Consider the following 114837-nt stretch of genomic DNA (forward strand, 5'->3'; position numbering starts at 1 on the left):
GGTTTACCTGTGCGACCTACCGCTTCTAAAAGTTCAAAGTCTTGAGCGTTTCTTGTACCGATCTGGATCATATCAGCATGTTTGGAAACTTCTTCCGCCATGGTATGGTCCATTACTTCGGTTACGTAAGGAAGTCCGGTTTCTTCTTTTACTCTATCGAGTAATTTAATTCCGTCCCAACCCATTCCTCTCCAATCGGTTGGACGAGTTCTAGGTTTGAATGCTCCACCTCTAAAGATGATACGATCTAAGATCCCGAATTTTTTTCCGATCTCCACCGCTTGTTTTGCAATAGTGACCGTCTGCTCATAAGTTTGAGGAGAATCCGGACCTACTAGGAAAATATGTTTTCCTGTTCCGAACTTACGCACGAGTCCGTCTTTTCCGTGAACTTCTACGATTCGATTTTCACGATGGACTACTTCTCCGTTTTTACCTGCAGCGGTACGAGCTATATTTTTATAAGGCAATGATACGTTCCAAATTCTAGTCACACCAGGAAGTTCTTTTACGTAACCTTCCTTGTCGGAGATCTTACGGGTATCCCCGATAAAATGAATGGTATCGGATACGACCGCTCCGCGAATGATCTCGGTGGCGTTCCCACATTCGGAGGCCAAAGCCTTTATTTTTGCTTCGGTTTCCGGATATCCCTTCTCCAGTTCGACTATGTCCACGTATCTTCCGTCCTATCTTTGTTCGATTTTACAATCGGGATTGATTCTCTCTCCAGCCTTTACTTCACACACGGAACGTCAAGAAATCCGCAGAGAAAAGAGTTTAATGAGAATGTTCCGGCCCCGGAAAACTCCCGTTTCTCACTTCCTGAATATAATTTTTGACTGCACCTGAGACATCATCGTATCCATTCAGGAAAGTTTTTAAAAACTTGGGCTTAAAGCCCTTATTCAATCCAAGAAAATCGTAAATTACGAGCACCTGTCCGTCGGTCGCGGCTCCTGCCCCTATCCCGATCGTAGGAATTGGGATAGATTCGGAAATTTCTTTAGCAAGAGCAGAAGGGATCAGCTCGAAAACGATCGAGAATGCTCCAGCGTCGGAGATACCTTTTGCTTCGCTTATCAATCTGGCTTTATCTTCTTCCGCTTTTCCTTGGATCTTATGCCCACCGAAAACGTTCACAGATTGGGGGGTAAGGCCTATATGTCCCATAACAGGGATGCCTATCCTTTCTAGTTTATAGATTAGTTCCAAGATCTCCGGACCGCCGCCTTCGAATTTTACGGCATCACATCCGCTTTCTTTCATTACTTTTCCAGCAGAGCGGATGCCCTCTTCTAAAGAGACTTGATAGCTTAAGAACGGAAGGTCCACGACTACGAATGTATTCGGGGCGCCTCTTCTAACGGCTTTTGCATGATAGATCATCTCGTCCAAGGTAACAGGTAAGGTGGTAGGTTGGCCTTGGTAGACTACGCCCAGAGTATCCCCTACTAAAAGACAATCCACACCGGATTCTTCTAAAATCCTTGCGAACATAAAATCGTAGCAGGTCAACACAGTGATCTTTTTCTCTACTGGTTTTGGTCCTCTAGGAAATATTTTATTAACATCTCTCATGTTATCCCTCCGAAGGATTCCCAAAGGATTGTATCAGGGAACCTTCTCCGAGTTCATTTAAAAGTTCTAATATAAAAGGTCGAATAAACAGACTATGGTGAGGAAGATGTAAACCCTTCTCATGGATTTTCATATCGTCTATGGAAAGAATATCTATGTCGATGACTCGCGGGCCTTTGTCTCTTGTGCGGACCCTTCCCATTTCATTTTCTATTCCGAGTAAAAAATCCAAAAGTTCTCTGGGAGAAAGATGAGTGGAGATCTGCAAAATCTGATTTAAAAAATCTGGCTGGTCAGTTACTTCTAGAGCTTCCGTATTTAAAGCAGTTCCCTTTTTTAAGATCTTTATTTCAGGGTGAGCGCCGATCTTTTGGATCGCTTCCGAAAGATAGAATTCACGATCTCCCAAATTAGTTCCTAAACATAGAAATGCAATATGAGTATTTTTATCCATCACTGAGTCCCAAAGGCGCTATGGCTTAGACGATAATCAGGACAATCCAAATGAAGAGGATGTGCCATTTCCATGAGCCTAGAAAAAATCCGTCCTTCTGCTTTGTCTTTCCAATCCGTGGGGGGAATATTAGAAGTAAGAATGGTTAATTTTTCTTCTTCGTATCTGGTATCTATTAAGTCGTACAATTGAGAGTTTGCCCAATCAGATTCTTTGTTGGCCCCGAAATCGTCTAAGACCAAAACTTCCACATCAGTGAATTGTTTTTTGATCGTCTGTTCCATTCCATGGAGTTCACTTTCTTTTTGATAACTATCACGAATGGTAGAAAGAAAGTCCCGATTGATCTTTGCGTATTTACACTCGGTTCCGTAATTAAAAATAAGTTCGTTTAAGATTGCGCATGCAAGTAAGGTTTTACCGGAACCTGTTCCTCCCCAGAGATACAGACCTTCTAATTTTTTATCTCCCTTGCTCCAATCTTTGATCAAATCGTGAGCCCAGTTGTGAGCGATTAAAAATCCGTCTTTACCGGGAGCATCTACGTTCAATTCCATTCGATCCAGAGTTCGGTATCTGTATCTAGAAGGGATACCCGCCTTTTTTACCAAATATTCGATCCTACCAAGTTCAATTCTAGCGTTATGACATACGCAAGGTAACATTCTATTTTGGCTTTCATCGTAGACCATGTATGGAGCTTTGCCGCCGCAAGGACAAGATTCTCCCACGCAGGAACAAAGTACCAGAACTCCGGAGCTGGAATTCTTTACATTCTCTTCCAAAAGAAATCCGACGCCTGTGCAGAACTTGCAGCTGGGAGAACCTTCTCGGATCGGGGTTAAATTCTTTAAATTCATGGTCTAGATCCAGACTGGAAAAAAGGAAAGTAATAGAAAGAAAGAAATCTAAGAACCAATCATTTCCTAAGAATTCCTAAAAATCTGCTGACAAGTTCAGCTTTAAGGAAGATCCTGGAGGAGTCTCTGAACGGATTCAGGGAACAAAATTAGCGAAAAATGATAGAATTTCGCTAATGGATATTGTAAAAAGATACTCGTTTATGTCCCTTGAATAGGAAAAATGGGAAATTTTTTTTAATCCAGGTTTATATCTAAAGGTCCTTGACCGATAGTTAAACAGAAGAAAAGGACTTTGCCGTCCTTTTTCTAAATCCTATCTTTGAAAGAGAAGGCACAGGTGTGAGCACTATGAAGGTGATGAAGACTATATTCGTTCTTCTGGCCGTGGTCGGACTCAACCTCTCCTTGTTCGCACAGAACCAAGGGGGGCAGGATACGACAGATGCCAAGGCGGCAGCTGATAAGATCGACGAACTGCTGAAAGGTGAGCTCGTTCCGGAAGACGACGACAAGAATCTAACGGAAGAAGCTAAGAAACGTAAAAAAGAAATCCAGGAGCAGGAAGCGATCTGGAAGAACCCTGACTTCAAAGGTTACGACAAGAACTTCCAAGAACTCCATCAGCTTTCTAAGGCTTTCGCGAACAACAAGTTCCGCCTGGCCCTGACTAGCTATCAATCCGGAGTGAATACCGTCCTCAAGATGAGGGAAGCTGTTGAGCAGTACCGTAAAGAGGAAGCGGAGAAGAAACGTCTAGACGAGAAATGGTATTGGCAAAAGGTCGACCGCAAAGCTCGCGAGGATCGTGTCGTTTCCCGCCAAAAGTTGGAAGCTAAACAACAAGCATTGAATTATTTCACCAAGGCAATCAATCATTTGGATGAGATCAAGAACCCGGATTTACGTGAACGTGCCGAGTTCAAGAGACTACTTTCCGATGTATATAGATCTTGGATTGTTACTGAATACGATCTACAAAACTTACCTCAGTGTATTCCTATACTGGAACTCTACATCGAGGTTAATGAAAACGAGAAAGAATACCCAGCTCACAAGTATCTTGCAAGCTGCTACGCTTTCGAGGAAAACATGATCAAGAAATACGGTGGAGCAAGCGAAGACCAGATGTTCAAATTCCGTCACAAGAAAAACATCCACCTTCTCCGCGCTACCGAGCTGAAATATGGAAAGGATTCTCCGGAATACAAACACATCGTTGCTTTGATTAACAAAGACGAAGTGATTTCGGTTCGCCCATAATCCTCTCTTTTCATTTCAATGTAGGAAAAAACCCCGGCTTTAAAACCGGGGTTTTTTTATTTCTAAATGAATGGTGAGACCTTATTGGAAGATCAGTTTTGCTAATCCAATATAAATAGGAAGGACGGAAGTAATGATAACAGCAACCATCCATCTTGTTTGAGAAGCAATTGTCTCGTGAATACTTGCGATTTCTTTGTAAACTTCTTTGAACTGTTCTTGGATCCCTGCAAAGCCCGCATGCATTTCTGCTCTTAGTTCCGCAATTGCGATCCAAAGTTTTGCAGTTTCTTCTTTAAATTCTAAACGAAGCTTGCCAGTCTCTTCCATTAGCCTTTTTTCGAATCTTTCTGAAACGAATTCTTCCATAAACTTTCTCCCTCCTGAATTGGCTTGATTTAAAAGACTGACAAGAGCCTCTGCACCTTCTTCGCCTAAACTGTTCCTGAGTGCTTTCGGAACTAATAATATTGGTTCTGTCATAAGATATCCTTCCCGGATTTGATTTTCAAGCGACTTGCTTTGGAAGAACGGGTCTGAAAGAGGAAAAAGTGGTTCACACTTTTTGCAAGATTTGATGGATCTTTGCCGGAATATTGATTCCAAAAGAAAAATAGAAATGCAGTGGAATGAAATTCCTTACTGATTTCGAAATTTATTAGTATTTACCGGTATCAAATTCTAAGATCGGACGATCCTTTCCGAGAAAGACTGTAATCTATATCTTACAAAACGCCGGGACCTTCCGGAAAGAATGTGTAGAGGAGAGAAGAAGAATGGCAGCTCAGACATTGGAAAGACCGAGCCTCGACCAGAACTCCCAAGCGGAAAAAGTATATGATGTAGTCATCATAGGAACTGGATTCGCTGGGCTATGTATGGGGATACGCTTGAAACAAGCCGGAATAGAATCATTTGTAATTTTAGAAAAAGGAAATGGGATCGGAGGAACCTGGAGAGATAATAATTATCCCGGAGCGGCGTGTGACGTTCAATCCCACTTGTATTCTTTTTCATTCGCACCTAAATCGGATTGGTCCAGACTTTTCGGCCCCCAAGAAGAGATCCTAAATTATATGAATCAATGTACGGATCGTTTCGGCATCCGCTCTTTTATTCGAACAAACTCGGAAGTGAGCGGCGCCTGGTTTGATGAAAAAACCGGCCTTTGGGAAATCAGTACGACAAGTGGGAAATCCTATAAAACGAAATCCGTAGTGAGCGGAACCGGAGGCTTAAGTAGACCGGTTCTTCCGAATATCAAAGGAATAGATACATTTAAAGGAGCAAAGTTCCACTCTGCAAAATGGGATCATAGCTATAATCTACAAGGAAAGAAGGTAGCAGTGATCGGAACAGGGGCAAGTGCTATCCAAATCGTTCCTGCTATCGCACCAATTGTAGGGACATTAAAACTATTTCAAAGAACTCCCGCTTGGATCATCCCAAAACCGGATAGTAATATCTCAGGTTCCGTAAAAGGGATCTTCAAATTTATTCCCCCACTAAGATGGCTGTTCAGGAAAGCGATCTACTGGCTGAACGAAATAGGCGTATTAGCATTTGCGATCAATCCAAAGCTAATGAAAATTTTCGAAAAATTCGCCAAAAGTTTTATCAACAAAAGTATACATAGCGAAGAACTGAGACAAAAGTTAACTCCGAATTATACGATCGGATGTAAACGTATCCTTCTTTCCAACGACTATTATCCGGCATTGAATAGAGAGAATGTCGAATTGGTTACCGAAGGTATAGAAGAGATCACCGCTTCCGGAGTAAAAACAAAAGACGGAGTCGAACATAAGGTTGATGCGATCGTTTTTGCAACAGGTTTCCAAGCGGCAGAGGCAGTTTCCCCTTTTGAGATCAGAGGAAGAGGCGGAAAACTTTTAGCTGATGCTTGGGAAGACGGGGCAGAAGCCTATTTAGGGACCACAGTATCCGGTTTTCCGAATCTATTTATGATCGTGGGTCCGAATACAGGATTAGGCCATAGTTCTATGATCCTGATGATTGAGTCCCAGGTACAATATACTCTCCAAGGGATTCGTTACCTACTTAATAAAAACATAAAGTTTATAGATGTTCGCAAAGATGTCCAAGATCGTTATAATGAGGAGATCCAAAGGCGTTTAAGCAAATCAGTCTGGATGACCGGAGGATGTGTAAGCTGGTACAATACTAGCTCGGGTAGAAATACCACTCTTTGGCCCGGGTTCACTTTCGAATTTAAGGCCAGGACATTTTTCCTTCGTCCTAAGGATTACGAATTTGTTCGAGTAGACGGAAAGGCAAAAAAACCAGGAATCGGATCCAGAGTCTCTATGGCTTTAGACGCGACCTTCGGTTAAGTTAGAGAGTCCAATACACTAAGATTTCCCGATTACCATCTCTCCCGGTAATCGGGGAATTTTCCAAGCCTATCCTTTTTCCTTTTACTTCATTTTTCAAAAATCGTAAAAAAGAACGGATCGTTTTCCAACGAATCCAAGGATCTCTTAAAACTCCTCTGTCCAAATTCCTGGGCTCTGTCTCAAATTGAGGTTTGAATAAACTGACTATATTCCACCGAATATTTGAATTCTTATTTTTAAGTTCGGATAGAACAGGCAGAACAGTGCGAAGGGAAATAAAACTTAAGTCCATGACCAAAAAAATCTCATCCGGAAACTTTATTTCCTTTTTTTCAAACCACAAAGAAGACAATAATTCCCAACTGGTATCTCTAATATGAAATCTATCTCGAACGGAAACTTTCGGATCCATCGCTATCTTGGAAGCCATCTGCCCGTAACCGACATCGAAGGCGAATACTAAGTCCGCACCTTCTTCCAAAAGAACTTGCGTGAACCCTCCGGTAGAAGCGCCCCAATCCACACAAAGCTTTCCTTTGACGGATATATTCCATTTTTTGAATGCTTCCTTGAGTTTATAAGCTCCTCTGCTTACATATTTAGGGATAATTTCTCTGATACGGATCTCTACAGATTCTGGGAATAAGGCGCCCACCTTGTCCGACATCCTGTCGTTTACTAAGACAGAACCGGATAAGATCAGACTCCTGGCCTTGGAAATATCTTCGGCCAAACCCTTTTTCAAGAGTAAGTCATCTAGTCTAATTTTTTCTTTTGCCAATGTTAGAAGGTAAGGACCGAAAGAACTCGGGAAATTCGGAAGTTTCTACTTTAGAAGGAGAATCCAGATCGGATCCTAATTCTTCCAATTCGGAAACTAGATCGGAGACCATTTGTTTACAAGTTTCCATTCCATACAAAGAAGGATAAGTGATCTTTCCGGACTTCCCGTCCTTGCCTGGAGTTTTTCCCAGATCTTCCTTAGTCCCTTCGATATCCAAAATATCGTCCGTGATTTGAAATAATAAACCGAGTTTAGCACCGTATTCGGAAATGGTTTCTTCTCTTTCTTGGTAATCATTTCTCAAACGATTTCCCATCAAAAAGGAAGCTTGGATCAATGCTCCGGTTTTCAATTTATGCGTTTTGGAAAGTAATTCTTCTTTTGTTCCGGTTAAAGAGGAAGGATTCCTTTCCATTAACAGATCATACATTTGCCCGGAGACCATCCCCGCTGCCCCGGCACCTTTTGCCAAAGACCTAACTAAATCTTTATGCAAATCTTTATCGGAAGAGTCGATCAGGGTCAGCCAATCGAATGCATATGCCTGCAAAGCGTCACCAGCGAGTATTGCGGTCGCTTCGGAAAATTGTTTATGGAGAGAAGGTTTTCCTCTTCTGAAATCATCATCATCCATGCTGGGAAGATCGTCGTGGATCAAACTATATGTATGAATGAATTCTAATGCAGCTCCTATCGAAAGAGAATCATTATCTATTTTTCCGAAGGAAGCAAATGTTAGGATCGGTCTTAGTCTTTTTCCCCCTGCTCTCAGACTGTATTCCATAGCAGCCGCAAGTTCTGGAGCCGATTCTTTTTTAAAAAATGGATACACTTCGTTTTCTAAATAATCTTCGAAACGATCCTTGGAACGTTTTAATAATTGAGAAAGTTCGTTTGTTTCCGTTCGATTTGTCATTTTCCTGATTCGACGTTAATCACCACTTTACCGGTAGTATTTCCAGTTTGGAAATGTCTGACTGCCTCCGGAAGATCCACAAAAGGATATACGGAATCGATATGAGGTGGTTCCAAATTTAATTTCGAAAGGGCCTTCAGATGGATAGTTAGTTCATCGATCTTTTCGTATAACCAGATCAAATTAAATCCCATCACCGCTTTATTGTCGGAAACGATCTCTAAAGTATCCACCTTCGGCCTGGTCAAATATCTCCAAGCTAAAGTCAGCCAATTGACTTTGTCTCCTTGGCTCATAAAAGAAGCGGAACCATAAACAACCATCCGGCCCATAGGAGAAAGAGCCTCGTAACTTGCTTTAAAGATCTTACCGCCGATACATTCTAAAACTAAATGTAATTCTCTTCCGCCAAGTGCTGTTTTTAATTCCTCCGGAAAGCGGGAAGATCGAATGATCCAGGCATCGTAACCTTCTTTTTCTAATAGAGAAATTTTAGAATGATTTCCTACAGAACCTAGAGTCCAGGCTCCAAACTTTTTAGCGATACGATTAGCGTAGATCCCTACACCTCCCGCAGCGCTATGGATCAAAACATTTTGGCCTTTTCTTAAATCTCCTAAAGGAAGAAGAGCATAATATGCAGTAAGTCCTTGGACTAAGAATCCTGCTCCTTGCTCGAAACTCCATTTTGGAGGGAGCGAAAAAATATATCGGGAATCTATATTGATATGGTCGGCGTATGCTCCGAAACGGGTTACTCCCATGACCTTGTCGTTCTTTTTGAAATTTTTGACCTTTTTGCCGACAGCAACTACCTTACCGGAATATTCCAAGCCTGGAATAAAAGAACCTTTAGGTGTCGCGCTATACAATCCTTGGATAGCAAAAATATCCGCAAAATTCAGACCGATTGCACGGATCTCAATTGTGACTTCATTGTCCTGAGGAGGGGGAAGTTCCTCTTCTCTTCTTTCCAGAGAATCCAAAGAACCTTTGGTATCGACTCGATAAACGGAGCGAATCATGAGGGCATTCTGCTCTTTTAATTCGTATCCTAAAAGGAAAAAACGGATCAAAACGGAGGAAAAATCTCCTCCGTTTCTTGGATAAAATTACTTAGAAGGGAAAATTTCTTTTAGGAAGTTTTTCAACTCCAACCAGGAACGTTTATCCGCTTTTTCATTATAAGCCGCTCCTTTAGAGTTGTCGTTTCCCGCTTCCTTGATCGTGAAGGAATGGACTGCACCTCCGTAAGAAACGAATTGCCAATCCACTCCGGCAGTTCTCATTTCTTCTTGGAAAGCCGACACCTCATCCGGTTTTACAAAAGGATCGTCAGCTCCATGAAGCGCTAAAACTTTGCCCTTAATATTTTTAGCGTCGTCCGCCTTAGGAGTAGATAAACCGCCATGAAAGCTAATAGTACCTTTTAAAGGAGCTCCACTCCTTGCTAGCTCTAGGGCTGCTGTCCCGCCGAAACAATATCCTAAAATCGCTAGACTTTTGGGATCTACACCTCTTTGAGATTTTAATGCGTCTAACGCGGCCTGTCCTCTTGCTCTTAAAAGTTTGCGATCTCCTTCTCTAAAAGAAGCAGCAAGTTTTGCAGCTTCTTCCATAGATTTAGGACGTACACCCTTTCCATAAATATCCGCAGCAAAAGCCACATATCCTAACTCAGCGAGTTGTTCCGCTCTTGCTTTTGTATTTTCTCCCAAACCCATCCAGTCATGGACAAGCACGATACCTGGAGCCTTTTTGGCGCCTTCCGGATAAGCAACAAAACCTTCTAAGATGGTGTCGCCTTGTTTGTATTCTACGAATTCGGATTTAACTTTTGCGGATAAAACATTTGCCGCCAAAAGAAACGTTATACTGAACCAAATGATCTTTTTCATTCTTATGTATCCTCGGGCATTCCCGTATAGAAAATAAATTTGATATTAGACTGATTTGAAATTTAAAGCGAAAAAATTTGAATTAAAAATAAACTACGCGAAGATCCAAACCGCCATGAGTAATATGGACCGTTTGTAATTTAGAGTGAATTCCTTTTAAAAAAGAGGACCAAGTTTCTTCGTCAGGACAAAGAATAAATCCGGAAAATTCTCCAGGAAGTTCCCACCAATTTTTTAAAGTTTCTGCGATACGTCTATATAAGCCCAGATCGGAACCTTTTTGTATTCTTAGGCCGTAAGGTGGATTGAGCGGCATCCAGATCTTTTTCGGTTTGCCTGCGGATTCCCAGATCTCTTTAGGAGATAAAGAGAAAAAATCCTCTTCTTTCCCGATAAAACGATTTTCGGAATTCAAAGGAAATTGCTTTATGAATTTCTGATATTCTTCTCTTCTTTCGTTCAAGTAAGAGAAAATTTCCGGTTCGGAATCGTTATACCAGAATGTGAACTTTTTACTTTCTTCTTCCGGGCCGATCTTACGTTTTAAGAATTCCCAACTAGGTGCCGGAAATTCCTTCATCTCTTGGAACATATAGTTTCGATCCAAATGAGGAAGTCCTAATTTCAAAAGTAAAGAAGCGGACTCCCATACAAATGTTCCGGAACCTGCAAATGGAACAAACACCGCATCCGGTTCAGGCATATTCTTTTTTAATAAATACAAAAGAAAAGCGGCGGTATCTTCCCTGACCGGAGCTGATTTGGATAGAGGTTTAAAATTTCCTCTTTGAAAAATAGGAGCGCCCGCCAAACTCAAAGAAAGTATAATACTATCTCCTAAGGCAAGTGCGTTCAGTTCCGTATTTTTAGATCCTGAATCGCCGAATGAGGAATAAGAACCTTCCCAAAAAGAATATAATTCTTCTCTGGAGATTTCTTTTCTTCCCCGTACCTGCGGATGGAAATTTATCCCCCAACCTTCCGGCAAGATCTCATTCTCTCTTAAGGACTCTATCAAACCGGAAAAGTTAAACTTTCCATCTAAGGGAAATTTTCCCAAATTCAAACGAAAATCTCTGATCCATGGAATTCTTACCAACACTTCTAACGCTTGGCGAAAATTCGTTTTTTCTAATACGAATTTTTCGGGAAAAACCTTAAACTCAGGAGTATGATTTCTAGGAAGAAATGGATCGGAAACGATTTGAGAAAGTAGAGATTCCGTTTCTCTGGCAGAACCTGGAGGAACTAGGAATTCCCATCGAAGAGGTTTGCCAGATTTAAACTTGGAGATTTTCCAATCCATAGAGATATCCTTTTAAAATCGATTCTCCAGGAAAGGAAAAAGTCCCGGATCCTTCTCACTTAGAACTTAAAGCGGAGACTCCTGCTCTGGCTACTTGTCCATCCTGAGTAGATTGGGCTCCCGAAACTCCAATCGCTCCGATAATTTTTCCATCCAGAAGGATCAATTCTCCACCTTCCAATGGAAATACTCCCGGAACTGCCAAAAGTCTAAGACCGATCCCTCCTTTTTCAACCGCTTCTTCCAAGGCTCTGCTCGGTCTTTTAAAATTATTGGCTGTCGAAGCTTTTCCTTTGGCGATATCAATAGAACCTATTTGAGTATTATCCATTCTTTGAAATAATACCAAATTTCCTCCAGTATCCACAACTGCTATGGCCATATTCCATTGGTTTTTCTTTGCTTCTGCTTCTGCGGCAGCGATTACTCTTTTGGCCTGTTCCAAATTAATATTGGGCCCATAGGTTAAGGGTTGGGCCTGAAAAGGACGAACGATCCCAAAGAACAAGAAGCAGATTGCCCAAAACTTAGGGAATAGATTTACAAATATTGAATGTTTTCTTTTCAAAAGAATTCTCCTTAAACGCGATACTCTCCTTTTTTTAAAAAAGGACTTAGAATTTGATCTTGGATTTTTGTCTTGGGCCGATCCGGTGAATGCAAGACAGAAGCAAAGGTAGGACAAAAAACGAAGTTGTTTTTTGTATAAAGAAGCCGCCGAAAGACTTCGGCAACTTCTTAAAGTGTGGAACGGAAAGATCTCTCTGTCAATTAAAAAGAAGATCTTTCCGCTTTTCTGAAGTTAGAACTCTGGAGAAACGAACTTAGCTTGGCCTGCGCGGGGACGGATCACAAATCTATATTTACGTTTTGCGATTTGTTCCGGGTTGTACCAGCGAACTTGATAAACTGCCATTCCTTTTCCTGAGTTAGAAGTTTTTCTGACTTCTATATCGACTCCCTTATCGTCTACAGGTTCCCCTTCATGAGTTAATTCTTTCCAATCGGAATTACCTTCTTTGTATTCGATAGAAACTAAAGATTCATGGAGAGAAATCTCGGAACGACCCACGTCCTTATAACGAAAGACCCAATGTTTTTCCAAGTTTTCTTCCGCTAAGATCAGCTCAGGAGAATCTACTAATTCCCTTGTGCCTTCCGATTTTTCAGTTTCAGGATAACGATCCGAACGATCCAATTCGTAATTCCAAGATGCAGGGAAAGATTCTTTTCCTCCGGCAACAGGAAGATTTTTGGTAAGATCGGCAAGATGCGCCTGTAAGAACGGTTGAGTGCCAGGCCCATAAAGAGTGTGGCCGCCCTCGTAATGCTGACGAGTATATTCTTCCGGAGTAGTTACATAACCGAAGTATCCGTTTGCACAACTGATTACGGATGCGTTTTTGATCGGTTGAGAACTGGACTTTAATGCCTCTTCCACGAATCTTTTTCCGGATTCTTTAGTGACCTCGAAAGGAACAGGAAGAAGAAGTGTATCCGCAATTTTTACAGATTGTAGAAGAAGTTTATGAGGAAACTTTGATTTTGGAAGAACGATCGGTTGCAGATATTTGAAACCTACGATTCTTTTATGACCTTGGCAACCGCCTGTCAAAAACCAACGAGGCCAACCTTCCGCAAAGAATGGAAGCCAGTTCAATACCGGAGTGAGTCCATCTTCGGCGCCACCTGTTAAAGCTGTTCCTACATATGGACGATCGCAAACTTCTGCGTCTCCTATCTTTTGATTTTCGTATAGGTCCACTTCTCTTGTATTAAAAGAAAGATTTGCGTCCGTGCTTAAAGAGTTTTGTAAGGAGTCGAAAAGTTTAGCTGCTTCTTCTCCTATAGCTTCTCCAATTCTTCTGGATTCGATGAAACCTTGCATGTCTTCTCGATAATCGGGAGAGTTATCTCCATGAGTGGAATTGTTCAGTGCATGGATTGGATCCCAGCTTGGTTTAAAATCTTTACGGATCTTCTTTTCTAAAATTCTAGCAGGATAAGCAAACACATCTGCATTCGCAACGTCATTAGAATCCGGCACTGTTGTTCCGTGAACGGAGAATGTGGAGAACGCACCGAGCGGTTTGTATCTTCCGTCTTTGTCTTGTGCGTCGATACGGATCATCACTAGATCTGGATTGATCGCCTGGTATTGGATCTCAGGTTTTAACTCTTCGAATCCCGAATTTTTATTAGCGCGGTATGCATCCAAAGACCTATTTCTGGTGAGTCCCCAAATCGCAGTTTTTCCGGAAGCAATCTTAGCAGGTTTTGCGGACTTGTAAGCTTCTTCCACTCCGTTGGTCAAACGATCCAATACGAAATCAGTCCAACCTTTGTCGAATCCTGGCTTATTAGAAGCAAACTCGTTATAAAAATTATTATCGTAGAAGTTAGCCGGAGCTGAGTGAGTATGAGTTCCGGCAAATACGATCCCGCCGAAAGAAATATCTGTCTTAGAAGCTAAACGTTCCGCAAGCAAGTGATGTATCAAAAGAGATCCGGACAAAAGATCGCTCTGGATCAGTACTACAGGTTCATTTGCATCTTTTTTAATATAAAAAATTCTAGCATAAAGACGAGTGCGAAATCCTTTTTCAGTTTCGGCCATTTTGGAATAACCTGCTAAAGGTAGACCGGGAGGAGGAGTTAAATCCACCTTGGAAATTCCAGCAACCAGTCCTCTGGTTTTGGAAGCGACTTCCGGTTTTTTATACGCGATCTTATACTCGGCGACGGTCCCGCAAGCGACTGCGGAAAAGATCAGAAGGATCGAAACTAGATACGGTTGGATTTTCTTCACAATTTGATTCGGGTTCATTCCCCCTCCGGGAATTCTATGGTTTTTTTAGCCTCTACTTGCTATCAGAAGTGTAAGTTCTTAGCAAGAATTTTCGGATAAATAGTATAGTATCGATCGGTCTTACAAACCAATTATATTCGCCAAAAATAGCTCGGATTTTTGAGTCGCTCATTAGTTTGGGATAAAATAAAGAAATACGGATCAGGAATCTTCTATGTCCCAACCGGGCTTTTTACAAAGACTAAAATTTCATTTTTTCAATTTCTATCCTCCTTACTTCGGTGCAGGGATCAAAGTGAAGTCCTTAAACAAAGACAGGACCTTATTCTCCACCACGATGAAACTTACACCTTTTAATAAAAACTATGTGGGAACACAATTCGGAGGATCTCTCTATTCCATGTGCGATCCATTTTATATGTTGATCCTAATGGAACATTTAGGGCCTGGATATTTGGTCTGGGACAAAGCAGCAACTATACGATTCATAAAACCGGGAGAAGGCGCCGTAAGAGCCGAGTTCCATATCCCTAAAGAAAAAATCCAGGAGATCAAAGAAGAAACGGATCGTAAAAGGAAAATGGACGTTACCTTCACTGCTCAGATCTTAGATGTAAAGACCGGTAAGCTTGTGGCAGAAGTAGATAAAGTCATCTATGTCAGAAAAAAATCCAAAGAGTAAGATCTAAAAGTCTTCCGCCCAAATTTCGTCAGCAAGATCTTCTCCGCATTAGTCTATGATCCCGGGACCTTCTTCTCGAACGATTCTAAAGAAGACCCATCAAATCTTTTTAAAGGGGGCCTAAAATTGTTTTTCCCTAGGGACTACGATGAAATGATGGCCCCAAACGCTTATGTCCCAATGGAAAACTACACCTCTGCATGAGGAGCATAAACTTTTAGGCGCTAAGATGATCCCTTTCGGCGGTTGGGACATGCCTGTTCAATATTCCGGAATCATCGCAGAACATACTGCGACTAGACAAGCCGCAGGTCTATTCGATGTTTCTCATATGGGCGAGATCTTTATCGAAGGTCAGGCCGACATCATCCTTAGCTTCCTCGAATCGGTTACTTGTAATTCTGTTTCTTCCTTGGCAAATGGGCAAGTACAGTATAACGCAATCATCAACGAGAATGGCGGACTGGTAGACGATATCACTCTCTATAAGTTCAACGATCAGAAATATATGATCTGCGCAAACGCTTCTAACGTGGATGCAGTGTATGAGTATCTGAAAAAGTATGTCCCGGCTTCAGTAAAGTTGGAAAACCAAAGTGCGAACTGGCACCAAATTGCGATCCAGGGTCCAAAAGCTGATTCTATACTTTCTTCTTATCTTAAATCGGATCTAAGTCATATCGGATATTATAAATTCGTGTTATTTCCTTTTGCGGGAGAAGAGATCATTCTCTCTCGGACCGGTTACACTGGAGAGGACGGATTCGAAATTTACAGTTCGAATGCGACAGGGGTCAAACTTTGGAAAGAGCTTTTGGAGTTCGGAAAAAAAGAAGGGCTTCTTCCTGTAGGTTTAGGCGCAAGAGACACACTCAGGATCGAGGCAAAATATCCTCTTTATGGTCATGAGTTGGACGAGAACAGAAGCCCGAACCAATCCGGGATAGGCTGGATCGTAAAAGAAAAGAAAACAGAGTATCCTAAATACAAAGAGATCATCTCCGAAAAAAAAGAAGGACCTAAAAGAAAGATCGTGGCCTTCGAACTACAAGAGGCAGGAGTTCCGAGAGAGAATATGCCCGTATTAGATTCCAACGGCAAAAACATAGGGATCACGACTTCCGGCACCTTCTCCCCTTCCTTAAAAAAAGGAATTGGGCTCGCTCTCGTGGACTCTGAAAAGATCCAACATGGAGAATCCATCCAGATCGAGATCAGAGGGCAAGCAAAGTCCGCAATTATATTCACCCAATCTTTCATTCCGGGAAGCATTCGGAAAAATTAAACTAAGGATTTTTAAATGGCAGTAACTAACGCTCCTCCAGGCTACAAGTTCACAGAAAAACACGAATGGGTAAAAGTAGAAGGCGACACCGCATTGATCGGGATCTCTGATTATGCTCAAGCGGCACTCGGAGATATCGTTTTTGTGGACCTTCCAAAAGTAGGGAAATCCATCAAACAATTCGACACATTCGGTACAATAGAATCCGTAAAAGCGGCAGAAGATTTATACGCTCCTATCAGCGGAGAAGTAGTCGAAGTTAATGGAAACCTTTCCAAAAACCCGGCCGCGGTGAATTCGGATCCTTTCGGGTCTTGGATGATCCGAGTCAAAGGGATCAATTCTTCCGAATTGGAGAAATTATTAGATCCCGAATCTTACAGAGAATTAGTAAGCAAACTGGATTAGGAAAATAGAATGAGTACGGCAACTTGGAACGAATCCGGCAAACAAACTGAAGTGAAGCACCCGCTCGATCCTTTGGATACTTTTTCCAGAAGGCATATAGGACCTGATGCAGGTCAGATCAAGGAAATGTTGTCTACACTCGGATTGTCCGGGTTGGAAGAGTTGGTAGCAAAAGCCGTCCCTGACGGGATCCGGTTAGAAAAAGCCTTGGATCTTCCTAAGGCTTCTACAGAGAGAAAGATCTTAAATGATCTGAAAAAGATCGCTTCTAAAAACAAGTTGTATCGTTCTTATATCGGTTCCGGTTACCAAGCGAGCGTAATGCCTGGAGTGATCCAAAGAAATATTTTGGAAAACCCGGGTTGGTACACCGCTTACACTCCTTATCAGGCCGAAATTTCCCAAGGAAGATTAGAGGCACTTCTGAATTTCCAAACCATGATCATGGATCTAACGGGTTTGGAGATCTCAAACGCTTCCTTATTGGATGAGGCTACCGCTGCCGCAGAAGCAGCATTCTTAGCTTACGGAATTCGTAAAAACGAAACATCCAAATTACTTTTTATCTCCGAGCTATGTCATCCCCAAACAATCGATGTGGTCCGTACCAGAGCGCTTCCTCTCGGAATAGAAGTTAAAGTCGGAAATCATTTAAACGCAGAACTAAACGAAGATTATTTTGCGGTAATCGTTCAATATCCCGGAACAGAAGGAACTATTTATAATTACGAAAGTTTCTTCCAACTCGCTCATAATGTTGGAGCTCTAACAATCTGTGCAGCGGATCTACTTTCTCTTACTGTTCTAAAAGCTCCTGGAGAGTTCGGAGCGGATATCGCTGTAGGAAGTACCCAAAGATTCGGATTGCCTTACGGATTCGGCGGACCTCACGCAGGTTACTTTGCTACCAAAGACGAATTCAAAAGAAATATGCCCGGAAGACTGATAGGAGTTTCCAAGGACAGCCAAGGAAATCCGGGACTTAGACTTTCTCTACAGACAAGAGAGCAACATATCAGAAGAGATAAAGCGACTTCGAATATTTGCACAGCTCAAGTTCTATTAGCTGTTCTATCTTCTATGTATGCGGTCTATCATGGACCTAAAGGTCTAAAAGATATCGCTATTAGAGTTCATAGACTGACCGAAACATTGGCAAAAAATTTGGAGAAGGCAGGCTTTCTTACCCAAAACAAAACATTCTTCGATACGATTGTTTTAGATTTAGGGTCCAAGGCTCAAACATATATAGATGCAGCTTCTAAAAAAGAGATCAATTTCAGAAGTTTAGGAAATGGTAAAATTTCCATCGCTCTAGATGAAACCGTAGAAGTTTCCGATCTAGAAGATATTCTTTCCGTATTCGGTATCTCTAAGATCGATCTTTCTTTAGAAGGAATTTCTATCCCGAACGAATTTATCAGAACTTCCGAATATCTTACACATCCTGTATTCAATTCCCATCATACGGAAACAAAGATGTTGAGATATATTAGAAAGTTGGAATCCAGAGATCTTTCTCTTACTACTTCCATGATCCCTTTGGGTTCTTGTACTATGAAACTCAATGCTACAGTAGAAATGTTCCCTATAACTTGGCCTGAGTTCTCTAATATTCACCCATTCGCGCCTGCGTCACAAACGGAAGGATACAGAACTGTATTCTCTCAATTGGAATCTTGGCTTTCTCAAGTAACTGGATTCCCGGGAATTTCTCTGCAACCAAATGCAGGTTCACAAGGAGAATATGCAGGACTTCTCGCGATCCGAAACTATCATATCAGCAGAGGAAATAAGGACAGAGATATTTGTCTGATCCCAATCTCTGCGCACGGAACAAACCCGGCTTCTGCTGCGATGGTCGGATTCAAAGTGGTAGTGGTCGCCTGCGATTCAGAAGGAAACGTAGATTTAGAAGATCTAAAAGCAAAAGCAAAAGAACATTCTAAAAATCTGGCTGCACTGATGATCACCTACCCTTCCACTCACGGAGTGTACGAAGAGCCAATCAAAGAGATCTGCTCCATCATTCACGAGAATGGAGGACAGGTCTATATGGACGGAGCGAATATGAACGCTCAAGTGGGTATCACAAGACCTGCAAATATAGGCGCAGATGTTTGCCATCTGAACTTACACAAAACATTCTGTATTCCTCACGGTGGTGGCGGACCCGGAGTAGGACCGATCGGAGTTGCAGAACATCTAAAACCGTTCCTGCCCGGTCATCCTCTTGTAGATAACGGAACAGGCAACGAACATGGTGCAGTTTCCGCAGCCCCATGGGGAAGCGCAAGTATCGTTCTGATCTCTTGGGTGTACATTGCACTCTTAGGAACGGAAGGCTTGGAACAAGCAACCAAAGCCGCGATACTAAACGCAAATTATATCGCAAAACGTTTAGAAAACTATTTCCCAGTGCTTTACAAAGGTAAAAATGGATTCGTTGCTCACGAATGTATCCTGGACGTAAGACCTTTCAAAAAGACCAGCGGTGTAGAAGTAGAGGATATTGCAAAACGTCTGATGGATTACGGATTCCATGCACCTACAATGTCCTTCCCCGTTCCCGGAACTTTGATGATAGAACCAACCGAATCGGAATCCCAAGAAGAATTGGACCGTTTCTGTGAGGCGATGATCTCTATCCATTCAGAGATCCAAGAGATCGAGCAAGGCAAAGCGGATGCTAAAGATAATCCTCTTAAAAATGCACCTCACACTTCTGCGATGGTGATCTCCGACAATTGGGATCATGCTTATTCTAGAGAAAAAGCAGCCTACCCTTCGGCTTGGACCAAAGAGCATAAGTTCTGGCCTTATGTAGGAAGAATAGATAACGTGTATGGAGATAGGAATTTAGTTTGTTCCTGTCTTCCTCCGGAAGCGTATCTTTAATTTTTTCGAAAAGTCAGAATACAATAAAAAAGACCGGGGTTGTAAGCTCCGGTCTTTTTGTTTAAGAAGAATGAAAATTAAGAATTAATCGTCTTTCTTTTTCTTTTTGGATTTTTTAGACTTCTTGGAGTCTCCGTCATCGTCATCTTTGTCTTTTTTAGACTTCTTTGACTTTTTAGATTTTTTGGAATCTCCGTCATCATCATCGTCCTTATCCTTCTTGGATTTTTTGGACTTCTTAGAATCTGAATCGTCGTCATCTTTATCTTTTTTGGACTTCTTGGATTCCTTAGAGTCATCCTCATCCTTGTCTTTCTTAGCCTTTTTCTTTTTCTTAGGCTCGTCTTGGTCGTCGTCTTCGTCCTTATCCTTTGACTTTTTAGCCTTAGATTTTTTTACCGAATCACCTGAATCGGAAGCTTTTCCAGGCTTGGCCCTACAATAAGCATCTACATTAGTTCCGTCTTGTTTGCTATAACCTGAAACCCAAGTACAATCCGAATCGGACTCGCATTGTCCTTTAGATAAACCTTGGCATTGAGATTCCGCAGAAAGAGAAGTTCCACCTAAAATAAGCAGACCCGCAAAGAGAATACTAGTTATGAATTTTAAAAGATATATCGGTTTACGATACATTCTATCGACTCCTAAATCGAATGGTTCGACAAGGATCTATATCGAAAAAGAATTTGCGATCCTGAAATATTCCTGACCGAAAAATTATATTAGAATCGTTTTAAAAAGGTGGGTCGGGAGGGGAATTCCTCCCGACCAAGCACAGTCAGGAATCAACCGCCATAGTACATCAACTGGAACCCGTATATAGGATATAAAATGCCCATCAATCTAACATTAACTCCCCGAGTCCATACCTTCAGAGCGGTCCGCATTCTACTATCGAGTCTTTGAATCGTCAAGCTTACAAAATAAATCCGGCACAAATTTTGGAAAAAAATTTCATTTGGAAATATCTTTTTTCGAACACTCGATATTCCATCAGTCCTATTACACCGATCATATTCACTATTTGTAATAGTCTTCGAATAGATCGGCCGTATTCCAAACTTTATACAGATCGTTCAGAATTTAGTTCGGTGCAGAATGAACCAGGATAGATATGTCTGATCCCGAATCTGAAATGGATCATAGATCCAAGTTCGGGATTGAAGTTATATTTTAGGAGAAACGTCGGAGAAACAAAAAAGGCCGGATGTAAATCCGGCCTTATATGATTGCGGTAGAAACCCGGCAACGTCCTACTCTCCCACACAGCGAACCATGCAGTACCATCAGCGATGAGAGGCTTAACTTCCGTGTTCGGGATGGGAACGGGTGTGACCCTCTCTCTATAACCACCGAGAATCTATAACCAATATTCCGGACCGATCCCGAATGTCGACTCTTTTTCAAAGGAAAAGAAGAAGTTTTTAAGGAGAAGAAGGTACCGATTTTTCGGATTTTTTCGAAGTCAGCGCTGTCTCGACTTGCAGTCTTTGAAATTCAATATTCCAAAGAAAGCGCTCTGACTTCTTCTCTGGAATATGCATCCGGTTTTTTTAATATTTGGACCAACGCTTTGAATTCTCTCGGAAGAAGTTTTCCAGGATGTTTATTAAAATAATATTTGGAAGATCTATAGATCCCGTTTAATCCTCTCCCCCAGTATACTAAATTCAAATAATATTCTAAAACTCCTTTCTTACCTAATTCTTCGTCTAGAGCCTGTGCAATTCGGATCTCTCTTAATTTACGAATTAATGTTTTGTCCCTGGATAAAAATAATGTTCTAGCAAGCTGTTGATCCAGAGTACTGGCACCTCTTAATCTTCTGAACAAAAAGACTGCTTGTATGATAGAAGATTGTATATCAGCCAAAGAATATCCTCTATGTCTGTAGAATCTGTAGTCTTCTACTTCTACCAGGTATTCCAAACTTCCAGGGGGTAATTCTTCTAGTCTTACCCAATCGTTTTCGAGTGACACTGACTCTAAATTTTCGGGCAGATAGACTAGTTTGTTCTCTCTAAATAATATTCTTTTTTCAGGAAAGGTTTGGTAATAGATAAGGAGAAGGAACACTAATACCAGAATACTCCTAAGCCCAAAGAAAAACCATCTATGTAAAAAATGATTTCCTTCGCTCATTGTACTTCAGGATCGTTTTGTTTGTCGTAAATTAAAAATACTTCCTGCTCTAACTGTTCGGAAGATACCAGCTTCCAAGTCGCTTTGTCGAAGTTATGATACGCGGATCCTCCGCCGGTAATCGAAGGCAAGCCGGATTGCCCTATAAAGTATGGGACTATAGTAAGATAGAGTCTATCCACTAATCCCTTTCTGAAAAAGGAATCATTCAGTCGAGGGCCGCCCTCTAAAAGTATTTTGGAGTGACCTCTTTTTTCCAATTCTTTCAAAATGATCTCTGGATCCAGATCTTCTCCCTTTAATGATATGATCTCAGCGAGCTCGGTTAATTCGGATCTAACCTGGGATTCATTTTTGGAAGTACAAAACAGCAGAGGTTTTACTTTAGAAAAATGGAATACTTTTCTGTCGGAAGGTAATGTGCCGGTTCGAACAAGTATAATGGCTCTTGGCTCCTTCTCAGACTCAACGTATCTTAGATGGGTGACCGGGTCGTCGTTAAGAAGGCTATTTTTTCCGACGATGAGAGCGTCGGCTTCTGAGCGGATTTGGTCCATTCTTCTTTTATCGTTTCTGGAAGAAAGGCCGTACCATTTTCCATCGGGCCGGCATACCTTTCCGTCCAAGGTCATTGCCATGTTCACGGATACAAAACGACCGCTCATTGGGGTTTGGAAGCGAGGGTTTCGGAAAGTAATTTGAGAACTCTTCCTCTGCAAGTACCACAACCGGTACAACAACTTGTGTCTCTCATCAATTTACCCAAAGTGTCATTCCCTCTGCGGATAGAATTTGTAATATCCTCTTCGGATACTTGGTTGCATACGCAAACCTTTCTGGGTCGCATCAGGGCGTTCAGGTCTATTTGACTAAAGTCGGAAGAATTCATCAGGCCTTCTAATTATTGGACGCCGAAAGCTAAACCATCACTCACGCTAAACATAAGAAGGTCAGGATCAAGAGAATTTTTTGCAATCCGTTTAGTGAATTAAAGTCTCCCATGCTTGTTCCAACAAACTCCACCCTTGGGGCAGGTTTTTATAACGGATTCCAGAATGGATATTTCTCGTTGACAACCGAACTTCTAAGCTCATCCTCATTCGGAAAATTCCATAAAGGAAACCTATAGAATGCAAGTGACCAAACGCGCTCCCTTAAGGGAAATATTCGGATGGTGCATGTTCGATTTCGCCAATTCTAGTTATACCACTGTAATTATAACAGTCATCTACTGCAGAGTTTTCGCCGAGGTAATCGTTCCAATCTCCTCCAATCCGGCAAATCCTTATGAAGACGGAAATTTTCTTTTCGGGTTAGCTTTATTTTTCTCTTATCTATTAGTGGTAGTGACCGGTCCGTTATTCGGTGCTATCTCCGACTTCTCCGCTAAAAAGAAAACATTCCTTTTCTGGAGTTATATCAGCTGCGTAGTAAGCACCGCGGCTTTTTGGCTGGTTTCGACTCCAGGTTCTTGGCAGTTAGGTTTTGCGTTAATTATTCTTTCCAACTTCTTCTTTGCATCCGGGGAGAACTTTGCCTCTTCTTTTCTACCTCACTTAGGTCCTAAGGAAGAATTAGGAAAAATTTCAGGCTATGCTTGGGGAGTGGGATATATGGGAGGTTTACTTTCCGTATTTTTGGTCCAAACTTTCGTAGCGCCTTCGATTGATCCTGCCATTTACGGTTCTCTCAGATTTGTTGGACCTCTGACTGCGTTATTCTTTTTACTAGCTGGAATTCCTACATTCATACTCTTGAGAGAATACCAACCCCATGCGGAAAGACCGGAAGGAAAAAGTTATCTTTTGATCGGATTCGGTCAATTGATAGAAACCTTAAAGTCGATAGGTTACTTCAGAGATTTAGTTATATATTTGATATCTCTTTTCTTTTCCATGGCAGCTCTTGCAATCGTGATAGCGTTTGCGTTCTTGTATGGAAACCAGGAGATCAAGATCACATCCGGACAAGAAACTGCGTTATTCATTTTACTTCAATTTTTTGCAATGATTGGTGCAATATTCTTCGGATTCGTTCAAGATAAGATCGGAGCTAAGAAAACTTTTAATATCACTTTGATATTTTGGATCTTCTGTCTGATCGGGATCTATTTCGTAAGAGAGATCACTGGTTTTGTCAACGGACTTGGAGTAGATATTTCCGTTCAATGGGTGTTCGTAATCTTAGGAACTCTTGCAGGTTCGGGAGTTGGATCTACTCAATCCGCAAGTAGAGCAATTGTTGGGATCTTCTCCCCGGAATCCAAGTCCGGAGAATTTTTCGGTCTCTGGGGTCTTTCCGGAAAGTTGGCAGCCGCTATCGGAGTTTTTGCGATCGGTATATTACAGAAAATTTTCGATCTAAGGAACGCTTTCTTAGTGGTTGCTGTATTCTTCTTTATCTCTTTGATCATCAATCTATTTGTGAATGAAAAAAGAGGGATCGAAAAAGCGAAGGATTGGGAAACAAACGGAGGGCATTAGTCCTCCTTCTCCTCAGCTTTTGCTTGAAATCCGTAAACCTTTGTTTATAATTAAGTAGTGGCAGGCACAGAGTTCAATACGGAAGACGAGTTCGAGTCTCACCAAAGCCAAAGAAAATTGGCTTTGGCGACTATGGACGAATTGACTCAAACCAAATTGGATCTCTTGGATGCAGGCAAAGAAATTCCTAAATTTCTAAACTATGCTATTTCTTATCTGAACCGCAAATATCTCACCGAAGAAAAAGTGATAAGCGATCTGATCGTAAGAAGGGACTCTACGAGTTAATTACTCGTCGTCATCTTTTTCTTTTTCCGCTTCTATACGTATTTCGGAAATTACTGCTTGGGCCTCGTCAAAGATCGGAGTTAGGGTAGAAGTATCCGAATCTATCTCGCTGACCGTATCTTCTAGATAATAAGTACCTTGCGTTGTTAAAAAAAAGAATCTCACCTGCTCCAAGTCTGGATTCGGGGTCCAGCGAACTTTGCTCCCTTGTTTCCAAAGATAAGCATATTTATGGATCAAACGTCTGGAACTTTTTTGGATACTTTCCCTTCCTCCACCGCCGATGAAAGAAGCTCCTGAAGTTAAGAATAGGCTCGCATCTCCGGAAAGAAATGTGGCTAAAGTGACTATTTCTCTTTGGGTGGGCCAGTCCATGATGATCCCGTATACTACTGTTCTGCCGTTCGTGTTTTCCACACCTATATCATCGTATTCCGTTTCGAATGCGAGTTCTCTTAGCTCTTTATAAGGAGATTTATCGATAGAAGGATTACAATTCCCTAAGATCAGAGATATAACGAGTATATTATAAAAATTACATTTGATTAGAAGGCCTAAAAACTTCTCAGACATGCGAGTATACCGCTTTATTTTCCAAAGGAATATCTTTGGAAACCTATCCTGATTGACATCAGGAAAGACTCCTTTTTGCAAAAAGAAGGAAAGGAATTTAAGAAAAATTTCCGATTTCGAAAAATCAAATCCTTCTTATTTCTTTTTGGCCTTTTTCTTTGGAGTCTTAGCGGCTGCTTTTTTCTTAGGAGAAGTTTTTTTAGGAACGGTCTTCTTCTTAGCGGGTTTTTTCTTAGCTACTGCCCTTTTTTTACCTTCTTCACTTGCGGTAAGGCTTGGGTCTCTTTCCATATTTTTAATATGAGAAGTATGTCTGAATCTAAGTGCGGACCAATCATCGTCGATAGAGATCAATCTTACACCCTCGAAACTGATCTTTCCAAGAGGGTCCCAACCTGCATCTCTATGGATGGATACATTATATTTACGGGATGTCTTTTTGGGATAGGCTAACCATAATAGTCCGTCGTCTATCAGGGTCGTAGGGACCATAGAGGCGATGTTGCGGATCTCGACTTCGGTTTGCACGAATGCAAGTATGAGTCTATATCTTTTTCCGGACCTTAGCGCTCGATCAACCGGAGCCCCTAAACTGGAAAGTGCGGGTTCGAATTCGTAAGGAGAAGATAAAACACAAATCTCCCCTTCGCCAGGTTTGAATTGTAATTTACCGAAAACGGAATGGATAGCCATCGGTAAATAGAATCCTTTTCGCCAAGAAAAGGCAAGCGAGAAACCGAAAACATCGTTTTACATAGGTGGATAACAACCGTTATTCAATGACTCTAACGTCATACGCCAAAGGATAATCGAATCAGAAGTCTATTGGACAAAAGAATACCGGTAGTTTTGCCACAGATTTTCCTTTTTCTGGATCTAACGAAAACCGCAGTATACTATGATATATCTCAATAAAAAAAGGCGAACCGATCGGTCCGCCTTTTCCCTTATTCTAATGTTATAAAATTCTCTTATTGGAATTCCAACATTTTAGAAACCAATCTCTTTTGATTGAGCTCCAGATCTCTTAGCTTATAGCGAACATTCTTATCCACCCTGCGCAGATATTTTTTATATGTTACGATAATCTGTTTTTGTTTATTATAAGGTAGAGGATTCGTTTCCTCATGTAGTTTGGTCTCCACACTAGGTGCAATAGATTGGACCGGGGTGTCGGGCCAGATCAATTCTGTATCATAGCTGGAATAATACTCCAATTTGATCTCTTTATTGTTGTTCGGAGTTCTTTTTCCTTCGCTTCCTATCTGAGGTCCCTTAGGATCTATGTTGATAACCCTGCGCATCTCCCTTACGAAAATTTCTCCGTTGGAGTTCGTACGCTTGAATTGCATAATGATCTTTTCTAATTTTTCAGGATTATTACCAGGATAGATGAAGATACGCGCATTATAAAGATACGTCTTAGGAAAATCCCAGAAGGATTCTCCTGAACCCATATCCAGTTCCAGATAAGGTTTATTGTCCCTATCCGTTTTTAAGAATTGTGGTAATTCCTGAGGCTCGTCGCCAATATATCTTAACGCTTTTTTGGTTGTATCCATCTGAAGGATCTTATTGATCTGATGGATATTCTGCGAGATAGAAGCGTGCAAATTATCTATCTCTATATCCGAAAACCCAGCCTTGCGGATAGCTTCGATCTGACGTTCTATTTCTCTTTCTTCCATGGTTAGGATTTTAGGAGCCGCGTCTAATTGTATGAATACGGCCAAAAGAGAAATTATGAGAAAGATAAGGGTTTTCATTAGAACTGCCTTCCTTCTAAATATCGAAAAGACTATACCCTATTCTTGATCCTAAAAAGGATTTTTTCATAGGTTCTTCCCTTATTATGCCTCGAATCTTCCGCCCGAATGCCTATTTCGAAGAGGAACTCCGACTCGGAAAATTATTTCCGAGTGAGTTGGAGGCCAGAAATTCCATTTTAGAATCCTCTTTTTTAGTACTCAGCTCTTTTCCAGACTCGGCAAAAGTACTAGCCCATTCTCCGCCTGAGGAAAATTGGATCAATTATTGGAAGGAGAAAGGGATACAGATCCCAAAACCCATTCTTCTTAGAAATCTAAAACAATCTTTGCAAAAAGCAAATGAAATCCAACTAGAGGAATGGGGCAGGATCTCCCGTTGGAATTCCAACACCGGAGAATTAGAGATAGATCCCGGACTTTCAGACTCTGCGAAAAAGTATGGCTCTAAATTAAACCAAAACGATTGGAAACAGGAGAAGTATCCTGATTTCATTTCCTATTCTATCCGCAATAAAGCAGACTGGGAGATTTTTTTAGAGAAGGCAAAAGACCATACCTTTCCGGACCAAAAATTCGTTTTTAAGACTGAGTTCGGATTTGCCGGTTCTCAAAAATTTCGAGATGTTTCCGGGCTAAAGGATTTAGCAGATCTATTCTTAAAGGTAAAGAGGGAACCCTTTTTGATCGAAACTTGGGTGGATCGGACCAAAGATTTCAGCTTATTATTCTCCTCCAAAAACGGAAAATTCAAAATAGAAGAAGGTACCATTCTACTCAACGATCACAAAGGAAAGTATTCAGGAACTTGGATGGGAGAATGCTCTGAAATCGAAAATTACCTTTCTGGAATGTCGGAAAGTTTTTCAAAGATCTCCAAATTCCATTCGAACTACGAAGGATACGGTTCCGTGGATTCTTTCTTTTATAGATCCCAAGGGACCCAAATTCTACGCAAAATTTCGGAAGTCAACTTCAGATGGACTATGGGCTGTTTATTGTTGGAACTCCGACGGCGATTTCCGAAGAAGGGAAACGACCTTCTTCTTTTCTTCCCTAAGGTCCAAAACTCGGATCCTTATTTTAGATTAAAAATTTGGGAGAAAGAAACAGGCTGGGAAATTTTTCCACTTTCCGCATTCTTCTCCCCTTACAGAAGACCGAACCAGAAAAACTTAATTTGGATCCGCCTCCCGGTCCAAAAAACCCTGGATCCTTGGGAAGAGGCTAAAATCGTTTCGGAAAGCGGCATCAGAGTTCTGGGCGCCTGAAATGTACTTGTGATTCTTTACCTGCCTCCGAGACTGGTTCCAATCCCCTTCGGGGAACTCAGCCTGCAGATATTACTCAGGTTTCAGGAAAAGAGATGGAACTGTTTCTCAATTACGCGCTGTATATTATCGTAAGTATCGGATTCTTGATTCCCTTCACTGGATTTGTTATCGGAGCGGGAGCGATTGTAAATGCTACCGTTGCTGGATTTGCCGTTAACTTATTGGCTCAAATCGTAGAAGAGGACAGACTCAAGGCTTATCTCGAAAAGAATAAGTCCACTATGATCGGTCAGGCTTTATTAAAAGCTGTCGAAGCAGGTAAGACTAAACTACAACCAGGTTCAGTTTCTTCTCATGTAGAAGAGCATGGTCACGACGGACATCATCTGATTTCCGTTCAAACTTATTCTCTTGTCTTTGCCGCATTGATTGTCGGAACTATTATCACCGTATTAGTAGCCCAAGTGGACTTCGGAGCAATGAACACTGTGATCGCTATGCTTGTAGCGACCATCAAAGCTTCCTTGGTATTAGCTTATTTTATGCACCTTAAGTATGATAACGTAATGAACAGAGTGATCTTCGGGTCCGGTTTCTTGTTCTTACTTCTTCTTTTCGGATTCTCCGTAGCGGACATCTACACAAGAGCGAAAATTTTCGCAGGTTTCCCTTACTAAGAAGAATTAGCACACTTGCAAGTATTTCAGAAGAACCGGCGACCACGCCGGTTTTTTTGTAGCCTGAGGTTTTCCTTCCAGCTTTCGTATCCGAATCGAATAGAGGAACAATGGCAGGATATTCAGGCACACCCTTAGCCAAAAAGTTAGGATTTAAAGAAGGTCAGCTTGCGATCATCATCAACGAGCCAAAGGAATTCAGATCCTTATTAGAAGAACTTCCTCCTAATATTACATTCAAGAAGAAGTTGGCGGGAAGTTTCGATTACATTCATTTTTTCTGTAAGAGCAAAGAGGAACTTTCCGAAAACTTTTCCAAATTCCCGGACTTTCTCGCAGACAAAGGAATGGTTTGGATCTCTTGGCCAAAGATGAGCTCCGGGGTGAAAACCGACTTAAAAGAAGATACAATCCGAGAAATAGGCTTGAAGACAGGATTGGTAGACGTTAAAGTCTGCGCAATCGATTCGGTTTGGTCCGGTTTACTTTTTAGAAGAAGAAAAAGTTAATCCGCATCTATCTTTTGAAAACTTGAACATGATCCTATTAGAACGTTACAGTCTAGGTCTATTATTGCCGGGGATCATTTTGTGTTTCGCCTGTATCGAAAAAGTTCCAGAGATCAAAAAGACAATCGAGATCCCTGAATTAGGCTTAATATTAAATTATGAAGGCTGGATCTACGAAGAATATGATCCGAACCGAGATAGTTCCGATCCGAATCGTTCCAAAAGTAAAAGGGAATTTCAAAACGATAAACAAGTTAAGGTAATGTTCTATCTTTTTGAACCGGAACAAAACAAAAGTTCGGAGATCAGGACCAATATCAATTTTATATCAGAACCTATCCCCGCAAAATATTCCAAGGCAACTTTAGAAGATTACGTAGCTTCTATTGGAGGATTGTATTCTAACATATATAAAGAATACGAAATACTTTCGGTTCCTCAAAAATGTAGTTTCGGAAAAGAGAAATGTATATTTTTAGAATCCAAGTTTGCACTTCCAAACACTGCGGAAAAAAAGCAGATCAGGACTTTACAATGGATCTTTTTTAAAGAAGGTTATGTTTATGTTTTTACCGGAACAATTCCTGAGTCGGAGTATTCGGAGAAGAATAAAAAGGTCCTAAATACAATCCAGACTCTTACTGAAAAAAAAGAGAATTAGATATGATCTATCTCTCTTACTATACATGGGTTTTTTCTTTAGTAATATCCTCATATTCAACGAGCAGCTTATAGATCATTACTGCTTCCTTCCAAATATGGATCTTTCCTTCTCGATTCAAATTTCTCACATACTCGTTCACTTCTGGGAGCCGTGATCGGAAAAAATAGAACAGTTTTTTATCTTCTATAGCGATATGGCTTACCAACCAATCTTTTAGATCCTGGATCAAAATCGATAAAGACTCCAGTTCCTCTTTTTCACTTCTTTCGATCATATCGTTAATAAGTATATTGAAGTTCTCATGTTGCTTTTGATGACCTCTTTCCCCAATGTAACGAAAATTATGCATGATCGCTTCTTCCGTACTGAAATGTTCCCTAATATATTCTATCGTTTCTTGGATCGCTTTTTTCAGTTCAAAACTCAAATAATCGCTTCCGATCTCTTGTTTTAACTTCTGTTTGTATAATTTATCCGTTTTTACCAGAAGCTGCAAAAGCCAAAGATGCTGGATATCCACAATTGCTATCCCAGTTTTGAGCTTATAACGATACCACAGATCCGAGATCAGTTTTAGATTATCCTCACCTATAACGTTAAATTCTTTCGAGACCGTTTGTTTAGTGGAATACACAACAGCAGCATATAATTCCTCGATTTCCCTAGCATGAGCAGAAGTCCTCAAGTGTTCGTTCATCGAAGAGGAAATTTCCTGGGTGATATTGATGTCCGCAAGATCAACATACTGTCTGTCTTCGCTAAGAATATGTCTGAATAACCACTTTTTCAGATTTTTCAATAGCTCCAATACCGCATGTTCGAAATTTCCCTCAAAATTTTTTCTGACTCGATTCTTTAAAGCGGTGAGGAACCGCATATGTTGTAATCTATGTTGTCCTAGCTTTGTGTAACCTATACTCTCTAGAAGTCTTTCTTCGAGAGTGAAATGTTCCGACGCATAATCCAATGTTTTGGAGAGGGCATTCGTAAATGTGGCTTCTAGTTCGGACCTACTTCCCGACTCCAGTTTATCTTCCAGATCCGCAAGGATCCCGATCAACCAAAGATGTTGCTTATCTATTTCAGGAATTCCTAAAGAAAGATCGAAAGTCTTCCAAATGCCTCTGATTTTTTCTATAACCCTTTCGTCATACATGAGATAGTCCTTACAGCTGTTTTGCGGAAAACTATTACAAGGATCCGAGAGGTAGATCCAGAACGAATCAGAAATCAATTTAAAGCGAATTGATTTATATCAAATCAAAGTATGAGAGAGGTTAGGAACGGATATTAGATGCCGTATCTTTTAATGATGGATTTCGCCTCTTCTACAAATAGATTTTCTTCTTCTTTTGTAAAAGGTTTGAATATGTTCTCATGGAATCTTTTAGCTAATTGTATGTACTCCAAACAACCGGCGATACTCATCTCAGGCTTTGCTTTTTTTTCGTAGATGACGATATCCCCATTTTTAGGGATCACCATTGCCCTAGGTGGGATCTTTTTACCGCCACGGATCATACAACCTGCAAATATCATCGCGCCGTCTCCGATCACCGCATCATCTAAAATGATAGCACCAATTCCGATCAAACAACCCTTACCAATCTTGCAACCGTGAAGCATTGTATTATGACCTACTAATGTATAATCGTCGATGAATAAGCTTCCGGTGGAATCGGTATGGAGTGTGCTATTGTCTTGGATGTTAACACCCTCCCCCAATTTGATCTCATTCAGATCCGCACGAACAACAGCGCCCGGCCAAAGAGAAGATAGAGGTCCCATCTCCAGCATGCCAAATGCAGTTGCAGCCGGATGGATAAATGCAGTCTCGTGAATTTTCATAGTTTATCGAAGAGGATAACCGGAAGAACTCGCAATTTGGATCAAACGATCAGTGATCTCTTTGATCCTTTCTTGAGTTAAGTTCTTGTCTTGGCTTAAAAGTTTAAATCTATAAGAAACGGACTTTTTGTTTTCCGGAAGATTTCCGCCGGTAAAGACAACGGTAACTTTTACATCCTGCAACTCAGGGAGTTTTTCCTTTAATACTGCATCGCTGAACTTAGAAGAAGATTCGTTCAGATCCATCACCAAAGAAAGATCGATCTCAGTTTGAGGGAAATGAGAAGGAGCAACGAAATAATTTTTGTTTCTATCTTGGCTCCAAACTTCCAATAAGGAAGCGAATTCAAATCTACCTAAAATGACCCTTTTTTTAATGTCCGCAGTATCCAATGCAGCAGGATGAGCGTATCCTAACTCTCCGACTTTTTTACCGGAAACAAATAAGGAAAGAGAGGCTTTCGGATGGAAATAGCTTTTTTCGTCTATCTTCCATTCGATCTCTCTTAAGTTTAAATGCCTTAATACTTTTTCGACACCGGTCCTGGTCTCAAGAAAATCGGATTCTAAAACGTTTAGATCCTTTTCGTTGGACTTCCTACCGAAAGAAACAGCCCAAACAAACCATTTAGATTCATTAAAAGGTTCTTCCGCTTTTTTATAGGTACGACCGAGTTCGAAAATTTTCAATTTTTCGAACCTATCAGCATTGAGCCTGATATTTTTCAAAAGAGAAGGATATAAGGAAGTCCTTAAATACGCCTGTTCGTCCGGCATTGCGTTTAGGATCTTAATGGAATCTTTTGATTCTTCTTCGAAAGAATTATCCTTGGAGGAAGCATAAGAATAATTGAATACTTCGTTGTATCCTAGGTTTTGTGAAAAGGCCCTTTTTAGATGTTTTTCCAGCTCTCTAGAGAAGTTACGAGTAGGAGGTTTTACATCCGAAGCTAACGGACGAACCGGAATAGACGCGTATCCTAATGTACGACCTATCTCTTCAACTATATCTTCCGGAATAGTAATATCATAATTATGTCTGTATTTAGGAACAAGAACCTTGACAGTATCTCCTTTCCATTCAGTGGAGAAAGATAGTTGTTTTAGGATTTTATCGGAAGTAGATTGATCGATCTCTGTTCCGAGTTTTTTATTCAAAAAACCTAAGCTGACTTCTATCTCTACTTTTTTATCCGCGGTACGAATGTATCCGGAAGGCAAACTCGCTTTTAGATCAGGACATCCGTTTTCTTTTAATAGATTTAGCGCTCTTTTGATAATAGGCAGAGTGGTTGTCGCTTCGAGACCCTTCTCATAACGAACGGATGACTCCGAACGAATTCCTGTCTTTCGAATAGACTTACGAACGAACTCTCTTGGGAAAACCGCGGATTCTAAAATTACCTTTTTGGAATTGGAATCTACAGCTGTATCCGCACCGCCCATAACACCTGCGATCGCGACACCTTTTTTAGAGTTACGAATGATCAGTATCTCCGGATCAAGCTTGGGAGAAGTTTCGTCTAGAAGAAGAAAGCTTTCGTCCTTCTTCGCATAATCCACTTCTAATTCGATCCCGCCTTGCGCGGACAACTTGTCAAAATCAAAAAAGTGAGTAGGTTGTCCTGCTTCCAATAATAAATAATTGGAAACATCCACAACATTATTGATCACTCTCACCCCACATTTTTTCAAACGGGAACGAACAATTTTATTTGAAGCTTGGATCTGAATTCCTTCAATAGAAGATGAATAATAAGAATGCGCGTATTCTGTTTCTTTTACTTTAGGAGAAGTCACATCTTTGGAAAATTCCCAATTGGTTTCCAAAGGATTAAACTTGATCGGTAGATTTAATTGAGCTGCAAGTTCTCTTGCGAATCCGAAATGGCTCCATAGATCCGGACGATGTGTGATAGATTTATTATCAATATCTAAAATAGTATCCCTGAACCCGAAATACTCTCTTAAATTCTGGCCGGGTTTAGCTTCCGGATCATCCAGGACCATAACACCCGCATCTTCTTCTGAAAGACCCAGTTCTTTTTCGGAACAAAGCATTCCCGAACTCTTTACTCCACGAAGCTCGGACTCTAAGATCTTTTTATCTCCTAATTCCGCACCCGGAATAGCCAATGGAACCAAGTCCCCTACTTTTAAATTTGGGGCACCGGAAACGATCTGGATCTTATTTTTTCCATCGAACACTTGAGCGACTTGGAGTTTGTCCGCCTGAGGATGTTTTTCTAAGGATTCTATCTTTACTAAAACGACCTTCTCCAAATGAGAAAAATAATCTTCGACCCCGTCTACTTCACATATAGAAGCTGCAATTTTTTTCAGAATATCCTCGAGGGATACTTCCTTAATCGGGGTAAAATCGTTGATCCAATCCAGGGATAATTTCACGTAAACTGTCTCCTAAGGCCGAATATTTGGCGGAGTAGTTTAACAAAAGCGGATAGAGGGGGCTAGTGTCCAGCAGTAAAAACGGAGATATAGGATGTTTGGGACAACTCTTTAGATAGCTCAGTCCGAGCCCGGAAGATAGGCTTGGAAAAGTTCGAAACGGTGGTGGATTTCTTTTCCGACCTTTACCTTTCTTAATTCTACTTCAAAATCCTCTTTTACTTTCTGGATCTCGTTTTTAGTTCGATTCATTGCTGATTTTTTTTCCGGTCTTCCTTCCCATTTGAAAGCGGCCTCTTGTCTCATCAGTTTTTCTTCTAACTGACGAAGAGTGTTTTGGTTGCTGTTTCGGATCTTATACTCTTCCTTTTGGAAAAGGTCTTTGGTTTGTTCGTATAATTCTTTTTTTCTATCTTCTAATGCAAGCTCTAAGGTCTCACAAGCGATCACGAAATATTTTTCGGTGTCGCCAGGCAGTTCCGTTTCGGAAGATCTAAATCGATTTTCTCTTACGGTTTCAGGAAGGTTTTCTAATACCTTGGAGCTTCCGCTTCGTCTGTTTACTTCCACCACGAACAATTCTTTTCTGTCTAAAGAAAACTTGAATTCTACTATAAATACGAAGTATAAGAAGTTGCCGGAGGCTCTGTAAAACCCGACCTTCCAGCCGGATCTATCTTTCAGAAAGGATTGGACAGCTTCCTCAATCAAAGGATGGCCGAATGCCAAAAATTCCAATCCGTCATCTGCGAGTGCGAGTTCAGAATTGAATGTAGCCTTCTTCCCTTTGTAATTGACTCCGTCCAACTCGTAAACCTGAGGTTTTAAAGTTTTGAGTTTGAAATTCAGCCGATCGGAATACTTTTTTGCGTATCTAACGAAAAATGTCTCTAGGTGTTGGTTCGTGAAAGATCTTTCTTGGAGAGTCGTTTTATAATAATCCTCTAGATTAAAATCCAATAATTTCGGCGTAACTAAGGACCCTAATTTTTCGAAACCTTTTTTAGCGATCCTGATCCTTTGATCTATCTCCTCTTCGACTTCTTTTAACTTTTTATTTCCCGTAACGAATCTCATGAAGCTGGAATGAAAATCCAATTCGTCTTCGATCGCTCCTAGTAATTCATCAGAACCTCCGATAGATTCCTCAAAAAGCCTGATCTTATTGGATAGAACTTCTAATATTCTCTCTGCAACAGTGTCCTTAGAAGCAAAGTTAAAAATGAATACATTATCCTTTTGGCCGAATCTATGGATCCTTCCTATCCTTTGCTCGATCTTCAGAGGACTCCATGGTAAATCGTAATTGAATAGAACGTTCGCAAACTGAAGATTACGACCTTCTCCACCTGCTTCCGTGCAGATCAATATTTCCGAGGTCTTTCTGAATTCGGAAATTGCCTCTTCTTTTGCGTCCGCACTCAAAGATCCGTGGAATAATGTGACTTTGTATTCGGATAAAGTAGATGCTAAGAAATCCTGTGTACTTCTGAACTGAGTAAATATTATAAACTTAGGATGTCCTTCTTTCTTGAGTTTTGCGATTGTCTCTTTCAGTTTTTGGCTCTTGCGATCTTCTTTGATTTTTTTTCCTAAAAGGATCAGCCTGTTTAAGGACAATAATTCTCTTCTGAGATTTGCAAGATCGGAAGGAGCAGACTCATCTAGATCGGAAACAAAGTCTTCGACTCCTTCTGTTTCGTCCAGATCCCATTCTTCTAATTTGTTACCGACTGCCTGCAAACGATGCAGGCGATTCTCCAACATAAATTTACGTTTGGAAAGTGCCGATAAAAGTGCAAATACGGAAGAATCCAATAATTTCTGGAATACTATCATCACGAATCCGATAGCCCTGTTTTGGGTTCTCATCGCGAGATTGTATTCTCGTCGTACATATTCAGTGGTCTCGTTGTAGAATTGTCTTTCGACGTCGGACAATTCTATCTTTACGGTTTTGGCGAATCTTTTAGTGAATCCGCCTACTTCTACTTTTCTACGTCTTAAAAGAACTTTGGAGATCTTTTCCTTTAATCCGCTCTTATTACCTAGAACGTAATCGTTTATAAAAGTATGATATGGCCCGAGCAAATTCGGATCGACCAAATGGACTAGATAATAAAGCTCTTCTAATTTTCCCCTAAAAGGTGTTGCAGTAAGAAGAAGCAGACATTCACATTTTTTTGCGATCTTCTCCGCGAATAAATACGCTCTTGTTACCTTATGGTAATCCCTTCTTAAACGATGAGCTTCATCAAAGACAACGATATCCCATTTTGTTTTTAGGATCTCTTCTGCATATTTAGGATTTTTAATAAAGTCTACGGAAGTGATCACATGTTTAAAATTCTTCCAGTTCTTCTCTCCGCTAACTAAGAAGTTCTTTCTTTTGACGATCTCAAAGTCTTCGTTAAATTTATTCTTTAATTCTTGTTTCCATTGGACAAGAAGAGGAGAAGGTGCCACGACCAAAACCTTTTTGTATCCTCTTCTAAAAATAAGCTCTTTCATGACTAGAGCCGCTTCTATCGTTTTACCTAGTCCGACCTCGTCGGCCAAAATAAATCTAGGCCTAAGAGAATTCACAACCACGAAAGTAGATTCTATCTGGTGAGGAAGAAGTCTGGTCCTGGAATTGGATAATGCGGAAAGTTTGTCATACGCATGAGTCAGTTTTAACTCGAAAGCCTGTAAGCTCAAGTCTAGCAACTCAGGATCCGCAAAAGATTCAGTAAATGCAGTCGGATAAGGACCTATAATTTTTAGTCTGTTGGAATTTTCTGATACGGTCTTTCTGGTGTCGGAAGACGGAAAATAGATCTGGAATTTTCCTGAGTCGGAACTTTCTATCCTTCCAATTCCTAATTCCGGTTCATCCTTGAGATAACAGGAATCCCCTCTGAACCCGCTTGAGGAATCGGATTCGAAATCTAGACTGAGCTGCAAAGTAGAGTCCAAGATCAAACTCCCCTTTTTTCTCCCCAGATATATTTATGGGTCTGCAAAGAAAGACGCAGATCCGTTCTATTATTTTCTTTGATCCAATCCACAAGGATTTCGGGAGCTAGTTCTCCGAATACGGGAGAAGCAAGAAGATTTCCCTTTAATTTAAACCGATCTATAACTTCCAAAGTTCTATCGAAATCCTTTCTATCTCTAATTACGAATTTGATCTCATCCAAATTATCGTTTCTATCCCGGACAAATTCCAAATTTTCCAAGATCATTTTGTTTTCCATTCCGGAACCGGGAAGTTTGTAATCCAGGGTAAAGACCATATTTTCCAAATTGGAGATCGGCTCCGCCCCGTTCGTTTCCACCCTCACCCTCGTATACATCCCCGAAACTTGTCTGGACTGTTTCAATTTTTCCGCCAATGTTTGGCTGAAAATCCTATTCGAATTTTCTAATGGTTCTCCGCCCGTTAGAAGAATTTGTGTTGGAGAAGAAGAAATGGATCCTATTTTTGAGATCACTTCTTCTAATTCCATTTGTTTCCCCGCATTCGGAGAAAGAGCGTACGGAGTGTCGCACCAAAGCTTTCGATTTCCGTCCATTCCGCATCTGAGAGAACATCCCGCGAATCGGACAAAAATTGTAGGCAAGCCTGTTGAAATTCCTTCTCCGGAAACAGAGAGATAAATTTCATGAACGACGGATTTCATACTAAGGAATAGCTCTCCAAGGTACAAGATTTTTACCGGCTTTCTTTATCGGAATCCGGAAAAAACCGTTTATTAGAATACCAAAATGATTTTTGGCCCGATCCAGTCAAGATGGGGCCGGCAAAATCCCGAAAAAAGCTTGTTGAAAGGCCTATGTACGTGTAATAAATTTGGAAACCTTTTTGAAATCACTTATGGTTCGAAATTACTAGAACGTCCTTCATGAAATTTTTCCTTTTAGAAAAGATCAAAGAGAAAGCCCACTTTTTACAATGGAAGGTGCTGATCGGCTTCTTCTCCCTTACCTTACTATTGATCATTGCAAGTTCGATCAGTCTGTACGGAATGATAGAGCTGAAGGACTCCGGAGTTTTAATAGAGCATACATTTACAGTCATAGACGAGATAGAACAATGCAAGAGTATCACTAGAGAGATCGGGATCGCCCAAGCATATACTACAGATGTTGCATCCGAAAATACAAAATCCTTATTCTCCAACTTAAAGAACGAAATCAAGATCCTAAAAAATCTTACCAAGGACAATCAGATCCAACAAGTGCGGATCCTGGCCATTTCCAACCTGATCGTAACCACAGAAAAACGACCAGGCTCTTTCGAATCCAAAAAAGGGATCATATTGATAGAAATAGCGGAACTTCTGAACAATATGCAGGAAGAGGAATTGAGACTTCTGAATAAAAGGAATACTACCAATTCTTTGAGAGGGACTAGAGTTGCCTATTCTCTGCTTACTTTAGTTATACTTTCTTTTCTGGTTGTAGGTTACGGCTCTTTTGCGGTCCAAAAAGACATCAAAGAAAAGAGAAGAATCACTGATAGATTGATCGAAAGTGAGTCCAGGCTTCTTTCCATTTTGGACAATCTGCCTTCCGCATTTTGTATGATGGATCTAGAAGGAAGAACGCTGTTCCACAACCAGGTATTTGCAAATCGATTTTTAGAAAATAAAGACAAAAGAAAGGACATGGCCCTCGAAAATCTTTTCGGAAGCGAGAAGGCCCAATTCATTTCCACCATCATCGCAAAATCTTTGGAAAAACAAGGTCCATTGGATTTTGAATTGGACCTAGTCGTTTCCGAAGAGGAAAAAACTTTCTATTGTGTGATTGTTCCTTTGGTGGATTTAGAGGGAGAAGTTTACTCGGTTTGCGGGTTATTCACGGATATTTCCGTTCGTAAAAACTACGAACACGATCTCAAAAAAGCAAAAGAAGAAGCTGAAAAGGCAAACCGCGCTAAATCGGAATTTTTAGCTATGATGAGCCACGAGATCCGAACTCCTATGAACGGAGTCATTGGAATGACTGAACTTCTGATAGATTCCAACCTGAATACGGAACAAAAAGAATATGCCGAGATCATCCAAAAAAGTGGAGAAAGCCTGCTCAATATCATCAATGATATTTTGGATTATTCTAAGATTGAATCCGGGACCCTGTCTCTCGAAATCCGCGAATTTTCCGTCATCGAAACTATCGAAGAAGTTTTAGACTTATTCAGATCCCGCGCTGCTCAGAAGCAGATCGATCTCGTCTATTATCTGGATCCGAACGTGCCTGACAGGATCTTATGCGATAGCTTAAGATTAAAACAGATTCTTATCAATCTGATCGGGAACGCATTAAAATTCACGGAACAAGGGGAGATCTTTTTATCCGCAGAAGTTTCCAAATTGGAAGGGAAACTATATACGATCCTATTTTCGATCAGAGATACCGGGATCGGAATTCCGTCCGAAAAACAAAAGGAACTGTTCCAACCATTCTATCAAGTGGATACATCTTCCACCAGAAAGTATGGAGGAACAGGGCTTGGACTTTCTATCTCTTCTCGTTTGATAGAAATGATGGGTGGGATCATTTGGGTAGAAAGTGAATTGAACGTCGGCACGACCTTCTCCTTTTATATTCAGGTAGAAGGAAACAACCAGGCAAAGATTAAAGAAAAAGCGGCAAACTCAGAATTAGAAAATAAAAAAGTACTGATACTGGATGATAATCCTACAAACCTCAAGATACTTGCGTATCAACTGCAGATTTTAGGACTTATAACTTTCTCCGCTAAATCAAAGGAAGAGGCGTTGAATCTACTCGATCTGGAAATCATGCCGGACCTGGGAATATTAGATTATAATCTACCGGGGAGCACCGGAATAGAGATCGCCCAAGAGATGCGCAAAAGAAATTTTCATTTCCCATTAGTGCTTCTATCTTCTTCTTTCCTGGACCCTAAAGATAAGGAGATCGCAGGAGAATTATTCGCAGGAGAATTAAGTAAGCCCGTTAAGAAAAAAGATATCGAAAGGATCGTGACTGAAATTTTAGCGGAAGGAGGAAGTAAGGCAAAAGCGAATACAAGATCCTCTTACCTCGCCGGGCAAAAAGAAATACTAAGCTCTCAATTCCCTTTTAAGATCATGGTGGCAGAGGACAACGAGATCAACCAAACCCTCGCAAAAAGAATTATCCAAAAATTAGGATACGAACCGTTGATCGTTCCGAATGGAAAAGAAGCATTGATCGCTCTTAGAGAAAAAAAGATCAATCTGATCTTTATGGACGTTCATATGCCTGAGATGGACGGACTACAAGCAACTCAAGTCATCCGAAATACTTGGTCCGTGGAGTCTCAACCTTATATCATCGCAATGACTGCCGCTGCAATGCAAGGTGATAGAGACCTATGTTTACGGGCTGGAATGAACGATTATATCTCTAAACCAATAGTATTCGAAGAACTGATCCATGTAATGAGAAAAGCCGGAAATACTCTCTTCCCTAAGTCCAAAGCTTAAATCCAGATCGTCCTGGCAGTATCCTAAGGCTATAAAAAACCTTCCAAAAAACCGCATTTCTGCCGATCTTAGAATTTAGAGGACCTCACTCTTCTATGCCCAGGACCAGAGTTATCATATTCATCTCATTCTGTTTTCTTTTTCTATTTTCGGGAACCGGGACAAGCCAAGAAGAAAAGGAAACCAAATCTTCGGACACCAGAAAGGCAGTGCTTTGGACGGGAGAAGTTCTTTCCGTCTATAGAAACAAAGGAAAGGCAAAGATCAAGATAGGTAGGAACTCATACTTTTCAGAACGTTCGGAAGAAGAGATCAGAAGTATACTCGGTGAAAAATCGAGCTTACCTTTATTCAGAAAACCTAAAATGGAAGAAATCGGCTCCTTCCAAATAGAGAATATAGAAGTGGAATTCGGGAAAGTGGGAAAACTTACCAAACCGGTTTCCATAGAACTCAGAGGAAGTTTTTCGGTGATGGAAGGTAAGCCCGCCAAATTGATAAGCGTTGGACTTTTGATCGGCGCTTACGGAGAAGAAACATTCTACCAAGATCCTTCTAAATTCGATGCCACGGACATAGTACGAAATCATTTAGCTAAGACAATTCTTCATCCGAAAGACGGAAAAGAAATGGTACTTGTTCATACAGGTTACGAATCCAACGGGCGGATCTTATACGAGCATATGGGATATTTCCTATATGGACAAGGTTCCGATCCGGGAGACGATAGTTATAATCCGAAATTCGGAACACCTGATAGAAGCAGTCTCGAAGAAATTTCTTCCTTTTATATAGATAAATACGAAGTCACAAATAAAGAATATAATAAATTTCTAAAGGAGACTGGAACCCCACCTCCTCCTCATTGGGAAAACGGAATTTTTCCGAGAGGAAAAGAATATCATCCCGTTACTAACTTAACTTATAGAGAAGCGGAAGCTTATTCCAAATGGGCCGGAAAAAAGATCCCTAGCGAATGGCAATGGGAAAAGGCCGCCAGAGGAACCGGACTTGTCTGGAGATTATTGAAAGACGAGAGTTACGAATTTATCTCCCAACCACAAGACTACCCTTTCGGAAACGAATTCGACTCGGCGCTATGCAATACCAGAGAAAGTGGAAGTAAGGGAACTGTCTCCGTATATGAACTTCCTTCCAAAGGCCAAAGTCCTTATGGTGCGATCGGAATGTGCGGCAATGTGGCAGAATGGACCAGCTCTCCTTATATCCCTTATCCTGGACACAGGCCGAACTCAGGAAGATATGGAAAACATCTGAGGGTGATCCGAGGCGGCTCTTATTCTGGAACCAAAGAAGAAGCTAAAGCTTATGCAAGAGACTTTGGTGGAATTCCGAATCTATTGAATGATAGAAAAGCAGGTCTCAGGCTTATCACAGAAGTTAAAAACTGAATAAGTATTTTAATTCACCTTAGTTTTAAGAAGTTTTTTATCCAGGGTTTTAGGAGAGATCTTACTCAGCATGAGATCTATCTTCTCCCCAAACTTAGAAGGAAAAATTTCTCTCTTTCTCTTTTCAATTCCTTTCAGTATCTTTTTAGCGACGGTATGCGGATTTAATCCCCTCTTCTGTTTTTCATCCATTATTCCATGGGGAGACCCGTCTTCGGAAAGCGCTTTAATCGAAATATCAGTTTTAACTATACCCGGAAAAACAGTCATAACGTGTATACCTGTCTTATCATTTTCCAAACGAATACTATCCATGAATGCCTGGACTGCATGTTTACTGGCTGCGTAACCCGATCTGTACTGAGTGGAAAACTTTCCTAACAAAGAAGATACCGCTACCACATGTCCTTCACTTTGTCGTAGATCCGCCTCCAACAAACCGTATAAGATAACCAATGGAAAATAATTCGTATCCATTAGAATGTGAAAAACCTTAAGTTCCGTTTCGGCGGCAGTTCCTCTCATAGAAACTCCCGCACTATGAATGAAGCCGTCTACTCTCTTGAATTTTTTTCTAAATTCATCGACAGCTCTTTTTAATTCCGATTCGGACATTACATCCGCTTGTAGAACAAAAATTTTATCCGGATCAGACGCGGATTTTTTCAATTCCTTGAGAGCCTCTTTCCTTCTTGCAATCACCGCCACGTAAGCGCCTTGCTTTTCCAACTCTAAAGCAAGCGCTCTGCCTATACCGGAGCTCGCTCCTGTGACTAAAAAAACCTTATCCTGAAAAAACGACCCCATCCCAAAATCCGTAAAGTAGGTAGAAGAATAGGTAAGAACGGTAAAAAAGCAAATCAAAACACGGTAAAATCCTTTCAGGTCTATCTCTTGGGAAAAAAAAGGAACCAGGAGAATGTATGGCGCTTTCCCAATTAAAACAAAAGATCAGATACAAAGACTGCGGTTTCCAGCGTAGATACGAAAGTAGATACTATTGGTTCCCGGAAGAAAGTCCTCCGAGCTGTCTAATAGAAGTCAGCCAAAGAGATCCTTATCATGACATGACTTTATACATGTTAGTGAACTTAGCCACGATGAAAATTATGGACTTGGATGTAGAGGAAGATAGAGTTCCTTACGAAACCTGTCCTCACGCGATCAAATCGTATTCCTATCTCATCGGAGAAGATATGTCTTATAATAAAATTATGAGAAAATTTCCCGAGGACAAAACTATAGGTTGCCTTCATATAAACGAACTTTTACAAAACGCCGCCCAAAGTTTTTCTTCTGCTTATGCATTCTTCCTAAAGGAAAGAAATTTCCCGCCTGAATGGGACGAATATAGAATGTATCAAGGCGACTTAGATCCTAAATCCAGAAGAGAGATCGGAAGACATTGGTGGATGAAAGACAAAGGTGTCCGAAATTCCTGCTATAGTTTCTCGGACAGACATGAAACACCGGAATTAAAACAACAAGTGAAACCTCTTGACAGCATCACATCTTTGATGGTAAAAGAATTCCGCAGTGCCAGAGGAGATCGTTAAAGTTTGCCCGCTTAGCTCAGGGGTAGAGCATTTCCCTCGTAATGAAAAGGTCGCCGGTTCAATTCCGGCAGCGGGCTATTTTATTCTCAAAAAAATCCGATCTTATAATACGATGATCCGGACTTTTACAGCATTCATATTATCCGTTTGGCTCTGTCCTGTATTCTCGGATGCGACTCAGAACTGCGATAAAAAAAATATCTGCTCTTCAATAGAAACTGAAAACGAAGAAACCTCCGTCCATCTCCAAGCCAAAAATCTAATTCCTGGAACTCATATCACTGTCTATACTTCGATCGAAGGTTCTAATATAGAAACAGAACCTCAGGGCCCGATCTCGTTCGTATTAAACGATCGTGAAAAAAGAAAAGTACTGACTTTCAAAAAGAATGAGAACATGGAAAGCCCGGTATCCGTATCTGTATTAGCAGTTGCGTATTATGGAGACTTATCCGCAAAACACGATGACACTTATGTATATACACTCCCTTACGAAGGTAAGTCTTGGATTTCTGTAGGCTACAATAGCGGAGAAGAACATAAAGGTGGAGGAGCTTATTCTTTGGACTTTGTTCTTCCGGAAGGAACTCCTCTTTTAGCGGCAAGAGACGGTATCGTAGTAGAAACGGAAGATAAATTTACGGAAGGAAGAAGGGATCCTAAACTCATAGATAAAGCTAACCGTATAGTAATAGAACATTTGGACGGAACAGTTGCGATTTACGGACACTTAAAATCAAAAGGTGTATTTGTAAAAGCTGGAGAAAAAGTAATCGCAGGACAAAAAATCGGACTCTCAGGGAATACCGGTTTTAGCACGGGACCACATCTACATTTCGAAGTTTATAAACCGGAAGAGAACCGGAGAAAAAAAAGTTTTGCTACATTATTCAAAACGGAATCGGAAGAAAAAGAATATTTAAGCGAGGAGAATGCATACTGGACCCCGGATGGAAAAACTCCCCCCGGTTTTCCGATAACAAATGTGGAAGAATTTTGTATCAGTCATTCTATCCCGGACCCGGATAAACCTTCTTCTTGTCCCGATAAACTTCAGGCAAAACGTAAATTTTATCTTTCGATCCCGATCTATAAATCCGGACCTTATACTTTTAAAGCGGAGTTCATCTCTTTAAAAACCAAAAAGACGAGTTTTACTTTTCAAGAAAAGGTCCCGGGAGGGATCAACTTTGAAGCCTGGGAAATACAACCTGTTTTGAGCACCGGAAAGTATAAGATCAAATTCTATCTAGAAGAAAAAGAGATCGGAGAAAGATCCCTGCAAATCCTTCCTTGACCTAAATCCGCTTTCGGGTGAAAAGGATCGATCCATGTCTAATTTTATAGTAATCGGACTTTGTTTTCTTTTCGGGATATTGATCCGGACAAAAGGAAAATTCCCTTCCGATTCTCATAAAGTTATCAATTCATTTATCATTAGCGTTTCTCTTCCTTGTATGGAGTTCGTACCTCTGCGTCATGCCTCTCTGGATGGGAGCTTCTTAACATTTGCGGTAATGCCTTGGGTGCTTTTTGGATTCGGATTTTTATTTTTCAGCTTTTTTGGAAAATTGCTGGATTGGAAAGAAAGCACAATCGTATGTCTTTGTCTTTCCGCAGGACTGGGTAACACTTCCTTTTTAGGCATCCCGCTCATAGAATCCTATTACTCTAAAGAGGGACTTCCCACAGTACTCATCATAGACCAGCTTGGAACATTTCTGACTCTTGCCATTCCTGGGACTTATTTAGGAACCAAGGCAAGGCATGCGCTCCAAAACTCGGAAACCAAATCCTCTCTTTGGAAGACATTATTCACATTTCCTCCCTTCATTGCGTTATTGGTTTCCTTTGCTTCTCGTCCTTTTTCTGTTCCTTCTGAGCTGGAATCCGCAATTTCAAGGATCGGAGATACTCTGATCCCATTGGCTCTTTTTTCAGTCGGATATCAACTTCCCGGGACCATTCGAATCAATTCCGAAGATCGAAATGCCGAAAATCCCAAGAGAGAATCAGACAATTCTTTTAGGATAAGAATTCCTTTGTTATTCGGCTTAGTATTTAAATTGATCATAGGTCCCATCTTGGTCTGGCTTTGTTTCGGAACGTTTTTCCATTATTCCGAAAAGAATCTAGGCTCGGATTTTTTCAGGAATTTTAAAATACTGATTATGGAATCTGCAATGGCGCCCATGATCACGGGAAGTCTTCTTGCAGCTGAATGGGGACTTTCACCTAGACTCGCCGTTTCCCTAGTTGGAATAGGAATACCGCTTTCTTTTCTAACGACCTTGGGATTGTATTACCTCCTGGAGAATCAGGCGTGGACTGGAACGATCTTTTTCGGGCAGTAAAAACAGGAAACAATGGAACCCTTCGCGCCTTATTATCAGAGGCGGCGACAAGAGACGGTTTCGCAGAAGAATTTCCCGAACTAAGAGATTCTTACGGGTGCGGACTTTTATACTGGGCCATCAAAGAAGGAAATAAAGAAGCCACCAATCTTTTAGTAGAATATGGCTCCGATCCGAATGAGACGAGTTCCAGAGGAGAGACAGCACTACTTCTCGCATTGGAATCTGAGAATGCTGAACTCACAACCATACTCTTGGATTATGGCGCGGATCCCGAACTAAGAGATATGGATGGGAACACTCCGTTGACTAGAGCGATCAGTTCCGGCAAATTAGAGCTGGTAGAGATCTTGTTCGATCTACCAAATCATCCTCCAGACATAGAATCCAGAAATGGAGAAGGTTACTCTCCTCTTTTACTCGCAGTGGATATGGGACATTTAGAGATCGCAGAATATCTGGTGTCAAAAGGTGCGGATCCTAAAAAGAAAAACTCCGAAGGTCGGACTATTCTTCATTTAACTGCATTACATAATGATTATGAAATATTAGACCTATTCTCGGAGAACAAAGAAGTACGTTCTTTATTGGAGAATAAGGACCAAGATGGAAATACACCTCTTCTTCTTTCGGCATTGTACGATAGTGTGGAATGTCTGGAAAGACTACTGAATCTGGGAGCGGATCCCTTGGCCAAAAACCTAAGCGGTAAAACAGCCAAAGAAGAAGCGGACAGGATGAAATTCCATCATACCTTAAAAGTAATAAACAAGGCTACGATCGCGTTATTATTCAGAGCTTCTTCCGAAGGTAAAACTGATATTGTCGAAAAAATCCTGAGCAACGGTTACGAAGCGGAAGTTCGCGATATGCTTGGCCGCACACCTTTGCTACTCGCCGTAAAATCCGGAAAAACAGATCTGATAGAATTATTAGTAAAGAATGGAGCTTCCCCTTATTCCACGGACAAGGAAGGAAATTCTCCTTTAGCTATTGCAGAGGCTTCCGAAAGTCCCGCCTTACATCAGATATTTAAACAATTCCTGAATCCTGAAGAAGGAAAGTAATTAGATCCTACTTCTTTTGATAATCTTTTCGAAAAGTTCTTCCGGATCGGCGCTAACTTCGATCCATTCTCTGGTCTGAGAATCTAAAAATCCTTCTTCTATCATATGATCCAATTGCTGCAATAGAGGATCGAAAAAGCCGTTTACATTCAGTATTCCGATCGGCTTGGAAAGAACTCCAAGTTGATTCCAAGAAGTAACTTCGACCAATTCTTCTAAGGTCCCTATCCCTCCTGGCAGAGCGATGAATGCGATGGATTTTTCGTACATGAGAAGTTTTCTTTCATGCATGGTTGGAACTAGGATGAGTTCAGTAATCTCTTTGTGAGCGATCTCTTTATTGGTAAGAAACTCAGGAAGGACTCCGATTACGGACCCGCCTTTTTCTAAAACGGAATCAGCTACCGCTCCCATCAAACCCGAAGTAGCTCCTCCATAAACCAACCCGATTCCCTCCGAGGCCATTAAGTGACCTAAGAATACTGCGGCTTGGAGATAACGAGGTTCCTTACCAGGTCTGGAACCGCAGAATACACAAATGGCTGGTTTCATCTGAGTCAGGATCGATTTTGAATTAGGTTTGGCAACCTGATTTGAGAGAAGGAGTAGATCTAAGGAAAGATTTTGGGCCTATCCTTGCTTTGGATAGATGATGATCTCTGTATAAGGGAATTCCTGTTTAAGATCGTCTAGTAAAGATTCCAAGATCTTAGGATATTCCAAAGGATGGATGTCCTTTTTGAACTCTAATTGAAACTCAAGAAATTTCCTTTCTCCCTTGGACCTTGCTTTTAGATCATAGATCTTAGAAATCTCGGAGAACCGATCTGAGAGAATATTTTGAATGGTCTCCTTGTATTCGTCCGAAAAGTCGAAGGGCATACCTCAAAACTTTCGATTTTAGGAAAATACTTCCTCCCTTTTTTCATTCTTTCTATAAAAAAGAATTGGAGTCTTGCGTCCAAAATACTTAGTCTTTCCGTTTACAAAGCCACGCGAAATACTTAGAGGTAGACCTTGCAGACTTTCCTGAAACTTTCCGCAGCCGCATTCTTAGGCATTTTTTTATTTATTTCCGGTCCCGTATATTCCCAAGGTAAATTACCGGATCCGGAAGCCTTGGAAAAAGAAGCAGACGAGTTGGAATACCAAGCCGGTAAATCCCAGGTCCAAGCCGAAAGAAGAAGACTCGCCTTACTCGCAGCCGAAAAAAGAAAACAGGCTGCAGACGTTCGAAACGAGCTTCATGATCAAGAATTATCCAAACCTTATAATAAGCCTACCTTTGATATCCAATTTGCAGCATTACAGTCGACTTGGGAATCGGAGGTTTTAGCCAGACAAAAGAATATCGGCGTAAATAACTATAATACGATCTTATCTGCATCTGGAGCTTACCAAAACGCCCAGACCACGGCTGCAGGCGCAGGTGTAAATCCGAACTTATTAAATGACAGCATCACAAGTTATTCCAGCCCTCAAGGAAATACTAAGACTGCATTCCCTATCAAACTTTCCTATTTGAATACCGCTAAAACCTTCGGGATAGAATTCAATTATTTGGATCTAAAGATCAGACCTTCTTATACGACTGTAGATACTGCATCAGTATTGTCGGCTCTAGCTCCAGTCCAATATCATTCCGTTCAATACAGAAGATTGGACTATTCTTTGAACTTAGCTTGGTATATGCACACAGCAACCGGAAGGATCGGCTTCGCAGTAGGAGCTAGAAATTTGGATATTATTTCGAGCGAATATGGAGTAATCCCGGGAAATTATGGATTCGGAAAATCGGAAGAAAAAGCGGGAGGACTAGGTCCTCAGATTGGAGTTAGGATCTTCAAAAATTTCAACGCATTCCTGCTTGGACATTTTAAAGCGGATTATTTTAGGACTTTAGGACATTATAATAGAAACACTCAAGGAGTTCTGAACGGAATAACTGGCCCTTATATTTTAGATACCTCTCCTCCTGGCGGGCTAAAAGAAAACGTGCTCAGTAGGACCGGATATGAGATCGATTTTGGTCTTTCCCTGCTCAGAAACCGTTGGTTAAAATATACATTAGGATTCCAATATACGGAATTGATCTCTAAAGTGTCCGGTTATAACTATAATGGGAACGTTTTTCCTGGAGCCCCAGGCGATGCGCTATTCCTAAATCAGATTTCCAAACCTTTAGATCAAATTTCTACAGGCTCGGCCTTACAAAAAGAAGTGCATGATAAATTCTACGGAATTTATCTAAGTTTAACTTTGACTATTTGAGAAGGTAGAAAAATAGACAGCGCCGCGGTGCGACGCCGTGTAGGGGAAATTAAGCTGCTTGGGTAGAAGCAACAAATCCGTTCTTTTCCAATAGATAATAGGAACCGAACAGAACGGAAACATAAGTAAAGTCTCCGAGCAGGCTATATTTGAAGAATGGGATCGCAGCGATATAACATTCTACCAATCCTTGTCCGTTCAAAGTATACATTCCGGAAGTCAACCAAACGAAGAAGTTTGTGATCACAAAGAATGAAACAGAACCTGCAAGACCTGCAATCGCCAGAGATCCAACACCCAAACGATCTTTGATCTTCATTCCTACGATTGCATATACGATAAACAATCCGTAAATCACCGGGATCATTTCATGAAGACCGATCACCAAGTCGCTGATCAGCATAATTCCCAAAGGAAGAGCGATCGCTAACCAACGGTTAGAGAAATAAACCCCGCCAAAAATGGAAATCGCCAGTACCGGAGTGAAATTCGGTAAATGAGGAAGAAAACGACTGAGAACCGCAAGTACGAGTAATGCGAAAGCTACCAAATTTTTAGATAGTGACATGTTCTTTCTGGTATCCTTTTTACCTGATCTTAGCATAAGCCCTCTGCATTGAAAAGCACTTAGGATTAATCAGGGATTTTCGGATAGGATGAGAGGATAAATCCACCAGTCAATCTTCATTTCCAGGAAAAAGGCTGGGAATTCGGAATCGAAAATCGAGCCTAGTACTTAATGAAAGCTCCCGACCCGAAAGACTATCCTAACTCGATGGCATTTCTCCAAGACATAACTTCCAAACTTAGAAGTCCTGAAGGTTGTCCCTGGGATAGAGAGCAGACACATTCTACGCTTGTGCCTTATCTGATCGAAGAATCACAAGAAGTGGTAGAAGCAATACTCAAAGGAAACGACGAACACACAAAGGAAGAATTGGGAGATCTTTTATTCCAAGTGGTTCTTCATTCTCAGATCGCATCCGAAAGAGGTGCATTCAGTTTAGAAGATATAGCAAAAGACGTGGCGGAAAAACTTGTGCTCAGGCATCCGCATGTATTCGATCCGGAAACAAAGGACATCTCTTCTGCGGACGAAGTAGTCGCAAACTGGGAACTATTTAAAGAGAAAGAAAAACAACTCAGACAAAAAACTTCCAAAGCTAAATCCATCCTATCCGAAGTCCCGGAGACATTTCCTTCTCTATTAAAAGCTGAAAAATTCCAAAAAAAGGCCGCTAAAGCGGGTTTCGATTGGGAAGACATAAAAGGTGTAGAAGAAAAACTGAATGAAGAATTGCAGGAGTTCTTAGACGAGATCAGGGGAATTTCCGATCCTTCTTCCAATCAAATCAGGATTGAAGAAGAATTAGGAGATCTTCTTTTTACGATAGTTAACCTGGCAAGAAAGCTGGGAGTCTCCGCAGAATCCTCTCTTACCAGGACCAATACAAAGTTCAAACATAGGATCGAATATATAGAAGCGCGCTTAGGAGAATCGGATCGTAAGTTTTCCGAAACTCCTTTGGACGAGCTGGAAAAACTCTGGAACCAAGCAAAGAATGGAATCCAAAAACAAGCCCAAAATCCTCTGGAAGAAAAGCAGAGAGGTGTTTCAGAGCTGATCCATGGGCTTTCTTCTTTTCTAATTTGGAAACAAAGCCTCGAATCAGATTGGCCAAAAACTTATAGTTTTTCTTACAAATCAAACGAGTATTCTTTAATATTCTCCGCATTCGGATCTATGACTTTATTGCCAAGTGCAGATCCTTGGGGCAGAAAGGCCCAACCGATCTTCTATTTGAATTTATCCGACAAGAATCATAGAACCTGGGAAGATTTGTCTGGAAATTCTTATAAAACCCAAGAAGATATTTATGAGGCAATCTTAAGATCGATCAGCGACTATACTCGCCTAGCTCCTCCTTGAGGCTTGCCGTTTGCGGCTATACTCGCTTTGCTCCTGAAGCCCGCTTTGCGGCTATACTCGCTTTGCTCCTGAAGCCCGCTTTGCGGCTATACTCGCTTTGCTCCTGAAGCCCGCTTTGCGGCTATACTCGCTTTGCTCCTGAAGCCCGCTTTGCGGCTATACTCGCTTTGCTCCTGAAGCCCGCTTTGCGGCTATACTCGCTTTGCTCCTGAAGCCCGCTTTGCGGCTATAGTCGCTTTGCTCCTGAAGCCCGCTTTGCGGACTATAGAAAGAATGTCGCTTGGAAAGAAAATGATCCGTTATGGGATACATAGAGATATATCAAAATTGTATAATAAATTTCCTTAATAAAGACACGGATTTTCCAATTTAGATCGAAAGTTATATCCGTCTCCATTAACATGAATGCAAACAAGGAAATACCGTATCAAGGCAACCTTAAGGAAGGTGCCCGTTTGCCTTCAGAAAAACTCAAAATACTCATCGTAGATACGAGTAAGGTTATTCTAGAGATTATTTCTTCAGAATTTTCTTCTTCCTTATTCGAGGTCCAAAAAGTATCTCTTATGGAAGAAGCAACACAACTTGCCAAAGAGAAAAAATTCGATCTAATCACTTTAGGGATCCATTTAGAAGGTGGAACAGGTTTCGACCTATGCAGAGAGATTAGAAGTAAAGGAAAGAAGGAGAAGTTCGCTTCCTCAGGAGCCAGGATCATATTTGTGACCTCCGATTTTACGGAAGAGAATAGGATGATCGCTCATAATGCAGGCGCTGACGGCTTTATAGAAAAAACCCAAGAACTGAGTTCCTTTCAATCCACGATAGACGAGATCATAAAGGACCTGATAGAAGAGAAAAAGGATCCTTCTCAAAAGAATCCAAGTTTAGCAAAACGGAAAATACTCATTATAGACGATTCTGAACTGAACCTTGTCTTATTCAGAAGATTATTAGAATCTAAAGGTGCAGAGGTACAAACCGCTATTTCGGGTAAACATGCTCTCCAAATTTTGGAAGAAAATCCAAAAAATTTCGAAGCAATCTTTACCGATATGTATATGCCCGGAATGAATGGGAACGAGCTATGCAGCTTAGTCCAAAAGAACCCAGCATTCTCTCAGATACGATTGGGAATTACTTCTGCGGCCGAAGAATCTTCTTTTACTAGAGACGAGATCCCAACTGGTGTGGAATTATTTTCCAAACCTTACGATATGCAAGAGATCTGCAATTTTTTGAAATAAATAGCTTTGCAAGCTATAGTCGCTTCGCTCCTGAAACCCGCAAGCGGGTTATACAAACTCAATCCCAACGATTACGTCCGGATGGCATTCTCTTCTGATATCGCCCTCTATTTTAGGTAATTTAGAAAACCAGGTTTTGTTCTCGAATTGAAGATCGATCCAATAGAAAAACAAATTCGCTTCTCCTAAATCGTTTTGGATCTTAAGTTCTCCGAAATCCTTTTTAATCTCACCAATCCTTTCAAATGTTTCTCCGTTTTTGGTTTTATAATGGATCTCCCAAGGTTCCGCCTTATAAGGAACACCTTGAGAATTCGGTTTGCCCGGAACCAGTTTCCAAGCTTTGAGAAGAATCCTGGATACTTCCTCGAACTTCAAGGTTTTAGAATATTGTACGTTCTCTCTTATATGTTTGAACGAAAATTCTTTAGGCGCCGCCTTCCAAGTTCCGGTGATCGTTCTCCCATCACAAAAATATGCCTTCACGTTCGGACCTGCATTTTGATTATTCGAAGAATTGGAAGAATTAGGAGAATCTCCTCTTGCGTCCAAACTTGGTTCGTTCGGAAGAGTCGGATCTTTAGGTAAGCTAAGTTTTTGACCGAAAATTGGAGTGATCAAAAATAACAGAAGAAGGAGCGCTGATAGGCCCCTTCTTCTGTTTGTATCTTTAGATTTCAAGGGTAGAGTCCCCATCTCATACTAAAGGCGTTTTTGGATCGCCTCCATAAACTGGAAGGTATCCAATTGTTTCGGGCCTTTGGTTGTGGTAAGTAGGACTAAGTCCTTGGTCATCTCTCCTGCTTGGATAGTGTCGATTACCGCCTTCTCCAATTTTTGAGCAAAAGAAACAACATCAGGAGTCCCGTCCAATTCTCCCCTCTTAGCAAGAGCTCCGGTCCATGCAAAGATAGAAGCTACAGAGTTGGTAGAAGTGGTTTCTCCTTTTTGATACTGACGGTAGTGACGAGTCACAGTTCCGTGAGCGGCCTCGTATTCGAATTTTCCGTCCGGAGAAACAAGAACAGAAGTCATTAATCCCAATGATCCGAATCCGGAAGCAACCATATCGGACATTACATCTCCGTCATAGTTCATTAGGGCCCAAAGCATTCCGCCAGGATTTTTAACGATCTGAGCTACAGCGTCGTCTATCAAATAATACCAATATTCGATCCCAGCAGCTTTCAGTTCTGCAGCTCTTTTAGTAGAGACTTCGTCGAAGATTGCACGGAAACGAGCGTGGTATTTTTTAGAGATGGTATCTTTAGTTGCGAACCAAACATTTATTTTTTCGGAAATCGCATAATTGAAACAAGCTTCCGCAAAGCTGTAGATGGACTTGTCCAAGTTGAACTGCCCCATCACAACACCAGGTCCGTCGAAATCGTTGATAGTAACTCTTTCTTTTTCTTTTCCGTCTTTGGTTGTGAAAACGATCTCTACTTTTCCAGCTTCCGGAATATAAAGTTCGGTGTCTTTGTAAAGGTCACCGAATGCGTGACGACCTACTACGATCGGTTTTTCCCAGGATCTAACTCCGGAAGGAATATTGTTCACGATGATCGGTTTACGGAAAACGGTCCCGTCCAAAATGGAACGAATGGTCCCGTTCGGGGACTTCCATTCTTTTTTGAGTTTGTATTCAACAACTCGATCTTGGTTCGGAGTAATGGTAGCGCACTTAACGCCCACTCCGTATTTTAAAATAGCATTCGCGGAATCTACGGTGACTTTATCTTCCGTTTTGTCGCGGTATTCTACGCCTAGATCATAATAATCTAATTCTATATCAAGATAAGGATGAATGAAACGATCCTTAATTTCTTTCCAAATTATACGTGTCATCTCGTCCCCGTCGAGTTCGACGAGAGGAGTTTTCACCTTAATTTTAGCCATTGGAATTCTCCTTAGAATGTCAGATGGATTGCAGGTTAAACCTTAGGTTTTTCCATTTTCTAAGGACTTAGGACTTCGGGAAAGAAGGATTCTCCTTTATTTTCAAGATTCCGCTTCGGAGATAGTATAGGTTTTGGGTGGAAAAATAATTAATGGCAACCGGAAGGGAAACAATCCCCAGAACTGAAAAATAACGATATTTTAAAGGATCTTTTCCATCCAGACCGGTGATGGACTTTTCTAAACGTAAGAGGATCTTTTTCCAGCGTTGTAAGGTGGGAAGAAGAGAAGGATTACATCCTTCGAAATACAGACCTTCTGCAGAGCTAACGATTATATCCTTTAAATTGCTGGGAAGAGCCGGAGAACCGAACAGGTCTCTTACTTTGACCAAATCTTTTTCGACCTCGGTCTCCGTTTGTCTCGGGATAGGAAGAATAGAACTGATCCCTAAGGAAACCGGAAGGGAAAGACGGAATAAAAAGTCGGAAGCGACTATTGAATTCAAATATCTTCGAATTGTTTCGCCCAACGCGTCGGTATGATCTAGCTGTGAATCGCTTAGATCCTTTACGGTTTGGATAGTGTACTGGCTGAGCTTGATCTTTTCCGTCCAGAACAGGCCCAGTAATTCCGTTTCCATGTGGGTAAAGAGTACATTTTTTATTCGGCCTTTTTTGGCAATCTCTATCTAGAGCTTCGAATCCTGTTCTTATATACCACTTACAGGAAAATCTTTGGCACCCAAGGAACAAACCCGTCCAACTAAGATCAGGGGCTATTCTTCTTCGCACATCAATTCAACCAGGTAACCATCCGGATCTTGAAAATTCAGAAAAAGTGTCTTAGAAGATTTACGAACACCATATTCTAATCTTTGAGAGAATAATCTTTGTTCAATCTCCCGGAAACTTTTAGGATCCACTCTAATAGCAAAATCACATCCTGATCCGAATACGGGAGAAGCAGGATCGTTCTTCTCTCCGTAGATCGCTATATTCGATTTTCCGATGCCTAAAACTTTCGCAGCTTTTTCGGTCTCCTCCTGTTGGGGGAGACCGAAAATTTCACGATAGAAATTCGCACTTACTTCCGGATCACGGGAGGTGATACCGATATGATTTACTTCCATAAACATAATTTTACTCCCTTAATTCGCGATCGATTTGATCTAACTTCTGTTGAAGTTTGTGTCTCATCTTTTCTTTCATCCTACGTTTCCAGTGCGCTCTTTCTCGATGCCCATGATGATGGCCCGGGCCAAACCAATGTCCGCCTTTAAACAATATATGTGAAAGAACGAACAAACCTAAGGCCTGCCAATAACTGATCTGCTTAATCCCGAAAATATCCGGAAGCAACCAGTTCCAAAGTTGCCAAACCGCGTAGGCCATACCAAAGAAGAACAGCGGCATAAAAAAGATGATCAGAAAAAACTTTCCTAATCTATGTTTAAACTCGTCCGAACCGTGCATGGGTTTCCTCCTAAACTCAAAACTCTTCCAGAAAGAAAACCTTCAGGTCCTTCAAACGTTTTGCTAAAAAATCCTTAGCGTAAGATTTCCGTGCTGAGAGAGTTCCTTCCGGAATTCCGGTAACTTCCGAAATTTCTCTGAAGGATTTTCCATCGAACACGTTCTCCACAAACACGGATTTTTGCTCTTCAGGCAGTTCTTCTATGGCGATCGCTAATTCCTGAAGCACAAGACTTCTGTAAAATTCCTTTTCAGGTCCTGCTGCTTTATCAGGTATCGCGTCCTCTAGGATAAACTCCTGTTCTAAACGAGAGTTAGAATACTTTCCCGCTTTTTTGAATCTGTACCAGTCTCCCACTTTATTGCGAAGAACCGCATACACATAAGCTAAAAGATATTCTATAGACCCAGCGGAATCCAGTTCAGTTACAGCAGTTAAAAAAGATTCTTGAAGAAGATCTTCTGCTTCTTCAGGATCCGTAACCCTGGAACGAACCCATGCTAGGATTCTATCTCTTTCCCGTCTGTAAATCGTGTCCAAGGATCCCAATGTGTTTCTCTTTCCTTAGAGAGGTAGTTGTAGCAGCGGGATTTTCCTTGGATTTTTTTATTAAGAATTGGTTTGAAACGGAAAAAAAATGATCCAAAAAGGAAAAATTCCGGACCAGAACCCATTCGGATTTAAAATGCTCTGCATAAAAACTCCTGAAGTTCGATACAAAGGTCCCAAATAAGAAACGTAAGTTTATATCTTAGGTCCCATTTTTTTCTAAAATTCTAAATTTTTTTCCGGCAATATCCTTTGGCCAAAACCCGTTTTTCCCGGAGGATTTTTATGAAGGCTAGGAGAAACAAAGAAGAAGAGGAATATTTCGGTTGGATGAAATTGCAAACGGATCAATTGGGTTTTTTAGGAATAATACATTCCGTGAATAGATTCTATGATTCTCTACAAGGTTCCCAAACCAAAGAGTTGCGTTACTTTCGAAGAAAATTGGTAAGAACAGATTTCAGATATTCTAAAATTTTTATGAAGAAATTCGGAGATTATGAATATCTGATCTATGCTCGGATCGAAACCAAGGGAAAATCGGAATCCGATTCTTGGATACACATAGACGGGATCAAAATGGAAAGGGACGAAATGAGAGCGAAAGGAGTAAAGGATCATCCTTCTTATGAGATCCGATGCCTCAGCGATATTTTTGAATCCTCCTGCGTGCCCGCATCCAAATCGGAAGAGGACAAAATAGATTCAGATTGTAGCTGAATTTTAAATAAGCGGATCGATCGTTTAGAAGACAAAACAAAATCTTGAAAATTTATTTCCTCCGGACAAGAATTGCTTGCCGGAGAATAAAACCAGGGTTAGGAATTGATCCCCATGATTTTCATTTCCGAAAATTCTTCGGCGAACGATTGTTCTTTTAAACGATCTAAAACCATCCTTTCCAAATCGATTCTGGCCTTTTTAGTCCTATTTTGCTCTTTGGGAGAATGGCAACTATCCGCAGACGAAACAAAGATCCAGGCCAGAAAAACAAGCAAACACGAAATGGGATTTCATCCCTATACTCAGGAAGGTTATTTTCAGGCTTGGAACTATTCCTTTACGGACGATCAGACCTGGATCTTTGCCACATTCATAGTGAGCAATCTAGGACCAGGAACCAAAAACTGCGGAGTAAGTCTCGTAATTTACGATAAAGAAAACGGTACACAATTTTCCACCAGAGAGTATTCCAAAGACGAACTGAAAGCGGAGAGCGGAAATTTAGAATTAGAAATTTTTGATAGTTCCGTTTATAAAGGAGAAGCAGGTCCCGAGATCAAAATGATCACCGACTCCGCAGAACTTGTAATTAGTTATAAAACGGGTTGGTCCAAGGCAGTTTCTCTTTCCGGAGGAAAAATACACCTACCTGAAAAAGATAGTTTTGTACAAGCGGACATGGCATTTTCCTCAGTTCCGGCAAAAGGATATTTAGTATTGAACGGAAAGAGAATGGAGCTAAATGGAAGAGGTGGAATGGAACATCTTCTTACCAACTACGAAGTTTACAAATACAGCAGACGCTGGGAATTGTACCGCTCAATCAATAGCGCGGGCGAAAGATTATTTGCGGGCGGGTTTATTGGGAATGAAAACTTTCCAGAAGAAGAGATCCGGACCGTAAGCGCATTAGATCCTTCCGGCAAAATGTTATTTTCCGCAAAAGTTTTGAAATCGGAAGTTTTAGAATCGGAGACAGAACCTTTTTCGGGATATCATCTACCGGTAAAGGAAAAGTTTTATTTGGACGAAAGCGGTTCTTGCAGCTTAACAATTTCCAGAAAACATACGATCGGACAGATCTATGTTCTTTCCAATATATCCGCAGTGCTTAGATTCTTTGTTCGTTTATTTTTTACGAAACCCTATCAGCTTTATTATATTACCGATTCCAAATTGGATTGCACCCAATTACCGGAAGGAAATCTCCCGAAAGATAAAAACTTCCGGGGGATTTTTTCCTATTATCTGATCAATCCTTAAGCTTCCGACTTTTTGTTTCGAAGCAATAGGTTTCCGTAATATATAGCGGTCAGAATGATCATGATCCAAGGGATCAGATTTCCGTATAGAATATAGAAACCCGGAGGCGAATCGATCACTTGGATCTGCTGCCAACTGGTTTCCGCTTTCATTAGAGAAGTAGATTTGCCTTCTATAAAATTTCCCAAATGATCCACGTAACCTGAAATCCCGGAATTTGTCGAGCGGACCAACCATCTTCTCCATTCAATCGCTCTCAATCTTCCTAACTCGAAATGTTGATCACTTTCAGTAGTGGTCCCATACCATTTATCATTGGTAAGATTTGCGATAAATTGTGGATTGCCCGAGTCTTTGAACTTTCTTACGAATTCCGGAACGATTACTTCGTAACAGATCAAAGGAAGGAATAAACCTTCGTCCTTTAATTCCGTATGAGTTGGAGAATAATAATTTCTCACAAATTCGGCATCCAGTCCTTCTGTTTTTTCCCAAGTAACAGGAAGAACTGTTTGAGGATTTTCTTTCGGAAAAGCGGAATAATAATGCAGAAGATCGAAAGATTCTCCCGGATCAAATCTTCCGGTTTGTGGACTTAGATCGTACATAAATTCGAAAGGCATGGTCTCTCCGAACATTACCAAATATTGTTTTTGGTAAGCCTGTCTTCTGACACCATTCGGATCGTATACTACGTTATTATTGAAGTATCTGAGATATTCTCTTCCGGAACTTTTGATCTTATAAGCTGCATCTATTTCGTTAAAAAATACGGTCGCCTTGTATCTATTCGCAAAAGAAACCATTAAGGAATCGAACCTTGGCCAATAGATACGGTCTCCCATTTTGATCTTCAAAAGTTCTCTGTTCGCAGAGAAATAAGGAATTCCTGCTTCCGGCAAAACGATCAGGTCCGGATTTTTACCGGCTCTTTGTACGGCATTTTCCACCATCTTGTCCATTCTACCCATTAGATCTTCTATCACTTCTCTAGGAGATCTACCTCTCTCGTCACGAATACTCATAGGGGCATCCGGTTGGACTACGAGGACCTCTAGTGTCTTAGTTGGGGTTACATTCTTCCATTTCAAATACAATGTGGACCCGACAATCACGAAAAGAAGAAGTAACGCAAACGGTAAGGTCCAGAATTTTATAAAATGGGACCTTTTCTCTTTGGATCTTAAGATCTCAGGAAGATGTAATAAATTTGTTTCGAAAAGTGTATAAGAGATTACGAATACTAAGAAGGAAAGTCCGTAAACTCCTGTGATCTCAACGGTTTGAGCCAGTATGATGTTTCCCGCTGCGAGATTTCCCCAATACCAAGGAAACAATTGGTAGCCGATCATATCGGCCGCCATACCGCAAACCCCGGCTACCCAAACGCTGTGTTTGCCTGCTCTTCTGGAAAGAAAGGAATAAGAAACTAAGAAGATGGGGAACTTAGCTCCGAATAAAACTCCTGCCACAAGTAGAATGATAAATGCGACAAGCCAGGGGAAATTCCCGAAGACCATTGCCATATGATGGATCCAATGAAATGCGATCGCATAAAAAAATACCCCAAATAGGAAACCGTATCCTAACAATCTCCAGTATCTTCCGGAATATTTATGAGTGATCCAAAATAGACCGAAAGGAGCGATCCAAACTAAATGGCTGAGATAAAAAGGAGCGAAGGCTAAGAATGCAAATGCCCCCGTCCAGAGAAAACAGAAGAAGTCGAAAAACAGTGTTTTTTGAAACTCTCTAAAACGATGTAAAAAAGAATCCATGGATACCAACGTTGATCGGAAAAAAAACCTTTTGAGTCAATCTATTTAGGTCTTAGTGAAGTGCTTGCCGTAGGAGAAGGAGACATGAGTATACCAATAACACTGGTCGAATCATGAGCTCTCCATATTTTAAAATTGTCGGTAAAAATCCTCTTCATGGAACTGTAATGCCCCAAGGGAATAAAAACGAGGCCTTACCTATTTTAGGCGCTGTTTGTTTAGTCCCTGGCGAAGTGATTATCGAAAATATTCCTCAGATATCGGACGTTCTAATGCTCATGGACGTTCTACGCCATTTAGGAATGGAGGTAGAAGATAAGGGAGAAGGTACGTTTTTATTTCGTAATAATGGAGACCTTAAATCGGATCTTCCTGCGGAACTATGTTCCAAGATCAGAGGCGCAGTCACTCTTGCAGGTCCAATACTTGCCAAAACCGGAAGGGTGTTTTTACCAAGGCCGGGTGGAGACAAGATCGGACGCAGAAGAATGGACACTCATCTTCTCGCACTCCAAGCACTCGGAGCCCAGATCGAAGTATTTCCAGACGGTTACGAGATCAAAGGTGATCGACTTAGAGGTACGGACCTTCTCATGGACGAAGCTTCCGTTACTGCTACAGAAAACGCAGTCATGGCCGCAGTACTTTCCGAAGGTGTAACTGTCTTACGTCATGCAGCAAGCGAGCCTCATGTGCAAAGGCTTTGTAAATTTTTAGTTTCTGCCGGAGCAAAAATTTCAGGAATAGGTTCTAACATTCTCACGATCGAAGGTGTAAGTTCCTTAAAAACTCCCGACAAACCTCATAGGATCGGATCCGATTATCTAGAGATCGGGAGCTTTATCAGTTTGGCCGCAGTTACAGGCGGAGAAATTTTTATCGGAGATGTGGAACTGGAAGATATCCGGATGATCCGCATGGTATATTCACGCTTAGGGATAGAAGTTCGTCCTCAAGATGGGGGCATCTTAGTTCCTTCCGACCAAAAAATGGAGATCATTCCGGACTATCATGGAGCCACTCCTAAAATAGACGATTCTCCTTGGCCTGGATTTCCAGCCGATATGACCTCTGTTGCGTTAGTCACCGCGACTCAATGTAAAGGAACGGTCCTCATTCACGAAAAAATGTTCGAGTCTAGATTGTTCTTCGTAGATAATATTATTTCGATGGGTGCGCAAATTATTCTCTGCGATCCACATAGAGCGATTGTGATCGGGCCAAATCGTCTTTATGGACAAAAAGTAGCAAGTCCTGATATCAGAGCAGGAATGGCGATGATCATCGCTGCGCTTTGTGCGGAAGGTACAAGTTCTATCCACAATATCGTTCAGATAGACAGAGGATTCCAGGACATAGATACTAGACTTAGATCTCTAGGCGCTCACATTGAGAGGATTGGTGAAGAATGAACCGAAAAGACTTCTTCCGGAAGGGCTTAGCAAAAGCTTTTTCCGTAATGGAAGAAGGCGTTAATGAAATTTCGGAAACCTGGAATTCTGTAGTAGAGGAAGATAAAAAAGCAGAACCGGAAAAAACTTCGCCCAAAAAAAGCCAGATCAAGGTCCCAAAACCTAAGACTGTTAAAAGTAAATTTAAAGGTTTTAGAAATTTACAATTTCCTCCCGGAGCGGATATAACAGGAAAACGATTCCTTTCTAAATGTACCGCTTGCAGCGATTGTATCTATGCCTGTCCTTATTCTGTTCTATTCCCCGTTCCTGACGATAAGACCGGTAAATATTTCCCTCATATGGATGTGAATCTGAATGCATGTATGTTATGCAAAGATTATCCATGTATCTCTGCTTGCGAGACTGGTGCTCTTTTACCTTATAAAAAAAATGAATCTCCTAAATTCGGAAAGGCGAAAGGTTTTTTCCAACATTGTATCAATTCCAGAACGGGAGAAAAAACCTGCGAGACCTGTGCGATCACTTGCCCTATTCCGAATGTGGTCCAATTCAAAGGAAACAAACCCAGCTTTTCTAAAGATTGTGTCGGCTGCGGTTTATGTGTTTCCTCTTGTCCTACATTTCCTAAGGCAATCCAAGTACAATGAGTCTACTTTCCAAACTTGTGTGTTTGGGTTTTCTATTTTTATCATCTATTTCTTTAACTGCGGATCCAATTCCGAATAAGATCAGAATCGGGATCCTATCCAAATATTCCCCGGAAACAGTTCGGATCATTGCAAAGGGTTCCAGAATTCAATATTCGGGAAAGAATAGTTTAGAAAAATATAAAACGATTTTAGTTCGAGTGGAACAAGACCAAATAAGGATTATAGACGGAGCTAAAAACTCAAAGTCAGAACATATCTTATTTTCCGGCGGAGAATACGAACTGGAAGTCCCGAAAGACCAGAACCCTAAAAGATATTCCGGAGATCTGGAAATTAGTTCATCCAAAGGAATATTAAAATTCATACTTGCTGTTCCGTTAGAAGAATATGTACTGATCGGAATGATCTCCGAATTTGGCGATCTATTCTATCCAAAAGAAGAAAGAAATCGCCCACCGAACTGGAAGCAGGAATACGCAAACGTTTCTTCTGCAATGATCCGTTCTTACGCGCTTGCAAACTTAGGAAGGCATTCCAAAGAAGGCCACGATCTATGTGATCTAACGCATTGTCTTCAGTTTTCGGGAAAATTAAAAAAGGAGAATATAAACTTCTCTCCTTCTAAAAAAATACTTCTGGAAGATAAAAGCGGAAAAGTTTTAGAGACATTCTTTCATTCTACATGCGGAGGAAATCTATCTTCTCCTTCCGTTCTTTGGAAAAATTTTAAAAATCCGCAATATTTTAGATCCGGCTCTGATACAAGTAATGGAGAAATTCAATGTAAAAATTCTCCCCATATCTCTTGGGAAACTTTTATCTCGAAAGAAGAAATGGAATCGGCTTTAGAAACAAAACAGATAATCGAATTGGAACCTAAGTATTCCGAATCCAGAGTAACTTCCCTAGAATATAAAGATTATTCCGGAAGAAGGAATGTCCAAGCTTCCGAATTTTTATCTAAAATCGGTAAAAAGTTAGGCTGGAATAAAACTAAAAGTAACGACTTTAAGATTGAAACAAGCGCTCGAGGATTTTATATAAAAGGAAAAGGATTCGGACACGGGATCGGTCTTTGCCAATATGGAGCCAGAGAAATGGCGTTTAGAGGAGCGAAATCGGAAGAGATACTAAACTTTTACTTTCCAGGCGCAGGATTGAGGCGGATCCCTTGAGATCTATTTTTACCATATTCGCAATATATTTGTTTTTCATAATATTCTTCTTCGAAACTACGGGAGCGCAAACGACAAAAAGAAAAGTAGAAGGATTTGAATTTTACTTTTTATCCGACTGGAACAAGCAGAGAAATCCGGAGCGACTACTCGAAACTTTTGCGGAAAAATTCGTAACAGAAATCCGATCCGAATCGGAAAGATTGGAAAGAAGGATCCCTCAAGACGCTCAAGTTTTTGTTTCTGAAAACTCCGAAGTTTTCAGAAAATATTCCGGTCAGCCTGGGAGCACAGCGGCATTCTACTCTCCTGAAAGTAATAAATTCTTTTTTCAGAATCCCGAAAGCTTGGCTAAAAGAGGAATTTTAGAAACGGTGATCAAACATGAGATCTGCCACTTCTTAGCACCGGAACCAAAATCGGAAACTTCCTTTTGGATGCAGGAATCTTATTGTGAGTCCTTGCATCCTACAAATCTAAAACCTACTTCTGCAGATCTTAAGTTTCCTTGGAGTTGGGAGAAATTCGACGAAGAATGTACAAAGGAAATCCGCACAAAGAGCGGACCTAAAAAGAAGATCCTATACCAAAAACTTTCTCTCTGGGGTTCCTGGCTTTTAAAAACGAAGGGAGAAGCGAGATTTCGGGTCTTTTTGGAAAATCCGAGCCCTGAGATCGCAACTATATATTCACAATTTGTAAAATCGAGATATTGATTTTTTCCGTGATATGCCATGTTGGAGTTCCTACATGCGATTTCATTCTAAAGAATCAAGTCTTGACCGCGCGAAGTTGGAACTCCTACAGCCAAGAGTTAAAAAACCTTTAATTTCCCCCAGTCTTCTCCTTCTTTCCCTGAACCAAAAGAAATCACCAATCTTTCAAAAACTTTCAGTTTATCTAATATAGGCTGCACATCTCTATCGATCGTTTTGGAAGTATATTCAGAAGAACCTTCCGCGCCATATAAATAAAAACTTTTGAGGTCATCTAAAATCCCTGGAACACGAATTACCAAATGATGCGGATAATAAGCCAATTCTTTTGCAGGACCGGAGGAGAATAGATCTGCTTGATTAGGTCGGTTCCCATTTCCAGAAGAAACAGTTTCTTCCGCACTTTTTCTATCGGAAGCTAAGTATTTCCAATTCCCTACTTTCAAAGAAGCTGGAGTGTAAAAACCTCCTTTTCTCAAAGGATAAGATTCCAAATTCGTGTTTTGATAAGAAACCTTAATTGGATTTCCAACTTTGAAGATTGCCTTTAAAAGTTTATCATCCGGAACGGAAGCAGGCAATGAGATCCCGAATCTTGGATATACCATTCCGGACTTATATTCCAATCCGTTAAAGCTCAAAGCGATCCCTTTTTCGGAACCGAAGTATTGTTCATGGATCCCCGCATTTTTACCGAAAGAGTTTAGACCTTCTCCGAATTCTTCCCATTCTCCGCTGATTGATTCTAGTGATTTCCAAACTTCAGACGGTCTTAATTCTTCGGAATAAAATACTAAATTGGTTTCTCGAGGTATTACTTTCGAAAGTCCGGGACCGGAGCTAACCACTTGATTTTTATCTCCGCCTATCTTATAAACTTTCCCATCTAGATTTTTTCCTGCTTCCCAACCCAAAAGTAAAGCAGCCCCCGAATTCCCGAAGGATGGTTTAAGAAATGGAGCGATAAAAGAATCGGTTCCGGCATAAAGAAGGACTTTATTTTCTTTTTTAGAAGCTTCTTTTCTAAGAACATCAAAACCACTTTGATTTCCTAAAGAATCGTTGTTTGCAGAAGAAGCCAAATCTAAAGATTTTTCTAATAGATCTTCGGAATCAGTGAGAATGATAAAATCACCCAACACGATCGCTAAAATTTTTCCGGAACCGAATTCATATTTAAAAGCTTCTAAGTTTCCGAATTTTTCTGAACCCGCCGCAAATTGGTCCGCGAAATCATCCGCAGAATGGGTGGTCTCCGAACCTGTAGGGGTATAATATCCTTCTTCCGTTTGAGGGGGAGTTTGGGGTTTTTCTTCTTTAGGAGTCTCTTTAATTATGATCTTTTCTCCCTTAAATGCGGTGATCAAACTCACTCCCAACTTGGAACTTGCACTTGCCTTACCCACGAGTAAAAAATTTGACTTTGGAAAAGTAGCAGCAGCCACAGGCCCATCAAACAGTGCGGCAAGCCTGGATGGCCTTGTCATCACTCCAGCTTTCGCTTCTAATAGATAAAGAACAGAACTGATCTTCCTGAGTTCAGGCAAAGTAAGAATTTTTTGAAAAGTACCATCATCCGAAAGCTCTCTTCCTAAATTCGTTTTTTCAAGATCTTCTACAAACTCTTCGGGGCGATATACTTCTACAAGCACGCTTGCTTTTTTAGGAATGAGAAGAGCAGGATCTTTGATAGATGAGTCAATGGAATATCCTTTAAAAGAAAGATAAAACCCAATTGCCAAGAACAGGACGCCTGCACCTGTAGGAATTCCTACTTTAGGATCTTTTAATATATTTTCTCTGAATCCGGCCTTTAGACTTTCCAAAGATTCCCTATCGAAAAGAGATTTGATCTTAGGGATTATTCTTGATTTGAAAATTTGGATGCAAGTTCTCATATTATTTACCTGATTTTATTGCAGAATCTTTACTTTTAGAATCGATCTTATCCAGAAGTATCGCAGCCAATGATTTGGCCTGATTTCCTCCGGAACCATTGTCCACGAAAACGGTCAGCACATACGATTTTCTATCTTTACGAAATGATAATACTGTCCATCCATGAGTCTCATATTTATGCATAAATTTAGTTCCGGTCCCGGTTTTGCCGCCTAAGATCTCTAAGTTCCCTTTTCCGAGAATATATACGTTTTTTAAAGTTCCGGTTTTTGGAACCTCAGAGAGCACTGATGTAATCCATCTCAAATCTTTTCCAGAATAAGGATTTTCTTCCGATCGAACAGGCTCCTTGCCTGCTCCCCAATAGGGAGAAAGTCTTGGGCCTTCTTTCCATATAGATGAATATAACTGAGAAACTTTTAAAGGGCTTAGAAGAAGTCCACCTTCTCCGATAGAAGCAGCTACTTTTTTAAGTGAACTGGTAGAGGTAAAATTTGTATCAGAAGGTTCTAAATAAGAATCTAACCTAGACCGAGTCGATTTTCCTAAACTCCAATCTTCATACAATTTTGAATAAAACAGATCCGGGTCGTAAGAAGCATTGGTCAAAAAATATACATTGCAAGACTGAACTAAAGCGGATCTGAGATCCATTTCTCCGTGACCTTTCGCTATAGAACATCTTAAGTATTCTTTTCCATTTTCGTCCCGAGGCAAATGTAAGGTATTCAGATCTGATTTTGTAGGACTAAAATTTTCCTCAGGATAAAATCTACCTTTGCATGTGACTTTCTTTTCAGGAGAAAAGCCGAGTTTGTCTTTATATTTTAGTAAAGTTAAAGCAGAGAAAGTTTTTACCAAAGAACCTGGAGGTAATTTTTTAGAAATTGCGACCTCAGGTCTGTATATGTATTCCACTTTTCCGGAATCCATTTCCATCAATACTACGGAAGAAATAGAATTTTTAGATTCGAATCCCTTTATAGCTTCATCCAGATATGAATAAGAAAATTTAGGAGCCGCTTTAAGATCCACTACACAAAGAAGGACCACAGCAAATAAAATTCCTTTTTTATAATATATTTTAGAATTCATCCTGATCAATCCGGCTCTATCTCGAAATTCCCCAGATGATACACTTGCTGCGCTCTGGTCATCGTGAATTGGTATTGTTTTCTTTTTTCTCTAGGAGTTCCTTCGTATAAAACCACATATACCTTAGCTCTTGTTACCTGCGCATTAAAAGGAGCATAGTATTGAGCTTGGACTGCATAATTTCCAGGCAATGCCTTGGACATCGTAAAAGTCTGAGGGGCAAAAGTTGCATCATCATACACAAGATTTCCTCCGGACTTTGTAGAAGTATGAGCCCAGTAACACTTCTCTCCTGTAGGATCAATCACCCAAAGATCCGTGTAACTTGCAGTATCCCAGGTTAGTACCACCTTGATATCTCTAGGAGGAACCTTTGCAAAAAAGCTAACCTTATCATAAGCCTTACCTGCACGAACCTCGATTAAATTATCTCCAGGGGAAGCAACAGTGCTAAAAGAAAATTTTCCTGCATATAATGGAACCATCTGAGGGATCCCATTAATAACTACAGTGACTTTTTCGGGATTAACTCCGGCAACAGTTCCGGAGATTTTCTGTATTCTCTCCGTAGTAAAACCGCCATGAGGGGAGTCTATCGAAACGGTTTCCGCACCCAAATACATTATGAAAAGTGAATATATTAAAGCAAGAGAGGTAAGGAAACGTGTTCCGAACCTTCTGCTCGACCTTCCAGCGAAACTATTTGGATCGGAAAAAACCATTTAAGATTCCGGGTCTATCTCAAAATTTGCGATATGATAAACTTGCTGAGAACGGGTCATCACAAATTGGAATTGTTTTCTTCTTTCATTCGGTTTTCCTTCGTTCAAGACCACATACACATTCACTCTGGTAATCGGTTTATCGTAAGAACCGTAGTATTGCACCTGAATGGAATAATTCCCTGGCAGAGCCTTGGACATTGTAAATGTTTCCGGGCCATATCCGTCTACCACGTCCACATCTAGATTTCCTCCGGACTTGGTGGAACGATTTGCATAAAAACATTTTTCTCCGGTAGGATCTAAAACCCAAAGGTCCACATCTGTCGCTGTGTCCCAAGTCAGAACCACTTTGATATCTCGAGGTGGAACAGCGGCGAAGAAAGAGACTCTATCACTCGCGTTTCCCGCTTTCACTTCTATTAGATTTGTTCCAGGGGCAACCACAGTGCTTAAGGAAAATTTTCCGCCTTGTAGACGGATCATCTGAGGAATTCCATTAATAACGATAGTCGCCTTTTCCAGGTTTCCACTGACGGAACCGGAAACAGTTTGGATCCTCTCCGTGGTAAAACCACCATGAGGAGAATCTATAGTCACTGTCTGTGCAAATACAGCAGATCCAAAAAGAAATAAAACAACCAGAAGTGAATTATTGACCAACGTTGATTTCATCGTCTGAACTCGCTCCTGTTACTTCTGAATAATACATTAAGGAAGCTCTAGCAGGGATTACCTTATACTTCCCTCCCACTTCCGCTCTGATAAAATATCGGACCTTGAATTCTTTTGTAGGACCTCCTACAAAAAAGACAGCTTTATCGTCATAGACCTGGCGACTTAAATATTCCATCTTTAGATCTCCTGCATAATACTCAGCATCCTTCTGTAAAAAAGAGAAACCTGGTAGCAGAGAATCTTCTATCTGATAATAAGAATCCACATCCCCTTCTTTCTGGACCGAAACTTCTACCATTACCAGGTCTCCCGGTTGGAAAGTTTTGGATTCTACAGGAGTGATATCATTCGAATCTACTTTTAACTTATAGTAAGTTCGTTTTACTTTGATACCATTGGAGTAAGCTTGTATCTTTTTGCTTCTATCCGTGTAGTACAAGGAAGCGGTTGCGTAAAGCACAGGCCCGTCCTTCTTCAAAACTTCTACCTTATTCGGACCGGAACGGATCAACTCGGATGGAATCGGGATCTTATACAATTCTCCCTGCTCGGACTTGGGAGGAAGAATTACCGTTTTTAAACTGGTTCCGTTCAGCACGATCTCTACATTTGCAGGAGTTTCAGATTCACGAATAGAAGATAAAAACTCCGATAAGGCCAAGACGGCCGCTGACGTATCTCTTGAATTATTCCAAGCTAGTTCGATACGATTAGATAAAAGAGAAGAAGCAAGATTTGAAAGAACTACCTTATCTTCTCCTAATCTAACTCCCGCACTTAATAGTGCGGAGATTGTTTCGATCCTATCTTCTTCCCAGCGAGGATTTTTACCGTAAGAAGTAAGTTTGAAGAATGGCTTTTTGCCAAATCCGCTGGTCTCTATACCTTTTTTAAACCAGGTAGAAGCTTCTGCCTTCTTACCTTTATTTGCTAATGTTAATGAAAGAAGTGCCTGTCCATATTGATTCAGCTTGGCAGAAGATTTTACCAAACCGTCCACTATGGAATCTTCCACATTTCCACCTTCGCTTAAGGAGAATATGATATACGCTTTTACATTCGGAGAAAGATCTCCTTTACCCAGAACATCATACAAATAGGCCCTGGCTCGGTTTAATACTGGAGCAGAAACTTTGGCGCCATTTTTCTGACTAACTGCCAATCCTCTATAAACATAAGCGGACATGAGAACGTCACTTTCCACTCCTCCTTCGAACCAGCCGAACCCACCATCGGTTCGCTGGAGTTCCGCCACTCTTTTCAACCCTACATCTATCATCTTAGGAAGTTCTTTCCTAAGTCTTTCATTGATGAAGCCAGCCTTCTGAGCGGATAAAAGAGGATAGAATCTGCTCATAGTTTGTTCCACGCAGCCATACGGATAATCCGCAAGATAATCCAAAGATTGTCTTAATGCAGGCAAGGAAGCAGGACTGAGTCGAACTTCCAAACGAGGATCTCCTAATTCTTTAGGCGCCTCTAAGCTTAGAACTCCTGAATGTTCTCCTTCTTCCATTCCTAAACTATCTGAAATAGTTTTAGGTAATCCCCAAGTCTTGAGAGGAATTTCGGATTTAAGTAAATCCTGATAACCTGCACCGGCAGCAAGAATGCTGATCTTAGCGGATTTTACTTTTGGATCTACAACAGTCTGCACATCGAAATGCAGGGATTGATTTTGACCAGGCTCCAAATTGATCGTAGTTTCCGAGTTACCTATAATTTTTGCGCCTTCCGCCTTTACAGTTACCTTGATAGGAAGTTTACTCGGAGATTGATTAGAGATCGTAGCGGATACTTTTTGAGTTTCTCCCTTGATAATGAACCTAGGAATTCCACCTAAGATCATCAGATCTTTTTTAGTAACAAAACTGGTTTGGCCTTTTCCTACTTTTGTATCAGGAGTGATAGCGATCGCAGTCACTCTCCAAGAAGTCAAATTATCAGGAAGATTAAAACTAACTGTTGCTGTTCCATCAGGCCCGGTTTTTACTTTTGCATTCCAATAACTTGTATCTTTAAAGCGGTCCCGAGCCTGGTCCTCGTTTTTCATTGCAGAATAAACAGAGTCACCCTTTTTACCCAAAGCGAGTTTTAATCTTTTGTTTTCCGAATATCCGAAAAACTTATACGCAGATGCCAAAGTGGTCTGCACGTTATTTCTTCTTGGATGATAGAAAAATGTGCCTATATTCGGGGTCTTCTCTTCTTTGATCTGATAAATAGCCTCATCCACAATCGCGAGAGAAACTTCTGCAGAAACTCCGCCGCCGCCTAAGCCAGTGGTTTTCAATTTGATCTCCGCCTTATCGCCAGGACGATACACCTTGCGTCCCGATTCCAAAGCCACTTTCAGGAACTTCTGCTCGGGCGGAGCCACCACTCTTACTTGACTTTTATAAACATCATTTCCGGAAAACTGAACAGCGGATAACGTAAAGTTTGGACTCATCTCCGCAGTGATCGGAACTGCATATTTCAAAGCGTTCCCTTTCATCTTTACAACTTCTTTTTTAAAGATACGGTTTCCCTCTAAGGTCAAGATCATATGTCCGTTAGAAACAGGACTCAAGACCAGAATTTCCGCAGTATCTCCTACGGAATAAATATCCTTACCGGGCTTGAGAGTAATATCTTTGAAAGGGATCTCAATCGAATCGGAAACGGAGGAAGCCCAGAAGAATGTTTCCGATTTTGTAAGATTCCCGCTCGGATCTTTCGTCTCCGCGACCAGAACAAATTGTCCTCTCTTGGGAATTGTAAAAGAAGCAGTACCTACACCCGAAGCTGAAGTCATTACAGACAAAGAAGAAATTTTGGAACGATTTGCTTCTCTTACAAATTGAATATCTCGATTGTAAAGAATAAGATCCACATTCCGATTTCCCACCATCTTCTGGCGCTCTACTTCGCTCAAAGTTTTATCGTAAGCGATCAAACTTACGGTTAACTTTGCTTCTTTTCCTGGCTCATAAACTGAGTTGTCCTTTGAGATCCTAACAAAGAATGCGCTTCGATTCACGGAAAAGGAAGCGGATCCATCCAAAGTCATATCCTCCGATTGAACGGAAGCAATGATCGTATAAACAGAATCCGCATCCGATTTATCCGGTTTAAAGCTGATAGAATATTGCCCTTTAGAGTCTAACTTTCCTTTTCCATCTAAAACCAATTCTTGTTTATCGTTTTGTCCGGATTGCTCTAAGTAATCGGAAGAAGCATCAAAATTGATCGTCCCAACAGGAGAATAATCGAATTTAGGTCTGCGAAATACTCTATAAGCAACTCCTTGTCCGGCGACCGGTTGGCCATAGTAATATCTGGCCTTTACAAGAGCGTTTACTTCTTCCTTCTGCAAATAATTTGATTTGGGGACAGATACGGAAACAAGGAAGGTAGGTTTTTTATAAGCCTCCACAGCAAATTCGGTCTGGAAGGTTTTATCACGAAAATTTAATATTAGAGAATAATTTCCGAGAGTCGTACTCTCGGATTCAGGAACCACGAATTCTCCCGAAAAAGTCCCGTTATCGCCTGAGATATTGATCGGAATACTCGGGATAGAAGTTTCTCCTTGCTCGCTTGCAACTGCGACCACACCTGCTCCGGAAATCGTCCTATAATCGTCTTGCGAGAAGTTTCGGACAATTCCCTTAAAATAAACGGTATCTCCTGGTCTATATACGGGACGATCCGTATACATATAAGCTCTAGGCCCACCTTCTCCATAAAAGGAACTAGAATAAAATTCAGGATCGGAAACCGAATATTCTCCATTCTTATGAGCAAGGACCAATCCCTTTACAGGACTTCTTCCTTTATAAAAGTAAGTTCCATCGGAACTTGTTTTTCCTGTTTGGAATGCTTGGCCATTCTCCAAATTAAAAAGAGTGAGATCCACATCTGAAACCGGCTCACCGCTGTCTTTGCGGCCCACATAAACGAAAGTTTCCGCATCAGATTGTTTTACTAAAAAGTTTAGACCCGATTTGATCAGAATGGTATAAGCCAACTGAGATCCTGAAACACCTTCCACCAAATAAACGCCATTGTCTCTGATCGGAACTGGGATCCTACGATAAGCCCAGAAAGAAGTGACCGTCGGAACGGAGAATGTAGCGACCAACTCCTGGTCTTTTAAAATAGCAGGGATTGCGAGAGTTTTTTCTTCATTAGGTTTTTCGTAATCAATTCCTAATGTTTTTTTCAGTTCGGATCTTGTCTTGGAATTGAATTCTTTTCTGGCAACTTTGCGGAAATCGTTCCTGAATTTATCGACGGTCCTTGTAAAAAGCGCGACTGGATTTCCGAATGCGCCATCATTATTCTCTTGGACCAATCTCTCTTTTACTTTTTTGGTCAAGAATGCTTGCGGATCTGCAATCTTATATACTCTGAATTCGTAATTTACGGTCCCGTTCCCTTCCAGATTTACATAAGCGTTCTCTCCCGAACCGAAACTTCTGTCCGTTCCCAAATAGAATGCCGCTGAACCGAACAAATTCGGTTTTACATAAAATAATCCTAATGCAGAGATCAAAATTGCGAGAAAAGAGAATATTATCTTTTTACGATCCGATACACGAGTTCTCATTCTGAAATTCCTATTCTAAAATCCGAAATCTATAAACCCCTAGAAAATTTCGGTTATTCTTTTCCGGGGAAAACAACACACTTCTTTCCAATTCTTTTGCTCGGATCAATTTGATACCTCGATCCGAACCCGTATGATATAAAAGCTGGGGATTCATACTTTCTCCCTCTAACAAGATCATAGAATGGAAATTTGTTCCGACCCCACGATCCGATCTAAAAAAGAGAATATCTCCCGCCTGTCCGGACTCCAACTCCTTGGAAACAAAGTAAGTATGGAACTTTTCCAAACTTTCCGCGTCTGCAAATTCTCCGAATTTGCCCTCTCCGGTCCGAAATAAATTTTTACCAATATAGGGTATATCCGGGTAATTAAATTCCCGGACATCAGGTAAATTTTTATCCAGCAAGATCCCGGTTCGAGTTTGCCAGTCCTGAGTATGAGCCTTTAGAGACTCCTTATATGCGAAACGGATCAATCCGCTGCAATCCCTTTCCTTCAGGTTCCAGGAGGAATTCTCCTTTAAATATTGTGACAAGGAAATCCTTACAAACCAGTCCCGAAATGCTTTGCGATCCGATTCCGTTCTAAGCTCCGCAGAATCGGGAAATCCATCTTGGTCAAAATCACCTTCTCGACTGAACAGGGAAACCTGAACAGTTTTGCCCCTTTCGGTTCGGATCGTAATATTTGCGGGAATCTTTCCGGCTTGGACACGTAAGATATCTTCTCTTTCGTTTTTTTCGCGAGAGAGAAGTTTAAGTGAGTTAGGATCTAGTTCCCAAATAAAATGATCTTTTGCACCTAAGATCGGATTTGAAATTTTTAAAACGGCAACCGATTTACCGTCAGCAGGCATCCTTAATTCGGTCGGATCCAAAACGGATTCAAAATAAGAACTACATTGAAACAAAAGGAATATTAGAAGATAAAAAATCCGAAATTTCAAAGTGAAAACCGGGTGTAAAAACTCAATAGCCCAATGCTTTTCTGATCTTTTCCGGAATATCCTCGAACTTAGGATACTTATGCTTTTTGCCATCCGGAAAAATAACGTAATAAGTTCCGTTCAGAACTTCCATATAATAATTTCCCTTTTTCTTTTGCCCTACGGAAGACTTATCCATTTCCTTGACCATTGCTTGGTATCTCGGGGGAAGAGCTTGCCAAGAACCGTAAACTTGGATCTCTCCGGCATGATTCACAGTATACATTCCATTCTCATGCATGATCTTGATCCCGTTATAATCGAAAACTTCTAGAACATTTACTTTAGGCTCTTTCTTCTTTGGTTTTTCGTTCGGATCAAAACTCATAGGTTCTTCCGAAGGAATATTATAATGAACTACTGATTTGGAATCGTGTCTTCTGTTTCGAGTAAGAAGTATATAGAGATAGGAAAGGCCTGACAAAGCAAGCGCAGCAAAAATCAGATAATCAAAATGTCTGGCTATCCATCCCATTACTTCAATCTATACTCGATCGCTTTGCATGCAAACGGAACAGGATCTCCTGCCTGGATCCAAAAACTACATTTTTCGAAAGCGACTGAGGCAACACAGTTGTCCACGTCCTTTTTCCTTTGTCTTCCCGGAACCAAAGAGGTGATCTGTCTGCTGGATCCGCATTCTGCGTCTTTCGCGGCATAAGCAACCATGATCTTAGTACCTGCTTCTCCGAATGTATAAAAATCATCGTCCGCGCTGGAACAATTCAACAAGCCGAATAGTAAGATCGTAATAAGAATCAGACTTTTACGTGCGGTTGCAAAATTCAGGTTCTTAAATTTCATGCTCCGGCTTCTTAGGTAATAATCGTATTTTTTCATCCAAAGGAAGATCTACTTCTCCTAAAACGGTGTTGTATCTTACTGTCCCTTTCATTCTCAAATTCGGATCTTTTCCAGCGACTAGGTTTGTGACTACTAAAATTCCAAGTAATAGTTTATCCTGGTTCTCCCTCTTTTCAAAGCTTGTTTCTATCCTGAGTGGAACGATAGTTTTGGAAAAAGCGGGGACTTCTGTTTCTTCTTCCGAAATTACCCTGGCTAATTCGGCTTCTTTGCCGTCAGCGCCTACGGTAATAACGCCAAGATCGAACTTATAAATTTTAACGGAAGAATCGTTCGGGTTCTCGATCTCCAACTTAGAAGTCATTACTATCTTGGGGGAAGGTGGAAAAGGCAGAAGTTCCACCTTCTCCGTTTTAGTTTCCAAGATCCTGAATTTACAAGCCTGTAGTTTTTTGACGTTCTCCCTAAGATCCAAGCAGGAATGGAAAACCAAACTAGCTCCTAAAAGGAAGACCAATGGCCGGAACATTTTCCACTTATTGGATGGAATCCCCATCAAAGCTCCCAACCGTTGGAAATTAGAACCTTTCCTCTCGTCATATTATTTGTATATTCTTGGATCGCTTTATCCGCTTCCTTGAGCGGAAACTTAGCCGCGATCTCTGTTTGAAATTCTTTCTTTCCCAAAAGGGAACGTATCTCTGAAGTAATCTTCCAAATTTTAAGAGGATTTTGTTTAGGCATCCAAGAGGAAAGCCAGTAACCTTCTATCTTCTTGTCCTGAAAAATGCCAAGCCCTGCATGAAAGGAAATAGGTTCTTCAGAAAGCGCACCGTAGACCACACATTTACTGCCGTAAGGCATTGCGGCCAATGCTCTTCCAGGAAGCTCTCCTGCAACTGCATCCAACAAAATGGTAGCATTCAGTTTATTAGAAAGAACTCTAAGTTCTCTATCAAAATTCGGAGAGCTGGAATCCAATACATGTTCAGCGCCCATAGATTTAAGAAGATCTACTTGTTCTTTTCTTCTCACCACTTGAATTCCTTGAATTCCTTTTTTATTGGCGAGCCTTAATAACATTCTTCCCAAAGCAGAAGCTGCAGCGGTTTGAATATAAGCCTTATGTTTTTCTCGGATCACTTGGTCCAGGAGCGCCCAAGCAGTGATCGGGTTAACGAATAAACAAGCGCCTTGTTCCAGGCTTACATCTTTTCCTAAAGTAAAACAAGAGTATGCATCTGTGATCATGTATTCCGCATAAGGTCCGTCACCTTTATTTGGAGCGACACATGCAACCGATTTACCTACTAGAGAATTCGCTCTCCAACCACCGCCGCTTGCTATCACCACACCGCTTCCTTCGAAACCGGGAACCACAGGAAGTTTTTTCTTAATTCCGTACAAACCTCTCATGAACATGAGATCGGATGGATTTATAGAACCGGAATGAACTTTCAGCAAAACTTCTCCCTTCTTTAAAGGTTTAAGTTCTTTTTCTACGATCTTAGCTCTTCCAGGTTCGTTACTATATTCTTTCAATTCGTATGCAAGATACGATTTCGGTATTTCGAATTTTTTTGTCATTTGATTACCCTCTCACTCTTCGTCCTTTAACATCAGATGCTCTATCGCTTCCGGTTTATTTTCTAGTATATGATTTTGTATAAATGCTTCGGCGTCTTCTTGGGTTTTGATGGAGAACCAATGGCCTTTTGGATAAGAAACCTGCACAGGACCCAACTCACAACGATCCAAACATCCTGATTTTTGGATACGGATCTTACCTTTTAATCCGAGTTCTTGTATTCTCTTTTTCATATAAGCGAGCAATTGAGGGGATCCCTTTGGACCACAAGAAGGTCTTTCTCCTTCCGCTCTGACATTCTCACAGACAAAAACATGCTTATCAAAATACATTAGGGCCTTGCCTTTCCTCCTATTTTCCTATATAGCCAAAAGCTTTGAACCCATTTTTTCGGAGATTAGTTTGAAGCTCTAACGGTTGCCAGAACCGAAAAAAGATTTTTTTATGGTCAAGAGGCTTGATTCCCGAGTATTTACTCGTATTTGGAGAATAGGATGAAACGATCCGTAATACTAATTTTATTATACTCATTATTACTTTCTCTTTCCTTTTGCAAAAAGGAAGAGAAGCCTGTATTAGAGACTGAAAAACCTCTTTTCGAAAAAGTTTTGTCGGAAAACGATAAGGTTGTTCAATTTCTCTTAACAACGGAGAGCGTTTCTCCGGATGTAAGCGGATTAATTTCCTCCTTAAATTCTTTAGGAGAAGCAAAAGGTGGCTTGGAATCTTCTGCGCTAGAAATGAAAAATGCACTGGAAGGGGCAAAATCTCCTGATGTGAGAATATCCTTTGAGGCCTACTCCAAGTTTAGCGAAATTTTAGCGAGCACTATGAAGGTCCATGGACTACAGTCCGGAAGAAACCGTTTCTATTGTCCGATGGTCAAAAAGACATGGGTGTTTTCGGGTATGAAAATCCTAAATCCATATGCTCCGGATATGCGTGATTGCGGTGATCTTATTCCCTGAAAACAAAAGACAAAAAGAAAGAACCTGTCTAGCGGGAGTCTCCGAGTCCAAACCCTGTCCCGGAAATTGTAGGGATTTTTATAGGGAATCGAATTGGAATGATTCCGGTGAACAGGCTTGTTTTGCCTTCGAAAAATTGGAAAAATTTTTAGAAGGAGTCAGCTCATTTTCCGTCGGTGCAACTGCATTCCAACAGGCCCCTGCAGATATTTTAGAAAACTTTTCCACAAGGTCCGAAATTGGTTTCGATCTAGTCAGATATTTTCTTTCTATCTCTTCTCCAGACCAAGTCATGTCCACAATCCTGGAGATGGACGACTCATTACTTTATAGGATCGTAAAAGAAGATTTTAAAATATTCCAAAAACTCAGAAAGGAAAAAAAAGTCTTCGGAACTGAAACTAACTTTTTAGATTCGAAAGCCGCACAGTTCTGGAATGGACTCCCTCCGGAAAGGATCTCTAAGTTTATATTATTCTGTCTCAGGACCAAAAAGGATAATATATTCGCAGCCAGATTTTTAGGACTTATGCCGATCGAAACTCTACTTATGTTAGGAGAAACCTTACGGCTCAGTAGAGAAGAAGAAGTGGAACTTTATAAAGGACTAGAAGAATCCTTATACGAATTCCCGATCCGATTTCCGGCAATCTATCCTCATTTGCTGGAATTATTCTCAGAAGATCCAGAGATCAATATTATACTCTCCACTATGGAAGGGCTCGTAGAAAGGAAAGAATCACTATTAAGAGCAAGAGAAGAAGTGCTCAAAATCATAGAAGAATCCGACAAAAAGAACTCTCACCAAGAAGTATTAAATTATCTGAATACTTTGGACAAAGACGCGGCCTTGGAAATTTTAGGGATGTTGGAAGAGCAGAACCATATAGGATTTTCTGAAAAAAGCCTATTGTCCGCTTATATCAAAGGAGAAGAATCCGACTTCATCACCTTCGGAAGAAGGCAACAAGTTTTTAGAGTAAAATAAAGGTCTTAAGATTCCGATCAAACAAAAACTTTCAGACCCTTTCTTCTACCTCGTATTCCTTAAATAAACTCTTTTGGTTCCCCATATCACTCTGGAATTCAACAGGATAATCCGAGGTAAAACAAGCATTGCAGAAACCTCCGCCTCTATGCTCGCTCACCGCTTTGTGCATAGAATCCACCGAGAGATACGCAATGGAATCGACCCTTAAATACTTACGGATCTCTTCGATGGTATGAGTTGCGGCGATCAATTCTTTATGCGTAGGAATGTCTATTCCGTAATAGCAAGGAGAAACAGTAGGAGGCGCGGAAACTCTTAGGTGGATCTCGGTAGCGCCTGCGTTTCGGATCATCTTAATGATCTTACGACTGGTCGTCCCTCTCATGATGGAATCGTCCACGATCACAACACGTTTCCCATCTACTACGTTCTTGACTACGTTGTATTTGATTTTAGCGCCGAAATCTCGGATCTTTTGGTCAGGCTCGATAAAAGTCCTGCCCACATAATGAGAACGGATCAATCCGGATTGAAAAGGAATCCCCGATGCTTCCGAATATCCAAGAGCCGCAATATTTGCAGAGTCCGGAACGGGGATCACAACATCCGCCTCTACAGGAAGTTCCTTAGCAAGTTGGTTTCCGAGCGCCTTACGGACTTTGTAAACCGACTCGCCAAAAATATTGGAATCAGGTCTTGCGAAATAAATATATTCGAAAATACAAAGCGCAGGTTTTGCCGGAGGGAAAGGATAGAAGGAGCGGGTTCCAGTTCTATCCACAACGATCATCTCACCAGGTTCCACATCCCTTTCGTAAGTGGTATCGGTGATATCAAATGCACAGGTCTCGGACGCGAACACAATGGACCCATCGTCCCTTCTTCCCATGACCAAAGGACGGAAACCGTTAGGATCTCTGACGGCAATCAGTTGGTTTTTAGTAAGAACTACAAGAGAATATGCCCCTCTCACTTTTTTCAGCGCGGAAGAAAGTGCGGAAAGCAGATCCGTTTCTCCGGAGCGCGCCATTAGATGGACAATCACTTCTGAGTCGATTGTAGTTTGGAAAATGGAACCTTCTTTTTCCAATTGGGAACGAACCTCCCAGGAATTTACGAGGTTTCCGTTGTGAGCCAGAGCGATCGGCCCTAAATGGGACTCGACTCTGAGAGGTTGAGCGTTCCTTAAAAAGCTCGCCCCGGTTGTAGAATAACGATTATGCCCGATGGCAGCAGTTCCGGTGAGCTCCCGGATCTTACCTTCGGTAAAAATATTGGCTACGAGTCCCATTCCGGCGTAGCGGTAGAGATGTTCTCCGTCGGAGGAAACGATCCCGCTCGATTCTTGGCCTCTATGCTGCATAGAATACAAGCCGAGGTAAGTGAAATTGGCCGCTTCTGGAGAATTAAAAATTCCGAAGATGGCACATTCTTCTTTTGGTTTGTCATCTCGGACTAGGGTCCGTAGACTGGACGTATTGGGAATCGAACTCATGGTCCCCCTTCCGACGCTAGTCTCCCAGGTCGCCTTTTAGATGCAAATACAATCCGATTATATTGTCGTAGACAACGTCCGAAGCCTACAGTTGGCATTGATTACTCTCTCTCAATCCGATTGCCTCTCTATTGATACGGAATCCAGCGGTTATTACACCTACTATTCCAAAGTTTGTCTCATCCAAATATCCTCTAAGGGTAAAAATTATATCTTTGACCCTATTCGTTTGGACGATCTTAACGGATTAGGACCTCTATTCGAGAATCCTAACATTTTAAAAATATTTCATTCCGCTTCGGACGATATTAAAGCTCTGAAAAGAGACTTCGGTTTCAAGTTTATAAACATCGCAGACACGATGTTCAGCTCTCGTTTATTAGACTTAGAACAGAACTCTTTGTTGTATCTTGTGGAACATTACCACAAGGTCAAACTTTCGAAGAAGGAGCAAAAATCCAACTGGGAAAAGCGCCCTCTGGAAAAAAGTCAGCTCCAATACGCTGCCTTGGACACAGTTTATCTGGAATCCATTTGGACTAAAATGGGCGAGGAACTCGGAAAACGTAAATTGTTAGACGAAGCGGTTTCCGAATTCGCAAAAATCGCAGAAGAAGAGCCGGAACCTTTCGAAGGATTTTCCATCAATTTGGAAAAATTCCCCAATGTTCTAGAATTAGGTTCCGACGAAAGAAGGGCTCTTCATGATACTCTAGGCTTCCGAGACGAAAAGGCAAAAAAGTTGAACAAAGCCCCTTTCAGGGTTTGGAACAACGACAAGGTTTTGGAGTTAGTCAAGTCTCGCGGTGAATTGAATAAACTCATAGATATCTTGGGCAAAAAAGACGCCGAAAATTTATACCAGGTTTATAAAAATCCAAGCGGCCCTCCAATCCAGAAAAACGATCTATTCAAAAGATCCATCGAGGATCTATCCGGAGAAGAAGCGGACAGATTCAAAAGATTAAGGCAGTGGAGAGAAACAGTCATGTCCATTCGCCGGATGGGTCACAATTTGATGCCGTCTAATAAGAATATCGCGGAAATTGCAAAAAGAAATCCGAAGACCATCGAAGAGTTAAAAGAGCTAGGTATCTTTTCCAACTGGAAGGTGGAAAATTACGGACCTTCTATTCTGGCAGCAATCCAATCCAAACCGTACGAGACTACCTTGTCAGGTTTGATCCCGATCAAAAAGAAATTTGATTAGATTAGAATTAGATAAACTAAAAAAGGAACTTCCATTTCTACCGGAAGGAGAACCGAATTTGCCGGAGGATGTCGCCCATTCTTCCGTTGTCATGCCTGTATTCCAGAAAAATGGACAAGACGGTTTCCTACTTCAAAAAAGAAATCCGAACCTAATCTCTCATCCTGGACAAATTTCTTTTCCAGGCGGAGTAAAAGATCCGGAAGATAAGAACCTTTTAGTCACAGCTCTCAGAGAATGGGAAGAAGAAATGGGAGCTCCTAATAACGAATTATCCGTGATCGGAAATTATCGAGGGCAGCTCACTCATACCGGATTTCATATCACTCCCTTCTTAGCTCAATATTCCGGAGATTTTAAATTCGAATTCAATCCGGAAGAGGTGGAAAAAATTATTATTCTGGAGCTAGACAGACTTTGGGAGTCTCCCTTTTACAGCATTACTGGAAGAAGGAAACCGGACTCACCTTTGTTAGAAGTATTTTATTTCGATATAGAAGAAGGACTTTTATGGGGAGCCACTGCAAGGATCATAGTGGACTTCTTAAGAGAACATGCTGGCTTTGATCGTTCTCCCATCCTAAGAACCCCTAACCTAAGTTCTGCGCCTTTCTTGGACGTGAAAAAACCGGAATAGTTTCCGCATAAAACGAAAGATCCAAGGTTTTCCATTTTTCTTTCTTTCTATTTTTTTATCTCACCACCCAATTTTTCTTCTAACCATTACGTCTCTAAAAAATGTAGTCCTACGAGGTTTTCCACTTTAGGGATTCCAAAAGTGGACCGAAATTATATACGACATAATTTAAAACCCTTTTCCGGGAGTTTTAAAGTTCGTATTCGAACTTCAAAAGGCATTTTACATAGGAGCATTCCAATGAGCAAAATTAAGGATCTATTTAATTCAGACATCCGCACTAGTTATCTAAAAGAAAGCTGGAAAGAAGAAGACTGGTATGAGTCTCTCGCCGGCAGACCTGGCATAGAACAGAAAATCCCGTACTTTAAAAAAGAAACTTCTCACGTCCAGGTGGCGGTTCTTAGCAGATGACTCCAGAAGAAAAGGAAGCCCTCTTTCGTAGTCTAGAAGAGATCAAGTTCGCTATCCAAGCAAGTCAGCCTGGTGGAGAATATAAAGCGATCCTGTATAGCATTCCGATTGTAGGGATCATCTTCGGATGGTTATTATTATTCTTCTTATTCTTTTGGTGGTATCGTCAAAGAATGGCGATCATCAAAGCAGGCCTCTATCAAAAAGAAAAATTCGATCTGCGTCTTTATTCCTTCTTCTTAGGACTCATACTTACCTTCGTAGGTATAGCTCTTTCCGCTACATTCATTCTAGTATTGGGGAAATCTTTAGCAATGCTCGGCGGATTAATTCCTCTCGGGACCGGCTTAGGCCTTCTCTGTTATTATAAATGGTCGCCTAGAAAGTGAGTCGGTCCTTCCCGTCCGATCCTTCTCTAAGATAGGTTTAGTATTACACCCATGAAACCGGAAGAACCCATCCTATGTGATCCGGAGGATTGGGCTAATATTCAAAAAGTCCTATCCGGAGATTTTGAATCATTCGAACAGCTCGTATTAAAATACGAGGCGATGGTTTATTCTCAGGCCAAAAAAGCGTTCCGTAATGAAACGGAAGCCGAGGACTTTACCCAGGATGTATTTCTAAAAGCATTCGAAGGATTGTCCACATTCAGAGGAAGATCCAAATTCTCGACTTGGGTCTTCTCAATTGCAAGAAATGAGATCATCCGCAGATACCGAAAGGAACACCCTGAAGTGGATGCTCCTATTGATACCTTATCTAACGAGAAGTTAGGAGATAAGTTCTCCTCTCAAGAATCCGAAGTATTGGAAAAAGAAACCACCGAAAAGATAAGATCGCTGGTGGATAAATTACCCGAACTATATAGAAAACCTATATCGTTACACTACTTCGAGAATATGTCCTATAAAGATATCTCCGAAAATTTAAACTTGAAAATGAACACATTAAAGAGTTATATTTTTCGAGGGAAAGAAATCCTACGCGATTGGCTGAAAAAAGACGATGAGCACGGAAAAAGATAAACTTCCCGACGAGTTGCGGGAGCAACTGGATTTTTTTGTAAAACCTCCGGAAGGCAGGGTGAACGACGACGTACCGCCTATGCTTAAGAAAAAAGTAATGCTTCATTTAATCCATCTGAGGCATATCCGGTTGATCTTGATCACAATTCTGATCTTGGCCTTTTCTCCTCTTAGCGTTCTACTTTTTATGGATTGGAATTTTCTCTTCCAAACTGGGATTTTACACGGAATTTTAGCGACTAGCGGCTTTTTGTTCCTGCTTTTTACGGTCCTGATAGGGATTTATCTTGTGCAAAATAAGAGTCCTTATACCAAGGAATGGAAAAACAAGTTAGGATTCGACGAATGAAATATTTCAGTTTTGGGATCGCCTTTTCTTTATTGCTTACCTTCGGAAACCAGATCTCCGCACAAGAAAAACAATCCGCGACCAAATTAACTGCAAAAGAATTCTTAGAAATGAAGTTAGACTCCGTCTTCCCTCTTATCCAAAACATGAGCAAACAGGAAGCGGATGTTCTAATCACCCAGATCAGAGAAGAAGCCAGAAAGTCCTGGGCCCAGTCGGATAATTATTTTTTCTTAGTCGAACACCTAACCACTATCAAAGCGATCGAAGAAGAACAGAACAGATTAAAAGGTCTTCTTTGGGTCTATGTTTTAGGCCTGGCACTATTTTCCGGATTTGTTCTTTATGTCCTCTTCCGTCAAAGAAAGCTAATCAACGAATTAAACGAAATTATTAAGGACCGGGACTAAACAAGAATCCTGTCTAATATATAACGCAAAAAGGAAGAGATTCCTTTTTGTTTACTGGTTGTCACAAGAACAAGCTCCGAATATTCTTTTTCCGGCGATTGTAATGTTTGTGTAAACCTTTTGTAACGATTTTCTGACAATCTGAAGGGATGGAACCTATCCAAATCCAAGGATCCTCCTCCCCGACGACTAACGACAAAAATCCTCCGAGGCGTAGGAGAAAGAGCTTCAGCGAATTTATGAAAAATGCTTCCGGCAGCCCAGGCCAAAAAATCCTCGTAGTAGACGATGAAGAGGATATCGCAGAACTGATCAAATTTCATCTAGAAGAGAACGGTTACCAAGTAGACACCTGTCAAAACGGTTTAGAGGTGCTTCCTAGGATCGAAAAAAATCTTCCAGACTTAGTAGTATTGGACCTAATGCTACCAGGTATTGGTGGAATGGATCTTTGCAAAAGGATCAAAGAAAAATATTCTCTGCCGATCATCATGGTCACCGCAAAATCAGGTGAGACGGACGCAGTTTTAGGATTAGAACTTGGCGCAGACGATTACGTTAGAAAGCCATTCTCCACCAGAGAACTCATCGCAAGAGTTCGTTCCGTATTGAGAAGATCGGGAGAAGGAGAAGACGAGCAAGACCAAGAAGGAAATATCACCGTCGGCAAAATTTTCCTGAACCCAAAAGCTCATAAAGTATTCATCAATAACGAAGAAATCGATCTTACGTTGATCGAGTATAAGATTCTCTATCTATTTATGACCAACACAGGCGTCGCATTTACCAGAGACAAACTTTTAGATAAGGTTTGGGGTAAGGATATTTACGTGACGGATCGTGCCGTAGATGTTAATATTAAAAGACTCCGTGACAAACTAGGAGAAGAGAAGGAGAGGTTGGAAACCATCCGCGGGATCGGTTACAGATTCAATGAGGCGTAGCTTATTTTCTAAACTACTCTTAAGTAACTGGCTTCTACTCGTTTTCCTCATGGCTGTTGCGGGGATCGTCCTCTTTTTAGAGGACCTGATCAACCCCGACCTAAAGATACTTTTATTTTCCGCTTATATCTTATTGGCGATGTTCGGGACTTTTTATATGTCCTTCTCCATTGCCAGAAGTGTAACACAAACGCTTAACCAGATCGAAATGAAGACGGGAGAGATCAACGCGGGAGATTTCGGCTCCGAGTTAAACCTTCCTGAGATCCAAGAGTTAGCCGATCTTGCAGTTTCCATCAATCTGATGTCCGGACGTTTAAAACACCAATTCGTGGACCTTACCATCGAAAAGGAAAAGTTCGATTCAGTATTACAAAATTTGAAGGAAGGAGTATTCTCCGTAGATCTGGAAGGCTCCATCGTTTTTCAGAACAGGAGTATCCCTGGCTCTTTGATCGAACCTAATTCAGGTTCCAGAAAGGTAGAGGACGCAGTCAAAGATCCTCGGTTATTGGACTTTATCAAAAAGAATCTTTCCGGAAAGGGCGAACCTAAAACGGAATTAGATCTAAGCCAAAATTTCTACGCAATCAAAATGTATCCTCTTAGAACGAACGGAAACATCCTGATGTTCATCGGTGTGATCCGAAATATCACCGAAGAAAAACAATCTTATCTGATAAGAGAACAGTTCGTTCAAAACGCTTCTCACGAATTAAAAACACCTATCACTTCCATCAAAGGTTATACGGAAACTTTATTAGGCCGTTTAAAACTTTTGGAAGACAGTCACGAAAAAAGATTTTTAGACGCAATCTCTAGAAACACGGACAGAATGGTCCGCATCGTAGAAGACATGCTTACTATCACCAGGATAGAAAATCAAAGTGCAATCGCTCAACCTGAGGAATTCACGTTAAAGTCCTTAGTAGAAAACCTTTCTTTCACAGTGGACGGTCTTATTTCTCCCAAAGGACAGAAACTCGTGGTAGATATGCCTTCTCCGCTAACTATCTCTGCTGACTGGGTCCTTTTGGAACATATGCTCTTAAACTTGATCTCGAACGCATCTTCTTATTCTCCGGATGATAAAACGATCACTCTAAAGATCGCAAAGGTAGAGCCTGACTCTGTGAATTTTCAGGTCATAGACCAAGGGATCGGAATCAAAGACGAGGATAAGGAAAGGATTTTTGAAAGATTCTTCCGAGTGGATAAGAACAGATCCAGAAAAGAAGGCGGAACTGGCCTTGGACTTTCTATCGTGAAACATATTGTACGATTACATCACGGTTCTGTCAAAGTTTTCGATAATCCGGAAGGCGGGACGATCTTCTCCGTCACCCTTCCGTTAGTGTATTCTGAAATTTCAGAAGTTTGAAATCCGAGCATTTGCTCGGAATACGCTTTTCCTAAAACAGCCCCAAAGCGAATATAGAGATTCTATATAGAAAGGTTAGAACATGGATTATCCTAGGGGCTTTTATTCATTCGGCAAAAATATAGGTATTAAAGACAAAACTAAAGACTTCGGAGTGATCTATTCCGAAAAACCTTGTAAGGCAGCCGCTGTATTTACTAAAAATAATTTCCCGGGCGCTCCAGTCATCGTAGGCAAAGAACATATACGAGACGGAGTTTTGCAAGCTGTAGTCATCAATTCTAAAAACTCGAATGTTGCCACAGGAGAGAAAGGAATCTTAAACTCCAAACAGATCTGTTCCGAGATCGCAAAATCACTCGGTATCGCAGAAACTTCCGTGCTACCTTCTTCCACAGGAGTGATTGGAGTTCCTCTTCCAATGCAGGTAATTCTTCCCTCATGCTCACAAGCAAAATCGAATCTGAAACCTGGTAATTTAGAGGAAGTAGCGGAAGCTATCATGACCACGGATACTCGTAGAAAAATTTCCGTAAGAAAAATCAAATCTTCTAATGGAGAAGCTGTTATCTTCGGTATGGCAAAGGGTGCCGGGATGATAGAGCCGAATATGGCTACTATGCTCTCATATATTCTCACTGATGCTGAGATACAAGGAGAAGTTTATCCGGTCCTAAAAGATTGTGTGGACTTAAGTTTTAATTGTATCACAATAGATTCGGATACTTCTACATCCGATACAGTTGCTTTGCTTAGTAACGGCCTTGCCGGTTCCGTCGATGCAAATGAATTCAAATCCGCACTTTTAGAAATATGCACCGATCTTGCTAAAGAAGTGGCGAGAGATGGAGAGGGTGCGACTAAATTGATAGAAGTCCGCATCAAAAAATCCAAAGACGAATCACAAGCTAGAAAGATCGGAAAATCCATCCTAAATTCTCCGTTGATCAAAACCGCAATTTATGGAGGAGATCCGAATTGGGGAAGATTGGTTATGGCAGTCGGTAAAGTTTTCGATGAGCCCATCCCTTTCGACTCTTTGGAAATTTATTTCGGGGGACTTCCGGTCAAAGGTGCCGATCAGGAAACCCTCAAAAAATTATCGGAGTATCTAAAAAAGAATTCCGAGATCTTCGTCGATGTGGTATTGAATACCGGAAACAAAGAGATGGTGTTCTGGGGATGCGACCTGACCGAAGGTTACGTAAAGGAAAACGCATACTACACAACCTAAGTTTGTCGAATCCGTATCGAATCCCTGAAACGTGAAGACCTATTTTTCAGATCTACGACTTATCTCTTCGGCTATTACTGTAGCTGTACGATTACTTTCCGTATTCGTAGTCCTAGGTTTATATGAACTTAGTATTTACGTTCTTCCTAAAGAAATTGAATTCGTAAGCGAGATAGCGGTACTTCTGTGTTTGGTCTTTGGGGTTTTTGCGATATTACCTATCCAAGAAAAAATTTCGGGCTTCTTAAAGTCCACATTCGTTTCCGAATATTTAAGCGATGATCCAGGCTCCTCTAGACTGGCTCACAGAAGATTCGATTCCGAAGGATTGATCAAAAACGTATTTCCAGAATTGGTGAGATTGACCAATAGCAATTTCGGAAAGTTAGCGATCTTAAAGAATGATCTTGTCCATTATGAATTGTATACATACGCACACAAAAAACAAAGAAAGGTTAATACGTTAGAAGGGATCAACCCTAGGGCGGCGCTTCTCACTTATATTTTGAACAAAAGATCCGGAGCAATGATAGGAGAACCCGACCAAAATAAAATTATCAACGAGGACTTTGTAAGTTTAAGAGCGAATTTCATTCTTCCTTTCGTATTCCGAGAAAAACTTTTCGGCTTTTTAGCAGTTTCTAATATTCCAAAAGACAATGTAAGGCACGAACTAGGTTTTTTGGCCGGAAAATGCGCTTTGGCCGTCCACAACCAGATACTCTCCTCTCAGATCGCAGAAAACAAAAAATATAGAAAAGAATTGGAGAATGCCGGCAAGATCCGCAAGTTTTTAGAATCTCCAGAACCTCCCATGGTGGGAGATGTCAAAATTGATCTGTTGTCCAGAGAGCCAGGGGAACTTTTGGAATTCTTTCAAAGTCCTTCCGGAGATTTTTATTTCGTATTCTTACGTTTAAGCGTAACAAACGCAGTTTCTGTTTTAGCACTTTGTTATATACTGGGAACCTTATATTCTTCCAGAATAAACGGAGAATTAAAGAATATTCTCCAGATCAAATCCTTGGTAGAAGATAACTTAAAAGAGATCTCATGGACGGAGAGATACGATCTTGCAGTAGGAATGGTGGAAAAAGAAACGGGTAAGATCTCTCTCAGATTCGTGGGAAAAAATTTCAAATTATTCGATGCTTCTAAACCGGACCGCAACTTAGCCTCCATCGGTTGGGAGAATATTGAAACTCCAGGCAAAGACGCACTCTTCTTAACTTGGAACGATCGTAATATAATTTCATTTCACCATTTGGGGATACAGCCGTGAGAAATATTCTAATCGTATTTCTTTCAGTGATCCTTTTCAGCTTAATCCTCTTTTCCGGATTATTGAACTCTTACTCTAAAGAAGCAAGGCTTCCTTTTTATTTTTATCCTAACGGAAAGATCGCAGTATCGAATGGATCCTATACTGATTTAGTCGGAATGAAGATCGACTTAATCGAATATGAGATCGTTCGAAAGTTAGGAGCAGATTATGGATTATCCGGTCACTCCTTTCATTTTTTTGCAAAAGAAGGAAGTATCGTTAAAAGCCTAACCTTGGACATGAGGTCTTCTTTCGAAGTACTAAAGGACTTTCTACCGGACATATTTCTGTCTTTATTATATTTCTTAGTAGCGATCTGGTTTTTCTTTTATACAAGGGACTTATACATTTTCTTATTATTCGGATCTTTATCCTCACTGTTCTTATTTAATTTCTTCTTGTTAGCGTTCCATGATTTCCTTTTCCCATTTTTCTTTTTCTTATACTTTACCGGATTCTTGATCTTAGATGTTTCTTTCAGATTAAGAGGAAAGGAGATCCCATCTAGATGGTTTGCGCCTCAGGTAATTTTTTCCTTAGTCGCAGGATTTGTGGGTCTTTCTCAGAAAGGAAATCCGGATCTTTTCCAGTTCTTATCCGTAAACGGAGGGTATTTTAATGTTTTCTCCGCGGGAATTTGTATTTTGCAGTTGGTATTCCATACATTTAGGAACAAAGGAAATTTTCAGGAAGTTTCTAAGAAGTTAAGTATCGTTCTAGCATTCTTCTTAATTACCATCGTTCCATTCGTAATGGCGGAGTTTGGATCCACTAAAAGTTTTTTCATGATCCGCCCGTATTTGATGGCCGCTTTGATCTTATTTCCGGTCCTGATCATATTCGGAACCTACACTTATTCCTTAGTTCCAGTCCAGATCGCTTTCAGCTCTTCCTTAACATCTATCTATTCTATCTTGATCTTAACCTTCGGATATTTATTTGGGTTAGAGTTTTTTGTAAGATGGAACCCAGGATTTTTAGGAAAGCACCAAAGAGAATGGAATTTATTCTACGTAGTGGTCGCAGCCTACTTCTTAGGTTCTCTGAACAATAAATTGTATAAGTGGATAGATTATTGGAGTTTTCGGAACAATCCAAAACTTCACACAGCATTAGAAGAATTATCCGTAATGATAGGCGCTCCTATCTCCATGAGGGCCACAATCAATAACCTGATCCGAAGACTTGTAGACGCTTTAGAAGTAAAAAAACTCCAGATATTGATCCCTGCGGATAAATTTTCCGGAACAGATCTAAGAAATATCAACTTTATTCGAATTCCTTACGGATCGGAGATTTGGACCTATTTCGAAGATCATACTGAGGTTACGATCACTTCTCATCTTGCTTATGGGTTAGGGATCAGAGAGTCCGTATTCAAATTTTTAAATCAGATGGAAGTCCAACTAGCGTATCCTTTATTCAATTTTGAAAAAGGGAAAGAGGTTATTGCTGTATTTTTGGTCGGAGAAAAGATCAATCGTAAGAATTTCACACTGGGTGAACTTAGATTTTTAAAAGAATGTACTAGATTAGCGTCCTTGTTAATTCGAAACTACTCTCTATTAGTAGATGAAGTTGAGAAAAAAAGGATCGTTAGAGACCTGAACATGGCAGCGGTCTTGGATAAAACTCTTCATTTACCTGAGTTAGAAACCATAAAATCGGTTCAATTAGGCTATTTTACCCTTCCAGCAGTAGGAATATCAGGAGATTACCTAGATATTCTTAAACTTTCTCCTAAAAAGCAGTTATTGTTCTTGGGAGATGTTTCAGGACATGGACTCGGGTCAGGCTATCTAGTTTCTGCTGTAAGAGGAATTATTCGCCGTCAATTGGGCAATTCTTCTTCTCTTCCTGATATTTTTAGAGCGATTAACTTGTTTTTGATCGAGAGATATAGAGGAAGCGAGTTCATGACTTCCATTGCAGGGATATATAACGCTAGCGATGGCGCATTCTCATTCGTAAATGCAGGTCATACACCGCCGATTTGTATTCGAAAAGGTGGAAGAATAGAACTAAGAAACGAAACTCAAAGAGTCTTAGGCGTTCTACCAACGGATTATAGAATCTTAACTATTCATTTGAATCCGGGTGATAAATTAGTTTTGTTTACCGACGGAGTGACTGAAACGTTCGATGAGAACGAAGAAATCTTCGGAGAAGAGAATCTTTTAAGAATATTATCCTTAAATCATGATAAAGATGCCCAATCGCTAGCTGATCTTATTAAAAAAACGCTAGAAGAGTTTAGAAATTACAAAGAACCTAGCGATGATATCTCTTTTGTTTGTCTAGAAGTCTCCGAATAAGTATCACTTAGTGTGAAATCAACTTCTTAAAATTTTTTTCCTAAAATTAATTAAAATACTTTACAATGAAAAGTAAATTGCTTAATTATGTCACTATCCAAGAGCTTTCTTGATCTATCATATTATATGAAGAGCAATAAAGTTCTAATACATGGAGGACGTCAATGGTTGCAAAAAAGAAAGCAGTCAAGAAAGCAGCTAAGAAAAAAGTAGCTAAGAAAAAAGCTGCTAAGAAGAAAGTTGCGAAAAAGAAATAACTAACTTCAACAACATCTCTTCTGTACTTGATACGGAAGAAATGAAGCTTAAAACCCGCTTCTTTGAGGCGGGTTTTTTCTTTTATAGCCCTTCTTAATTAGTATTTTCCGATTTTCTAACTGATTGTGTTGTAAAAAAACAACACTTTAAGGTGTGATCACTTAAAGATTTAGATATTTCATCACATCTTTCATCTCATCTCTGAGATCCGGCAGTGTATTTCCGTAATTTTTAACTAGTTTTGCTTCTCCTTCTTCTGAAATTTCGAATAATCTATACTCTTTTTCAGTTTTAGGAGAGTTCTCTAACTTAAAAAACTTAACAGCATGCTTGCTATAGCGGTTATAAGCGGTGAATTTATGATAATAGAAGCCTTCTTTCTTTGAATTTACCGGATAAGGAAGGTAATATTCAGCTCCTAATACTAAAATATTCGGCGTAACCACTGCCATTCTAGTCCAAGTAGCAAGATTTAAGGGATAATTCTCCGCTAGATAAGCTTTTTTATGGTTCTTTTCCCAAACGTTTAAGATTTTTTTGCGGCTTTCATCCGCCTGTTTATATCTTTCCAAGCCGTTCAAACAGATTTCCATCAGGGAAAGAAGCTGTAACGACTCAGAATTAGATGACTGAAGTTCTTTTTGGACTAGTTTTTTAGCGGAGATGAAGTCCTGAGAGTATATATTCTCCCAGATTTTTTCGATATTCGCCGCAGAATTCTTTTCTTGAGTGTTTAAACTTGGATTTAAAAAGCTAAACGCTAAGAATAAGCCGAGAAAATTTAGAAATCGCCTAGAGATAAAGTCCTTCATTCCAAAATTAATCCCACTAGATAGTGGATTGTCTCTCTGGATTATGAATCCACTTGGATTGAGTGGAATCCAATAAAGAAAAGAACTCTTCTGCGCCTTTTTCTTCTATAAAGACCCTTTCTTCTTCCGAAGCTGGGATCAAAGCTAGAAATTTGACCGGATTTCCTCTTTCAGACTTTAGATCGGTCAATTCAGGGAGCCCTTCTTCTTTTCCTATCTCTCTGATAACAAGAGAGCTAAAATTTAAGTACAAGGCTTCCGGATCCCTTCTACTCATCGCGATAGAATGTCCATGTCCGAACCACTTACCAATAACCCAAGGATATCGAATGATCTCTCCGATTTGGTGTGGGACCCAACTTTCGGACCTATCCTCGTCCGAAACTTTTACTGCAAAGACTAACTCTATTCTTGCATAGTTTTCGTAATCTTTTCTGTATAATTCTACAGAGGGAAGGTTTTGTGCGCTCATTCCTACGGTGGAATATACGTAAACTCCCGGCAAATTTTTGGGTGCAAATCTTACGATGCCTAGTTGTGGATATTTTCCACCATCCGCAGACCAATACTTATCATGTTTACCGAATACATACTCTAGATAAGCAAGCCTAGATTCTTGTATATTTTTCCAAATCCCTTTGGTAGATCTATATTCCCAAAAATTTCTGTCCTGGTTGATACGATCAGGAATTACTCCATATTCTGTGTTACCTAACGGATAAGCAGTGATCGTATCCATTTTTGCAAATTTAGAATATCCGTGAAATCCTTTGATACCTGACCAAGGAGGAAGATAAGCAATCAACTCCTCTTTATAAAATAAAGAGACTCCATTTCCTTCTTCAGACCATATAAAATGGATCTCTTTCGGGTCAAACTCGGGTTGGCCTTTAGGATCGGTAACTTCTTCTTCTATTAAGAATGGTGCAAGACCGGATCTGAGATCTAGATCGCTTCTTGTTTTAGGTGCATCGATTCGATTGCATACCCAAACGGATTTGATTGCGAAGTCAGGGCTCTCTTCCGCTTGCAGATAAAGATAGACGGTCCTTCCATCATCTTCTAAGTACGCGGTAAAAGATCCGTAGGGATTTGCTTCTTGGTATAAAATATTAGGTTCGGCAGTCTGGTTCATTTAATCGGAATGTCCACGATCCTGGAATTAAATTCGTCCAGACGAAGCTGGATCTTTTTCTCCATATCTTTTTCAAAAAGAATATCAGGAAAATAGGCGCTGGCATTTAGAAGTCCTGTCAACTCCACTTGATTCCATCTTTGGTAGGTCCTTAAACTGTCCCAAACTAGAATGGGAATACGCTCCCCTTCTTTTTTACATTTTACAAAGGTATCTATCGCTTTGATAGGTGTGAGTAATTTGTTCTTCATAGAAGTTGAAATCCGCCCAAGGCCATTATCCCTGGTATCCAGAAGGATTCAAGTCGGTTCCAACATTAACGAGGCGAGAAAAACGAAGGCCGGGGGCATCCTTTCGCCCGGCGCTTGGACCGAAGGTTAACGGTGAAGGAAGTTACGTAAAGGTTCTACAAAAACCTTTTCTCGGGTCTTTCTTTCCTTATATTGTTCGAAAAGAATCAAGAAAAGGGCTGTTGCTAAAAACATCGTTTCCATATTAATTTCGACGGACATAAATAAGGAATCCCACCTCGTCTGAGCCGGGTTTTTGGAAAAAAATTTCAGTCCAAATCGAAAATCTATCCCTAGAGAAAGGGTAGAATATGTTCAAGATAACGCTTCTTTCGCAGCGTCCTTTAATTGTTTTATCAGTCTTGCTCTCATCTTGTCCGGAATTTTAGTAGAGATCTCTAAGGTCTGAACGAATATCTCGGCGGCCAAATCCACCATTTCGCTCATTTTAACGTCGTTATCCCTGGGAATACGTACGTTTTTTGTCCCGGTAGAAGTGGATTTTGCCCGTTTAACTACCTTCTTTTTAGGTGAGGGTTTCTTTTTCTTTTTTTGGACCATTGTTACTGAGTGCTTAGGGTCCGTACCTTATCTTCTCCCAATTCGTATTCTACTCGGATTTTATTCCTTTTCCAAAAAAATTCCGAGTACCCTATAACTATCTACGTGATCCATAGAGAGACTTTTATTTCCCGGCCTGTCGGAAATAGGTCTTTCGGTGGAGATTAAAACTTCTTCTCCTCTTTGCCATTTACCTTCCGTTTCGGAGACATAGAAAAATTTGGAATATTTACGTAAGTCTAAACATTCTTCTACCGTTTCCCAATGCGCAGAAAGGGAACGGGCCGCTTCAGTATGTTTGGAATCAGGTACTAAGATCCTTTCTTTTCCAAGAAAGGTCCTAACTTCTCCAGTTCGAATGTTCTCCGCAGTGATAAACAAGAATATCGTCCCCTATACAAAGATCAAATCACGGAAACGGTTCTCGCATTTTCTTTTCAGATTCCGGTTTTATCCGGGGCTAGTCATATTCATGTATTAGACTGAAATTTTGACTGCTTTGTTTTCAGATCGTTTATATCCGAAACCGCTTTTACTTTCCGAGAAAAAATCTGACGGAAGAGAATCAGAGCGTATTTCATGTTCGGAAATTTTTTTCCAAAAACAAAGCAAAAGTATTTATTCTTAAAACAATTCTAATCAATTTTTTTTCATATTTCTGCGGAGAATATTAGAAAAAATCTATTTAGTTTTGCAAGACGAACGATCGGTTTATAAAAGTACAGCCTTCCATCTTCTGCCTTCTTTTTCGATCTTTACCCGAGTTTTGTCGTATTGCAACTCGTCACCGGATTTACGGATCGTCCCATCCTTCTCATGTACGTTCGCAAGAATGAAACGATTTTCTGCCAACTTGATCAAAGCTAAAGAATAAGGTGGTTTCCAAGAGAATCCCGGATTCATGTTAACGGTTGTAGAAGACCAAACGACACCTTCTTCACCAATATCTGCACCCGGTTTGTTTAATGTAAGAGGAGATAGTTCCGGAGTTCCGGATTTTCTATCGTTCGAAGGACGATCCGATGAGAATAACGCAATGGAATTGATACTATCTATCCCGCCATTCCCTCCCAAGAGAGCTAACTTTGGAGAATGAGCCGGGACTTTTCCGATCTCTGAAGCCTGAGCATATAATCCGTATTGGACTGCAATATCCACGAGGCCAGTAGCGGCGGAAATAGACATGGCGGCCTGGTAGTTCAATATTCCACCCATCTGATTGATTGGGATCTGCTTCCCATTAGAAAGTTTTAATGAAGAAGTTTTAAGAGAGTTAACCACATCTTTTTTGCCCAATTTAAAATATTGAGCTGACTGTTGGATAACTTGTCCGGGAAAACAATCGTAGATCCAAGCGTAGTCCACTTCTTCTCTTTGATAACCTGATTGAGCAAAAAGTTTTTCGGCAGAATTCCTAGAAGGAGAATCGAATCCACCTTTTAGAATAAAATATTCGCTATGAGCGGTATGCGAAGCTCCGACAAGATGTAATGGTTTTAGATCTTTTCGTATCAGACCCTTTGATTTCCATTCTTCCGCTTTTTTTTCGGACATTAAGATCGTGGCAAATCCATGATCTGTTACGATAGCGATCATTGGAGTCGGATAAGGATCGGATATAGGACGAGACATTTGTTTTTCTGTGATCTCTTGTCCGTAATAGAATGCTCTTGGATTTCCGATCGCATTGGACCTAAACTTTTGAGTAATTTCTTTTAGATCGTCTAAGCTAATACCTTCGTCAAACATCATCCTTTTCATTAGGAGTCCGTACATTGCGATGAGGGTTGCGCCGTTATCCAATTCAAATTCAGGATGGCATACAGTTTCGTTTACCATCTTTAGATCGGAAACTTGACGGAAAGCTGATTTAGGAATATCTGCTGCTGCTACAAGCACCACTGCATCCGGATTATCTACTAAGACGGTCCTTGCTTGTCCGATCGCTCCTGTAACACTCGCGCCTCCCAAGTCGATTACATGAGCTTTCATTCCGGTATATCCGAGTTCGTTAGCAATTCGAACTGTGTGGCCGTAACCTCCTTTTCCCAAAGAAGCGGCCTCTATACTCACAAAGTCAGTGAGTTCAGAAGATAATGTTTCATTCTTCATTCCGAGAAAATCCAAAAGTGTATTTATGGATTTTTTATAATGTTGAAAAACTTTTTGAGATCCGCTCCACGATTTGTATTCTTCTTCCGAAAAATCTTTAGTCGTACTGTCGGCGACCCCTAATAGAACGGGAAAACTCATGTATAACTCCTGAAAATTCTAAGCTTGGGCGGAAGGAGGTAAAACTTTACATTCTCCCTTTCCGATCGTTTCTTTTTTTTGATTGGTCCACTCTATGTTCATGGAGACCGCTTTTAATCTGGCGATCTTTTCTTTCACAGTAACTGTACAAGTAATCGTATCTCCAGGATACACAGGTTTGCGGAACTTTGTTAATGTTTCTAAGGCGACTGTTCCTAACCCCGGAAGTTTCATCCCAAGTACAGGAGCTAATAGAGAGGCAGCAAGTCCACCGTGGGCGATCCTAGTTCCGAACGCCGTGGTCTTTGCATATTCTTCGTCCACATGCAGAGGATTAAAATCTCCGCTGATCCCAGCGAACAGATAGATATCCGTTTCGGTAATCGTTTTTGTGAAACTTGCCTTTTCTCCAATTTGTATTTCGTCGTAAGTCTTTCCTTTTTCGTACATTCCGATTTCCTTATTTGTTTTTGTGGATCAAGCGATCTGTGCGCCTAAGACCCCGTTTTTCAGGAACTCCACACAATCAGCTACTTCTTTTTCCACAGAAGGAAGTTCGGAGAAAAGTCTCATCAGATTCTTGGTTTTTTCCGCATCCAGTTCTTTTAAGAAATGAACACTTTTGAAAAATCTACAACCTGCATAGAAGGTAAGTATTTTTAGATCTCTTAGTCTATCTTCCGATTTGTATTCAGAAGTAGAATTTGCAGTGTCCCAAAATCCTAACTGAACCGTGGTCACAAATACTGCAAGGTCGGCAAATCCGAATTCTAAAGCTTGTTTTTTCTTTCTGTCGGAATGTTCTCCTGCCGCCTTCAAAAGTTCTTTTGCAGCTGTGAGAACTTTTTCTTCCGGAGTGTTTGCTAGGATTTTCTCCGCTTTCGCTCTGGTCTCTTCCGGTTGGGATTGTTGTAGGACATCCATCAACTTGTCGAAACCTTTGTATGTGGAAGATATGATACTCTTTTGAACTTCAGTAGTTCCTCCACCGATCGTGCCGAGTCTTACATCTCTATATTGGCGGCTTACATGACATTCTCTCATATAGCCCATTCCGCCGTGTATCTGGACCGCATCGCTTGCCAACTCTTCCGCAGTTTCCGTAACAAAAACTTTTAATGCGGAACTTTCGAACGGAAGACTCGCAGTCGGATCTTGGTCCTTCTTATTTGCCACGAAATAGATCAATCTTCTGGAAGCGCAAAGATATGCCCAATTACGTGCAATCTTCTCTTGTACTCCAAAGAAGGATAAGATCGGTTTTCCGAATTGATGACGTTTCCAAGCGTAATCCAAACAAAGTTCCAATCCGAATTCCATTCCACCTGGAACTGCAGCAACTAAAACTGTTCTTTCCCATTCCAAAGTTCCTTTTCCAATACGGACAAAACCTGAGTTTAGAGGACCTAAAAGATTTTCATCGGGCACGAACATATCTTGGAAAGAAAGTTCGGCGGTCATCGAGGTATTGTGACCTAACTTCTTAAGGACCTTACTTACGTGAAATCCTTTCATATTGGATTCAACTATGAATGCGGAAACTCCCATCGGCCCTCTTGACTTGGTAGTTCTTGCCATCACGATGAATACTTGTCCATTCGGTCCGTTGGTAATATAAAGTTTACTTCCGTTTAGGATGAAACCTCCATCCACCTTAGTAGCGAATGTATTCATTGCAGCCGCGTCGGAACCGGAATCAGGCTCGGTCAATGCAAGACCTGCTATCCATTCCCCCGATGCAAGTTTCGGAAGGTATTTTTTCTTTTGGGCTTCCGTTCCCTGAAAAAGGATAGGGAGAGTCCCAATGATCATGTGGGCCCCCCAAGAAAGTCCGAATCCTCCGTCTAGAGAACCTGCGTTAAATGCCTCTTGAGCAATACAACATTGAAGACAAGTCCCGCCTTGGCCTCCGAATTCTTCCGGAACGGGAATGCCTAATAGGCCCATAGTTCCCATTTCCTTCCAGATATCATCCCCCCATTCACCGTGTTCGTCCCGATCCTCTACGGAAGGTAATACTCTTTCTTTTGCAAAGTCCTTTACGGTTTCGTAAAATTCTAGATCGGAGGATGTTAAATACGGATTTAAAAACATAATTTTTCTCCCAATCCGAATCTAATTTTTAGTTAGATCGGAAACTTCTTTTTTAAAACTTTCTAATATTTCGTTTCTTTTTATTTTTAAGGTCCTGGTCATTTCCTTGTCAGGATCGAAAGGTCTTGGAATTACGTAGAACGCATTTTGAGGGATCAACTCGAAAGCTTTGAATCCAGTCTTACGCGATATTCTTTCGGAAACTTCTTTCTTAAAGATCTCTCTTACTTTAGGATGAGAATTCCAAACATTCGCATCCTCGGGTAGATCCGGAAACTCCGCTTTCAATCTTTCGAAATCCGGGACGATCAGAACTACTAAATGTTTTGCCTCATGACCGGTTACCATCACTTGGTTCACATAAGGAGAATTTAAGAGTTGGTCCTCGATAGGAACAGGCTCAACGTTTTCTCCTCCGGCAAGTACAATAGTATCCTTTGCTCTTCCCGCAAATACCAATTCACCTCTATAATTGAAGCGCATGATATCTCCAGTATCAAAGAATCCGTTTTTATCAAAAACCACATCGTTCAACTCAGGACGTTTGTAATATCCCATGAGAACCTGTTTGGATTTCACCCAAAGACTTCCTTTTCCACCTTGGGGAACGATATTACCATGTTCATCCTTCAGAATACATTCATATCCTTGTATTGGAGTTCCTACAGTTCCTGGAGAAGGTTGTTTCGGTTTACGAATGGAAAGTACTGCTGAAGTTTCGGTCATTCCATATCCTTCCAAAACGATTAACCCGATAGAGGATAGAAATTTATCCACTACGGAAGGAAGAGCGCTTCCCGCAGAAACGGAAACTCTCAACTTTCCACCCAGAGCGCTGTGGATCGGTTTAAAGACCAAAAGTGCAAGCAGCTTGAGAGGAGATAATAAAGTGAGAAGGACCAAGGAAGATAACTTGGAGAAGGTCCAAACGATAAAATTCGGCTTTTTTATTCTGAAATCGTAACCGAATAGAACTCCTTTTTGAACTGCCCAAAGATTTCCTATCTTCAGACAGAAATTGAATACGGCTCTTTTCAGACTGGATTCCTTGGAGACCTTATTCATAATCCCATTATATAAAGATTCCCAGATCCTTGGAACGGAAGGGAATAATGTAGGTTGGAATTCCTTCAAATCCTCTTTTAGGTTACTGATATTGGAGACCAGAAACCCAGCGCCTAATTCTAAGATACAATATTCGATCGCTCTTTCGAACGCATGCCAAGGAGGAAGAAGACTCACACCTGAATCTGCAGAGGTCAATTGTACGAACCCGATTACTTTTTCCACAGCTGAGATCCAACCGGTTTGGGTTAGCATCACTCCCTTAGGAGCGCCAGTGGTTCCGGATGTATAGATTAAAGTGGCAAGTTCATTCGGAGATTTTTCCCGGAGTCTTTTGCGAACAATACCAGGGTCTTTTGAAAGATTCGATTTTCCTTTTTCGATCAGACTTTGGATCGTATCGGCTCCAGATTTCAGATCGCCTATATCGTCCTCTATCACAAAAACTTTTTTTAAGCTTGGAAGTTTAGGTCCAAGGTTAATCAATCTTTGTTTGTCTTTTTCTTTCTGGACGATCGCATATTTGCTTTCGGAATGATTAACAATATATAATATGTCTTCGTCCACAACGTCGGTCCCTCTAGGAACAGAAACGGCTCCTACAGAGATGATTGCAATATCTCCTATGATCCAGTTCTGGCTGGAGTCACAAAGATATAAGATCTTATCGTCTTTTTGGACTCCTTCTTCTATCAGACCCGCTATTAAAGAATCTGTTAAGGACTTGATCTCTGAAAATGTCCTTCCTTTAATTCCGTCTTTGGTCCTTCGGGAAAAACTTTCCTTATTCGGAAATTTAGATGCGGTCTTTTCCAGCATATCGTAAAAATATTTTTGATCAGTTTCCAAAAACTCCCCCTGAGAACACTTATTAACTAGAATTTTTTCCTTACGGCGGAAACTCTACGTTGAAGGACCTATGCTTCAATCGATTTTTATTTAGATCGGAAAAACCGAAATACAATGAACTATCGTTCACATATTATACTACTGCTCTTCAAATTTTTTGATTAACTACGTTCGTTTCAATACGAGTTAAACAATCTTTGCATAAGCAATCGTCATACATTTCTCTTATATTCCTCAAAGCATCCTGATCTAAACGAATGTTAAAACACCAACAAATTCCTTTATCTACTCCACATTCTAAAATGCTGGAGCATTGTGGACATTTCTTCTGGGTCATCGTTCTATAATAATGAAATTAGAAAATTTTCAATCCTTTAGCGATTGGAATAAAAAAAGAGAGGGGATATGAAAACTATACGCGACGTATAAATTTACAAGAGAGCTATTAGAGTTTGATACCGTTTTGATTTAGAATTTTTATAAACTCATCCTCGGAGACAACCTGCACCCCTAGCTCTTTTGCTTTGTCTAATTTGGAACCAGCGCCAGGTCCTGCCAGGAGATGAGTTGTTTTAGAAGATATAGAGCCTACTTTTTTCCCGCCATAATAAACAACCAGATCCATTGCCTTATCTCTAGGTTGGAAGTTTTCGAAAGAACCTGAGACACACCAACTCTGTCCTGCAAATGGTTGTTTGTCAGATTTTTCGATCGGATCGGCCTTCATTTTGAGTCCGGCCTTTTTCAAACGATCGATAAGAGAAAGAATTCTTTTATCGGTAAAATTTTCTTGGATAGCTTCGATTGTAGAAGGACCTATGCCTGGAATCTCTATAACGTTTTCCAACTTCTTAGGATTTTTAGCAGCTGAGATAATGGAATCGATCGTATCATATCCGTTCTCCGTTAGAAGTTCGGAAACCTTAGGTCCTATTTCTCTTAATCCAAGGGAAGATAGTACAAACCTAAAATCCTTCTTCTTAGATTCTTCGATCCCATTCAAGATTATGGATACGCTCTTCTCGCCGTATCCTTCCTCTTCTATTAATTTTTCTTTATAGTTCTTTAAAGAATAAAGGTCTGCAATGTCCTTAATATACTTTTGATCGTATAAAAATTCCACCTGCTTCTCTCCTAAACCCTCTATATCCATTTGTTTACGAGAACAATAAAATATGATCCCGTTCTTTACTCGATCAGGACATTCGGAATTCGGGCAGAAGTAATCTACCGAGTCTTGTTTCTTTTCCGTCTTAGTACCGCAGCAAGGACAACGAAGTGGGATCTTGAAAACTTCTTTTCCTGGAGTAACTACTTCCTCGACTGCAGGAATGATCTCACCTCTTTTAGAGATCCTTACGGTTGCTCCTATACCCACTCCCAACTCGTCGATATAATCTTGGTTGTGTAAGGTTGCGAATGTGACTGTGGTCCCCGCCAAACTGATCGGCTCGATCTGCGCTCTTGGAGTGATCTTTCCTGTTCTCCCCACCGCATAATCAATACCTACGATCTTACTTTCTTTCATCAGTGCATCGAATTTATAAGCGCGGGCCCAACGAGGAGAATGAGACGTATAACCCAACGATTCTCTTTTAGAAAGATCGTTTAGCTTGATCACTAATCCATCCGTAGGAAATCCAACTTTTTCTTTTTTCTTCTTAAAGTCTTTGATCGCATCAGGGATCTCGGTCCCCTTTAACAATCTGGTATCCGGAGGAAGAGGGAACTTTAGATCTTCCGCCTTCTTCATTACTTCTTGATGAGTTTTGAATTTTACTTTGGAATCTGGAAAAAATGCGTCATAAGTAAATATTCTAAGAGGTCGTTTTGCCACGTCCGATGAATTTTTCTGTTTTAATGAGCCGGAGGATAGGTTTCTAGGATTCGCATATTTTCCTTCGGAGGCCTCGTTAAATTCGTCGAAATCGAGAAAAGTCATATAGACTTCTCCCCTTAGATAAATGGAAATAGTCTCCGATAACCTGAGTGGAATGGAACGAATTGTCCGAATATTCTCAGTAACATTGTCCCCAACTCCTCCTGTCCCTCTAGTCACACCATTCGCTAGAATTCCATTTTCATAATATAACATGATAGAAGCGCCGTCGATCTTCCATTCAACGGAATATAACTCATCTAATCCCGTTTTTTTGACCCATTCCATGAGTTCTTCTTCATTGTATGTATTTTCCAAAGAAAGAACCGGAAGTTTATGAGCGAACTTCTCGAAATCTTTGTCTAGATCGGAACCGACGCTTAAAGTAGGACTGGCAGGATCCACTAATTTCGGAAAGGCCTCCTCAAAAGCTTGTAACCTCTTGAACATCCGGTCGAAATCGAAATCGCTTATTACTGGGTTATGTTTTACGTAATATAGATATTGGTGGTGGCGGATCTGCTCTTCCAGAGAACGCATTTCTTTTTGCGCCTGCTTTGGATCCTTTGGCAAATCTACAGAAACTTTTTTAGATACTTCGGTTGGCTCCGCTTTTTTAGAGGAGGTCTTTTTAGCCGGGGCTTTTTTAGGCATAGTCGATTATATAAAATTAATATTGGCCGAAACCTACTTTCATATAATCCATAGGATCGGTACGATTCGATTCTCCAATCCATACTTCATAGTGAAGGTGAGGACCTGTTACGTTACCTGTGGCACCTACAGTCGCGATCCTCTGTCCTTTGCGAACATATTCACCCTCTCTTACTTTTAAAGAAGTACAATGGCCATACAAACTATAATATCCGTTTGCATGAGCGAGCACTATATGATTTCCATACCCTCTGTTGGAATAAATGGCCCTATAAACTCTGCCGTCGCCAGTGGCCGCAATATCCGTTCCGGGAACATTTGCCAAATCCACTCCATCATGGAATTCCATGTATCCGAAAGTGGGAGACCTTCTCATTCCATAATAAGAAGTTAAATTATAGGATAATAATGGTTCTCCGAATGGAAGAGAGTTCATAATACCGTATCTGGAATCTAAAAAGTTAAATACGGAATCCACAAGAGCTTTGTTCTTTTCCATGGATACTCTTACAGAACGGTATCCGTAAATTTCAGAAAGGTAGGATCTCCCGAGCATCAGATCCTTATCCACAGCTTCTTCTACCTTTAGTTCGTTAGCGGCTAAGTCTTCCGAGTCGGACTCATCCGGTAGTTTGAGTAGCTCGTCCGATTCCCCGTCGATCAAAGAATGAACTTCCTGCAAATTTTCGTTCAGACTTGCGAAATCGTCTCGGATATCCCCTAACTTTTCGCTGTATTCGATGTACTCATCGAAATATTTTCCGTAAACGGAAGCGAGCGCGTTGATCTGTATCCTGGTATTATTATAACGAACTATTCCTAAAACCGCGATCCCGACGATTGCGAATAGTAATCCTACTAAGAAAAAGATAGTGAAGATGGAAATTTGGAAATGGAAGGACTTATCGAATCCATGCGGGATCAAAAGAACCGTCAGCCTTTGGTGACCTTTTTCTTTTACCTGGTCGATGCGTTTTTTTATCATCTTTTCCATGGTCGAAATCCCTCTGGTAGAAGGATTCCGGCCAGGAAAGACCTAAGTCAAGTGGAAACTATGTTTAATAGGATTCCATACTTCGGTCTTAATGTGACTAAAGGTTCCATAACGACAGGGTGGTTCGGGTCCGTCTGGAATTTGTAGTTTTTGACTAACATTGCAAGTATCAACGTGGCTTCGGTTAATGCGAAAATATTACCGATACAGATCCTCGGGCCTCCTCCAAACGGAAGATATGCATACTTAGGTCTATCCACAGATCTTTCCTCATCAAAACGATCCGGATCAAACTTGTCAGGATTTTCCCAAAAATCGGGATTTCGATGAATATTAAAAATACAGATAGAGATATTCGTTCCGGCTTCCACATCGTAACCGCCAACCTGGTCCGGACCCATCGCGGTCCTTTCTATAACCCAGGCAGGAGGATACATTCTCAAAACCTCATCCAATACTTTGCGAGTGTATGTCAATTTTTGAACATCCTCAAGACTAGGAGTCTTATCCCTCAAAACTCTATTAGCTTCTTCTCTTACTTTTTCACAGATCTCAGGATGTTTAGACAAAAGATAAAATGCCCAAGATAATGCGTTTGCAGTCGTTTCGTGTCCGGCAAGAAGAAGTGTGATTGCTTCGTCTCTTACCTGACTTTCACTCATAGTCTCGCCTGTTTCTTCGTCCCTGACTTCTAGAAGCATAGAGATTAAATCGTTAGAAGGATTCTTTTTACGTTCCGCAATTAATTCATCGACTACGGAATGCATATCCTTTAAAGCGCGTTTGAGCTTTAGATTTTCAGGAGTAGGCCAACTGAACGGAAAAGGAAAAATACGAGTGATCCTCTTAGTAACCAATTCCAAAGCGATCTTTAAAGAATGTTCAATCCTTGCAGCGTAACTTTCTACTTCGGTTCGGAACAAAGTCCTGCCAACGATCGCAAACGTTAGTCGCATCATCTCTTTGGAAATATCCAAGCTGGAAACTTTTTTCCAATTTTCGGAAGTTTTTTGTGTTTCTTGGCCCATGATCTCGACAAACTCCGAGATCCTTTGTTTATGGAAAGAAGGTTGGATAAGTTTTCTTTGCTTTTTCCAAAATTCTCCTTCGCTGTTCAAGAGCCCTTTACCTAGAATTCTTCCGAGTTCCTTATAAAAAACTCCCTTATGGTAGTTCTGGTTATTCTCTTGAAGGACTCTTTTTATATCTTCCGGTTGAGTTATTAAATGAAAGGTAACCTGTCTCAAACCGAATCTGGCGGAATTTCCGAATTTGGACTGCATCAGCTGGAAAAATCCGATTGGATCTTTTGCCAATTTAGAAACGTAAGGAAGCGCCCGGATGCCGAAAACCCCAGGAGGAAGATTTAGTTTATTTTTTTTGGTGCGACTCGAAGTCGATTCATGCAAGGAAAACAAGAGTGTACTCCTAGTCCAAGAAGGACATTTGGATTAGTTTCACCCAACCAATCCTTGCCGCAATTTTATGTAACAACCGCTATATTAGCAAGCCAGTTTGTATTTATTTTTAAAAAGCTATCTACGCTCGAAAGAAGTTTCGATCAACGCATCCATATCCATCAGCGAAGAAGAAGGCACTGCAGAAGAACTAGTATCTTCTTGGTTCAAATTAGGAGTTTGCATACTAGTTTCCGCTTCCTCGAAAGTTCCTTCGATCTGTTCTTCTATCAAAACCTGCCAGTCTCCGGATTCGGATTCTCCCTCAGGTTGAAAATAAAAAGAAGATAGACCAAGACCTACAATAATAAGTCCGCTAAAAGAGAAGATAAAAAATCGCTTAAAACTAGCGATCTTACGCCTTCTCATAATCTTTGCAGAAATATTATCGCTCCATTCGTAACTTTCTAAACGACGGAAAATTTCTTGGTCTAACTTTTCTCTGTTTCTATCTTCCATTTCAGATATTCTCTAGGTCTCTTGAAAAAATAACTTCTTTAGCATTTGTTTGCCTCGAAAAGATCTGGATTTAACCGTTCCTTCCGGAATTCCCAACTTTTCCGCTATCTGTTGCTCTTTGTATCCTTCGGAAACCAACGCAAGCACAGACTTATACTTCCAAGGTAAATTGGATATCAGATCCTGCAATTCAATGTCCATTCCAGAGTCGTTATATTCTTCTCTCGGGTTTAGGATGGAATCTTGGGTAGCTTTTTCCTTTAGCTTCATTGCAAGGTTTGCCTGGCGCATACGCTTCTGGTTCATTCTCAAGGATTCGTTCCTTGCGATCGTGTACAACCAAGTACTGTGAGAAGATTCTCCCCTAAACTTATTGGCCGCTAAACTTTTATAAGCACGGATATACGTTTCTTGGACCACATCATCGATGGTATCGTAAAACTCTTCGTATAAATTCTTTTTAATCGCGGATAGTACGATATGTTTCGTACTGTCTATTAATCCGGCAAATTCTCTTTGGTCCATTTTAGTTTCCTTATCTCAGGATGCCCGGCACAGGCAAAATTATTCTCTCGGGAACAAACAGATTCAAGGGGAATCCGGGAGCTTCCCTATGCTCCTCAGGAAGGGTAACCATTTCCCTTTCCTTTCCCCTCTTTTTTTGCTCGGAGGTCAAAACCCTTTCGATCGCGAGCCGATGCGCGATCTGATTCATCCGGATCTCGGATGTATATCTAGCAATCGCGTTAACGAGAAGCCGAACTTTAACTAGGTCCGGATTTTCATCCATTAATACCAGTTCGAGTTCGACTTGTTTCGGAGAAAGTCTACGAAGCCATCTTTCATGCTCGTTTTTATATCTCCGGTTCAGCTCAGCGATACGTTCGAGTTGCGTGTCTGTAAGAATATAACGATTTTTAAATGAATCCAGGTCACCGAAAACTACGCCGGCTGCTCTTTCATTACGATAAAAAGAGATGGTGCGAAAAGGTCTGGCAGTATGAAAACTTGTTTTGGAATCTTGCGAGAAAAGATACGCCGGCGTGAGGAACACACCGGCCAGAGCAACTCTGACGAATGAATTCAGGAGATTCATGAGTCTTACTCGGTTCATAACCTAGTGTATCCTAAGACCCCAAGGTAGCCGCCATGTTTCCAAATATCGACTGAAATTTTTGGTCCGAGAAAAAAAGAAATCCGGTCTCCTTTAAAGAGAACATAATTTAGAGCAAAACCCGAATTTTAGGGAAAATTCCTTTTCCAGAAGCGGTTCTTTGGCGTATTCTCCCCTTAAAGTAATATGGACTTTGGACTAAAAAACCAGGAAATCCAAAAATCTTCCCGAGCCTATCTCAAGGGAAGGGTGAGACTTGCAGTTTTACTCGCGGTTGCAATTTGTATCGGGATACCCGCTTCCATAGACCTTTCTATCGAATGGGATTACGAAAATAGAAGCGCTCACGCAGGAAACTATCGTTCTCTTAAGCCGGCAACTGTTGCAATCGTTCCGGGAGCTTCCGTTTATAAAGGGATTCCTTCTCCCGTTTTACAAGACCGTCTAGACTGTGCAATTGAACTATATAAACAAGGGAAGGTCCGGAAAATTCTTCTCTCAGGTGATAACGGGACTAGCTACTACAACGAAGTGAAGCCTATGCTTTTGTACGTTCTGGAAAGAGGAGTGGCTGAAAAAGATGTGTTCGTAGACCACGCGGGCTTTAGAACATTGGACACTTTAGTTAGAGCAAAAGAAATTTTCCAAGTCAAAGATGCTATCTTTGTAAGCCAAAGATTTCATCAACCTAGAGCGGCATTCATTTCTAAAAAGATAGGATTAGATCTACAATCTTATGAATCGGACAGAAGGATTTATATCAGCGGACCCACAAGCAGGTTCAGGGAATTTTTTGCAAGGACTTTGGCTTGGATCGATATGAATCTTACAAACACTGCACCGAAATATTTAGGAAAACCGTTTCCGATCGAAGGAAGCGGGGTCAAGACTTGGAAGGGTTCCGTAATTTAAGAAGAATATTCTGTTTTTCGAATATGTTCGAAAATCTCCCGAACTGCATCCTTTACCGGAATTTTAGGAGCCCATCCTAAGGATTTTAGTTTGGAATTATTTCCTAAAGATCTTTTCATTTCTACAGGCCTCAATCTTGTCGGATCTTGTTTCGAAACTAATTTAGAATCAGCGAATTCTAAGATCCAGTTCAAAACTTGAGAGATCGAAGTCTCAGCTCCGGAACATATATTATAAACTTCTCCACTCAACCCTTTGTTTGCCAAAAGAATATAAGCCTTAACCACATCAGTTACATGCAAGAAGTCCCTAGTGGGAGTTAGATCACCTACTAAAATTTCGGAAGAACTATTTTTGGAAATATTCTCCAATACCTGTTTGCAGAAGTTTGGTACCACAAAATTTGGATTTTGGCCGATACCTATATGATTGAAAGGTCTTGCGATCACTGTTTCTATATTTTGATAAGAACGGGAATATTGTAGGCAATAAGTTTCAGCCGCAAGCTTAGAAGAAGCATATGGATTCACCGGGCTTGGGAGAAGATTCTCCGAAACTGGAAGTTGTTCTTCTTTTAAATTTCCATATACTTCCGAAGAAGAAATATAGACTAATTTTACCTTTTTACCGGAACGTTTAAAACATTCTAAAATATTCAATGTGCCGGCCACATTGATGAGCAATGTTTCCTCAGGATTTTCGATGGCTCTTGGAACGAATGTTTGACCTGCTAAATGAAATAATACATCCGGAGAATAGGATTCGAAAACCTGCTCGAGCGATTGGAGATTTCGGATATCACAAACCTTATAAGGAAAGGAGAACTCCGTATTTTTAGGATTCATTCCCAGGCCCAGAAGTTTGGACCCGGATCCTTTTGTAAGTTCTGGGATCAGATAAGATCCTACAAAACCTTCCGCTCCTGTGACCAAGTATTTCATGTTTCTTATGATAAATCGAAGTAAAAATACGATTGTTTTGTCGAATAAGAAAAAAACAATCGAATAAAAGTCCGGGCTCCCATGGAAGAAAGATCTTCAGACATTATAGAAATCAAGGACAGCTCGGTCAATGTCCGCGAGCTCATGGAAGAGATAGAATCCAGGCTTGCCAGAAGACCAGTTTCCAAGGAAGAATTGGAACGTCTTTCTCGTTGGAAGTTTTCTCCCCAATCCCCCGAAGGATACAGAGAATTCGACGCCGCTGAAACGGCTCATTTATTTGAAAAAGGGATCTCACCTCCCAAGTTCACCAATCCAAAATTTAAGTACATCCGTGGACCGATCCGTTGGTTATTTATCAAGCTGATCGAACTCTATGCATTTCTAGATAAAAAACTTTCCGAAAATAGAACTCGCGCGTTCTACAGCGTTTTGAACGAACTGATCCTATTAAGAGGAGATCATGAAAAGTTAAAACGCAAATTCGAGAAGTTCTATAACGAGTTTGTAGAGTTAAATTACACTCTTAAAAAAGAGATCAGTCCTGAATTTGTTTGGTCCAACGAGTTTCTTTATGAGGAAGAAACCTTAGAAGAAAGTGAAACTCTTATTCTTTCCAGATTAAACCCTGGAGATTCTGTGCTTGCGATCAATCCGGAATGGGGAAAGTTCTTAAAACAACTCTTAAAAGCGCAGATAGAATTCAAAGCTGTGACTTGGAATAAAGCACAATATACTTACATCAAAGAGCATATTACGAATTCAGTTTCCCTTCTATCTTTTGAAGAAGTTCTGCCAGAGTCTCCTCTTCCTTCTAAAATTGTTTCCAATACGAATCTATGTCTTTTGCCGAATTGGGTTTTGGAAAAACTTTTCAAATCCTTGGCTTCTAAAACTTCCAGCGGGACAGAGTTTATTTTCAGGTATTCAAATTATTCGAACAGAATGGTTTCTCCTTTTCAACCGATCCTTTTGACCCAGATCAGTGAGTCCGCATTTAGAGAATTCTTACAAAAATTAGGTTTTAAGAATATAGTGGATACCAAGGCCGGAGACGGATTCTCGGTGTTTAGTTTCAGAAAATGAACGCCTACCTCCATATTTCCGAATTTAGGGATAAAGACGGGATCGGGAACGATATCAAGGGTTTAAGAGAAGTCTTAAATTCTTCAGGCATCAAAACAGAGATCGTCTGCCAAAACGATCTGAGCGATGGTTCGATCAAAACACTACAAACGGAAGAACTCCATAACGAAAATAATCTTTCCTCTAATTCCATGCATATTTTGGAATATGGAGGCTCAGGTTATCCTATAGATTCTTTCCTTTCTTTTCCAGGAAGAAAATTCGTTCGCTATCAGAACATCACTCCTCCAAAATTCTTCAAACCGTTCGTTTCAAACGATATTTTCAGGAGTTTCGAAATGGATTATAAAAAATCCATATTAGAATTACATAAACTGAAAAGATTTACGGAACGTTTTCTTCCCAGTTCCAAATATAGCGCATCCAATCTAGAGGATCTAAATATCGTAAATTCTAGCGTCATCCCTATCGTTAGAAAATACGGTTGGAAGGGAGAAAAACGAAATCGCAAAAACGGTCATACTCTCGGATATGTGGGTAGATTGGTTCCGAGCAAGAAGATAGAAGATATTCTATTTCTCTCTTATTTTCTGAAAAGGATAGAACCTAAATACAGGATATTATTGATCGGCAATGTTCCCGGCATTTTCGAAGATTACTTTACCAACTTAAAACAGATGGCAAGAGAACTTGGAATCGGCGGAAACGTTCAATTTAGAATGGGGGTCCAAGACTCCGAGCTTCCCAGATTTTGGGAAGAAATGGATGCTTATATCAGTATGAGCGAACACGAAGGTTTCGGGATCCCGCTGGTGGAAGCGTTGAGTTATGATATCCCTGTTTTTGCATATGCTTGCACCGCAGTTCCGGAAACATTAAGGGACGCCGGATATCTTTTCCGAAAAAAAGATCTAAGCAGCTTGGAAAAATTAGCTGAGTGGATCCATTATATACTCGAGTCCCAATCTTCCTCTCGTCCTGTAGATGGCCCTCACGCTTCTTCCAAACGAAGAGAAGTTTGTATGGATTATGATTCAATGCCTTACGGAAGAGTTTTGAAACAAATATTCACATTCAAAGAAGTGGCTGCCTCATGATCTTCAGAAGAAGAGGAGTTCATCAATTCGCGGCAGGTTTTAATTTGGGAGATGCAATCTCTAACGAGATGAACTCCTTGAAATCCGTTTTCAAAAGATTGGGATATTCTGCTGAAATTTATGCAGAGAATACCGGCCCTGGAACGGACGCTTTCGTAAAAAAGCACAAAGCTTATTCTTCCAATAGTAGGGATATAATAGTATATCATCATTCTATCCATTCGGATGTCCTGGAAACCGTATTAAAACCCAAGAATTCTAAAATTCTAATATATCATAATGTAACGCCAGGTCATTTTTTCGAAAAATACGATCTAAAACTCACATACCTTCTTCGAAAAGGTAGAGAAGAATTAGAATCTCTCCGAAATAAATTCGATAAGGTTTTCGCTGTTTCGGAATACAATAAATCTGAACTTATAGATCTAGGTTTCGAAGATGTGGATGTTCTTCCTATCACCTACCAACTTCCTCAAGGAAGACAAACTATTAAGGAAAATTATCCCAAGAATAGACCCAATATTCCCCGCTTCTTATTTGTAGGAAGAATTGCTCCGAACAAAAAACAAGATGATCTGATCCGATTTGCATTTCATTATCTGAAAGTTTACGGCCCGGAGTTCCAACTTTTTATGGTAGGGTTCAGCTCCAAAGAGCTATATCTATACAGAGAAGAATTAGAACGTATGCTCGATTTTTATAAATTGAGAAAGAATGTGATCATCACCGATTTTTTATCCGACGAAGAATTAAGATCCATGTATCTAAACTGTGATCTTTTCTTGTCGATGAGCGAACACGAAGGATTTTGCGTTCCTCTATTGGAAGCGATGGTGCATAATATTCCGATCCTTGCATTCGATGGCGGTGCAGTAGGCGAGACTCTTTCAGGCGCCGGCGTCTTATTCAAAGAAAAGAGAATGGATATGATCGTAGAGCTTGCCCACAAAATGGTAACGGATCGTAACTGGAAAGATTTGATCCTTGAGACCCAACAAAAACGTCTTTCTTCTTTTTCCCAGATCAACGCAGAAACAGTATTGAGGCCCGTCCTTGCTAGACTCTCGTAGAAGATTAGCCGTCGTTACTCCTATTTTTTCGGATCATATCTCAGGTGGTTCCGAAAAACTAATATATCAATATACTCTAATATTATCTAAGTTTTACGAAGTTACCGTTCTCGCGAGTCGCTCCTTGGATTATATTACATGGAAAAACCAGGTCCCGATAAAAGACCTGGAACCTGTGTTACTTGGAAAAGATTTAGAAAAAAAAGTAAGTAGAGAATGGATAGAACCTGAACCAGGAAATCGGATCAAAGTCCTCAGATTTTCCGTGGATAAAGAAAGAAATATCTCTAAGTTCAATAAATTTTCGGACAAATTGTTCCGGAATTCCGAATCCGGAAAGAGTAAGTTCGGATCCCAAGAAGAAAAGGAAAGGATCTGGGTGGATATGCAAGGCCCATATTGTCCCGACTTGATCCAGTACATCGAGACAAATGAAAGAGACTACGATGTATTCGTTTTCGTTTCTTATTTGTATTATCCTATGGTTTATGGACTCCCTTTAGTCGCTAAAAAGTCTGTTGTAATTCCAACATTGCATGATGAGCCTCCTGCAAAGTTATCCGTATATTCCAATCTTTTCAAAGACGACTCAGCTTATTGTTTTAATACTCCGGAAGAAAAAGCGCTTTTTTATAGATTATACGGATATGAGCCAAGTCTCGGAAATGTGATCGGAATGCACTTAGCCATCCCGGATGAAACGGAAAATAAAACTTCCGAAAGAAAAAATCCACAAGACTCATTTCAATTCCTTTATGTAGGGAGAATAGACGAAGGAAAGGGTGTGTTGGAAATGGCCCAATACTTCTCGGAATGGCAGAAAAGAAGCGGTCGAAACGACAAACTACTCCTGGCAGGAAGAGGAGATCTTAAACTCCTGCAAAGAATATCAAAATTTTCTCATGTATCTCCACTCGGTTTCGTAAGCGAAGAAGCAAAGGATGAACTCATCCGTTCTTCCGATATACTCATCAATCCTTCTCCTATGGAAAGTTTTTCCATTATCATCATGGAAGCTTGGATCCGCAAAAAAGCAGTCTTAGTCAACGGAAGATCGGATGTTCTAAGAGGCCATTGTCTCAGAAGCAACGGTGGTTTATATTATTCGGATCTAGACAGCTTTTGTGCAGTCGCGGAATATTTAGTAAATCACGGCAGAGAAAGAGAAGAGATGGGAAATAACGGTAAAAGATACGTTCAGGCGAACTTCAATCCGGACGTCGTAGAAAAGAAAATCGCCCAGATCGTAGAAAGATGTATACGAAGAAGATACTCTGAATAAGATCACTCTCCTACTAAAAAATTTAAACCCAACTCATATATCTAAATACTCCTGCAGCGTCTCGACCATCTTCTCATGCAATATTCCATTAGACGCAATCAAACTAGTCACGTAAGGATGGAACGTATTATTCGCGTAAGTGCTTAACTTTCCTCCTGCTTCCTGAAGAATAGCGGCCGCAGCGGTCATATCCCAAGGTTTCAGGTCTTCTTCCCAGAATGCGTCGAATTTACCCTCTGCCACCCAACAGATATCTAAACCTGCGGATCCGGTCCTTCTCACACCTCTAGATCTTAAGATAAATTTTTTCAGATTGAACATCAGTTGTTCTATCCTCTCTTCTCTATCATAAGGAAAACCTGTGCATAAGAGCGCTTTTTTAATCTCTTTTGTTTGAGTGACTTTGATCGGGGTTTTATCTTTGAATGCACCTTCTCCCAACATTGCGTGATACACATGTCCTAACGCGGGCATAGGAACGATCCCCATCACTGCTGATTTTGTTTCTAGATCTTCCAATCCGATACAACAACAATAGAGGGGAATACGATGTGAATAATTTACGGTCCCGTCCAAAGGATCTATGATCCATTTGAACTGTGAGTTTCCTTCGTAGTTACTTCCTTCTTCTCCTAAGATATGATCGTTAGGGAATGCTTTCCTGATCTCGGAGACGATCAGTTCTTCGGAACCCTTGTCTGCGATCGTGATCAGGTCCGATTCTATACTTCCCTTAAAGGAAATTTGCAGATCTTCTCTTTCATGAGTCTTTTTCAGGAACTCTGAAATGGTCGGGGCAAAGTTTAGGAAATGTTGGTATCTTATCTTGATTTCGTTTTGATAGCTCATTGGAGAAGTTTTTCAATTCTCCAATGTACCCTTAGGATTGGAATCTAAAAAATCTGCGGCCTTCTTCTTATGCTCTTCTTTTACATACATGGAAGCGGCCGCTAAAACAGCAGCAACCACTCCTGCATCGTCTATATAGCCTGCACCGAATAGAATATCCGGGATCGCATCAAAAGGGGTAAGGAAATAAGCAAGGGCTCCCGCAATCGTCAGCTTTGCCTTTAAAGGAGTAGAAGGATCTAACATCGCATAATATAAAGCGATCGCGTCCGCAAGAAAAGGGACCTTTCCAGCGACCTTCTTCACCTTAGGCCAAAAGCCTTGTTTGATCTTTTCTATCTTATCGTCTTCCATAAACGTTAGTAAGTATAAGTATTTGAAGTATAACTTTGAATCATCCAGCAAAAAATTTCTTCAATTTTATATTGAAAAAGATAGCATTTAATCTAAAATTTCGTCCCACCCTTAGACTTGATAAATTAGATCAGGAGCATTGAATGAAACTCTTTCGAATTGCGGCCGTTTTAGCGCTTCTATTTGCGGCATCTGGAACTTGGG

At 40.7% G+C, this 114837-nt stretch carries 113 protein-coding genes, 1 tRNA gene and 1 rRNA gene (2 of these 115 only partly in view); 48 read left to right on the top strand and 67 right to left on the bottom strand.

Features of this window, described 5'->3' with window-relative positions:
• The 4 genes from LEP1GSC185_RS01545 to zapE form a co-directional block, all read right to left on the bottom strand.
• Window positions 1-677, bottom strand: partial view of an N-acetylneuraminate synthase family protein gene (locus tag LEP1GSC185_RS01545; protein ID WP_008589845.1) — the 5' portion only. Its footprint begins 466 nt before the window's first position; 677 of the gene's 1143 nt are visible here — the first part of the coding sequence; its start codon is at window positions 675-677; its stop codon lies beyond the left edge, outside the window.
• A gap of 103 nt (window positions 678-780) precedes the next feature.
• On the bottom strand, window positions 781-1581 hold the full coding sequence (gene panB / locus LEP1GSC185_RS01550; protein WP_008590992.1) for a 3-methyl-2-oxobutanoate hydroxymethyltransferase: 801 nt from the start codon (window positions 1579-1581) through the stop codon (window positions 781-783).
• A 1-nt stretch (window position 1582) separates the two neighbouring features.
• Window positions 1583-2035 (bottom strand): 2-amino-4-hydroxy-6-hydroxymethyldihydropteridine diphosphokinase, encoded by a 453-nt coding sequence (folK, locus tag LEP1GSC185_RS01555; protein WP_008589882.1) that lies wholly within the window; start codon window positions 2033-2035, stop codon window positions 1583-1585.
• The gene (zapE, locus tag LEP1GSC185_RS01560; RefSeq protein ID WP_008590559.1) at window positions 2035-2895 is read right to left on the bottom strand and encodes an AFG1/ZapE family ATPase; all 861 of its coding nucleotides are present in this window, start codon (window positions 2893-2895) and stop codon (window positions 2035-2037) included. Before zapE ends, folK begins: the two co-directional genes overlap by 1 nt.
• 351 nt (window positions 2896-3246) lie before the next feature.
• On the opposite strand from zapE, the gene fcpA reads away from it, so the two are divergent.
• Window positions 3247-4158 (top strand): flagellar coiling protein FcpA, encoded by a 912-nt coding sequence (fcpA, locus tag LEP1GSC185_RS01565; RefSeq protein ID WP_008589523.1) that lies wholly within the window; start codon window positions 3247-3249, stop codon window positions 4156-4158.
• An 81-nt stretch (window positions 4159-4239) separates the two neighbouring features.
• Here fcpA and LEP1GSC185_RS01570 read toward each other — a convergent pair whose 3' ends face one another.
• On the bottom strand, window positions 4240-4641 hold the full coding sequence (locus LEP1GSC185_RS01570; RefSeq protein WP_008590121.1) for an LA_3696 family protein: 402 nt from the start codon (window positions 4639-4641) through the stop codon (window positions 4240-4242).
• A 293-nt stretch (window positions 4642-4934) separates the two neighbouring features.
• Between LEP1GSC185_RS01570 and LEP1GSC185_RS01575 the strand changes: the two genes are divergently transcribed.
• Window positions 4935-6512 carry a flavin-containing monooxygenase gene (locus LEP1GSC185_RS01575; protein WP_008589837.1) on the top strand — a complete coding sequence of 526 codons (1578 nt, stop codon included), beginning with the start codon at window positions 4935-4937 and terminating at the stop codon, window positions 6510-6512.
• A gap of 1 nt (window position 6513) precedes the next feature.
• Here the strand turns inward: LEP1GSC185_RS01575 and LEP1GSC185_RS01580 are convergent, their stop codons facing one another.
• The 7 genes from LEP1GSC185_RS01580 to LEP1GSC185_RS01610 form a co-directional block, all read right to left on the bottom strand.
• Window positions 6514-7296 (bottom strand): TlyA family RNA methyltransferase, encoded by a 783-nt coding sequence (locus LEP1GSC185_RS01580; protein ID WP_008596482.1) that lies wholly within the window; start codon window positions 7294-7296, stop codon window positions 6514-6516.
• A complete protein-coding gene (locus tag LEP1GSC185_RS01585) occupies window positions 7277-8215 on the bottom strand; it encodes a polyprenyl synthetase family protein (protein ID WP_008591434.1) in 939 nt (312 codons plus the stop codon). The genes LEP1GSC185_RS01580 and LEP1GSC185_RS01585 overlap by 20 nt, the downstream gene beginning before the upstream one ends.
• Window positions 8212-9240: a zinc-binding dehydrogenase gene (locus tag LEP1GSC185_RS01590; RefSeq protein WP_024863960.1), complete on the bottom strand. Its 1029-nt coding sequence runs from the start codon at window positions 9238-9240 to the stop codon at window positions 8212-8214. Before LEP1GSC185_RS01590 ends, LEP1GSC185_RS01585 begins: the two co-directional genes overlap by 4 nt.
• 87 nt (window positions 9241-9327) lie before the next feature.
• Complete coding sequence (locus LEP1GSC185_RS01595; protein WP_008591063.1) at window positions 9328-10113, bottom strand: dienelactone hydrolase family protein; 786 nt, start codon at window positions 10111-10113, stop codon at window positions 9328-9330.
• Between the two features lie 82 nt (window positions 10114-10195).
• Window positions 10196-11419 carry a hypothetical protein gene (locus tag LEP1GSC185_RS01600; protein WP_008590479.1) on the bottom strand — a complete coding sequence of 408 codons (1224 nt, stop codon included), beginning with the start codon at window positions 11417-11419 and terminating at the stop codon, window positions 10196-10198.
• A gap of 55 nt (window positions 11420-11474) precedes the next feature.
• Complete coding sequence (locus tag LEP1GSC185_RS01605) at window positions 11475-11987, bottom strand: GlcG/HbpS family heme-binding protein (protein WP_008590691.1); 513 nt, start codon at window positions 11985-11987, stop codon at window positions 11475-11477.
• Window positions 11988-12221: 234 nt separating this feature from the next.
• Window positions 12222-14246, bottom strand: coding sequence for a neutral/alkaline non-lysosomal ceramidase N-terminal domain-containing protein (locus tag LEP1GSC185_RS01610; protein WP_008590905.1), 2025 nt, complete (start codon window positions 14244-14246; stop codon window positions 12222-12224).
• 196 nt (window positions 14247-14442) lie between these two features.
• On the opposite strand from LEP1GSC185_RS01610, the gene LEP1GSC185_RS01615 reads away from it, so the two are divergent.
• The 4 genes from LEP1GSC185_RS01615 (at window position 14443) to gcvP (ending at window position 19501) form a co-directional block, all read left to right on the top strand.
• Window positions 14443-14910, top strand: coding sequence for a YiiD C-terminal domain-containing protein (locus LEP1GSC185_RS01615; RefSeq protein ID WP_008590686.1), 468 nt, complete (start codon window positions 14443-14445; stop codon window positions 14908-14910).
• Window positions 14911-15082: 172 nt separating this feature from the next.
• Window positions 15083-16195 carry a glycine cleavage system aminomethyltransferase GcvT gene (gcvT, locus tag LEP1GSC185_RS01620; RefSeq protein ID WP_008589433.1) on the top strand — a complete coding sequence of 371 codons (1113 nt, stop codon included), beginning with the start codon at window positions 15083-15085 and terminating at the stop codon, window positions 16193-16195.
• Window positions 16196-16210: 15 nt separating this feature from the next.
• Window positions 16211-16603 carry a glycine cleavage system protein GcvH gene (gene gcvH / locus LEP1GSC185_RS01625; RefSeq protein WP_008591622.1) on the top strand — a complete coding sequence of 131 codons (393 nt, stop codon included), beginning with the start codon at window positions 16211-16213 and terminating at the stop codon, window positions 16601-16603.
• 9 nt (window positions 16604-16612) lie between these two features.
• On the top strand, window positions 16613-19501 hold the full coding sequence (gcvP, locus tag LEP1GSC185_RS01630; protein ID WP_008590214.1) for an aminomethyl-transferring glycine dehydrogenase: 2889 nt from the start codon (window positions 16613-16615) through the stop codon (window positions 19499-19501).
• 84 nt (window positions 19502-19585) lie between these two features.
• On the opposite strand, the gene LEP1GSC185_RS01635 is transcribed toward gcvP, so the two are convergent.
• The 5 genes from LEP1GSC185_RS01635 to LEP1GSC185_RS01655 form a co-directional block, all read right to left on the bottom strand.
• A complete protein-coding gene (locus LEP1GSC185_RS01635) occupies window positions 19586-20137 on the bottom strand; it encodes a hypothetical protein (RefSeq protein WP_008591398.1) in 552 nt (183 codons plus the stop codon).
• Between the two features lie 607 nt (window positions 20138-20744).
• A 5S ribosomal RNA gene (gene rrf / locus LEP1GSC185_RS01640) occupies window positions 20745-20861 on the bottom strand.
• A gap of 140 nt (window positions 20862-21001) precedes the next feature.
• Window positions 21002-21646 (bottom strand): biosynthetic peptidoglycan transglycosylase, encoded by a 645-nt coding sequence (locus LEP1GSC185_RS01645; protein ID WP_008591305.1) that lies wholly within the window; start codon window positions 21644-21646, stop codon window positions 21002-21004.
• Complete coding sequence (locus tag LEP1GSC185_RS01650; RefSeq protein WP_008596025.1) at window positions 21643-22311, bottom strand: RibD family protein; 669 nt, start codon at window positions 22309-22311, stop codon at window positions 21643-21645. Before LEP1GSC185_RS01650 ends, LEP1GSC185_RS01645 begins: the two co-directional genes overlap by 4 nt.
• Window positions 22308-22535, bottom strand: coding sequence for a (2Fe-2S)-binding protein (locus LEP1GSC185_RS01655; protein WP_008589782.1), 228 nt, complete (start codon window positions 22533-22535; stop codon window positions 22308-22310). The genes LEP1GSC185_RS01650 and LEP1GSC185_RS01655 overlap by 4 nt, the downstream gene beginning before the upstream one ends.
• Window positions 22536-22776: 241 nt before the next feature.
• Here LEP1GSC185_RS01655 and LEP1GSC185_RS01660 point away from each other — a divergent pair, with 241 nt between their 5' ends.
• Both LEP1GSC185_RS01660 and LEP1GSC185_RS01665 read left to right on the top strand, forming a co-directional pair.
• Complete coding sequence (locus LEP1GSC185_RS01660; protein ID WP_008589995.1) at window positions 22777-24129, top strand: MFS transporter; 1353 nt, start codon at window positions 22777-22779, stop codon at window positions 24127-24129.
• Between the two features lie 57 nt (window positions 24130-24186).
• Window positions 24187-24417 carry a hypothetical protein gene (locus tag LEP1GSC185_RS01665; RefSeq protein ID WP_008591408.1) on the top strand — a complete coding sequence of 77 codons (231 nt, stop codon included), beginning with the start codon at window positions 24187-24189 and terminating at the stop codon, window positions 24415-24417.
• On the opposite strand, the gene LEP1GSC185_RS01670 is transcribed toward LEP1GSC185_RS01665, so the two are convergent.
• From LEP1GSC185_RS01670 to LEP1GSC185_RS01680, 3 genes are all read right to left on the bottom strand, one after another.
• Window positions 24418-24990 (bottom strand): hypothetical protein, encoded by a 573-nt coding sequence (locus LEP1GSC185_RS01670; RefSeq protein ID WP_008590542.1) that lies wholly within the window; start codon window positions 24988-24990, stop codon window positions 24418-24420.
• A 135-nt stretch (window positions 24991-25125) separates the two neighbouring features.
• A complete protein-coding gene (locus LEP1GSC185_RS01675; RefSeq protein ID WP_008589395.1) occupies window positions 25126-25683 on the bottom strand; it encodes a hypothetical protein in 558 nt (185 codons plus the stop codon).
• 278 nt (window positions 25684-25961) lie between these two features.
• Window positions 25962-26756 carry an LIC13212 family protein gene (locus LEP1GSC185_RS01680; protein ID WP_008590850.1) on the bottom strand — a complete coding sequence of 265 codons (795 nt, stop codon included), beginning with the start codon at window positions 26754-26756 and terminating at the stop codon, window positions 25962-25964.
• 86 nt (window positions 26757-26842) lie between these two features.
• On the opposite strand from LEP1GSC185_RS01680, the gene LEP1GSC185_RS01685 reads away from it, so the two are divergent.
• The 4 genes from LEP1GSC185_RS01685 to LEP1GSC185_RS01700 all read left to right on the top strand — a co-directional run bounded on the left by LEP1GSC185_RS01685 (window position 26843) and on the right by LEP1GSC185_RS01700 (window position 29877).
• A complete protein-coding gene (locus LEP1GSC185_RS01685; RefSeq protein ID WP_008589689.1) occupies window positions 26843-28027 on the top strand; it encodes a hypothetical protein in 1185 nt (394 codons plus the stop codon).
• Window positions 28028-28122: 95 nt separating this feature from the next.
• On the top strand, window positions 28123-28707 hold the full coding sequence (locus LEP1GSC185_RS01690) for a cytochrome C oxidase subunit IV family protein (RefSeq protein WP_008591233.1): 585 nt from the start codon (window positions 28123-28125) through the stop codon (window positions 28705-28707).
• 110 nt (window positions 28708-28817) lie between these two features.
• The gene (locus LEP1GSC185_RS01695; RefSeq protein WP_008589948.1) at window positions 28818-29216 is read left to right on the top strand and encodes a DUF3052 family protein; all 399 of its coding nucleotides are present in this window, start codon (window positions 28818-28820) and stop codon (window positions 29214-29216) included.
• Window positions 29217-29244: 28 nt separating this feature from the next.
• Window positions 29245-29877 carry an LIC_13215 family putative lipoprotein gene (locus tag LEP1GSC185_RS01700; protein ID WP_008591179.1) on the top strand — a complete coding sequence of 211 codons (633 nt, stop codon included), beginning with the start codon at window positions 29245-29247 and terminating at the stop codon, window positions 29875-29877.
• 19 nt (window positions 29878-29896) lie between these two features.
• On the opposite strand, the gene LEP1GSC185_RS01705 is transcribed toward LEP1GSC185_RS01700, so the two are convergent.
• The 5 genes from LEP1GSC185_RS01705 to LEP1GSC185_RS01725 all read right to left on the bottom strand — a co-directional run bounded on the left by LEP1GSC185_RS01705 (window position 29897) and on the right by LEP1GSC185_RS01725 (window position 37802).
• Window positions 29897-31036 carry a bacteriohemerythrin gene (locus tag LEP1GSC185_RS01705; protein ID WP_008591591.1) on the bottom strand — a complete coding sequence of 380 codons (1140 nt, stop codon included), beginning with the start codon at window positions 31034-31036 and terminating at the stop codon, window positions 29897-29899.
• Between the two features lie 134 nt (window positions 31037-31170).
• The gene (locus LEP1GSC185_RS01710; protein WP_008590149.1) at window positions 31171-31728 is read right to left on the bottom strand and encodes a gamma carbonic anhydrase family protein; all 558 of its coding nucleotides are present in this window, start codon (window positions 31726-31728) and stop codon (window positions 31171-31173) included.
• A 3-nt stretch (window positions 31729-31731) separates the two neighbouring features.
• Window positions 31732-34137: a phenylalanine--tRNA ligase subunit beta gene (gene pheT / locus LEP1GSC185_RS01715; RefSeq protein ID WP_008591287.1), complete on the bottom strand. Its 2406-nt coding sequence runs from the start codon at window positions 34135-34137 to the stop codon at window positions 31732-31734.
• 120 nt (window positions 34138-34257) lie between these two features.
• The gene (locus tag LEP1GSC185_RS01720) at window positions 34258-37095 is read right to left on the bottom strand and encodes a DEAD/DEAH box helicase (protein ID WP_008590552.1); all 2838 of its coding nucleotides are present in this window, start codon (window positions 37093-37095) and stop codon (window positions 34258-34260) included.
• Between the two features lie 2 nt (window positions 37096-37097).
• A complete protein-coding gene (locus LEP1GSC185_RS01725; protein ID WP_008591595.1) occupies window positions 37098-37802 on the bottom strand; it encodes a 7-carboxy-7-deazaguanine synthase QueE in 705 nt (234 codons plus the stop codon).
• A 222-nt stretch (window positions 37803-38024) separates the two neighbouring features.
• Here LEP1GSC185_RS01725 and LEP1GSC185_RS01730 point away from each other — a divergent pair, with 222 nt between their 5' ends.
• Window positions 38025-40619: a response regulator gene (locus tag LEP1GSC185_RS01730; protein WP_008590248.1), complete on the top strand. Its 2595-nt coding sequence runs from the start codon at window positions 38025-38027 to the stop codon at window positions 40617-40619.
• A gap of 95 nt (window positions 40620-40714) precedes the next feature.
• Window positions 40715-42031, top strand: a complete 1317-nt coding sequence (locus LEP1GSC185_RS01735; protein ID WP_008591335.1) for a formylglycine-generating enzyme family protein — start codon at window positions 40715-40717, stop codon at window positions 42029-42031.
• Window positions 42032-42040: 9 nt separating this feature from the next.
• On the opposite strand, the gene LEP1GSC185_RS01740 is transcribed toward LEP1GSC185_RS01735, so the two are convergent.
• A complete protein-coding gene (locus tag LEP1GSC185_RS01740; RefSeq protein WP_010514665.1) occupies window positions 42041-42838 on the bottom strand; it encodes an SDR family NAD(P)-dependent oxidoreductase in 798 nt (265 codons plus the stop codon).
• A 116-nt stretch (window positions 42839-42954) separates the two neighbouring features.
• On the opposite strand from LEP1GSC185_RS01740, the gene LEP1GSC185_RS01745 reads away from it, so the two are divergent.
• From LEP1GSC185_RS01745 to LEP1GSC185_RS01765, 5 genes are all read left to right on the top strand, one after another.
• Window positions 42955-43587 (top strand): DUF2889 domain-containing protein, encoded by a 633-nt coding sequence (locus LEP1GSC185_RS01745; protein WP_008590271.1) that lies wholly within the window; start codon window positions 42955-42957, stop codon window positions 43585-43587.
• 5 nt (window positions 43588-43592) lie between these two features.
• Window positions 43593-43664: transfer RNA gene (locus tag LEP1GSC185_RS01750), tRNA-Thr, on the top strand.
• A 35-nt stretch (window positions 43665-43699) separates the two neighbouring features.
• Window positions 43700-44884, top strand: a complete 1185-nt coding sequence (locus tag LEP1GSC185_RS01755) for a M23 family metallopeptidase (RefSeq protein WP_008590115.1) — start codon at window positions 43700-43702, stop codon at window positions 44882-44884.
• A gap of 34 nt (window positions 44885-44918) precedes the next feature.
• Window positions 44919-45941, top strand: coding sequence for an AEC family transporter (locus LEP1GSC185_RS01760; protein WP_008590518.1), 1023 nt, complete (start codon window positions 44919-44921; stop codon window positions 45939-45941).
• Entirely contained in the window at window positions 45911-47008 is a 1098-nt protein-coding gene (locus LEP1GSC185_RS01765; protein WP_008589967.1) for an ankyrin repeat domain-containing protein, read from the top strand. The genes LEP1GSC185_RS01760 and LEP1GSC185_RS01765 overlap by 31 nt, the downstream gene beginning before the upstream one ends.
• Here LEP1GSC185_RS01765 and LEP1GSC185_RS01770 read toward each other — a convergent pair whose 3' ends face one another.
• A complete protein-coding gene (locus LEP1GSC185_RS01770) occupies window positions 47009-47569 on the bottom strand; it encodes an LOG family protein (protein ID WP_024863962.1) in 561 nt (186 codons plus the stop codon).
• Between the two features lie 69 nt (window positions 47570-47638).
• Window positions 47639-47890, bottom strand: a complete 252-nt coding sequence (locus tag LEP1GSC185_RS01775; protein ID WP_008589443.1) for a cation transporter dimerization domain-containing protein — start codon at window positions 47888-47890, stop codon at window positions 47639-47641.
• Window positions 47891-48025: 135 nt separating this feature from the next.
• Here LEP1GSC185_RS01775 and LEP1GSC185_RS01780 point away from each other — a divergent pair, with 135 nt between their 5' ends.
• Complete coding sequence (locus LEP1GSC185_RS01780; protein WP_008590945.1) at window positions 48026-49279, top strand: LA_2444/LA_4059 family outer membrane protein; 1254 nt, start codon at window positions 48026-48028, stop codon at window positions 49277-49279.
• A 49-nt stretch (window positions 49280-49328) separates the two neighbouring features.
• Here the strand turns inward: LEP1GSC185_RS01780 and LEP1GSC185_RS01785 are convergent, their stop codons facing one another.
• Window positions 49329-49847 (bottom strand): DUF6580 family putative transport protein, encoded by a 519-nt coding sequence (locus LEP1GSC185_RS01785; RefSeq protein ID WP_008591615.1) that lies wholly within the window; start codon window positions 49845-49847, stop codon window positions 49329-49331.
• Window positions 49848-50018: 171 nt separating this feature from the next.
• On the opposite strand from LEP1GSC185_RS01785, the gene mazG reads away from it, so the two are divergent.
• Entirely contained in the window at window positions 50019-51209 is a 1191-nt protein-coding gene (gene mazG / locus LEP1GSC185_RS01790) for a nucleoside triphosphate pyrophosphohydrolase (protein WP_008590536.1), read from the top strand.
• 401 nt (window positions 51210-51610) lie between these two features.
• Window positions 51611-52456, top strand: a complete 846-nt coding sequence (locus LEP1GSC185_RS01795) for a response regulator (protein ID WP_010515114.1) — start codon at window positions 51611-51613, stop codon at window positions 52454-52456.
• 48 nt (window positions 52457-52504) lie between these two features.
• Here LEP1GSC185_RS01795 and LEP1GSC185_RS01800 read toward each other — a convergent pair whose 3' ends face one another.
• From LEP1GSC185_RS01800 to LEP1GSC185_RS01825, 6 genes are all read right to left on the bottom strand, one after another.
• A complete protein-coding gene (locus tag LEP1GSC185_RS01800) occupies window positions 52505-53137 on the bottom strand; it encodes a hypothetical protein (RefSeq protein ID WP_008590235.1) in 633 nt (210 codons plus the stop codon).
• Window positions 53138-53158: 21 nt separating this feature from the next.
• Complete coding sequence (locus tag LEP1GSC185_RS01805; RefSeq protein WP_008590642.1) at window positions 53159-54355, bottom strand: NADP-dependent isocitrate dehydrogenase; 1197 nt, start codon at window positions 54353-54355, stop codon at window positions 53159-53161.
• Between the two features lie 67 nt (window positions 54356-54422).
• Window positions 54423-54998 carry a hypothetical protein gene (locus tag LEP1GSC185_RS01810; protein WP_008589903.1) on the bottom strand — a complete coding sequence of 192 codons (576 nt, stop codon included), beginning with the start codon at window positions 54996-54998 and terminating at the stop codon, window positions 54423-54425.
• A gap of 135 nt (window positions 54999-55133) precedes the next feature.
• Window positions 55134-55487, bottom strand: coding sequence for a VOC family protein (locus tag LEP1GSC185_RS01815; protein WP_232298411.1), 354 nt, complete (start codon window positions 55485-55487; stop codon window positions 55134-55136).
• A gap of 10 nt (window positions 55488-55497) precedes the next feature.
• Window positions 55498-55830, bottom strand: coding sequence for a hypothetical protein (locus LEP1GSC185_RS01820; protein WP_008589802.1), 333 nt, complete (start codon window positions 55828-55830; stop codon window positions 55498-55500).
• Window positions 55831-55846: 16 nt separating this feature from the next.
• Window positions 55847-56380 (bottom strand): RNA polymerase sigma factor, encoded by a 534-nt coding sequence (locus LEP1GSC185_RS01825; protein WP_008589982.1) that lies wholly within the window; start codon window positions 56378-56380, stop codon window positions 55847-55849.
• 285 nt (window positions 56381-56665) lie between these two features.
• On the opposite strand from LEP1GSC185_RS01825, the gene LEP1GSC185_RS01830 reads away from it, so the two are divergent.
• Both LEP1GSC185_RS01830 and LEP1GSC185_RS01835 read left to right on the top strand, forming a co-directional pair.
• Entirely contained in the window at window positions 56666-57100 is a 435-nt protein-coding gene (locus tag LEP1GSC185_RS01830) for an LIC_13246 family protein (protein WP_008590939.1), read from the top strand.
• Window positions 57101-57214: 114 nt separating this feature from the next.
• On the top strand, window positions 57215-58366 hold the full coding sequence (locus tag LEP1GSC185_RS01835) for a hypothetical protein (protein WP_008589746.1): 1152 nt from the start codon (window positions 57215-57217) through the stop codon (window positions 58364-58366).
• Here LEP1GSC185_RS01835 and LEP1GSC185_RS01840 read toward each other — a convergent pair.
• Window positions 58363-60144, bottom strand: a complete 1782-nt coding sequence (locus LEP1GSC185_RS01840; protein WP_008590718.1) for an apolipoprotein N-acyltransferase — start codon at window positions 60142-60144, stop codon at window positions 58363-58365. The genes LEP1GSC185_RS01835 and LEP1GSC185_RS01840 overlap by 4 nt on opposite strands.
• Before the next feature lie 113 nt (window positions 60145-60257).
• On the opposite strand from LEP1GSC185_RS01840, the gene murA reads away from it, so the two are divergent.
• The 4 genes from murA to LEP1GSC185_RS01860 are packed head-to-tail and all read left to right on the top strand — an operon-like array spanning window position 60258 to window position 64100.
• On the top strand, window positions 60258-61556 hold the full coding sequence (gene murA / locus LEP1GSC185_RS01845; protein ID WP_008596454.1) for a UDP-N-acetylglucosamine 1-carboxyvinyltransferase: 1299 nt from the start codon (window positions 60258-60260) through the stop codon (window positions 61554-61556).
• Window positions 61553-62206, top strand: a complete 654-nt coding sequence (locus LEP1GSC185_RS01850; RefSeq protein WP_008591191.1) for a 4Fe-4S dicluster domain-containing protein — start codon at window positions 61553-61555, stop codon at window positions 62204-62206. The genes murA and LEP1GSC185_RS01850 overlap by 4 nt, the downstream gene beginning before the upstream one ends.
• On the top strand, window positions 62203-63384 hold the full coding sequence (locus LEP1GSC185_RS01855; RefSeq protein ID WP_008590030.1) for a SpoIID/LytB domain-containing protein: 1182 nt from the start codon (window positions 62203-62205) through the stop codon (window positions 63382-63384). The genes LEP1GSC185_RS01850 and LEP1GSC185_RS01855 overlap by 4 nt, the downstream gene beginning before the upstream one ends.
• Complete coding sequence (locus LEP1GSC185_RS01860; RefSeq protein ID WP_008591549.1) at window positions 63381-64100, top strand: hypothetical protein; 720 nt, start codon at window positions 63381-63383, stop codon at window positions 64098-64100. The genes LEP1GSC185_RS01855 and LEP1GSC185_RS01860 overlap by 4 nt, the downstream gene beginning before the upstream one ends.
• 98 nt (window positions 64101-64198) lie before the next feature.
• Here the strand turns inward: LEP1GSC185_RS01860 and LEP1GSC185_RS01865 are convergent, their stop codons facing one another.
• Genes LEP1GSC185_RS01865 through LEP1GSC185_RS01915 form a run of 11 tightly spaced genes read right to left on the bottom strand, consistent with a single transcriptional unit; the run spans window position 64199 to window position 76800 of the window.
• A complete protein-coding gene (locus LEP1GSC185_RS01865; RefSeq protein WP_008589687.1) occupies window positions 64199-65998 on the bottom strand; it encodes a hypothetical protein in 1800 nt (599 codons plus the stop codon).
• Window position 65999: 1 nt separating this feature from the next.
• The gene (locus tag LEP1GSC185_RS01870; protein WP_008590459.1) at window positions 66000-67094 is read right to left on the bottom strand and encodes a penicillin-binding transpeptidase domain-containing protein; all 1095 of its coding nucleotides are present in this window, start codon (window positions 67092-67094) and stop codon (window positions 66000-66002) included.
• A gap of 5 nt (window positions 67095-67099) precedes the next feature.
• The gene (locus LEP1GSC185_RS01875; protein WP_008591793.1) at window positions 67100-67816 is read right to left on the bottom strand and encodes a DUF2135 domain-containing protein; all 717 of its coding nucleotides are present in this window, start codon (window positions 67814-67816) and stop codon (window positions 67100-67102) included.
• Entirely contained in the window at window positions 67817-68491 is a 675-nt protein-coding gene (locus LEP1GSC185_RS01880) for a YfaP family protein (RefSeq protein ID WP_008590733.1), read from the bottom strand. It abuts the gene before it with no gap.
• Window positions 68469-73088: an alpha-2-macroglobulin family protein gene (locus tag LEP1GSC185_RS01885; RefSeq protein WP_008590895.1), complete on the bottom strand. Its 4620-nt coding sequence runs from the start codon at window positions 73086-73088 to the stop codon at window positions 68469-68471. The genes LEP1GSC185_RS01880 and LEP1GSC185_RS01885 overlap by 23 nt, the downstream gene beginning before the upstream one ends.
• Window positions 73089-73098: 10 nt before the next feature.
• Complete coding sequence (locus tag LEP1GSC185_RS01890) at window positions 73099-74037, bottom strand: DUF1175 family protein (protein WP_008589528.1); 939 nt, start codon at window positions 74035-74037, stop codon at window positions 73099-73101.
• Window positions 74038-74059: 22 nt separating this feature from the next.
• Complete coding sequence (locus LEP1GSC185_RS01895; protein WP_008591226.1) at window positions 74060-74551, bottom strand: hypothetical protein; 492 nt, start codon at window positions 74549-74551, stop codon at window positions 74060-74062.
• Entirely contained in the window at window positions 74551-74880 is a 330-nt protein-coding gene (locus LEP1GSC185_RS01900; protein WP_008590047.1) for an LIC13255 family lipoprotein, read from the bottom strand. The genes LEP1GSC185_RS01895 and LEP1GSC185_RS01900 overlap by 1 nt, the downstream gene beginning before the upstream one ends.
• Window positions 74870-75409, bottom strand: coding sequence for an LEA/WHy family protein (locus LEP1GSC185_RS01905; RefSeq protein ID WP_029607931.1), 540 nt, complete (start codon window positions 75407-75409; stop codon window positions 74870-74872). Before LEP1GSC185_RS01905 ends, LEP1GSC185_RS01900 begins: the two co-directional genes overlap by 11 nt.
• A gap of 26 nt (window positions 75410-75435) precedes the next feature.
• On the bottom strand, window positions 75436-76467 hold the full coding sequence (locus tag LEP1GSC185_RS01910) for a zinc-binding dehydrogenase (RefSeq protein ID WP_008590386.1): 1032 nt from the start codon (window positions 76465-76467) through the stop codon (window positions 75436-75438).
• A 12-nt stretch (window positions 76468-76479) separates the two neighbouring features.
• Entirely contained in the window at window positions 76480-76800 is a 321-nt protein-coding gene (locus tag LEP1GSC185_RS01915) for a (2Fe-2S) ferredoxin domain-containing protein (protein WP_008591011.1), read from the bottom strand.
• A gap of 162 nt (window positions 76801-76962) precedes the next feature.
• Between LEP1GSC185_RS01915 and LEP1GSC185_RS01920 the strand changes: the two genes are divergently transcribed.
• Window positions 76963-77436, top strand: coding sequence for an LIC13259/LIC11441 family protein (locus tag LEP1GSC185_RS01920; protein WP_008590164.1), 474 nt, complete (start codon window positions 76963-76965; stop codon window positions 77434-77436).
• A complete protein-coding gene (locus LEP1GSC185_RS01925; RefSeq protein ID WP_008596472.1) occupies window positions 77396-78424 on the top strand; it encodes a hypothetical protein in 1029 nt (342 codons plus the stop codon). Before LEP1GSC185_RS01920 ends, LEP1GSC185_RS01925 begins: the two co-directional genes overlap by 41 nt.
• Before the next feature lie 31 nt (window positions 78425-78455).
• Here LEP1GSC185_RS01925 and purF read toward each other — a convergent pair whose 3' ends face one another.
• A complete protein-coding gene (gene purF, locus LEP1GSC185_RS01930) occupies window positions 78456-79922 on the bottom strand; it encodes an amidophosphoribosyltransferase (RefSeq protein WP_008591611.1) in 1467 nt (488 codons plus the stop codon).
• 40 nt (window positions 79923-79962) lie between these two features.
• Between purF and LEP1GSC185_RS01935 the strand changes: the two genes are divergently transcribed.
• The 12 genes from LEP1GSC185_RS01935 (at window position 79963) to LEP1GSC185_RS01990 (ending at window position 91168) form a co-directional block, all read left to right on the top strand.
• A complete protein-coding gene (locus LEP1GSC185_RS01935) occupies window positions 79963-81132 on the top strand; it encodes a ribonuclease D (RefSeq protein WP_008591581.1) in 1170 nt (389 codons plus the stop codon).
• Window positions 81128-81769 carry an NUDIX hydrolase gene (locus LEP1GSC185_RS01940; protein WP_415857735.1) on the top strand — a complete coding sequence of 214 codons (642 nt, stop codon included), beginning with the start codon at window positions 81128-81130 and terminating at the stop codon, window positions 81767-81769. Before LEP1GSC185_RS01935 ends, LEP1GSC185_RS01940 begins: the two co-directional genes overlap by 5 nt.
• A 240-nt stretch (window positions 81770-82009) precedes the next feature.
• Entirely contained in the window at window positions 82010-82183 is a 174-nt protein-coding gene (locus LEP1GSC185_RS19995) for an LIMLP_16695 family PerRB-regulated protein (protein ID WP_008591290.1), read from the top strand.
• Entirely contained in the window at window positions 82180-82572 is a 393-nt protein-coding gene (locus tag LEP1GSC185_RS01945) for a hypothetical protein (protein WP_008591338.1), read from the top strand. The genes LEP1GSC185_RS19995 and LEP1GSC185_RS01945 overlap by 4 nt, the downstream gene beginning before the upstream one ends.
• A 51-nt stretch (window positions 82573-82623) precedes the next feature.
• Window positions 82624-83211, top strand: coding sequence for an RNA polymerase sigma factor (locus LEP1GSC185_RS01950; protein ID WP_008589946.1), 588 nt, complete (start codon window positions 82624-82626; stop codon window positions 83209-83211).
• Window positions 83192-83560, top strand: a complete 369-nt coding sequence (locus LEP1GSC185_RS01955) for a hypothetical protein (protein WP_008591066.1) — start codon at window positions 83192-83194, stop codon at window positions 83558-83560. Before LEP1GSC185_RS01950 ends, LEP1GSC185_RS01955 begins: the two co-directional genes overlap by 20 nt.
• Window positions 83557-83970, top strand: coding sequence for a hypothetical protein (locus LEP1GSC185_RS01960; RefSeq protein WP_008590412.1), 414 nt, complete (start codon window positions 83557-83559; stop codon window positions 83968-83970). Before LEP1GSC185_RS01955 ends, LEP1GSC185_RS01960 begins: the two co-directional genes overlap by 4 nt.
• Before the next feature lie 239 nt (window positions 83971-84209).
• A complete protein-coding gene (locus tag LEP1GSC185_RS01970) occupies window positions 84210-84914 on the top strand; it encodes a response regulator (RefSeq protein WP_008590830.1) in 705 nt (234 codons plus the stop codon).
• Window positions 84904-86295, top strand: a complete 1392-nt coding sequence (locus tag LEP1GSC185_RS01975; protein WP_008596182.1) for a HAMP domain-containing sensor histidine kinase — start codon at window positions 84904-84906, stop codon at window positions 86293-86295. The genes LEP1GSC185_RS01970 and LEP1GSC185_RS01975 overlap by 11 nt, the downstream gene beginning before the upstream one ends.
• Before the next feature lie 82 nt (window positions 86296-86377).
• A complete protein-coding gene (gene argJ / locus LEP1GSC185_RS01980) occupies window positions 86378-87529 on the top strand; it encodes a bifunctional glutamate N-acetyltransferase/amino-acid acetyltransferase ArgJ (protein WP_008589382.1) in 1152 nt (383 codons plus the stop codon).
• A gap of 31 nt (window positions 87530-87560) precedes the next feature.
• Window positions 87561-88811, top strand: a complete 1251-nt coding sequence (locus LEP1GSC185_RS01985; RefSeq protein ID WP_008591076.1) for a hypothetical protein — start codon at window positions 87561-87563, stop codon at window positions 88809-88811.
• Window positions 88808-91168: a PP2C family protein-serine/threonine phosphatase gene (locus LEP1GSC185_RS01990; RefSeq protein ID WP_008591525.1), complete on the top strand. Its 2361-nt coding sequence runs from the start codon at window positions 88808-88810 to the stop codon at window positions 91166-91168. The genes LEP1GSC185_RS01985 and LEP1GSC185_RS01990 overlap by 4 nt, the downstream gene beginning before the upstream one ends.
• A 419-nt stretch (window positions 91169-91587) precedes the next feature.
• On the opposite strand, the gene LEP1GSC185_RS02000 is transcribed toward LEP1GSC185_RS01990, so the two are convergent.
• From LEP1GSC185_RS02000 to LEP1GSC185_RS02070, 16 genes are all read right to left on the bottom strand, one after another.
• The gene (locus LEP1GSC185_RS02000) at window positions 91588-92238 is read right to left on the bottom strand and encodes a hypothetical protein (protein ID WP_008591609.1); all 651 of its coding nucleotides are present in this window, start codon (window positions 92236-92238) and stop codon (window positions 91588-91590) included.
• Between the two features lie 16 nt (window positions 92239-92254).
• Window positions 92255-93373, bottom strand: coding sequence for a suppressor of fused domain protein (locus tag LEP1GSC185_RS02005; RefSeq protein ID WP_008590848.1), 1119 nt, complete (start codon window positions 93371-93373; stop codon window positions 92255-92257).
• On the bottom strand, window positions 93370-93624 hold the full coding sequence (locus LEP1GSC185_RS02010; RefSeq protein ID WP_008591099.1) for a hypothetical protein: 255 nt from the start codon (window positions 93622-93624) through the stop codon (window positions 93370-93372). The genes LEP1GSC185_RS02005 and LEP1GSC185_RS02010 overlap by 4 nt, the downstream gene beginning before the upstream one ends.
• A gap of 354 nt (window positions 93625-93978) precedes the next feature.
• Window positions 93979-94224: a hypothetical protein gene (locus tag LEP1GSC185_RS02015; RefSeq protein ID WP_008590605.1), complete on the bottom strand. Its 246-nt coding sequence runs from the start codon at window positions 94222-94224 to the stop codon at window positions 93979-93981.
• A gap of 60 nt (window positions 94225-94284) precedes the next feature.
• Complete coding sequence (locus tag LEP1GSC185_RS02020; protein ID WP_008591655.1) at window positions 94285-94605, bottom strand: hypothetical protein; 321 nt, start codon at window positions 94603-94605, stop codon at window positions 94285-94287.
• Window positions 94606-94935: 330 nt separating this feature from the next.
• A complete protein-coding gene (locus tag LEP1GSC185_RS02025; protein WP_008591323.1) occupies window positions 94936-96477 on the bottom strand; it encodes a thiolase C-terminal domain-containing protein in 1542 nt (513 codons plus the stop codon).
• 18 nt (window positions 96478-96495) lie between these two features.
• Complete coding sequence (locus LEP1GSC185_RS02030) at window positions 96496-96927, bottom strand: MaoC family dehydratase (protein ID WP_008589404.1); 432 nt, start codon at window positions 96925-96927, stop codon at window positions 96496-96498.
• A 27-nt stretch (window positions 96928-96954) separates the two neighbouring features.
• A complete protein-coding gene (locus tag LEP1GSC185_RS02035) occupies window positions 96955-98571 on the bottom strand; it encodes an acyl-CoA dehydrogenase family protein (RefSeq protein WP_008591260.1) in 1617 nt (538 codons plus the stop codon).
• 21 nt (window positions 98572-98592) lie between these two features.
• Entirely contained in the window at window positions 98593-100485 is a 1893-nt protein-coding gene (locus LEP1GSC185_RS02040) for an AMP-dependent synthetase/ligase (RefSeq protein WP_008590949.1), read from the bottom strand.
• Window positions 100486-100633: 148 nt separating this feature from the next.
• Window positions 100634-100822: a cysteine-rich CWC family protein gene (locus LEP1GSC185_RS20305; RefSeq protein WP_081467338.1), complete on the bottom strand. Its 189-nt coding sequence runs from the start codon at window positions 100820-100822 to the stop codon at window positions 100634-100636.
• A 108-nt stretch (window positions 100823-100930) separates the two neighbouring features.
• Complete coding sequence (gene ligA / locus LEP1GSC185_RS02045; RefSeq protein WP_008589486.1) at window positions 100931-103018, bottom strand: NAD-dependent DNA ligase LigA; 2088 nt, start codon at window positions 103016-103018, stop codon at window positions 100931-100933.
• A gap of 16 nt (window positions 103019-103034) precedes the next feature.
• The gene (locus tag LEP1GSC185_RS02050; protein ID WP_008590565.1) at window positions 103035-104012 is read right to left on the bottom strand and encodes a M23 family metallopeptidase; all 978 of its coding nucleotides are present in this window, start codon (window positions 104010-104012) and stop codon (window positions 103035-103037) included.
• Window positions 104013-104059: 47 nt separating this feature from the next.
• Window positions 104060-105430 carry a cytochrome P450 gene (locus tag LEP1GSC185_RS02055; protein ID WP_008591672.1) on the bottom strand — a complete coding sequence of 457 codons (1371 nt, stop codon included), beginning with the start codon at window positions 105428-105430 and terminating at the stop codon, window positions 104060-104062.
• A gap of 117 nt (window positions 105431-105547) precedes the next feature.
• The gene (locus LEP1GSC185_RS02060; protein WP_008591116.1) at window positions 105548-105928 is read right to left on the bottom strand and encodes a hypothetical protein; all 381 of its coding nucleotides are present in this window, start codon (window positions 105926-105928) and stop codon (window positions 105548-105550) included.
• A gap of 12 nt (window positions 105929-105940) precedes the next feature.
• On the bottom strand, window positions 105941-106453 hold the full coding sequence (locus LEP1GSC185_RS02065; protein WP_008590268.1) for an RNA polymerase sigma factor: 513 nt from the start codon (window positions 106451-106453) through the stop codon (window positions 105941-105943).
• Between the two features lie 10 nt (window positions 106454-106463).
• A complete protein-coding gene (locus LEP1GSC185_RS02070) occupies window positions 106464-107024 on the bottom strand; it encodes a Spy/CpxP family protein refolding chaperone (protein ID WP_024863966.1) in 561 nt (186 codons plus the stop codon).
• 204 nt (window positions 107025-107228) lie between these two features.
• Here LEP1GSC185_RS02070 and LEP1GSC185_RS02075 point away from each other — a divergent pair, with 204 nt between their 5' ends.
• Window positions 107229-107954 carry a SanA/YdcF family protein gene (locus LEP1GSC185_RS02075; protein ID WP_008590933.1) on the top strand — a complete coding sequence of 242 codons (726 nt, stop codon included), beginning with the start codon at window positions 107229-107231 and terminating at the stop codon, window positions 107952-107954.
• Here LEP1GSC185_RS02075 and LEP1GSC185_RS02080 read toward each other — a convergent pair.
• The gene (locus LEP1GSC185_RS02080; RefSeq protein WP_008589933.1) at window positions 107951-108895 is read right to left on the bottom strand and encodes a GDP-mannose 4,6-dehydratase; all 945 of its coding nucleotides are present in this window, start codon (window positions 108893-108895) and stop codon (window positions 107951-107953) included. The genes LEP1GSC185_RS02075 and LEP1GSC185_RS02080 overlap by 4 nt on opposite strands.
• An 81-nt stretch (window positions 108896-108976) precedes the next feature.
• Here LEP1GSC185_RS02080 and LEP1GSC185_RS02085 point away from each other — a divergent pair, with 81 nt between their 5' ends.
• Genes LEP1GSC185_RS02085 through LEP1GSC185_RS02100 form a run of 4 tightly spaced genes read left to right on the top strand, consistent with a single transcriptional unit; the run spans window position 108977 to window position 113430 of the window.
• On the top strand, window positions 108977-109981 hold the full coding sequence (locus tag LEP1GSC185_RS02085; protein WP_008589713.1) for an LIC_10202 family protein: 1005 nt from the start codon (window positions 108977-108979) through the stop codon (window positions 109979-109981).
• Window positions 109978-111078, top strand: coding sequence for a glycosyltransferase (locus LEP1GSC185_RS02090; RefSeq protein WP_008590889.1), 1101 nt, complete (start codon window positions 109978-109980; stop codon window positions 111076-111078). Before LEP1GSC185_RS02085 ends, LEP1GSC185_RS02090 begins: the two co-directional genes overlap by 4 nt.
• Window positions 111075-112148, top strand: coding sequence for a glycosyltransferase family 4 protein (locus LEP1GSC185_RS02095; protein WP_008589796.1), 1074 nt, complete (start codon window positions 111075-111077; stop codon window positions 112146-112148). The genes LEP1GSC185_RS02090 and LEP1GSC185_RS02095 overlap by 4 nt, the downstream gene beginning before the upstream one ends.
• Window positions 112132-113430 (top strand): glycosyltransferase family 4 protein, encoded by a 1299-nt coding sequence (locus LEP1GSC185_RS02100; protein ID WP_008591219.1) that lies wholly within the window; start codon window positions 112132-112134, stop codon window positions 113428-113430. Before LEP1GSC185_RS02095 ends, LEP1GSC185_RS02100 begins: the two co-directional genes overlap by 17 nt.
• Before the next feature lie 33 nt (window positions 113431-113463).
• Here LEP1GSC185_RS02100 and LEP1GSC185_RS02105 read toward each other — a convergent pair whose 3' ends face one another.
• Complete coding sequence (locus tag LEP1GSC185_RS02105) at window positions 113464-114279, bottom strand: inositol monophosphatase family protein (protein ID WP_008590080.1); 816 nt, start codon at window positions 114277-114279, stop codon at window positions 113464-113466.
• Window positions 114280-114291: 12 nt separating this feature from the next.
• A complete protein-coding gene (locus LEP1GSC185_RS02110; RefSeq protein ID WP_008591512.1) occupies window positions 114292-114633 on the bottom strand; it encodes a YkvA family protein in 342 nt (113 codons plus the stop codon).
• A gap of 143 nt (window positions 114634-114776) precedes the next feature.
• Between LEP1GSC185_RS02110 and LEP1GSC185_RS02115 the strand changes: the two genes are divergently transcribed.
• Window positions 114777-114837: the start of a hypothetical protein gene (locus LEP1GSC185_RS02115; RefSeq protein ID WP_008590433.1), read on the top strand. 503 nt of this gene lie beyond the right edge of the window; only the first 61 of its 564 coding nucleotides appear in the window; it begins with the start codon at window positions 114777-114779; its stop codon lies beyond the right edge, outside the window.

The organism is Leptospira licerasiae serovar Varillal str. VAR 010, assembly GCF_000244755.1.
GTDB classification, from domain to species: domain Bacteria; phylum Spirochaetota; class Leptospiria; order Leptospirales; family Leptospiraceae; genus Leptospira_B; species Leptospira_B licerasiae.

Coding starts and splice junctions, on each gene's coding strand:
- panB (WP_008590992.1), bottom strand. CDS start 1,581: ATGAGAGATGTTAATAAAATATTTCCTAGAGGACCAAAACCAGTAGAG.
- folK (WP_008589882.1), bottom strand. CDS start 2,035: ATGGATAAAAATACTCATATTGCATTTCTATGTTTAGGAACTAATTTG.
- zapE (WP_008590559.1), bottom strand. CDS start 2,895: ATGAATTTAAAGAATTTAACCCCGATCCGAGAAGGTTCTCCCAGCTGC.
- fcpA (WP_008589523.1), top strand. CDS start 3,247: ATGAAGGTGATGAAGACTATATTCGTTCTTCTGGCCGTGGTCGGACTC.
- LEP1GSC185_RS01570 (WP_008590121.1), bottom strand. CDS start 4,641: ATGACAGAACCAATATTATTAGTTCCGAAAGCACTCAGGAACAGTTTA.
- LEP1GSC185_RS01575 (WP_008589837.1), top strand. CDS start 4,935: ATGGCAGCTCAGACATTGGAAAGACCGAGCCTCGACCAGAACTCCCAA.
- LEP1GSC185_RS01585 (WP_008591434.1), bottom strand. CDS start 8,215: ATGACAAATCGAACGGAAACAAACGAACTTTCTCAATTATTAAAACGT.
- LEP1GSC185_RS01590 (WP_024863960.1), bottom strand. CDS start 9,240: ATGATTCGCTCCGTTTATCGAGTCGATACCAAAGGTTCTTTGGATTCT.
- LEP1GSC185_RS01595 (WP_008591063.1), bottom strand. CDS start 10,113: ATGAAAAAGATCATTTGGTTCAGTATAACGTTTCTTTTGGCGGCAAAT.
- LEP1GSC185_RS01600 (WP_008590479.1), bottom strand. CDS start 11,419: ATGGATTGGAAAATCTCCAAGTTTAAATCTGGCAAACCTCTTCGATGG.
- LEP1GSC185_RS01610 (WP_008590905.1), bottom strand. CDS start 14,246: ATGAACCCGAATCAAATTGTGAAGAAAATCCAACCGTATCTAGTTTCG.
- LEP1GSC185_RS01615 (WP_008590686.1), top strand. CDS start 14,443: ATGTCCCAACCGGGCTTTTTACAAAGACTAAAATTTCATTTTTTCAAT.
- gcvT (WP_008589433.1), top strand. CDS start 15,083: ATGTCCCAATGGAAAACTACACCTCTGCATGAGGAGCATAAACTTTTA.
- gcvH (WP_008591622.1), top strand. CDS start 16,211: ATGGCAGTAACTAACGCTCCTCCAGGCTACAAGTTCACAGAAAAACAC.
- gcvP (WP_008590214.1), top strand. CDS start 16,613: ATGAGTACGGCAACTTGGAACGAATCCGGCAAACAAACTGAAGTGAAG.
- LEP1GSC185_RS01635 (WP_008591398.1), bottom strand. CDS start 20,137: ATGTATCGTAAACCGATATATCTTTTAAAATTCATAACTAGTATTCTC.
- LEP1GSC185_RS01645 (WP_008591305.1), bottom strand. CDS start 21,646: ATGAGCGAAGGAAATCATTTTTTACATAGATGGTTTTTCTTTGGGCTT.
- LEP1GSC185_RS01650 (WP_008596025.1), bottom strand. CDS start 22,311: ATGAGCGGTCGTTTTGTATCCGTGAACATGGCAATGACCTTGGACGGA.
- LEP1GSC185_RS01655 (WP_008589782.1), bottom strand. CDS start 22,535: ATGAATTCTTCCGACTTTAGTCAAATAGACCTGAACGCCCTGATGCGA.
- LEP1GSC185_RS01660 (WP_008589995.1), top strand. CDS start 22,777: ATGCAAGTGACCAAACGCGCTCCCTTAAGGGAAATATTCGGATGGTGC.
- LEP1GSC185_RS01670 (WP_008590542.1), bottom strand. CDS start 24,990: ATGTCTGAGAAGTTTTTAGGCCTTCTAATCAAATGTAATTTTTATAAT.
- LEP1GSC185_RS01675 (WP_008589395.1), bottom strand. CDS start 25,683: ATGGCTATCCATTCCGTTTTCGGTAAATTACAATTCAAACCTGGCGAA.
- LEP1GSC185_RS01680 (WP_008590850.1), bottom strand. CDS start 26,756: ATGAAAACCCTTATCTTTCTCATAATTTCTCTTTTGGCCGTATTCATA.
- LEP1GSC185_RS01685 (WP_008589689.1), top strand. CDS start 26,843: ATGCCTCGAATCTTCCGCCCGAATGCCTATTTCGAAGAGGAACTCCGA.
- LEP1GSC185_RS01690 (WP_008591233.1), top strand. CDS start 28,123: ATGGAACTGTTTCTCAATTACGCGCTGTATATTATCGTAAGTATCGGA.
- LEP1GSC185_RS01695 (WP_008589948.1), top strand. CDS start 28,818: ATGGCAGGATATTCAGGCACACCCTTAGCCAAAAAGTTAGGATTTAAA.
- LEP1GSC185_RS01700 (WP_008591179.1), top strand. CDS start 29,245: ATGATCCTATTAGAACGTTACAGTCTAGGTCTATTATTGCCGGGGATC.
- LEP1GSC185_RS01705 (WP_008591591.1), bottom strand. CDS start 31,036: ATGTATGACGAAAGGGTTATAGAAAAAATCAGAGGCATTTGGAAGACT.
- LEP1GSC185_RS01710 (WP_008590149.1), bottom strand. CDS start 31,728: ATGAAAATTCACGAGACTGCATTTATCCATCCGGCTGCAACTGCATTT.
- LEP1GSC185_RS01725 (WP_008591595.1), bottom strand. CDS start 37,802: ATGAAATCCGTCGTTCATGAAATTTATCTCTCTGTTTCCGGAGAAGGA.
- LEP1GSC185_RS01730 (WP_008590248.1), top strand. CDS start 38,025: ATGAAATTTTTCCTTTTAGAAAAGATCAAAGAGAAAGCCCACTTTTTA.
- LEP1GSC185_RS01735 (WP_008591335.1), top strand. CDS start 40,715: ATGCCCAGGACCAGAGTTATCATATTCATCTCATTCTGTTTTCTTTTT.
- LEP1GSC185_RS01740 (WP_010514665.1), bottom strand. CDS start 42,838: ATGGGGTCGTTTTTTCAGGATAAGGTTTTTTTAGTCACAGGAGCGAGC.
- LEP1GSC185_RS01745 (WP_008590271.1), top strand. CDS start 42,955: ATGGCGCTTTCCCAATTAAAACAAAAGATCAGATACAAAGACTGCGGT.
- LEP1GSC185_RS01755 (WP_008590115.1), top strand. CDS start 43,700: ATGATCCGGACTTTTACAGCATTCATATTATCCGTTTGGCTCTGTCCT.
- LEP1GSC185_RS01760 (WP_008590518.1), top strand. CDS start 44,919: ATGTCTAATTTTATAGTAATCGGACTTTGTTTTCTTTTCGGGATATTG.
- LEP1GSC185_RS01775 (WP_008589443.1), bottom strand. CDS start 47,890: ATGCCCTTCGACTTTTCGGACGAATACAAGGAGACCATTCAAAATATT.
- LEP1GSC185_RS01785 (WP_008591615.1), bottom strand. CDS start 49,847: ATGTCACTATCTAAAAATTTGGTAGCTTTCGCATTACTCGTACTTGCG.
- mazG (WP_008590536.1), top strand. CDS start 50,019: ATGAAAGCTCCCGACCCGAAAGACTATCCTAACTCGATGGCATTTCTC.
- LEP1GSC185_RS01795 (WP_010515114.1), top strand. CDS start 51,611: ATGAATGCAAACAAGGAAATACCGTATCAAGGCAACCTTAAGGAAGGT.
- LEP1GSC185_RS01805 (WP_008590642.1), bottom strand. CDS start 54,355: ATGGCTAAAATTAAGGTGAAAACTCCTCTCGTCGAACTCGACGGGGAC.
- LEP1GSC185_RS01810 (WP_008589903.1), bottom strand. CDS start 54,998: ATGGAAACGGAATTACTGGGCCTGTTCTGGACGGAAAAGATCAAGCTC.
- LEP1GSC185_RS01815 (WP_232298411.1), bottom strand. CDS start 55,487: ATGGAAGTAAATCATATCGGTATCACCTCCCGTGATCCGGAAGTAAGT.
- LEP1GSC185_RS01820 (WP_008589802.1), bottom strand. CDS start 55,830: ATGCACGGTTCGGACGAGTTTAAACATAGATTAGGAAAGTTTTTTCTG.
- LEP1GSC185_RS01830 (WP_008590939.1), top strand. CDS start 56,666: ATGAAGGCTAGGAGAAACAAAGAAGAAGAGGAATATTTCGGTTGGATG.
- LEP1GSC185_RS01835 (WP_008589746.1), top strand. CDS start 57,215: ATGATTTTCATTTCCGAAAATTCTTCGGCGAACGATTGTTCTTTTAAA.
- LEP1GSC185_RS01840 (WP_008590718.1), bottom strand. CDS start 60,144: ATGGATTCTTTTTTACATCGTTTTAGAGAGTTTCAAAAAACACTGTTT.
- murA (WP_008596454.1), top strand. CDS start 60,258: ATGAGCTCTCCATATTTTAAAATTGTCGGTAAAAATCCTCTTCATGGA.
- LEP1GSC185_RS01850 (WP_008591191.1), top strand. CDS start 61,553: ATGAACCGAAAAGACTTCTTCCGGAAGGGCTTAGCAAAAGCTTTTTCC.
- LEP1GSC185_RS01855 (WP_008590030.1), top strand. CDS start 62,203: ATGAGTCTACTTTCCAAACTTGTGTGTTTGGGTTTTCTATTTTTATCA.
- LEP1GSC185_RS01865 (WP_008589687.1), bottom strand. CDS start 65,998: ATGAGAACTTGCATCCAAATTTTCAAATCAAGAATAATCCCTAAGATC.
- LEP1GSC185_RS01870 (WP_008590459.1), bottom strand. CDS start 67,094: ATGAATTCTAAAATATATTATAAAAAAGGAATTTTATTTGCTGTGGTC.
- LEP1GSC185_RS01875 (WP_008591793.1), bottom strand. CDS start 67,816: ATGGTTTTTTCCGATCCAAATAGTTTCGCTGGAAGGTCGAGCAGAAGG.
- LEP1GSC185_RS01880 (WP_008590733.1), bottom strand. CDS start 68,491: ATGAAATCAACGTTGGTCAATAATTCACTTCTGGTTGTTTTATTTCTT.
- LEP1GSC185_RS01885 (WP_008590895.1), bottom strand. CDS start 73,088: ATGAGAACTCGTGTATCGGATCGTAAAAAGATAATATTCTCTTTTCTC.
- LEP1GSC185_RS01895 (WP_008591226.1), bottom strand. CDS start 74,551: ATGGGATGGATAGCCAGACATTTTGATTATCTGATTTTTGCTGCGCTT.
- LEP1GSC185_RS01900 (WP_008590047.1), bottom strand. CDS start 74,880: ATGAAATTTAAGAACCTGAATTTTGCAACCGCACGTAAAAGTCTGATT.
- LEP1GSC185_RS01905 (WP_029607931.1), bottom strand. CDS start 75,409: ATGTTCCGGCCATTGGTCTTCCTTTTAGGAGCTAGTTTGGTTTTCCAT.
- LEP1GSC185_RS01910 (WP_008590386.1), bottom strand. CDS start 76,467: ATGACAAAAAAATTCGAAATACCGAAATCGTATCTTGCATACGAATTG.
- LEP1GSC185_RS01915 (WP_008591011.1), bottom strand. CDS start 76,800: ATGTATTTTGATAAGCATGTTTTTGTCTGTGAGAATGTCAGAGCGGAA.
- LEP1GSC185_RS01920 (WP_008590164.1), top strand. CDS start 76,963: ATGAAACGATCCGTAATACTAATTTTATTATACTCATTATTACTTTCT.
- LEP1GSC185_RS01925 (WP_008596472.1), top strand. CDS start 77,396: ATGCTCCGGATATGCGTGATTGCGGTGATCTTATTCCCTGAAAACAAA.
- purF (WP_008591611.1), bottom strand. CDS start 79,922: ATGAGTTCGATTCCCAATACGTCCAGTCTACGGACCCTAGTCCGAGAT.
- LEP1GSC185_RS01935 (WP_008591581.1), top strand. CDS start 79,963: ATGCAAATACAATCCGATTATATTGTCGTAGACAACGTCCGAAGCCTA.
- LEP1GSC185_RS19995 (WP_008591290.1), top strand. CDS start 82,010: ATGAGCAAAATTAAGGATCTATTTAATTCAGACATCCGCACTAGTTAT.
- LEP1GSC185_RS01945 (WP_008591338.1), top strand. CDS start 82,180: ATGACTCCAGAAGAAAAGGAAGCCCTCTTTCGTAGTCTAGAAGAGATC.
- LEP1GSC185_RS01950 (WP_008589946.1), top strand. CDS start 82,624: ATGAAACCGGAAGAACCCATCCTATGTGATCCGGAGGATTGGGCTAAT.
- LEP1GSC185_RS01955 (WP_008591066.1), top strand. CDS start 83,192: ATGAGCACGGAAAAAGATAAACTTCCCGACGAGTTGCGGGAGCAACTG.
- LEP1GSC185_RS01960 (WP_008590412.1), top strand. CDS start 83,557: ATGAAATATTTCAGTTTTGGGATCGCCTTTTCTTTATTGCTTACCTTC.
- LEP1GSC185_RS01970 (WP_008590830.1), top strand. CDS start 84,210: ATGAAAAATGCTTCCGGCAGCCCAGGCCAAAAAATCCTCGTAGTAGAC.
- LEP1GSC185_RS01975 (WP_008596182.1), top strand. CDS start 84,904: ATGAGGCGTAGCTTATTTTCTAAACTACTCTTAAGTAACTGGCTTCTA.
- argJ (WP_008589382.1), top strand. CDS start 86,378: ATGGATTATCCTAGGGGCTTTTATTCATTCGGCAAAAATATAGGTATT.
- LEP1GSC185_RS02000 (WP_008591609.1), bottom strand. CDS start 92,238: ATGAAGGACTTTATCTCTAGGCGATTTCTAAATTTTCTCGGCTTATTC.
- LEP1GSC185_RS02005 (WP_008590848.1), bottom strand. CDS start 93,373: ATGAACCAGACTGCCGAACCTAATATTTTATACCAAGAAGCAAATCCC.
- LEP1GSC185_RS02010 (WP_008591099.1), bottom strand. CDS start 93,624: ATGAAGAACAAATTACTCACACCTATCAAAGCGATAGATACCTTTGTA.
- LEP1GSC185_RS02015 (WP_008590605.1), bottom strand. CDS start 94,224: ATGGTCCAAAAAAAGAAAAAGAAACCCTCACCTAAAAAGAAGGTAGTT.
- LEP1GSC185_RS02025 (WP_008591323.1), bottom strand. CDS start 96,477: ATGAGTTTTCCCGTTCTATTAGGGGTCGCCGACAGTACGACTAAAGAT.
- LEP1GSC185_RS02030 (WP_008589404.1), bottom strand. CDS start 96,927: ATGTACGAAAAAGGAAAGACTTACGACGAAATACAAATTGGAGAAAAG.
- LEP1GSC185_RS02035 (WP_008591260.1), bottom strand. CDS start 98,571: ATGTTTTTAAATCCGTATTTAACATCCTCCGATCTAGAATTTTACGAA.
- LEP1GSC185_RS20305 (WP_081467338.1), bottom strand. CDS start 100,822: ATGACCCAGAAGAAATGTCCACAATGCTCCAGCATTTTAGAATGTGGA.
- ligA (WP_008589486.1), bottom strand. CDS start 103,018: ATGCCTAAAAAAGCCCCGGCTAAAAAGACCTCCTCTAAAAAAGCGGAG.
- LEP1GSC185_RS02050 (WP_008590565.1), bottom strand. CDS start 104,012: ATGGAAAAGATGATAAAAAAACGCATCGACCAGGTAAAAGAAAAAGGT.
- LEP1GSC185_RS02060 (WP_008591116.1), bottom strand. CDS start 105,928: ATGGAAGATAGAAACAGAGAAAAGTTAGACCAAGAAATTTTCCGTCGT.
- LEP1GSC185_RS02065 (WP_008590268.1), bottom strand. CDS start 106,453: ATGGACCAAAGAGAATTTGCCGGATTAATAGACAGTACGAAACATATC.
- LEP1GSC185_RS02070 (WP_024863966.1), bottom strand. CDS start 107,024: ATGAATCTCCTGAATTCATTCGTCAGAGTTGCTCTGGCCGGTGTGTTC.
- LEP1GSC185_RS02075 (WP_008590933.1), top strand. CDS start 107,229: ATGGACTTTGGACTAAAAAACCAGGAAATCCAAAAATCTTCCCGAGCC.
- LEP1GSC185_RS02080 (WP_008589933.1), bottom strand. CDS start 108,895: ATGAAATACTTGGTCACAGGAGCGGAAGGTTTTGTAGGATCTTATCTG.
- LEP1GSC185_RS02085 (WP_008589713.1), top strand. CDS start 108,977: ATGGAAGAAAGATCTTCAGACATTATAGAAATCAAGGACAGCTCGGTC.
- LEP1GSC185_RS02090 (WP_008590889.1), top strand. CDS start 109,978: ATGAACGCCTACCTCCATATTTCCGAATTTAGGGATAAAGACGGGATC.
- LEP1GSC185_RS02095 (WP_008589796.1), top strand. CDS start 111,075: ATGATCTTCAGAAGAAGAGGAGTTCATCAATTCGCGGCAGGTTTTAAT.
- LEP1GSC185_RS02105 (WP_008590080.1), bottom strand. CDS start 114,279: ATGAGCTATCAAAACGAAATCAAGATAAGATACCAACATTTCCTAAAC.
- LEP1GSC185_RS02110 (WP_008591512.1), bottom strand. CDS start 114,633: ATGGAAGACGATAAGATAGAAAAGATCAAACAAGGCTTTTGGCCTAAG.